This is a genomic window from Pararobbsia alpina, assembly GCF_965118125.1.
Classification (GTDB): Bacteria; Pseudomonadota; Gammaproteobacteria; order Burkholderiales; family Burkholderiaceae; genus Pararobbsia; species Pararobbsia alpina_A.
Window position 1 is genome coordinate 229,581 of sequence record NZ_OZ221289.1, and the last position, 114,274, is coordinate 343,854.

Genomic DNA, 114,274 nt, shown 5'->3' on the forward strand with positions numbered 1-114,274 from the left:
ACTATATGTTGCCCTCACTGACTCACGACAACGGAGCGTCGAAATAATGAAGCTTTTTATGCGTTTCTTTACGATAATCCACGCGCTGATGGCCCTCTTGTTTACGTGTTCTGCACTGATGCTGATCGCGATCGCAGCACGCGTCGGCGCAACCGCCGCTACGAGTCAATGGGATTCGACAAGTGCACTGTCCGTATTCGAAGCGTTGGGATTACTTGCCGGAGCTGTCGTCGCTTTGCAGATCGCTGAGACCGTCGTGGAAGAAGAGGTGATACGGGAGGCCGACGTAAGCGCGCCGACGCGTGTGCGGCGCTTCCTGTCGCGTTTTTTAGTGGTGGTGATTGTCGCGCTTGCCATCGAGGGGCTCGTCGCTACTTTCAAAGCGCTCCACCAAGATCCTTCGCAGCTTCGATACGCGGCATGGCTTATCGCATCGACCGCTCTGCTTCTTAGTTCGTGGGGTGTGTTTGTTCACCTGAATCGGTCGGCGGAGGAACTTGAGCCGGAGGCCATGGCGGAAGCGAAACGCGAGGACGAGAAGCTACAGTGATGGTTGCTGATTCGAGCGATCGTCACGATACGCTTCGGTCAGACCGGCTACGTATTTAAGAAGCTGCGGCTGCGGCTGCGTCGGCGTCCTTCCGGTGCGACTTTAGTTGACTGGACGTCGTTACTCGGCGCTACTCCGCATATAACGTTGCCGACAACGTCGGCCACAAGCAGGGTACCTTGCGCGTCGAGTGAGACGCCAACGGGTCGACCCCCACCGCGTAACCATTGGGCGTCAGAAAGTCTTCAGGTGCGCCCGTCGAAAAATGGCACGAATACCACCTTGTAGCCGGTACGCGGCTTGCGGTTCCGTGCATGGCCAACAAATGCGCCGTTCCGACAGTGCGGTGGGAACAACGCACGGCCGCAGAACGCCAGCCCGAGCGAAGCCGTATGATTGCCGAGCGCTTAGCGGGCTCGGCGGCAGTCCACGGATTGCCACTCATTTTGTCCGGACCGAGTCCCAGTTCTTCCCGGACCAACGCGTCAAGTGCTTTCTGCCGATCTTGCTTCAGTTGCGAAGCGACACGCTTTGCCTCGTCGAGGTTCAGTCCTTTGCGGGCCCCTTGCTCGAGCAACTCCATGCCTCGCTGAAGGGCACGCTTGACTCTCGAAAAAAGCCGACATGAGTCGGGCGATCCTCTATGCGCTAAACCGACGGGAGGCGCTCACTCGATACTGCGACGATGGTCGACTCGAGATCGATAACCTGCCATTCGAGCGCGCTGCGCGGAGCGGCTATTCGGCGCCGGAATTGCTTATTTGCAAGTGCCGGCTCCGGTGGCGAACACGCGGCGGCGATTCCCAGCCTCGTCGGCACAGCGAAGCTCAACGACATCGACCCTGACGCTTATCTGAGCTTCGTGCTCGGACGTGTCGCGGATCACGCGACTAACCGTATCGACGAACTTATGCCTTGGATTGTCTCGGATCAACTTCGCGTTCGCGACCGATTGTCAAGATGCCGCCGTCGAGACGGCACTCGTGACACGCTACGAGCAAGTGTATAGTTTGAACGCTGCGATTTTGTACATTGCCACGAAGGACCCCGGTAAAACAATACGAGCAACGATCTAACCTTCCTGGGCGGCAGAGATGGACGATATGCGTAGCTTGCTGCTCGAGCGACCGCCAGCTTCCTGAAGCCGGAACCAGCCATACGAGGGACGGCGCAAGAGCCGGTATGCCGGACTTCCATGATTTGACGTGGTCTCGGCCAATCCGGGCCAAGGCGAGGCGTAGTTATTCTCAGTCAGCGTTTCTCGCAGGGGTCCATCTCATTTCATTTGGACTGTGCCGGCTCCGGGTCATCGAGAAGGATGGGCGGCCTGCATGGATGCGATAGCCAGGCAAAGGAATTGCTTCGAGGGGCGCTGACTTTGTTCACTAGCTGATCCTTCAATGCCAAGACCGTCGTTCTCCACGCAGCTACTTGCGCTCTGGATCCTGATCGCCGTGCTATGTGGCCTGCTGAGCGTTGCGGTATGGCTGATGTTGTCATCCGCGCTGAGTGAGCGTGTCGATGCGGCGAGGCGGCAGGCGGCGACTACGTGTACTGCCGTCGCGTCGCGCTATGACCTGTCGATGCAGCGCTCGGGTGAGACCAATGTGGACCTCATGCACGCGGTGCTCGATCTTGTGCTGATCCAGACCGATGGCATCGAAGGCGGCTTCTGGACCAATGAACCCAACTCCAATGGTTTCATCGCCTACGCGTTTCCTACCTACGGCGGCAGCGGGCTCAAGCGCGACGTCCCGGAGGCGGAGACGCCGCTGATTCTCCGCGCACTCAGGGGCGCGTCGAGTACCGGACAGCTGCAAACCGAAATCGTGTCGAGCGGCGCAGACGCCGTGCTTACCGTGGCCTGTCCGGTACCGCGGCACGCGGGACTCTTTTCATGGACGCTCACACGCGCGCGTCCCCCACTCGGTCCTTACGGCGAGCGCGCTGCAACCATTCTGGCCGGAGTGCTTGCTATCATTGTGGTGCTTGCCTTGTTTCTGGCATTGACGCTAAGACGCTGGAAGCACAATCTCACGCGACTGGAGCGGGCGCTCGCTCCCGAGGGCGACTTTGAGCACGGCAAGCGTCTCGACCGGCTCGGCGAACGCGATCTGGATCAGATCGTCGATGCACTCAACCGCTATGGCGACCGCGCCGAACGCCTCGCGCACGATGCGAATGCGCTCAACCGGCGGCTGGCTGAAGCGGAACGGTTCAGCACGTTAGGCAAGATGGCAGCACAAATCGCCCATGAGATCCGCAATCCGGCGGGCGCGATGCGCCTGAAGGCCGAAAACGCACTGGCGGGCGATGGTACCCGCAGGGACGCCGCGCTACGGACCATCATCGAGCAGGTCGCACGCATTGAAGCTCAGGTGACGAGCCTGCTGGCGCTGACGCAATCGGTCACTGTGCACGCCCGCGAAGTCGACCTGCACGCGTGGGTCGATGAAATCATCCATACCCATGAAGCACACGCCGAAAGCAAAGGTGTCGCGCTCGGCGCTAACGTCGCGCCGAGCGCGACACAACCGATATTCGACCCCGCTCAACTGGCGCGTGCGCTCGAGAACCTTGTCGTGAACGCTCTCAGACACACGCCTTCAGGCGGTAACGTGACCGTTCGCGCCAGCTGCGCGTACATACAAGAAGGCGCGAGGCTCAGGCTCGAAGTCGCGGATAGTGGCCCAGGCGTCAGTCAGGTCGAGCGCGAGCGGATTTTCGAGCCGTTCGTAACGGGTCGTCCTGATGGATCGGGCCTGGGCCTTGCCGTCGTGCGCGAGATTGCGTCGGCGCACGGCGGCCGCGCTTACCTTGCGGAAGATTTGAACGAAACTCGCTTTGTAATCGATCTGCCATGGCGACCATCCTGATCATTGACGACGACGATGCTTTTCGCGAGGGCTTGGCGGAAACGATTCAGGACCTCGGTCATTCGACGTCCGAAGCCCGTTCGGGCGAAGATGCACTCTCGCATTTGCGAGAGCATCCGACGCCCGGATGCATCTTTCTCGACTTCCGCCTGCCCGGTGCGGACGGACTTGCCGTGCTCGAATCGCTGCGCAGCATGCCGGGATTGCAATCGGTGCCGGTTGTCATGGTCACCGCGCACGCTACGAGCGACAACACCATCGGCGCCATGCGACTCGGTGCCTTCGAGCATCTCACCAAGCCGGTCGGCCGAGACGACATCGCCGCACTCCTCGAACGCATTCTCTCCGCGCAGTCTCGCGCACCCGCCGCGCAAGGGTTTGCCGATGAAATCAAGTCACGCGAGCCGCAGTTGCTCGGCGTGAGTGAAAGCATGCGTGAAGTGCAAAAGCGCATCGGCCGCGCGGCGGCCACGAATTCGACCGTGCTCATTACCGGTGAAACCGGAACCGGCAAGGATATCGCTGCCCGGGTGTTGCACAGCGCGTCGGCCCGCGCGAGCGGCCCGTTCGTCGCCGTAAACTGTGCGGCCATCCCTGAAGCGCTGCTGGAAAGCGAACTCTTTGGGCATGGCAAGGGTGCCTTTACGGGCGCGCAGACCGACAGGCGAGGGCGCGTCGAGGAAGCGCATGGCGGAACGCTCTTTCTCGATGAAGTCGGCGACATGCCGCTTCCAATGCAGGCAAAGCTCCTGCGTGTGCTGCAGGAACGGCAGGTCACGCCGCTTGGAACGAACCGGGTCGTGTTGGTCGATGTGCGCGTGATTGCCGCCACGCATCGCGATCTCGTTTCGATGGTCGAGGCAGGTGCCTTTCGGCAGGATCTGCTCTTTCGACTCAACGTCATCCCTTTGCATATGCCGCCGCTGCGCGAACGCGTGACTGACATCCTGCCGCTCGCCGAGCATTTCCTGACGGGCGCATCGCCCGATGCAGCGCGTAAGCATCTTTCCGCTGATGCCCAGCGCCTGCTTGCTACGTTTGCGTGGCCAGGCAACGTCCGCGAACTTGCCAATGCGATTGAGCGAGCCAGCGCGCTTGCGCCTGCCTCTCTGCTGACTCGCGAAGACTTCGCGTTCCTCACGGCAACCGCCGACAGCGCGGACCTCGCAATTCCCGCCACACTGCTCGAATTGCCTCTCCCGCAAGCAATGGCGCGACTGGAGCGCGCGATGATTGAGCATGCGCTTTCGGCATCGGGTGGTAATCGCGCGGAAGCGGCACGCCGGCTCGGCATCAGTCGCCAGTCGCTCTATACGCGCCTCGCGGCAATGGGCATATCCGAGGCTTCGGCATAAACGCTCAAAGCGTCCGGCAAGCGGACATATGCTGTCGGGTTGCTTGACACATCAACGGGCCGCTCGGCTCGCGACGCCTTGATCCAGCTGGCGCTTTCGTATGGCATAGCCATTGCAAGGACCTCCTCGCTACGCGAAAGGAGTGAACCATGCAATCGACCTCATACCCCGGCTTGCGAATCGCCTTGCTCACGGCCGTGCTCTCGGCCAGCGCAGGCTGTGCCGCGCAACCGCATCCGCAGCCTATGGCTCAGCCCGCCGTCAGCCCTGCGCCACCTCCCGCTACGGGTGATGTACCGCCATCGGCCGATGGATCGCGCGCGCCGCCGGTGCCGCCTCCTCGTGGCGCTGCGCCGGTTGCGCGAGCGGACGCGACCTCAGTTGCCACCATGCAGGCCACCGTTGCGAAATTCCTGACGAATCCGGATGGCGACGTGGATGGCTTCATGACCGACGACGGAACGCTGGTGCGCTTTCCGCCTCATCTGAGCTGGCAATTGACTTCGGCAGTCCGCTCGGGTGACAGCGTACAAGTGAGCGGTACGCGCGATGAAAGCGGCAATCTCACTGCGCAGCGCATCACCGACTCACGCAGCGGCCAGCAACTGATCGACGAACCTCCTGTTCCGGGCTCGCCTGCGTTGCCGAACGCTGCACGCGTGGGAGGTCTCTCGCGTCTGAGCGCGCAAGGCCAGGTGGCGCATGTCACGACCGCGCCGCGCGGCGAGCCGGATGGCGTCATCCTCTCAGACGGCACGGTGATCAAACTCACGCCGCGTGCCGCCCAACAGTTCGCGACACTGATACGGACAGGCGCGACGGTTTCGGCACAAGGCTATGGCACGCGCAACCAATACGGCACCGCGCTACAGGCGACGGCATTCGGTTCACCGGGCAACCTGGTCCCTCTCTACGATCGCAACGCCCCCATACCTTGATACGTCGCAACGACGCTATCCAGACAACATCCACTCATTCTTCATAAGGACCATCGACATGCATTGGATCGACCCGACCAGCCTTCCCCAAACTCGCGGCAAGGTCACACATTTCCTTTTGAACCCGCACGGTGAAATCGACGGTCTCGTGATCGGCGGGCGGCAGGTTCATTTCCCGCCGCATCTCTCGAAGAAACTGGCGCGGCACGTTGCGCTGGGTGACGAAGTGCAGGTCCGCGGCGTCAAGCCGCGTCACGCAGACATGATCGCCGCCGTGTTGCTGACGACCGCAAGTGGCGCGGTAATTCTCGACGAAGGCCCGCATCAAAACGGCGACAAACACGAAAGGCCACACGTCGAACACAAGCAGATGGTCGCGTCGGGTGAGGTCGTGCTGTCCCTTTTCGGACCGAAGGGCGAATTGCGCGGAGCGCTGCTCGACGACGGTACGTCGCTGCGCATGCCGCCTCACGCGGCCACGGAACTGGCCGCTTACCTGAGTCCGGGCGCACATGTTCACGCCTGGGGGCGCGGCGTGAAGAACCGACACGGGCGCGCAATCGAGGTCGACGAAATAGCCGAACTCGTCGACGAGCAGCAGACATCTGACAGGCTTCATTCCGTCTAAGGAGTATGTGCCATGCTGAGTTGGGTGCACTTCGGTGATCTTCATGCACCGGACGACGATCGCTACAGGAGCCTCGTCCATTTGAGGTCGATGATCCGCATGGTGAATCGCCGCCTGTCCGATCGGGTCGATTTTGTGTTTTTTCCGGGCGACAACGCGAACAATGGAACAAACGAACAGTTCCGGCGCATTGTCGATGAAGTGGCGGCCCTGCAGGTGCCGTTTCACGCGATTCCCGGCGATCATGATTACGAGCCGGGCAATCTGGACGCGTTCCATAGGTTCGCACACGCCCCGTTGCCGTTCTCCCGCATTGTGAAGGGCCATCGATGCATCTTTCTCGATGTCGTATCGGCCGGCAGCGGCGGCCCCGACTTTCGGCTCTCAGGCGCAGACCTCCAGTGGCTCGAGCACGAACTGGTTTTGTCAGTCCAGGACCGGAAGCCGGCCGTGGTCTTCATGCATGCGTATCCGGGCGACATTGCCGATGGCGAAGCGCTGGCAGAGGCGTTCGCACAGGCCAACGTCGCCATGGTCGATACGGGGCATACGCACTATAACGAGCTGCTCAACGACGGTTCGGTGATCTACGCCGCGACACGCTCCACCGGTCAGATCGAGGAGGACGATGGGCGCCCGGGCTTCTCCGTGGCGGCGGTCGACGGCGACGTCGTGAGCTGGAAGTTTCATCCGTTCGATGCGACGTGGCCGTTCGTCATGATCACGCGGCCGTCCGACCGGCGGCTACAGCGCAGTCGCCGTTCGCCCGATGCGACGGACGCACATTGCGTTCGCGTGCTCGTGTCTGGTGACGAGGTCGTGTCCGTCACCGGCGATTTCGGTGGCGTCCCGTTCGAGTTGTCGCCGAGTCTGAGTGAAGCGGGCGTCTGGCACGGGACGTTGCCGTCTATCGAGGCGAGCGATGCGGTGTCGCTGGTCGTGACCGCGCATACGGCGGATGGGCGAAGCGGCACGGATTCCATCGAGCCGACGGCGGCCGGAATGGCGGAACGACACGTCGAGCCCCGCGCTCCACTTGGCACCGACGCGTACGTCGTCGACGCGTGGCCGGAGCACGGCATTCTTGGCTCACAGCTTGGGCCCAACAAGAGCGGACGCCATTGGTGAATCATGAACCCGCTCTACGCCCTCGAAGGACTAAATTTTTTCATGGCCGATGTGCAGGCGGGCATCGGACCTTTTCTCGGCGTCTTCCTTCAGGCGCAAGGCTGGCATACCGCTGCGATCGGCACGGTCATGACGCTCGGCGGCATCGCGGGCATGCTTGCGACGTCACCGGCCGGCGCTCTCGTCGACGCGACCGCTCATAAGCGCGGCATCATCGTTATCGCGGGAGTGATGACGACCCTGGCGTCCCTCGTGCTGTGGGTGTCGCACAGCTTTGCAATGGTGGCCGCCTCGCAGATTTTCACGGCCGTGACGGGAGCCGCGCTGGGTCCGGCGATAGCGGGCGTGACACTCGGCATGGTTCGCGACAAAGGTTTCGATCGGCAGTTCGGCCGCAACCAGGTGTTCAATCACGCGGGCAACGTAGTGGGCGCCGCGCTCTCCGGTTGGCTTGGATGGCGTTACGGATTCGGTGCCGTGTTCGCGCTTACGGGTGTGTTCGGTGTTTTGACGATCATTTCGACGTTGCTCATTCGCCGCGATGCGATCGATCACGACAGCGCGCGCGGTCTCGGAAGCGTGGCGACGGACGCGTCAGGGCACGAACATGCAACCGGCTTTCGCGTTCTGCTGACGTGCCGCCCGCTGCTGCTGCTCGCAGCATCGCTTGCCATGTTCCATCTCGGCAATGCTGCGATGCTTCCGCTTTACAGCCTCGCGGTCGTCGCCGCGCATCAGGGCGATCCCAGCGCCTTCACTGCACAGACCATAGTAGTCGCGCAATTGGTGATGGTCGTGGCCGCATGTTTTGCGAACCGGCTGATTCAACGGATCGGCTACTGGGGTGTCATTCTCATCACCTTCCTTGCGTTACCACTGCGCGGACTGGTGGCCGCGACGTTCATTACCGCGTGGGGCGTATGGCCGGTTCAGGCGCTCGACGGCATTGGTGCCGGCTTGCAGAGCGTCGCAGTGCCCGCACTGGTGGTGCGGCTGCTGCAGGGTACGGGGCGGGTCAATGTCGGGCAGGGTATCGTCATGACCGTACAAGGCGTCGGCGCCGCGCTCAGCCCTGCTTTGGGCGGCGTGCTCGCCCAGCATTTCGGCTACGCGAGCGCCTTCCTCGTACTGGGCGCCGTGTCGACAGGATCGCTCGCGCTCTGGCTGCTGTTTGCTACCGCGCTTAAGAAAGCATGCGGCGTTCTCCGCGACATCGCCAACGACGCCACTCTGACCACATGAATCCAATCTTTCTCTCGTGGGGCATTGCGCTCGCCGCGACCGCCGGCGTGATCCTGCGACCATTTCGCTGGCCCGAAGCCGTTTGGGCCGTGATCGGCGCGCTGATGCTGGTCGCGCTTGGACTGCTTCCCGTGAGGCTTGCGTGGCAGGCGGTCGGCAAAGGCACCGACGTCTACCTCTTTCTGATCGGCATGATGCTTCTCTCGGAGCTCGGGCGCCGCGAAGGTCTGTTCGATTGGGTAGCGGTGCATGCCGTCAATCTGGCGAAGGGGGCGCCGCGTAAGCTTTTTTTTCTGGTGTATCTCGTGGGTATTGTCGTGACGACGTTTTTGTCAAACGACGCCGCCGCTGTCGTCCTGACACCCGCAGTGTTCGCCGCCGCGAGGAAAGCGCAAATGAAGCCGCTTCCGTTGCTCTATGTGTGCGCCTTTATTGCCAACGCGGCGAGTTTCGTTCTGCCGATCTCGAACCCCGCCAACCTCGTGCTCTACGCGAACCATACGCCCGAACTCGGTCTTTGGGTCGCGCGCTTCACATTGCCCTCGGTGCTTTCGATTGTCGTCACGTTCGTGATGTTGCGCTGGATGCAGCGTGCAAATCTGAGGGGTGTCTGCGCGCGCGACTTGCCGGTGGAGCTGCTCAGCGCGAACGGCAAGCTCACGCTGGCGAGCATCGGCGTGACGGCGACCGCACTGCTCGTCGTCTCGGCCTTCGATCTCCAACTCGGTCTTCCTACTGCGATTCTGGGCATCCTTACCGCGCTGGTCGTGCTGATCAAGGAGCGGCAGTCTCCCCTTGGGCTCATCAACCAAATATCCTGGAGCGTCCTGCCGCTCGTTGCCGGTCTCTTCGTGCTGGTCGAGGTGCTCAACCGTACGGGCGTTATTCACGAACTTGCTGCTCTACTGGAGCAGGCGACCCGACAGAACGCGTCGATCGCGGCGGCGCTGTCAGGTCTGGTCATCGCCTTTGGGAGCAACGCGATCAACAATTTGCCTGCCGGTCTCATTGCGAGCGCGACGGTGTTGCAGTCGCACGTTCCCGAGCGGGTTATCGACGCGCTACTGATCGGTGTGGATCTCGGCCCGAATCTGTCGATTACCGGCTCGCTTGCCACGATCCTCTGGCTGTCGGCGATTCGACGCGAAGGCGAGGAAGTAAGCTTCGGGCAGTTTTTCAGGATTGGTGTGGTCGTCATGGTGCCCGCGCTTGTACTGGCGCTTGCGAGCCGACTTATTGTCGGACGCTAACAGACGGAGGCCAGACGAATGGGCAACGCGTGGAAATATCCCTTCATCATTCATCGGTCTGCCTTGTTGTCAACTTAACGTTCGATCGACCGACCGAGGTCGCGGACGATCAACCCTTCATGGTCGATTTGATTGTGGGAATCCGACACGACCGTCACAAAGGCAAAGTCGCGGAATGCTTGGCGTATCGACTGCAGCCGTGTGTCAGCGCGCCGCAAAGGAAAGCTGGGAAAGGAGCGACAAGACGCTGCAAGCGATCGCATTTGAGCGGGACGGACTCATCGACGCTTTCTTCCGGGTGCGGAAGCTCGTCCACACCGCCGGCCGATTTTTCGGGCGCTCGACACATGCTGCCGACCGGCGGTCCGATCGTCGCGTGCCCCAACGATCAGTATGTGCCCATGTAGTCGCGCTTGCCGATTTCGACACCGTTGTGGCGCAGGATTGCGTAGGCGGTCGTGATATGGAAGAAAAACTGCGGCAGTCCGTAGTTTTGCAAATAGGCGTTGCCGACCAGCCGCTTCTCCTTCGGCGTACCGGGACGCAGGACGATCTCCCTGTGTTCGCTTCCCTCGAATTGCGAGGCGTCGAATGCGCCAATGTAGGATAAGGCCCTAGCGATCAGCGTTTGCAGGTCGGCAAACGTGACCTCAGTGTCTGCCCACGAAGGCACTTCCACGCCGGCCAGGCGCGAAGTGATGCCCTTGGTGAAATCGGCGGCGATTTGCACCTGGCGCACTAGCGGGAACATGTCAGGAAACAAACGTGCTTGCAGCAGCGCGTTCGGGTCGATGCTCCTTTCGGCGGCGTGTGCTTCGGCCTTCGTGAGTATCTCGGACAATGCGGCCAGCATTTGCTTGAAAACGGGGACGGAGGCACTGTAGATGGAACTGGTCATGATCACTCTTTCGGTCGACGTTGAATGCCGCGCGGAAGATGCCGCGCCAGCCTGTTTTAATCTTTTGACGCGTGATTGTACTGATTAAGGCGCATGAGGCGACGAAGCGCTTGTCACTACTTGCCCAGGGCCTACGGATGCATCGGTAGTTGTAGTGCGCCGATCACGAGGATACCCAACCTACATACGATGGCCGGCAGGGCTTTTTTTGGGGTTGCCTCCCACGAAATATGACTAGTCGCTAGGGCGTCATCCAGCGGGGGCACACCATCTCGATTGCTCGTTGTCGCATTACTGCTCGTGCCGCCACTTTCCCCGAATGCTCAAGCTCTCCCGTCTCCTATCGAGCGAAAGGCTGCATGTTGCGGCGTGGTCCATGAGCACGAGCTGCCCTGCAACAGAAGACCTTCGAACAACACTCACCTGAAACCGCGTAAGGACGGGCGATGCGGCAACTCACTGCATCGAGCCGTGACAGCGTTCCACGCTGGCCCGTTGTCCGCTCTCTAGGGCCGCAACGTGCGTCGCCGGGCTCCTTTTCGGATCGAGAGAATGCTCATTCCCATCACTGTTCCTGACGTATTAGCTTCAGGATGCGTGGATCGTGCTGCACGTCGAGAACTTCCGCGACGTGCAGGTGCGACGCATCGGAGTGAAGCGGGTTCATCAAGTAGTTTCTGGCGAATGGGACGATTACGCTGGGCACCTCTAGCAACACGCTTGTGCCGGTCGACAGCCACTCGCTGCCGGCGGCCCGCGTCCATGCAGTCATTGCACGCCAATCGACAGGTGCTGGGCTCATGTCGAGCCGGGCCGTTGATGCCTCGTCGTCGACTTCAATTCTCAGCAGCCGATAGATCGTCGGAAGATCGTCCCCTGAGCGTATCTCCAGGTGGACAAGGATTTCTAGAAGCGCGAGAGCAGGGTGCTCAGCAAGGTAGACGATCGGCCGTCCCGCGTTATGCCAGCGCGCCGGGGCGCGCAGACCTCCTATGCCTAAGAGGTCTGCGTGATTGCTAATGCGCCACAGCGTCGTCAAGCGAAATAACCTTCTTCGAGTTGTACGAGGGCTTCTTCTACGAGGCGCGCGCCATGTTCAGTCCCAGCCATGTCGAGACCCGAGGCACCGCCAAAACGCTTTTTGGGCGCTCGTAACCAACCCATTGCCTTATCGTTGTCGTCGAAGGTCGCGATGGCCTGCGCGATGATGCGAGCCAAACGGATTGCGCGATCAGATTCTTCGAGAGTTAACCGCTCATCGTGTTGGCGACGATGGGCCAAGGTTCGCCGCGGGATGATAAAGGCGAGCTCATCGGCTCGCAGCCCTCGTTGTATGAGCCGATCAAGTACCGCGATGTCAATGCGTTCGCGGGCCAAGGTCGCGAGATCGAAACCGGATCGAACAGGCGCGGCCAGCAACGCGGCCAGCAACCCAAACTCCGCAGAAACGGGAGCGGCTGCGCCGCTCGGAACGAAGACAACCATAGACCACCCCAGGCAATTTGCCCATTCAATGATGGCATTTTGCCACAGCTAGCTATAGCAGGGCCAACCGTAAACCCCGGGAGAAGCCGCTACACGGATTTTATATACTGAAAGAGCGTAATTTCACGCCTGGCCAATCGTCGATTCACCGCCGTACTGCGTTGCGGAGCGCGCGCTCCCACTAACTCTGCTCGACTGCACCGGGAGTGGTGGCCCGGTTGAATGACTGGTCCCAGCCGGTATGCACGAACGAGATCAGGGCATCGAAATGGCGTGGCAAACGCGATGGAGCCGATGCTTACAGTCGGAGAAGCGTCGGGTCGTTATTTGTCCGTCTATTACTTCACATAATGCAAGGGGATTGATATGTAGCAGATGCTACACAAAGGCAGAAATAGGGCGGCACTTCGTAATGTTGACGGTGCTAATACGAGTTATCACCCTTGGCTCGACGATGAAGATCACTAAAATCCACGGAGCCATGTCGACGTGGCGCGCAACCAGCGCGCAGGGCGGGATGCACTACATTGCATCGCGGTGGCCCAAAGGCGATGATCTCTGCGCGAGTTTCGGGCGAGAAACAATTCGATCGCATTCGCATCGGACTCTGGCTGCCGCATTTGACAGCGACCCGCCCTGGACCACGTGCCCATTCGAAAGTCATTCGCCATGTACGAGAGGAACGGGGTGTCGCTCGATCACCATCGGACGGTTCGGCCGCGGTAGTCGAGGTATTCCAGACCAGGGCGCCCTAACTTGCTTAAAAGCACGTTCACCACACCGGGAGCGCTCTCCTCAATCGACAGCCGGCCCTCAGGACCGCCGAGGTCCGTGCGGACCCACCCCGGCGCGACCAGCAACAAGGCTCGCGGCGTTTGTGCTTGGCGCGCGGCGAAGCTGCGCATGAACTGATTCAACGCTGCCTTGCTGCCGCGATAAAGCTCGCGTTGACCGGATTCGTTGTCCGCAATGCTGCCTTGTCCGGATGACATAACCCCGATTAGTCCTGGCGGCGGAACCAGGCCGGACAGGCCCTCGACGACTCGCATCGGGCTGAGTGCATTGGTGATCATGAGATTCACGAAATCCTCGGTCGACACTTGGCCGATGGTCTGCGTCGGATCCGGATTGGTCGTGCCGGCGTTGACGAACACAATGTCAAACGTTCTGCCGGACAAGCGTTCGCGCAGGGCACGAATCTGCTCGGGGCAATTGATGTCGAGGGTTTCAACTTCGATCTTGTCCGGGTGCGTATCGGCCAGTTCGTGCAGCAGACTGCGGTTTCCACCAGCTCGGACGGTGCCCATCACGTGCCATCCCTTGTTCAGGAACTCCGCCGCCATTGCGTGGCCGAGGCCTCGAGATGCGCCGACGATCAGAACGGCCGGTGAGTGGGTAAGAGCGTGAGACATGGCGTTTTCCTTTTCGTGCGATTGACCCAATCCATTGTCCTTAATGCCTTCGACTTGCACTAGACGCCTCACCAGCAATCTTCATTTGCACCAAACGCCATACCTGGGTAGTTTTCGACTATGCTGTGTGCATGTCACGTGTCGATCTCAACCTCCTGATGGCGCTGGATGCGTTGCTGAGTGAACGCAGCGTAACGCGCGCTGCGCGTCGGCTGAAACTCAGCGTCTCCGCCATGAGTCGTACGCTGACGCGCCTGCGCGAGGTCACGGGTGATCGCCTTCTGTTGCAGGCCGGTCGGACACTGGTGCTCACTCCGTATGCCGAGCAATTGAGCCAGCGTGTTCCCGCTCTGGCGCGCGAGGCCGAAGCGACACTGAGCCGTCCCGAGCATCGATTCGATGTTGCCACCCTCAAGCAACGCTTTACGTTGCGAACAGGTGAGGGCTTCATCGATTTGCTCGGCGCGACCCTGACGGATCGGATTCACCGTGCGGCGCCTGGTGTGCAACTGCGCTTCGCGCCCAAGGCGGACTGGGACGCTCAACCGCTAAGAGACGGCTTGATCGATTTGGAAATCGGCATCGTCAAGACCGCGGCTCCCGAGATACGTACGCGGTTGCTCTTTCGCGATCGCTACGTGGGTGTGTGCCGGATCGGCCACCCTCTGCTGCGCAATCGTGTTGTCAACGTGGAGCGGTGGAGTGCGTATGGCCATGTGATGACCTCGCGCACGGGCGATGCCGAAAGTCCGATTGACGCGGCCCTGGAATCGCCAGGTTTGCGACGGCAGGTGCGCATGGTGGTGGCGTCCTATACGAGCGCCATGCAGCTCGCTCGTCATTCGGACTTGCTCGCCGTCGTGCCGCAGTCCTGCCTGGGCAATGCCTTCATGTCGGACTACGCGGCTTCCAACGGCTTGCAGGGCTTCGAGCTTCCGTTGGACATACCCGCCTTCAACATCTCGGCGATCTGGCATCCTCGCCTCGATCACGATCCGGCTCATCGATGGTTTCGCGCCGAAGTGCAGGAGCTGTGCACGGAGGCTTATCCGCCACATCCGACGCTCGATTCATCGCGACCTTGTCCCTAGCGCGGTCCGCCCTTAGGAGAGGATTCATTCGCTCCCGACTGACGGCGTTACCCGCGGTGGAAAGACGAAGGAAGTTCCGGAAACGGCCATCAGTTCACCCCAGATGGATTCGCGATTCTAAGCCGCCAGCCACCGTCGGGGCCCTTCTCCATGACTTGGGTCGCAGTCCCCTGTTGCACGTGCTTCTGGCCGTCGGATAGCGTGATGCTGAGAGTCCAGTCCAGTAGAACGAGTGCGATCTCGCCGCTAGACAGTACAAGGCGCACGGTATTCCGAATATGCGGTCGCATCGCCAGCAACTCGGCAAGCGACCGACGTAGGTCGCCCGGGCTCTCCACGAGGTCACCGTTCGTCATCCGCATAGTCGCGTTATTGCTAAATACGCGGAGCAACGCATCGAGATCGTTTGCGTTCATCGCCGTATCGAAGGCGGCCGGGACGTCCGCAGGTGCGTTGCACGTTACAGATTCGTCTTCAATCGCAGCGACAAAACTTGCGATGCGCTGCGCAACCTCCGCTGGTGCTTCGAGCGGCGACAGGTGCCCGATGTCGGGAAGGATGTGCATCGCTGCATGCGGGATGCGCGGCAACAGTTCAGTCTGTAACGTCGCGACCCGATCCACCTGATCCCGCTCTCCCGAGATGACGATGGTCGGCACAACGATGGACGCCACCGCTGCGGAGATATCTTCGCGCATAGCGATCTCGGGCCACGCAGCCTTCGCTTGCGGTGCAGCCTTCAGGCTGTCTTCGATGACCTGTTCGCGGCACGCGGCATCGAGCGGTCTCGCGGTGAGGACGTTGTCGATCACAAATTCGACCGTTTCGCGTGACTGGTAAGCGCCCGACAATGTCGCGCGTTCCTCCTCGGAGAGAAGCATGGGCGAGGGCGGCGACGGTGCGATCAGCACCAGACCTTCAAGTCCCTTGGGCCGCCGCGACGCAATGAGTTGCGCGACCTTGCCGCCCATCGAATGTCCGACGAGCACGAAGCGCTTTAAACCCAGCGCCTCGATCACGCCCTCGGCGTCGTTCGCCAGATCCTCAATACGGTAGCCATGCGCGGGTGCATCGGAGTCGCCCCAGCCGCGATGGTCCGTGGCCACCGTGCGGTATCGGTCCGGCAGCGCCTTCGTAACCTTGTCCCATGTGCGCGACGATCCGCCATAGTAGTGCAGGAAGAACAGCGCAAGCTCTCCGCTGCCGCGCTGCGCGATGTGAATCCGTATGCCGCTCGTTTCGATGTCCAATTCGTGCTCCTTGCTGGTCAGTACGAACATCGTAGAGCCGCTCAGGTGATTTGATAATTGCTCGCATATTGGCGATAGCCGATAATCCCGCTATCGAATCAGGTGACGACATGGATCGACTGACAAGCCTCGGCGTGTTCGTTGCGGCCGTGGAAGAAGGCAGCTTCGCGGCGGCCGCACGGCGTTTCGGGCTTTCGCCCGCGATGGCAGGCAAGCACGTAAGCGAGATGGAGACGCGGCTGAATGCGCGACTGCTCCAACGCACGACGCGGCGCCTGAGCCTGACGGACACGGGCCAGGCTTACTACGAGCGTTGCAAGCAGATTCTCGAGGCATACGACGAAGCCAACCGCGAGGCGAGCGATTCACATGGCACGGCGCGGGGCGTCCTGCGTGTCGCTGCACCCGTCACATTTGGTGCGATGCATCTCGGGCAAGTCGTTGCACGCTACGTCGAGGACTATCCGCAGGCGAATGTCGAGGTCGTGCTCGGGGATCGTTATGTCGATCTGCTCGATGCGGGCATCGACGTCGCAATCCGGATCGGGCGACTTGAAAATCAGGCGCTGGTAACACGCCGGATTGCCCCTTGCCGGATGGTTATTTGTGCATCCCGCGCGTACGTCGATCGGCATGGAACGCCGCGCAAGCCGCGCGATCTGCTTCAGGCGCCCAGACTCGCGTTCAGCGACGCGGTATCCGCCGGGGACTGGACGTTGTTCGATGCGAAGGGCCGGGGGCATTGTATCGAAGGACCTGTGCGAGCGTCGGCCAACAACATGCAGATACTACTGTCGGCCGCGCTCGCCGGCGCCGGCATCGCGTACGGCCCGACATTCGTCTTTGGAGAGCATCTGCGGAATGGGGAACTCGTCGCGCTACTGCCGGCATACCGTGCCACCGAGCTGGCAGTGCACACAGTCTACCCGAGCGCTCAACGGATACCGTTCAAAGTGCGGCGGTTCGTCGACTACCTTGCCGAAGCGTTCGGCGATGATCCGCCTTGGGATGATTGGAGCCTGAGAAAAACTGCCAGAAACTGAATTTGAAGTTTGTCGTTTCTCGAATCAGATTTGACCTTTTCGCCGCGTTTGTGTGCTGCCGAGAGTTGCTTTCCGTGCTTTCCGGAAAGTGATTTGGCGTGCGAATTCGGCGCGCCTCCGAGGTAGGAGTATGTGCCAGGCATGTCCGTGCGCCGACGTAGACAGATCAAACCATGCCACTGTTTCGGGTACAGGAATTGCCATTGCGATGGGTATGCATTTGCGCCAGGAGTCGAATATGGGCGCCGCCTACGACGTGAGGGGACAATGTGCAAAGTCTTGCTGATTTTGGACAATTCGATCGTGCAGTATGGAATGCGGCATTTGCTCTTGACCGATGACACGATTGATTTAATTGGAACCAGCGCATCGTTGTCCGAGGCTACGGATAACTTAAGATCAAGCCGTTGGGACGCTGCGATTGTTGATCTGGTATGGTCCGGTCTTGAGCGGGTGGAGGTCGTAAGGGTGTTGGCGCGAGCGAATCCTCATTTGAAGCAAATCCTTCTTGGCGGACGAGCCGACGGGAAGTCTGTCAAGGCGGTACTGAAAGCCGGTGCGAGCGGGTATCTTTCCTACGCGACCGCGTCAGACGAAGCTGTTTCAGCAATACGTCGAGTCTGCAAGGGCGGGCGATACCTAAGCGCTGACATGGCCGAAGCACTAGTGACCGTTATGGACGCGCCCGAGATTGATCGACCTCTCCACGCGACTCTTTCAGAACGAGAGTTGCAAACTCTGCGCTTGCTCGGGTCCGGATGCAGATTGACGGACATCGCTGCGCGTCTATCGCTTTCAGTCAAAACCGTGAGCGTGTATCGCTCGCGGATCGTGGAGAAAATGGGATTTAAAGACAACGCGCAAATGACTTTGTACGTGGTCAAACACGGGCTGCTGGCCACAGCGGGCACGGAGGATGGACTAATCGAGCATTGAGTGGCCGGTGTGGTTTTCGTGCTTCCAACTGCAGGGCTTGGTAAGCGCTCCTGTGCGCCGACGGACCCACGAGAGGGCGTTTCCGGGACGAGGGCACAGAATACCCTCCTGACTCGTCGCCGCGATGAAAGCGGCGAAAACCGTCGGTCTCAATTTGTGGGCGATGCGGCGCTCAAGCTTCAACGTGCTATTGCAACGCACTTGATAAAACTGCCTCGGTTCTAGGAACGCGATACGGCCAACGCACCGTTCAATGTGCATGCAATGACGGTGTTCGGCGCGCGGGGGCGCTTCGTGCTGACAACGCATATGCGCGTAGGCGCGAAATGCGGCGTTTGCCGTAGTACAAGGTCGAAAGGTGCTTCCATTTGATGTGGCAGAGCGAGGGCAATGGCTCGTAGAGCTGGCGAGGCCGATTGCAGCAAGGAACGATGGCGTTGTCTCCGTAAGTGAATTGCGAGGTATCTGGTTACTTCACGGTGGCGATGCCGAAAGTCTTGTGAAGGCAATTGATTATTGCCTAAGTCATAATTTGCTGACTGAGCGAGGATTCGCGTATGTTGTATCTGCGATGACGCGCTCAGCGTAATGCAGCATCAGCCTCCGGCGATCGTTAGTCCCCAAACTCGCCGACGCGCACGTCTCGATGTTTTCGATGATGAGCTTTGGGTGATTGATCATCGCGGCTCGCGTAGAACCCACAGAAGTTTCAGCGAGGCGGCGGCGTCCAGCCAATCGCGCCTTATGCTTCGGTCACCGAGATACGAGAGCGACACCGAATTGCGGAAAATCCACCCGCCTCGGCCAACACCGCTGGCATCCGCCGAGCGAACAACCCCCGCCCCACCGGTACGACAATGCCGTGTTAGAGGAGGAGCGCCCGCATCTGGTTGACGACCGCAGTGCGTTCGATGATGCAGCGCTGGCGCACGCGGTGTAACGCTTGGAGTTCCAACTGATCTGTCGACTTGAGCGGTACACATCGCATGCTTCCGCGACTGGCGGCTTCGGCAATCGCTTGTGCGTCGTTGAAATCATTCTTGTTCGACTTTAGATACGGCTTCACGAATTGAGCCGGAATGATGCGCACCGTGTGACCGGCCTGGTGGAAGCGCCGCCCCCAAAATTGCGAGCCAGGACATGCTTCCATTGCAGTTACACATCGAGACGCCGTGATCGTTCACGGCCGCTCTCCTTTAGGTGAACACGCACAGTATCGCGCAGGAGGTGGGGCAGACCATTCCATTAAGCGGCGAAGGACACGGCGTTTCAGGAAGACTCATATCTGCGCGCTTCCTACTCTATCCCGGCCCATCAACTCGATTGGAGCGGCAGATGAAGGAAATCATCCAAGGGCTTTTGAAGTTTCACCGAGACGTCTACGCGTCGCAGATAGAGCTCTTTCGAAAGCTCGCTACTGCGCAGAAACCCACAGCGCTATTCATCACGTGTTCTGACAGTCGCGTCGTGCCCGGAATCATGACACAGCGTGGCCCCGGCGACATCTTTGTTATTCGAAACGCAGGCAACATCGTGCCCGCATATGGCGGCGAGCCAGGTGGCGTATCTGCCACGGTTGAATACGCTGTCGCTGCGATCAAGGTCACATACATTGTGGTGTGCGGTCATTCCGATTGCGGAGCTTTGACACCTTCCAGGTCTAACCAGCGCGATTCGTTCGCTGATATTGGCATTTTTCTCTCCGCAGGTTCAGCTTCCTTCAATCGAAAGTATTCCGACTTCGACTTTTGTTCCGCTGTTGGGTAAATGCAGGGCTGCCATGAGGGCGGAAATTCATCACTTGTAACTGCATTGCTTCCACGGTAGCTCGCCCCCAAACTGACTCCAACTTAACGGCATTCGTGATTGAACTTGTTGCTGTCGTTTGCGGCCATTGACCCACCTTGCTCCCGGACCGCCGAAGCTCGCTTTCGCAAAGGATGTGCCACACTCGGAGGGGCAATTGTCGACGACCATGTGGTGGAAGAGAATAAGGAGTCGTTCAGCACCGAGCTGCCCAGCTTCAACTGATGCTGGTATGTGTCCGGCGGCGCCCAACCCGCTCGAAAACCTGTTGGAGGTGCTTGCGAACAGTCTCTCCGGCGTAATGCAAGTCGACCTTGCTAAGTTCAGACGGGACCCAGCAAATGTACTGATATAGTCTGGCGACCGGTTGGTCGCCGTCTTGGAGGCGAACCATCTGTTGTTCTTCCTCGTGTCCCCGGATTTCGTGGCCCGGATGGCTGAACTGCGGGCGATAACTGCTATCGGCGCTTATACGCTCTCACCTAACGTCATTGGTCGGCTCCGTGAAGGTCAAGGTCGACAACGTGCGGTGCGTGGGGTGCTCCCTGCAAGTGATTCAACCGCCAGAGCGAACAAATGCTGGCGCCGCCGGGCGGTCGCGCCAACCGCGCCGCGGTCCAATGAAAAGAAGCATATCTCTGTCTTCTTTAGGCGAATCAGACAGCTTTCCGATGCAGCATAATGGCGTTCCATTGCCTGGCTCCGCGCTTGCTCTGGCCCTGCGCATGCTCAGGAGACAACTAAGACATTAGACCGTGCGTCAGCACGCGCAACTTAAGAGGCAGCCCGCCGTCTGGGGCACCGCAGCGTCGCGCACATCGGGCATCTTCTGCAACGATATGAAAATACGACTTGCGAAATACCGGCAGGCTGCCGGGAGGCATGCCGCCGACATAGCCGTTTTCGGTTCGGCAGTTCTCGTCATCGTGCTACTGACAATCTGCGCGATGGTCTTACTGGATTCCCGACGCGACGCTATGCAAAGCGCGGAGGCGGTGAGCCGAGACCTGGCGACGGTGGCCGAACGAGACATTCAGCGCAATCTGCAAATCATCGACTTGTCGCTGACAGCGATGGTGAGTGGCGCCGAAGACTCCGACGTCATGCGTCTGCCGCCGAAGCGGCGCAATGCCATCTTGTTCGACCAGGCGCTCACAGCGAAATATGTGGGCGAGGTCCTGATACTTGATGCCGATGGGAATGTCACTGCTGATTCCGGCCATCTCCTGCCGCGCATTCAGAACTACGCGGACAGGGATTACTTTCGAGTTCAACGCGCCAACCCGGATATGGGGCTTGTTATTAGTCGCCCCGTCGTATCGAGGTTGACCCACAACAATTCACAGTTTGTGGCCCTGAGCAGACGAATCAATCGGGCCGACGGCTCGTTCGGGGGCATTGCCCTCATCACACTGAACGTTGATTACTTCCGCAATCTGTTTGCCGACCTCGATATCGGGCCGCACGGCGCGGTAGCGTTATTTGACAAGGACGGCGCAACCATTTTGCGCCTGCCGCTCAGAGACGGGCTCAGCCCGGTCACCAGCGGCGCGAACTTCGGCTGGCTCGCGTCTTCCGAGGCGGGCGCCTTCGTTGGCCGCTCGTCATCTGATGGCGAGATGCGGCTCTTCGTGCACAACAAAATTGAGCCGTTTAGTTTGGTGCTTGTGATTGCAACGGCGGAGCGCGACATCTACGCCGCTTGGCATCGCCGAGCGGTAGCCATGGGAGGCGCCATTGTCTTGCTTGCAGTGGGCTATCTGTTGCTCGCGCAATTGCTGGCAAGCGAGCTCAAAAGGCGAGCGAAGGTCGAAGCGGAACTGCGCACCTTGTCGCACGTCGACGCGCTCACGACCTTGGCAAACCGACGGCATTTTGACGAGGTGCTCGAGACGGAGTGGAACCGAGCTCTCCGTGAAAAGAGCCGGCTTTCGGTGTTGTTCGTCGACGTCGACTATTTCAAACAGTTCAACGACCGGTACGGCCATGAACGAGGCGACAACGCGTTGCGCTCAGTCGCGCTTGCGTTGAAGCAGTCGGTGAAGCGTCCAGCGGACTTAGTTGCACGCTATGGCGGGGAAGAATTTGCGCTTGTGCTACCCGACACCGATGCAGCCGGCGCGCTGGCGATTGCACACCGGGTACTAACCAGTGTTGAGGCGCTTCAGATATTCAATGAGGCGAGCGAGCATAAAGTTGTCTCGGTCAGCATCGGTACTGCGACCACAGGGGGCGACCGCGAACACAGCTCGCCAACGGCGTTGTTGACAGCAGCCGACGCAGCGCTCTATCGCGCAAAGCGTAACGGGCGCAATAGAATCGAATCGATGAAGCACGCACGATTGTCATCGGTCGCCTGATGTCGTCGGAGAGCGTTCAGCGGGCCGCCGCTCATAGCGCTTTGCTTTCGAGATAGGGGAAGAGTAGCTGCATATCGAATGGCTTCGGCCATACGGTGATGCCCAGTTCCCGAGCACGCCTGAGCTCGGATGCGAATCCTGTCATGAGCACCACGGGCTCTTGCCGGCGGTTTGCCACCATCCACTCCGCGAGCCCTAAGCCATTGACCTTGCCTGGCATTTGCACATCGGAGAGGACAAGGGTGAACCTCTCCCCACTTCCTAAGCGCACAAGGGCGTCATCCGCCGTTGTCACATGCGTGGCTTTAGCTCCGTACTCTGAGAGCAGCGCAACCATACCGTCGGCGACGTCCTGATTGTCCTCGACTAGCAAAACGTGCGCGCCAGAGATGTCGGCGGCTTGTGCTTCGATTGGCGGCGAGCTCGACGCTTGCCAACGTGGAAAATACATGCTGACAGTTGTTCCTTCGCCTCGGATGGACTCTAATTCCGCATGGCCGCCGGCTGACTCGCACGCTGCTTGTAATTGGGACAGCCCAAGGCCCGCCGAGTCGCGTTTAGTCGTGAAGAACGGGTCGAAGGACCGCGCTTTCACAGATTCGGTCATCCCTTCGCCGTTGTCCGACATGCGGATGACGACCCATTCGTCATCGCTGTCGTCTTTGACGTTTTCCGCCCTAATGAACAGTACTGCGACCGACGTGGTGGAACTAGCGTCCGAAGCGTTAAGCGCCGCATTGATGACCGCAAGCTCCAGCTCGGTCGGGTCTACTTGAAAGGGCCAGAGGTCGTCGGGGACATCGACAGCCACGCGCATTGGAGCCACCGTGCCCTGAATGCTAGGCAACGCTTGTCCAAGCCAAGAGGCGAAGTGCAGGGGCTGGGGATGAAGGGGCAATTGGCGAGTTACGCTGAGCAACCTGCGTCCGAGCGCGCTCGATTGCGCAGTCGCTTTCAGCGTCGCTTCAACTTCATGTTTGACGCCCTGATAGTCTTTCGCTCGCGCCACCAACATCTGCCTTGTCACTGCTGCCAGGAGGTTGTTCACCTCATGCGCAACGTGCGAGACGAGATTTGTCAGCGCGCCCAGGCGCTGCGTTTGCATGGCTGCCGCCTCGGCATGAGAACGGCGCAACGTTTCTTCGCCTAATCGAATCAAAATCGCCTGCTCCGCGCTGACGCGACGAAGGGAGAACACGACCAGAGTCCAGACGCCGGCACACGCCGCGAGTACCAGAGCACTGACAGCCGCGAAGGGGTACAGCCATTTTGCAAAAACGGCGTCGGTCGAATAGCCTGCTGCGACGTAAAGCGGATAGTCGCCGACCTTTTTAAAGGAGACGATGCGCCGGCGTTCGTCGACGGTGGAGCGCATCAGCATTTGGCCGGATAGACGGTTATCACGAATCGCCTTCATGAGCAGGCTATCACCGCGCAACGCGCCCACCGGAGACGGTGGCATTCTAACCAAGACGGTCCCATCGAGCCGGTAGAGGCCGAGCGCGACTGCGTCGTCGCCTCGCGACAGCGCTTGGTAAAACCTCGAGAAATACTGGATGTCGAGCGCCACGGAGATGACGCCAAGGAAGCGCCCGCGCGGGTCCCTTCGTATCCGCATGGTCGTAAAAATGGGACTCTTTGAAACCGCTGCGGTCAAGGGAGGGGACACGTAGATATCGGTGCTCAAATCGCGCGTCGCTCGGTAGTCGGCCCGGTCGCCAATATTCACTTCAGGCACAGGGTAATAGCGACTGTTCACGAGCAGCGCGCCCGATTGGCCCCAGATTGAAACGGAGTTGACTTGCGGGTAGCCCCTGCAAAATCTGTCGAGGGTGTCGTGCAATTGCTCTTGGCGAGCAGCGAGTTCTGCGTCGTTGCTCGACCCGACGAGGTCGCTCGTGCGTGACGCGATTTGAAAGTCGAGGTCGAGGACTTTAAGCGCCTGTTCTTGGGCGACGTCGCTCAAGCGGTCCGCCAGGTCCACGGTCTCGCTTCGCACTCGCTGGTAACTGAAATATCCGAACGTCAGCAGAAAAAGCAGGGGCACCGCGACCGAAATCGCGAGTGCGAGCCTGAGAGCTTTCCTCGTTGCCGACAAATTCTGCGCGGTTCTCCGCGTCTTCAGGTCGTCGTCCAATCTACACCCCGGAACAATCGCGACGGGTGTAAGCATATTTCGCGCCATGGGCTTCGCAAACGCCGCCTGCGCGCCGGAAGGTTGTGCGAGCTGGCTCGTCTACGGGACTGCTCGAATCCACTTGTCCAATGTTTGTCCAGATGAATGTCTCTGGTAGGATGGTGACGCCTAACCTCGTCTCAATTCGTCTTTAGCCACGCAAACGAATGAAATCTGGACAGTCTTTGTCGTCATTGTCGCGTTCCGAGGCGCTGCAGATTCTCATAGACGGGGTTCGTGATTACGCCGTCTACATGCTGTCGCCGACGGGACATGTCGTGAGCTGGAACACAGGGGCTCAACGGTTCAAGGGGTACACCGAGCCGGAAATCTTGGGACATCACTTCTCCCGTTTTTACACGGAAGAAGACAGAGCGGCCGGCATGCCGCAACGCACCTTGCGTATCGCACTTGAGGAAGGGAAATTCGAATCGGAAGGTTGGCGTCTTCGCAAAGACGGCACGCGTTTCTGGGCTAGCGTGGTAGTCGACCCCATTCGAGACGAGGATGGTGAGCTCGTAGGCTTCGCCAAAATCACGCGCGACATTACCGACAAGCACGAAGCGCAGATAGCCCTTCAGGAGAGCGAGCGGCAGTTTCAACTCCTCGTTCAGGGAGTCACGGACTACGCGATTTTTAAGTTGTCTCCAGACGGTATTGTGACCAACTGGAACCTGGGCGCAGAGCGAATCAAGGGCTACAAAGCGCACGAGATAGTCGGCCAGCATTTCTCGAAGTTCTACACGCCGGAAGATATCGAGCGTGGGCTGCCGGCGACGGCGCTTGCCACCGCGCGTCGCACAGGCAAGTTTGAAAACGAAGGATGGCGCGTCCGCAAGGACGGCACACGATTCTGGGCGCACGTCGTCATTGACGCCATCTTCGGAGCTCAAGGCGAGGTGCTCGGTTTCGCCAAAGTGACGCGCGACGTGACCGAACGCAAACTCGCGGCCGAAGCGCTCGAGGCTGCCAATGCTGCGCTGTTCCAAGCGCAGAAGATGGATGCCTTGGGGAAGCTCACCGGCGGGGTCGCACACGACTTCAACAACTTGCTTGCAGTCATATCCAATAGCCTCGATGTGCTCTCTTTGCGCGAGCACAGCCACACCGACCGGAAGCTTCTGGACGGCATGCGCCGAGCCACCGAGCGCGGCGCCACCTTGACCCAGCAGCTTCTTGCATTCGCCAGACAGCAGCCGCTCCAGGCCGAGCAGCAAGATTTGCGTGAGCTCGTGACGACGTTCGAGACCGTTTTGCGCCGCGCGGTCGACAGCTCCATCGAAATGACTGTTGAAATGGAACACCAGCCAATGGTCGTGTCCATCGACGCCGCTCGGTTCGAGGCCTCACTTTTAAACCTCGTGGTCAATGCAAGGGATGCAATGCCTCGGGGTGGTCGGATTTCAGTCCGAGGCGACGTCGTCAGCTTAAAAGACCGCGAAATCGCAGAGCTACCGAGCGGACGATACGTCTTGCTTCGGGTTGCAGACACCGGCGAAGGCATGCCGGAGGAGGTCATGCAGCGAGCGTTTGAGCCGTTCTTTACGACCAAGGATGTCGGCAAAGGGACGGGCCTAGGACTCAGCCAAGTGTACGGCTTCATTGCCCAGTCTGGAGGGCACGTCACCATTGAAAGCAAGGAGGGATTCGGAACGACGGTTTCGCTGTATCTACCTATTGCCGACAGCGGGGAGGAGGTGCAGCCTGTTATCAAAATCCGGCACCGTCCCGAGTTCGCCCTCATCGTTGAGGACGAACCCGACCTTCTCGATTCGGCCACGACGCTATTTCAGACTATCGGCTTCGAGACGTTGGCAGCTGCCAATGCAGACGAGGCACTTCGTCTTCTCGAATCACATCCCGTTGATGTGCTGTTCACGGACGTGGTTTTATCCGGAGGGACCAGCGGGCTGGCGCTGGCAAGGACGGCGGCGGCGAAGTGGCCATCGGTCCAGACAATTTTGGCCTCGGGGTTTCCGGTCCGTGTCCTCGAAAAGGAGCACGGCTCTCTGTCCGGATTCACATTTGTCGACAAGCCCTATCGGCTCGCCGAAATATCGAGGATGGTTCGTACGCGCGTCGGGCGTGGGGTCCGGGAATAGTCGCCAATATTGTGCACGCATCCCACTGTGACGCGTGCCTTTTTGAGTGTCTCGGGCTGCGCGATACGCCAGTGCGTGGGCCGTGCTTCGCTGGTCATGATTCTGGTGTGGCTATGTCGTTGGCCACGATGCGCTCTCCCAATGCCTGCGCGGCCGCCTTCGCTTCGTACCCCGTCCGGTAAGGCCCGATAACGTCGGCACCGTCATATGGGTAGATGGTCTTTCTGGGATGGCGAACTACTGTTAGCCTGCCGACGTACGACGTGCTATTCACCACCGCGTATCCCGTCACAAGCTCATAGTCGTCGAGGGTGAAGGATTTTGGTTGCGGAGGTTCTGAACCCATGTCCCAGTTCCATCTGCGCGTGGCACGTCCTCGTCGGGCTTCAAGATGCTGTCGCTCTACGCGTCGAATGTTCGCGACGAACTCGCAGCCGGTCAGAGTGACGCCGAGGCGTTATCGGTGAAGAAATTACAGCAATGACGCCGACCCCAGGGTCATCGTTTTCGACTGTAATGTACGTAGCAGCGCGGAGCAAGGGCGCGTCCCGGCATGCTGTTTCGACGGGCAACGATGTCCGTGTCCCGCCGTCGGAAGGTCAAGTTGAGCCCATCGCATCTGTGACGGGCCTTCAGGCCGAGTCAGGTCCTCCCGGCTTAGGCGCGGATATCGCGGTGCCGCACGATTGTGAATTCGTCAGCACACGTACTCGTAGCAAGTCGAGTTGACGCATCTCGTCCTGCGGTTCGAATTTTCCTGAATGGAGGGGCAACGGGAAGTTGCACCATCTTCACCGGAGGTCGCGATAAAAATATTCCAAAATGCAAACTCTTCGGACCGTCTCAATATCGTTCCGGGCGCATCAAGCCCGGCGTACACAGGCAGCAGTCTAGTCACCCGACTTCCCCGTCGCCTTTGTCAGCGGCACTGGTAAATTGATACACAGTCGGCACTGAGGAATTGATACACCTCGACGAAGGGATAATGGCCGCTTTGAGCGGCGATGGTCTCGTACGAGGGATACATGCAGATCAAGATATTGCACAAACAGGGCAAGAGCCTTCGCGCCATAGCTTGTGAGGTTGGCTGCTCAGTCAACACGGTGAGGAAGTACTTGGCGGCGCAGGACGCGCCGACGTTTCGGCCTGCAACGACGCCACGTGAGTCGATACTGGTTCCGTACGAAGCCTATCTACGAGAACGCGTAGCGGCAGCGGCACCCGAGTGGATTCCGGCGACAGTCCTGTGGCGCGAGATTCAGGCGATGGGGTTTGGCGGCGGCGAGCGGGTCGTGCGCAAATTCGTGGCTACGCTGCGCCCCGCGCAACCACCCGATCCGCTCGTGCGATTCGAAACTGCTGCAGGCGATCAAATGCAGGTGGATTGGGTCGAGTTCCGCAGGCGCAAAGGTGCGAACCTGTTCGCGTTCGTCGCCACTCTCGGCTACAGCCGCGCGGCGTACGTCGAGTTCGTTTCCGACATGCGACTCGATACTTTGCTGACGTGCCATGCCAATTGTTTCGATTGGTTCGGCGGCGTGCCTCGGCGAGGGCTCTACGACAATATGAAGACTGTCGTAGTTGAGCGAGACGCATATGGTCCGAAGCAGCATCGCTTCCAACCTGGGTTTCTCGACTTTGCTCGGCACTATGGGTTCCAACCCGAGCTGTGTCAGCCGTACCGCGCCAAGACCAAGGGCAAAGTCGAACGGATGAACGGCTATTTGCGCCGCAGTTTCTACGTACCGTTGGCCGCTCAGTTCAAGGCGGCGAGTGTTGAGCTAGACGTGACGACAGCCAACACTCAAGTGTGGCGCTGGCTGCGCGAGGTCGCACACATGCGGGTACATGGGACAACCAAGCTCAAGCCGGGCGAACAGTTGCTTGTGGAGCAGAAGGCATTGCAGAGTCTGCCGCCGCCGTATCCGGCCTTGTTGCCAGCAACGACGCCGGCGAGCGGGCAAGAGTTGCGTGAGCGATTCCACGACTGGCTCTCTCCGCTGCAGCACCCGCTGTCGGTGTATGACCAGTTGATTCGGGTTGCCGCATGAACGTCGCACATGAACGTGTGGCGCAGCTATGTGCCCAACTCAAGCTCTCGACGGTCGCTGACGTGCTGCCGCATTTGGCTCAGAAGGCCATCGCCGACGAGATCAACCTGACCGAGTTCCTGGAGTCGGTGTTGAAGGCCGAGCACACGGCGCGGCTCGTGCGGCAGCGAGCGACGTTCGCACGCCTGGCAGGCTTCCCGGCGATCAAGACTCTGGATGGCTTCGACTTCGCCATCGCTAGCGGCGTGCCGAGATCGCAGGTTCAAGAGCTGTCGAGCCTTGCCTTCCTGGAGCGCAACGAGAACGTCGTATTGCTCGGACCGAGCGGCACGGGCAAAACGCACATCGCGATGGCACTGGGCTATGCCGCGACGCAGGCGGGCATCAAGGTGCGCTTCATCACGGCGGCGGATCTGCTGATGATATTGACAACGGCGCATCGACAAAATCAGCTCGGCGACGCGCTCAAACGATTCGTGAATCCGTACCGACTGTTGATCATCGATGAGATCGGATACCTGCCCATGAGTCGCGAGCAAGCCAACCTGTTCTTCCAGGTGATTGCCAAACGATACGAGCGCGGCAGTCTGATCGTGACCAGCAACCTTCCGTTCGGGCAATGGGATCAGACGTTCGCCGACGACGCAACGCTGACTGCCGCGATGCTTGATCGGCTCTTGCATCACGCTCACGTCGTGGCCATCCAAGGGGAGAGCTACCGGCTACGCGAGAAACGACGGGCCGGGTTGGTCTCGAAGAGATCGGCTGTGCCAAAGGAGGACGACGCCCACTGAGCGCGGCCGGCACCGCAATAACACCACAAATCGGTGTATCAAATCTAAAGTGCCGATGCCGGAAGTCGCTGTATCAATTCCGGAGTGCCGTTGACACCTTTGGGTCCGCTGCTATCGTCGTCGCTATCTGGGTGATATCCGGGCCTTTCTTCCGTTTTCGGAAGGTCCTGTCGCGCTGCTTGGTAACGTGCATGATGGCGTCTTTGCCCGCATTCCCGGCGAGCCGCGTGGCGTGCTCCGCATGCCGCATTATTCGGCATTCGCGTTGCTGACAAATCCAATTCGAGCATGCCACCGCCCGAAGCAGAAACGGTTCACCACGGTAACGCAATGTAGCGGTCCGCCGGCCTGCCGTCTCTGTCGAAAATGGAGACAGCGGCCGCTCCCGCACCACGTTTTCCCAGAATGCCTCGACCTTGGTAGGCCTCTTGAAGCGAATGACAGACGTACTTTCAAGGGGGGCCAGCCTTCATGTAGGCGTCTTGATGTTGCGTTGTCTCAACGCGATTGCCGCATGGCATGTGAGCGCAATTGCACCGGGGCATCGCCTGCGGTGAACGCCCCGGCAAGCCCTCGGCTCAATGTGTTGTCGGCGGTACGTCCTTTGCTTCGTCGCGGCTAGCTGACACGCGAGAAGGAAGCGACGAAATGGATGCGCGACTCGACCAACTTCGGCCGACACAGGCTGTGTACGGACTCAAGGAAGTCCAGCAAAAGGCTCAGGAATATGAGCGCCTTGGCGAGCACGACCTGCAAATGGCCATTGCGGAAAAGCCAATACCCGTGGTTTTGGGACCGGACGACCGTTTGTATGTCATCGACAATCATCACGTCGCCGCGGCGCTGTGGAGCATAGCCGTGGAATCGGTCCCGTACGTGCTTGAACTCGAGCTGTCCAAGTGTTCGTTCTCGGACTTTTGGCTACAGTTGGAGGACCGGAAATGGACGCACCCCTATGACAAGGACGGCCGAAGAATCGCTTTTCAGGACATGCCCGAGACCCTTGTTGATATGCAAGACGACGATTTTCGTAGCTTGGCCGCTGCGGTGAGAGACCGCGGCGGGTTCGAAAACACTGGGGCTGCACTGGCCGAATTCCGATGGGCTGACTTCTTTCGCGCTCGAATCCAGCGCCCCTCATCCGATGCCGAATTTGCATCAGCGATTCGGGCAGCGATGAATTTGGCGAAGTCAAAAGAAGCTCGCGGGCTGCCGGGATATCTGGGATGAATCCTCCCGCCGGCGCTTAGAGGAGTCAGCCGCTTCCATTTAACCGACGTAATGCTTGACCGAAGCAACCGAGGGCGCAACCGTGCCCCACCGCCATGCCGACCGCTTGTTCGTTCGAGGCATCAACGGTGCATAGGCGTTGGGGCTGGTTCCATTTGACTCCCTCTTGGAAGCAGACGCGGCTTCTCGAAAGACCATTCAGGACCTGTTCGTCCATTCGCTCTCTAACATCTATAGTTCGGAGAAGCGACTCACGCGTGCGCTAAACACGCTGGCTCGACCAGCCTCGTCCCTCGATATAATCTAGACCCCAACTTGGAGGATTAAACGCATGTCGACGTACAAAGAGTTGCTTGCCACATCCTGTACCGAATTGTCACCGCCTTCCATGTGCTGCACACCGGTCTCGGCTTCAAGCTCGAGCTGACTAAGAATGAGGCATGGGGCGAGCATTGCCGCAAGGAAGCATTGGCCCGCGCCGCGCTGGTCAACAAGCATCTGTCAGACGGCCGTAAATGGTTACTCGGTGGCGAAGAACCCACTTTTGCAGACATCACGCTCGCAACCGCGATCGCGTTCTCGAAGTTCCCGGTGAATGCTACTCCACTCGATGAGCGCTTCGAATTCCTGAATGCCTACTGGAAGCGTTGGCAACAACGCCCGAGCGTCAAGGCCGCCTACGCCGACCGCCAAAGTGGCATCCCGGAACTCGACAACGTTACGGTGTGAACGAAGAGTGAGAGCTGGCTGCCGAAGGTCAACGAACTTCGTCTCGCCGACTTGATGCACTGCCCTTGGCGGCGGGCGTTTTCCTTTTCCGGCGCAACCGAGTCGGCCTGCCGACTGCTGTCCGTCTCAAATCCGCAGCCATTTTGGACGTTCGCCTGCTCGTCGGTAACGTCGACTCGTGAGACTTCATCGGCCACTGAACGCTATCGACCGAACCATTTTTGCACAGACCGTCTCCTGAGCAATCGCAGTGATGTGAGTGATGGCACTTGGAAGCTGGTGGAATGCTCGTTGCTGTGTAGTACACCGGCCAGGGAGCTATCGCTCGTGATACTTCGAGAGTTTTGCGAATGACTGTGCCAGCCTCTCCTCGCAAAGCAGCGCAGACCGCAGAGCCGAGTTTCGGCGTCTCGCTCACCTCGGTCATCCGGCAGGTAGACTTCGATAGTTCACGCCTCTGCTGCAGTCCATCCAGTGCCCTGAAATCAACCGCGACGTCGTCCCTATCGACAATCACCGCCCACATCCGACGTATCGGATTCGTTGGGTCGGTGCTCGCCGCTACATCCTATTCTTATGCAAGCCTCCTGACGTCGTATGCCTACCCGCTTTTTTAGGCGGGCTGCTGTGCCCGGACGTTCACGGGGCAAATTCGCGCTTCCCCAACTTCAGATAAAGCCGAACGGCGTTTACGCGGTCTTCGTACGAGTGCATGGACTACCTCTAGGTAGTCCAAGTTTTTTCGCACCCTCAGTGGGTCAGTTTTGCTCGCACCTTAGCTGGACGCTACCCGTGACGGTGAGAAGCCCCAGCACCAAGGCAAGAACGCCCATCGTCGCCTGGGTCGCTATCAGGAGCTTGCGCTGGTTGTAGTGATCGGCCGCGAAGCCGGTCCAGGGAAGGAGCAGGAGTTGTGGGCCGAACTGGAGCGCCATGACCGTGCCCACGGCCGATGCATTGTGACGGGTCAGTTGGGTGAGGGCCAGCCAGTCCTGAGCCGTGCGCTGCATCCACGTCCCGACGTTGGAAACCAGGGCCCCGGCCGCCCAGATCCGGTAGTTGACGTTTCTCAGCGAACGGAAGACGCCCGTTGCCGCCGCGCTCATGAATGCTCTGGCGTATCGCCGCCGTGGAAGCGGCCAAATAGCCGCGCGGATAGTAGCCCGATGGCCAGGATGCCGAGCCCGAATGCGATGGCGTCGCTCGTGTGCCTCAGGTCGAAGTCACCGATGCGGCAAATGAGCGCGTAGTCGATAGCCAGATTGAAGAACCCCCAGAGCACGTTCACCGTTGATGAGGATAGCCCTTGTCCTGACGGTTTCGCGAATGGGCTCTGGAATGGTTCTCCCATTATGCCGGCGACGAAGTGCGGCGCAGCGTTCGTGAGAAATGCACCGCCGAAGAAGTAGGAGACGAGATGAAGCCATACCATTTTCAGGCGCTCCTTTTTGACAGCAGGTCGATGACGTCTTGAGCCGTGCCCGTTTCCCCCAGTTCCGGAAAAACGTTCTTGATGCTGTAGTCATGCGCCTCGGAACGTGCGTCCGTCATGGCGTCGAGGGCCAGGGTGACATTGAAGCCATGCTCGTACGCCTGACGCGCGGTCGCCTCGACGCCAGTCCCGGTGGCGACAGCCGTGATGACGATCTGGGTGACGCCCAGTGTCTTTAGCTGGTTTTCGAGACCGGTGTTGGTGAACGCGCCCCAGGTTCGCTTTGTCACGACGATATCGCTGGGCTGCTGATTGAGTTCGGGGATGAAGTCAGTCCACCCCGCCGGGAACGATCTGCTGTGGCGCGGTCGCTCGGTACGCCCCGGCGCTATGCCGGCGACGTTGACGAGAACGACTGGCAGGCCGCGTTCACGAAATGCATCGAGCAGCGCGCGCGCACGATCCACGATCCCGTCAATGGGATGAATGAAAGGGGAGCCGACGATGGCTTTTTGCAGGTCAACGATGACAAGGGTGGTATTCGGGGCGAGCGTGGTAAGGGCCATGCCATTGCCTGAAACGGATGGTGTTGGTTCAGAATTCGGCGAGGCGCTGCAGCAGCTTCACTGCAGCCACGAGTTCGCCTTGTTCCTGAGGGCATAGTTGCGCCTGCAGAGCACGCATCAGCCAGTCTGTCTGCGCTGCGGACGCGCAAGTTCGGCAGGAGGGGCCACGGTTAGCGCGCCACTGGCATCTATCGGCGTTCCATCATGCTTGCCACCGGAGCTACGTGGTGCTCGATGACGGCGTGGGCTTCTCGCTGGTACCGTGGAAGCGGATGATCGAACAGCGGCTGGACCTATAACTCGCTGCGCGGTGCGCCGTGTTCGCCGTCCTGCGAGATTGGACGGCAGCGACCTTCCCCTTACTGGGCTAATCGAGAAACGTCATTCGACGGATGAACTCGGTTTCTGCGCAGCACCGGTCGCCGCTTGAAGAGGCGTCTCATCGCAACGGCGGAGTTCGGTGCCAATGCCGGACATTTGACCGGCAAACGGGCGGAGAATTCGAGGATCCGTGGAAGCAAATTAGCGACGCTCGGTCCGTGATTTTGTTCCGCGAGTCTCTTGCCGCTAACGACGTGCTAGCCTTCGCCTGCCGGACTACGGTTGCCATTCGCGCGAGGACGTTAGCTGCACTGTATCGAGGTGACGAATAAGTGCATCAATGAAGGCGCGGACCTTCGCTGACATGCTGCGATGTGTCGGATACAGCGCGTGAAGCTCAATGGGTTGCCGTCTCAATGACGGGAGTACTCGCACCAGGGTACCTGCCGTCAAGGCCGGCGCTGCGAGGTAGCTTGGAAGAAAGCCAATCCCGCCGCCGCTTTCAAGAACGATCTTCTGCACAGCCACGTCAGGGATGATTGCCCTACCGCGCGGCTGTATGGTCAGTCCCGTTTGGCCATCCTGAAAAACCCAACTCGTGAGTGCTTCCCGAACGACGAGCCTATGTCCATGAAGTTCAGCTGCCTCCATCGGAACGCCCGATCGCGCCAGGTAGGATGGACTTGCGCATAGCCACAATTCGACCGGTGCCAGTCTGCGCGCGATGAGCGACGAGTCAGGAAGTGTGCCGACGCGCACCGATACGTCGATACCTTCGCGCGCAATGTCGACGTAATTTGAGTCCGTGGTTATCTCGACAGCCAGCTCCGGATACCGGTCGAGAAACTCAGGCAGCATGGGCGCAATTAGTCCCTGTGCGAACGATTGCGTCGCGTTGACGCGCAAAAGTCCGCGAGGTTCCCCCCCGTAGCCATCAATGATCGCTTGCGCTTCCTGCAGGTCGTGAACTGCCCGCGACGCGTAGGGCAGCAGCAGTTTTCCCGCGTCAGTTAGCCTGAAGTGGCGTGTGGACCGGTCAAAGAGCGCTGATCCAATCTCCGTCTCTAAACGTACGAGCGCCCGGCTTACGGACGATTTGGGGGTCTTCAGCGACCGTGCCGTGCCTGAAAGGCTTCCGCTGTCAGCCAATCGAAGAAATATGATGAGGTCGGCCTGGTCCATTTCGTGTCGTTTTCCGGAACAGCGAGTCGCGATTTGGCTATCTTATGTGCAAACGCGGAACAACCTAGACTTCTTCTCAACGTCATGCACCCGCATCGCGAGGAACCGAGGAAGTCATGGAAAACACACGCACGAGCTATCTGGTTGCTAGCGCCGGCGGCAATCTTGGACACCGGATCATTGATGCGTTGCTTCGCACCCGGCCCGCCAGTGAGATCCGTGCGGGTGTTCGCGGCGGTTCAGTAGGCAAACATGCCAATCGCGCAAGGGGGTGGATAGCGAACGGCGTGACCGTCGTCAATATGGACCTGGACGACCCGCTCAGCCTTAAGCACGCCTGCGCCGGCGTCGGTACCGTTATTTCAGCAGTTCAGGGGGGCCCTGAGACCATCATTGATGGCCAGTCCCGTTTGCTTGAGGCAGCGCTCGCGTCGGACGTCGGGCGATTTGTTCCGTCGGACTTTTCTGAGAACCTGTTTTCAATTCCTGAAGGCATTAACCCCTATCTCGACATGCGGCGGACCTTCGATCGCGAGATCGCGCCGAGTGGCATCGGCTATACCCACATCCTGAACGGTGGATTCATGGAGGCCGTGTTCTCCAGTCCTGGCCTGATCGACGCCGATGCGGGCACGATCACTTACTGGGGCGACGACGAAGTGGCCCTCGATTTCACCTCCGTGAGTGACGTTGCAGCCTGGACAGTAGCTGCTGTCGAGGATCCGGCGTCGGACAACCGGATGGTGTCCGTGGCAGGCGACCGCCGCACCATTGCCCAGATTGCAGATGACTATGCAGTTGCAACGGGCAAGGAGCTTCATCGGGTGCGTCGAGGCTCGATCGCGGACGGATATGCCGAACTACGGCGAATGGCGAAGGCCGGTGCTCATCCGATGGCAATGCTGCCGCTGCAGTATCTGCTACCCATGATGTCGGGCGAAGGGACCTTGCGCGACATCGCCAATGACCAATATCCGACAGTGCGGCCGACATCTCTCCTCGACTTCATGAAACGTCACTACGCAACCAAAGGTAGCAAGCGATGAGCAACCTGATCCAGCCGTTTCAGCTCAATGTGTCCGAGCACGAATTGTCCGATTTGCGTGAGAGGCTGCAGCGGGTACGCTGGCCAGACGGTGAAACCGTCAATGACACGAGCCAAGGTCCGCAACTTTCAAAGCTGCAGGCACTGGTTGCGCATTGGATAGAGGGTTACGACTGGCGTCGCTGCGAGTCGATGTTGAATGACTTCGGACAGTTCAAGACGACCATTGAGGGACTAGACATCCACTTCCTTCACATTCGGTCACCAGAACCTGATGCGATTCCATTGCTGCTGGCGCATGGTTGGCCCGGCTCTGTACTTGAATTCCGCAAGGTGATAGCGCCGCTCAGCAATCCCGCTGCACATGGCGACGATCCGAGGCAGGCGTTTCACCTTGTCGTTCCGTCGATGCCAGGATTTGGGTTTTCTGACAAGCCACGTGAACCTGGGTGGGACATGTTGCGCATTGGGCGTGCTTACGTTGAACTGATGCGACGGCTTGGGTATGACCGTTGGGCTATGCAGGGTGGCGATCTTGGCGCAGGAGTGACCGACGAAGTCGCGTCACTGGCGCTCCCGGAGCTTATCGGTATCCATCTGAACTTCGCGATGTTCATGCCCACGCAGGACGAAATGCGCGACGCGACGCCGGATGAAGAGAGCATGCTCGCCAGTGCTCGGTATTTCTGGAGCACGCTATCCGGATACGCCCAGGTGCAGCAGAACCGACCGCAGACGATAGGCTACGCGCTCGCAGATTCTCCGGTCGCGCTGGCAGCGTGGATTTATGCAATGTTCCAGGACACGTGCGGCACTGCAGGCAACGCAGAAGCTTCCTTCACGCTCGACGAAATGCTCGACGACATCATGTTGTATTGGATACCCAATACGTCGGCTTCGTCAGCTCGACTGTATTGGGAACTGAAGCGATCCAACTGGTCCTCTGCGGCTCGTCTCGATCGTCCCATTGCTGTGCCGTCTGGATTCACCATGCTCGCTGGTGAACAGGTGCGAAAATCGCGGCACTGGGTTGAAAGACGGTATAGCGACGTGCGGTACTTTGCCGAACACGAGCAGGGCGGCCATTTCGCTGCGTTAGAAAATCCGCATGCTCTGGTAAGCGATATTCGCTCGACCTTTGCGAGCCTCCGTTAAAGACGAGCCAGACGAAGAGGTGCGCTTCCTTGCCTGTTCAATGCAGCAATCGTTTGTCAATCAACGTATGGGGTGAACTCCGATCGCGGCACGTCGCACGAGTTTCAGCACCTACTGTTCACGTACTGTCACGCCGCATGGATTGGCCGGCGTGAACGACTTGATCGGAATGGTCTGAAATAGTAGAAAGATCGGTCATCCGAACAGCCCGCGGACAAGCAATGCCACCCGGGCCAGCCGCGTGCTGTGCTTGATCCGGCCTGAGCTTTCGAGCTGAGCTAGCCCATGAAGGGCTGCCCAAAACGTCTCGGTCGCCACGTCGACATCCAGACTCGATGGCACAACAGCTGCAAGCACCTCGAAGGCTTTTCTAAGCTCAGACCTAGTGTCGGCCTCTGCGAAAAGCAGGTCGGTCGGCATCATGAACATAGCCTCGTAGAGCGCGGGATTTTCGCGAGCGAAGTCGAGATATGCGGTCGCAACGCTTTCGCACGCCCGGCGGGAATCAGTTGATAGGTGCGCTGCTTGATGAAGCACCGTCTTGATTTCGCGAAAGCCTTCGAGCGCAACGGCGCTGATGATCGCGTCCCGGTTCCTGAAGTGGGAATAGAGAACAGGCTGGCTGTACTCGATCTCGTCAGCCAGGCGACGAACTGTAACGGCGCTCCAGCCCTCCGCCTCCGCAATTTGTCGGGCCGCCGCCGTGATGCGCTGTTCGCGTGCTTCCCGGTCCCTGTTCTTGCGCTCGGCGACCCCCATCACTGATTCCCTCAGGAGTTTCTGTGGCTCGTAATTATACCAGCGCTTGAACATGTAGCGTTGCTAGTTTATGATTCTATCACTGCTAGATATTCTTGCCTCGATATAGCCTTGAAGCAGGCAGCGATTTGAACCACGCCCCTAACCGCGAAAGGACTTCATCCATGAACAGCACTACTTCCCCTGATTTGACCAGGCTCGGCTACCTCTTTGCCGAGATCATGTCCAACCACGATGTATCGCGCCTCGACGAGATCAAGGCCCCGAACTACGTGAACCACAATGCATTCGCCGAGCCGGGACTGGAAGGCTCCAAGAAAGTACTCGGGGCCATCATCGCGGGCGTTCCCGACCTAAAGGTGACCGCGGAAGACGTTTTCGTTTCAGCCGATGGCTCGCGTGTAGTCGGTCGCTATCGCTACGAGGGCACCCACACCGGCAACCTTCTCGGCTACCCCGCGACGGGGAGGCCCTTCGTCATGCGTTCGATCGACATCTGGCGGGTGCAACACGGTCGCTTCGTTGAACACTGGGACGAACTCAACACTCTCGAGGTCTTCATCCAGATCGGCGCTGTTCAGCCGCCCATGCAGCCTGCCTAAGCTTCGGGGTTGAGAAACAATGCGATAGGAGTTTCAGCATAAAAATCTTTGAGCTTCGGGTGCAAGCGCTCGGTACTGCGGAGATACACGCTTTCTACGTCGGCAAGTGCATCGCGCCGCCGACGTCTTCAATAAAGGCAAGCAGGAATTCGCTGAGCCGGACCGGCTGCTCCTGCTGGATCCAGTGACCAGCGCCGTCGATCAGCCCGATGTCGGAAGGGATCTGCGTGCGGGAAGGGATGTTAAGGCGCCGACTTATGCGCGCGCGTGACGGGTCGGTTCTCATGGGCTCTGTTAGCCCTTGAGAGTGATCGTTCGGCCGGTAGTGGTTGACGACGTGTAGGAGTCGACCTCGTCGAGTTGAAACGTGCGCTTCACCGTCTAACCTTTGAGCTTGCCGGTGCAGACTAAGCCGTCCGCCGTCACCTCCTCGATGCGCCAGAGGTTTCCCATCGTCTTGTGCGGGACGTTTCGGCCCGCTGCGAACGGTTCGGCTGGCGCATAGAGAGGGCCGATTATGCCGCCTCGCCGATTAGCACGGCCGCTGGGATTTTGAGGCCCTCGAGCAGCTTGCGAATCATGGTCAGCGTGAGTCGGCGGTTCCCGTTCAGAATCTCGTACACCGGTTCGACGGTCCGATGAATTCGGCCATGTCAGTGACTGACGGGCCTGCCTGTTCCATGCGGAAACGAATAGCCTCGACCGGGGTCGGCTGCGCCATGGGGAAATGCTCGTCTTCATAACGTTCGACGAGAATCGAGAGAATTTCGAGCTCGTCGCCGTCGGGCGTTCCTGCGTCCGGATCGATATCAACGAGCGTCGACACGCGTGCTAGCGCGGCCCTATAGTCGGCCTCCCTATGAAGGGGGCGAACTTCCATCTTTTACTCCATTGAGACTATCGCTACATCGATCGCGTCGTATTGCTCGTGCGTCCCGATGAACTTGATTCAAATGATGCCAACCTTGTAGGCGATCGCGACAACCAAGAGATAGTCGTTACCTTTGATGTTGAACACCGCTCGGTTGTTTCCGACGATGCTCGCGTTACAGTACTAGTCCTTAATGTCCTGCGGCTTCTCCCACTCATCCCTGGATGGTTCTTCGTACCACGCCCAGATGGATTGCTCGGAGTCTGGGTATTCGGCAATGAAAGCGGTCAGGGTTCTTTTGGCTACGATTCGCATGGGTGAACTACAGTCCCAATTTGGGACTATGACAAGATCCCGCTGGATGCATTGCCCCGCGTCGGCCCAGTTTTATCGAATTATTTACATAATCTTTGCGCATGAAACGTACAACGTCGGCTTGGCGCAGCGCGGGCCTTGCCGGGATCATGATCAATGCGTGGGCCGATATGCAACTAACGGTCAGTGATCCGCACATGCCAAGAAACGGCGCTGACGCGCTGGTGAAAGCAGTCTGACCTTACCCCGCCGAAGTATCCCACTGTAAAGTTAGTGGCAAGGCCGCAGGAGAAACCTTGCCATAAAGAAATCGCGGTTCACGGAAGAACACATCATCGGCGTTCTGAAGGAAGCCGATGCGGGCATGAAGGTCGCGGATTTATGCCGTAAGCACGGCATCTCTGACGCCACCTTCTACTATTGGCGTAGTCGCTACGGCGGCATGGACGTGTCTGAGGCGCGTCGCCTGCGGCAACTGGACGAAGAGAACCAGCGGCTCAAGCGGCTGGTCGCCGAGCAAGCGCTCGACATCCAAGTCTTGAAGGACGTGCTCGAAAAAAAGTAAGTTCGCCCGCGCAACGCCGAGAAGTCGTGCGGCAGGTGATCGATGCGCACGGTTATTCGGAGCGCCGGGCGTGCGAGCTTATCGGCTTGAGCCGTCGAACGTTTCGCCGGCCTGCTCGCGCAGACGCCGATCGCGAAGTGCGAGAACGCCTGCGTGAATTGGCTCGGCAGCGGCCGCGATTTGGCTCGCCCCGACTTCACGTGCTACTGCGACGCGAAGGCTGGGTGACGAATCACAAGCGCACCGGACGGCTGTACCGAGAGGAAGGCCTGTCGCTTCGGGTGAGACGGCGCAAAAAGTGTCCGAGTCATTTGCGCGTGGTCATGCCGGTGCCTGACGCAGCCGACCAGAGCTGGTCGATGGATTTCGTCTCAGACACACTGCTTAACGGTCGACGCGTGCGAGTGCTGACGACCATTGATGCTTGGAACCGCGAATGCCCGAGCATCGAAGTCGATTTCTCGCTGACCGGTGTTCGTGTCGCCCGGGTGCTCGAACGACTGCGCGAGCAGGGACGCAAGCCCGCTTGATACAGGTCGACAACGGCCCTGAGTTCGTGAGCAAAGCGCTGGACGCGTGGGCGCATGAACACGATGTAAAGCTCCAGTTCACTCGACTGGTAAGCCCGTCGAGAACGCGTACATAGAGAGTTTCAACGGCCGATTGCGTGAAGAGCGTCTGGATCAACACGCGTTCGTCAGCTTGGACGACGCCCGCAAAAGATTCGAAGCATGGCGTACCGACTACAACTCGGTACGCCCGCATAGTGCCCTCGGGCAGTTGGCGCCGGACCAATTCCGGCAATTGCAGCAGAACCAAACCGGCAAAACCACTAACTTACTAATGGTGCACTCAGCGGGGTAAGGTCAACGGCACTGGCTGCGAATTCAAGAGACATGGAGTCCAAGACAAGAAGACGGTCGTTCTAAGCGCAATCTCCGGATCGTGGGCGATATGGCCGAGGGTCCGGACAAGATAGTTCTCTTCAAAGAGTGAGCCCATCAAGTCTTCTGTTTTCAGTTTCGCCCTTTTCATTGCATCCCTGCGATTCGTTTGCCGTCCATGCTCGCTGCGTTATCCACGATCATTCGCATTCACCCGCGAAAGCGGTGAACGGCGAATGCTCGCGCCAGCCGAACGCCCCCGATAGAGACGAGCCGAACACAGGTGGAAACTCGGACGATCGGAAAATGGAAACTGTTGATCGTAGCGATCAGGGGGCGGATGCTTGTCTATTTCGATCAGGAGCCGTGGCCATCGCACCGTCATCGGGTGATGGCCACGAACTCAAACGCCTCGCGGACGAGGGGGTTGCGAGCCCCTCCAGCTTGATGCTGCCGGTGTGACCGCGATCGCTGCAGCGTTCGATAAGCGCGACGCGATCGACGGCGGGTATTCGGCGCGCTGAGGGTCCTGCATTTGCCGGCGAAACTGATTCGCAACTTGTGTGGGGGCGGCGCGCCGCAAAGGCGGGCCCGATGCCTTCTGCACCGGGTTCCGATAGTGCCGACCATCCGACTGATCAAAATATTCGAACTAGCGGGTCAAAAAATTGAAATGTCCTTCGCTTTGAGTTTGGCTTAGCATCTGCACCACATTCAACGACTACTATCAAAGGTCGTGACGTGCGCCAAGTCGCGGTTGTGGGTCAGGCGTGCGATCAAATCGAAGCCGTCAAGCGATCGACGAGGTCCTCTTGATCCAGTTGTTCAACCCACCAGTTCAGCGCATTGCCTGCCTCGTCGTCGCGCCATGCGAGATGGCAGGGGGTCTGCGAGCGCAAGCCCTCGACGTGGCGTGCGATGAGCTTGCCGCTCTTGATGGCTGGTGCCGCGGTGCATTCGGGAAGCGTGCCGATCGCGATGCCTTCGCATTGGGCTGCCAGTTTTGCTGCGAGCGTCGGGACGGCGATGGTCGGCTGTCCTGGCCGCACGCCGACAGAGCGCGGGGAAAGGTTGCGGGATGTATCGCTCATCACCGCGACTCGATACGCCGCAATCATGTCTTCCGTCAACGGGTCTGGCTCGGACGCAAGCGGATGATGCGGCGCGATGGCGAACACATGCCGAACGGTTCCAATCGGCCGCACCACGATGTTGGGAATGTCCGGCGGCGTGCCGGCCGCACCGACAACGAGGTCGGCACGCCGCGAGATCAGCGCATCCCACGTTCCGCCGAGCACCTCGGTCGACAAGGACAACCGCGTGTCGGTATGAAGCGTGTAGAAGGAGCGTATCTGCGGCCAGAACACATCGAGCGGCAGGATTTCATCGAAGCAGACCCGGAGCTCCGTTTCCCAGCCACTCTGAATGCGCCTGGCTTTTTCTTCGAGCAGACAGGCCGCCCGCAGCAACCGACGGCCTTCTTCGACGACGACGCGCCCGGCATGCGTAAGCCTGGCTCGACGCCCGCTTCGCTCGAAGATTTCGACCGCGAGATCGCTTTCGAGCTTCTGCACGAGATAGGTCACAGCGGACGGAACGCGATGCAGCGTCTCCGCGGCCTTGGCGAAGGTGCCGGTGCGGTCGATGGCGTCCAGTACTTCAAGCGCCTCGAGCGAAAGCTTCAGCTTTGCGGTGCGCGAGTCTCCCGATGTCGACTCGGGGTCGTATTCGTCGATGCTGTAGGTGTCGTGCATGGCGCTAGGGAGGCAAGCTTGGTCGGGTCATGGGGCCGAGGTCCGTGCCATTTTAGAGCGCTTAGTTGCTGACCGCATCCGTTTCGTCTTCGAGATGCTCCATGTGCGTGGCCAGGATCATGGCGCCGTCGTTGACGGGGGCGCGCGACGTGTTGACGGGACGATAGACCGCGTCGCCGGGCACGATCGGTACTGCCGACAAGGCACACACGCCGCACCGGCGCGCGACGCCTGCACGCCACACCTGGTCGTCGTAGCGACACGCCGTGGTGTCGTGCCACGACACGGCGACCGTGCAATGGCTGAGCCGCTCGATGACGCGAACGGTCAGGCTTGGCCTGGGCGACGTAATGATCGCGGCGCGCGCGTCGGCAGGGGATTTCCGAAGCACGGATGGCCACCGGACAACGTCGCTGTCATCGGCGCCCGTCCATGCCGTGGCGAGCATGAGTGAAGTGACGGCATGACGCCACGGGTCAGAGGTCCGGCGTGTGGGGGGCATGGATAGTCTCGCTGGATGTCACGGCATTGGTTTGCGTCCAATACTAAGTCGACGTGATGGCAATGTCGTAGGGCGCGAACTTAAATCTCCTTAATTCGAAGGTTTTGACGATCTGCCTGGTGGGAGTGTTTAATGATTGCGCTTTGCGTGGCAGCGCGCCACGGGCAGAGTCCTGGCCCCACGAGTGGCGAGACGGTCGACCGTTTTGCTCCGTGGTGGTCAAAAATGAGGACGTTTAAGATTGACCGCAAGACGCTTCATCGGGTCGTCACGAGCGTGTGTAAATGGGAAAGCAAACCTTGCTCCCCCGGCTGTACGCGTGTGCACTCGTGCGTCACACCGTCCAGGCAAAGTCGGTGTGCCTCAGTCTGCATATCCGGTGCAGCATCGTTAACATTCGATCGCAAGAAATCGATAAAAAAAGGTTGTTTTCAGGAGACGTGGCGCACGGGGATTGCAAAACATCGGCTCGTGTTGCTCCAGGATTCCTGTTGGCCCGAATGGCAATGTGTTTGATCGGGCTGTTTTTAAATGGATATATCAGTAGACGCTGCATAGAAGATGAGTCTTGCAGCGCATCGGCTGATACATCACTCGGGTGAGCGTCTGTTTATGATTCGCATCGGATCGCTCGAGGTGGACCTCGACCGTCGACAATTGCTGCGCAATGGCGTGCCACTGAATGTCGGCAGCCGCGCGTTCGACGTGCTCGCCGTGCTCATCGAAGCACGGGGTGAGCTCGTGTCGAAGGATGCGCTGATCAACCAGGTTTGGCCGCGCACGATTGTTCAGGAAAACAATCTTCATGTGCAGCTGACGAGCCTGCGGCATCTGCTGGGGGAACATCGGGCGCTGTTGCAGACCATCTCGGGTCGCGGCTACAGACTGGCGGGCACGCTGGAGTACGACACCAAGGCAGCATCGGCGGTTGCAATCGAGGATGGCAGGTGCGAAGCGGCACGGGTTCCGCCATCGTTGCCAGCCAGCGCAACCGAAATCATCGGGCGCGAAGACGCCATCGACGACATCGTTCGTGCACTCGGAAAGAATAGACATGTGTCATTGGTTGGCGCTGGCGGCATCGGCAAGACGAGACTCGCGGTCGAGGTCGCGAACCGGATCGGGAATGCTTTCCCGGACGGCGTCTATTTCATCCCGCTCGCATCGGCTTCGGATCCGGACAGCGTGCGGCTTGCGGCTTCGCGGGCTCTCGGCCTCAATCCGGGGCAAGGGCCCGTGTCGTTCGCACAGTTCGGCCGCGAAATCGGGCATCCGCGCATGCTGTTCGTGCTGGATAACTGCGAGCAAGTCATCGGTGCGGCGTCCACTGTGGCCGAAGCGCTTGGCGGCATCAGCGAAGGCGCGCGTGTGATGGCGACGAGCCGCGAGCCGCTTCGGGTGATCGGCGAGGATGTGTACCGGGTCGAACCACTGCACGTGTTGCCGCTAGATGACTTCGAGGACACCGCGGTCCGGTGCAGTGCCGTGCAACTGTTTTTCTCGCGTGCGCGTGCCATCGATCCGCTGTTTCCGTCAAACGAACGTGTCCACGCGCTGATCCACACGATCTGTCGGCGACTCGACGGCATTCCGCTCGCGATCGAGCTCGCGGCAGCGCGCGCGACGATTCTCGGTGTCGATGCGCTTGCCGCGCGCCTTGACGATCGTTTCAAGGTGCTCACGGGAGGAACATCCTTCGCTTTGCCCCGGCATCAAACGCTCAAGGCGACCTTTGACTGGAGCTACGCATTGCTGTCGGAAACCGAACGAACCACACTGCGGCGCCTGAGTGTGTTTGCTTCGGGCTTTACGATGCCCGCCGCAGTGGCGGTCGTTGCGCACGGCACACTGGATGAATACGCGGTAACCGGCGCCGTGACGCGGCTCGTCGAAAAGTCGCTGGTCGTGCGCCCCGGCTCGGGGAACAAGGCCGCATATCGCCTGCTTGAAACGACGCGTGCGTACGCACAGCAGAAGCTCAACGACAACGGCGAGCAGCATGGCGCTCGCTCGAGCCACGCGAGCTACCTCATCAGCCTGCTCGATGACACCGTCGATGCATGCGTGAATCACGACTCCGAGACCTGGGAGCGCGATATGCGTGAGCGGCTCGACGACCTGCGCGCAGCCATGACCTGGGGCTTGTCGCCCCAAGGCGACAACGAGATCGCCGAGGCGCTGTCGGTGCGCTTCGTCAGGCTGCTGTTCGAGCTATCGTTACTCGATGAATGTGCGTCATGGGCGCGTCGGGCGATACAGGTCTTGCATGACGCCCACGATATCGATTCGCCCCGCGCAAGACGCGCCCGTATGCAGCTGCAAGCCGCCCTCGCTGCGGCGCTCGTCTACCTTCAGGGCCCGAACCATGCGACGCGGGCGATCTGGTCGGATGTGTTGTCGTCGGCGATCGAATTCGACGACCCGCCGCTCGAGGCGCGCGCGCTTTGGGGCTTGTGGAACGCGAGCCAGTCCGCGGGCGATGCACGCAGTGCCGTGGCGTTTGCGCGGCGTTTCGCCGCGCTTCCCGGGCAAGCACCCCGCGCCCTGTCCGTCAATGTGCAGGGCGATTCGGCCGACGAGATGCTCGGTCATCGGCTGATGGGCATCGCCCTGCATTACGCGGGCGAACAACAGGCATCGCACGCCGCACTGCAACAGTTCATGCCGTTATCGCGCAGTCTGCGGTTTACCATGCCTTTGGGTCGCACAATCGATCAGCACGTCGTGGGAAGCGCGACGCTCGCGCGTGTCTTGTGGCTCAAGGGGCAACGCGATGAAGCGCTGCAACTCGCGGCGCGTTGCACCAACGACGCGTGCAGGGGTGAGCAGGCCGTCGTCGCATGCTATGTCCTCGTCGAAGCGGGAATTCCGATCGCCCTGCTGTCGGGTGAACGAGCGTGTGCGGCCAATGCCATCGACAGGTTGAGCGATATCTCGAGCCGCGCCGGCCTGACGATCGCCCGGGCATGCAGTCGAGTCTTCCGAGCGTGTCTGACGTCCCTCGACCATGGCGACGCCGAGCACCTTGGCGAATTCTCCGAAGCACTTTCGAGCCTCGACGCGCTCGGGTTCGGTGCGCCAGCCGCGATGCTTGCTGCGTACTACGCCTTGAGCCTCGGCCGTGCAGGACGATATGACGAAGCGATCAAGGCGGTGACGCATGCGCTCAAGCGCTGCGAGGAAAAGGGGGATCGATGGTTTGCCGCCGAGCTTTTCCGTATCCGCGGCGAGTTGCTGCTCGGCGAGTCAGACAGCTCGACCGAACCCGCAGTCACCGCAGTCGTCGCTGATGTCGAACATGCCCTCGTGACGGCGCTCGACACGTCGACGCGGCAGGGCGCCGCTTCGTTGCAACTACGCGCTGCGACGAGTCTTGCGCGTTTCTGGGTCCGGCAGGGCCATATCATGAGGGCACTCACGGTGCTGGATGCCGCGATGAGTCTGTTTCCAGCGCGTCGCGACTGGCCGGACTACATCGAAGCGGCGAGCCTGCTGGATTCGATTCAGGACACGAACACGTCGCGCGTACGTTGCGCGGCCGCTTCAGAGGTCGATGATGCCGATTCAGTCGTCGGGCGCGATGCACATGGAACGGGCCGAATTGCAATCCCGTTCGTGATGAACGAGCGTACAGGCGCGATGAGGCGCGCTTCCAGTGAACGAGCTTTCGAGAGTGATTGAAAGCAGCGTGGCGCACTTTGCACCGACGCAGTGCCCCCGGTTCTGAATCGCCAGACTTTAAAGAATATTAAGATCTTCCCGCGATGCGGCGATTTACACTGCCTGTGCACGCCCGTACCGCACATGCGCGAGATTGCATGTGCGGTACGGGCGATGCTGACACGATCGCTCACGGCATCGTCGGCATGAATTCCGTTCAGGCCGACATCCGAGGGAGCGATGACAGAGCGAGGAGCGGCAATGACCGTGCATGTCGCAGGCGTCGCAATACCGGACAGTGAGATAGTGAGGAAAGCGGTTGCCCGGATCGGTCAGGAGATGCCTGGCGTCCTGGTTGGCCACGCCTTCCGTGTGTATCTGTTTGCGGCACTGATCGGCCGGCGCCGCTCGCTCGACTTCTCCGACGAGCTGCTGTTCGTCGCCGCGGCGTTTCACCACCTTGGCCTGACAGGGCGCTTCAGCGGATCGAGCCGCCGGTTCGAACTCGACAGTGCGGATGCCGCAATCGATTTTCTGTCGCCGTACAGACTGTCTGATACTCAGGCGCAGGGCGTATGGAATGCGATTGCGCTTCACACGACGTTCGGTCTGGGCGGGTTTGAGTCGCCGCTCGTCGAACTTCTGCAAGCCGGCGTTGGCACCGACCTCATGGCCTTGCACTTTGATGAAATCGCAGCGGGCGACCGCGCGGCGGTCGTTCGCGCGTACCCGCGTGAGCCCGCGTTCAAGTCGCTCATCATCAATGCGCTGGCCGACGGCATCGCGTGGCGCCCGGCCAGCACCTTTGGCAATGTGACTGCAGACATACTCGAACGGCGCGATCCTGACTTTTGCCGGGTGAACTTCTGCGGATTGATTCTGGGGTGCAGGTGGGAGCAGTGAGGGCCAATGGCGGCCCCGGATTGTAGATGCGAGGTGGTAACGTACCCTCACGTGCGGCTCGCACTCGGACTCAGACTTGGACTTGACGCGTCACCTCACCGCAACGGTCTGCGTTGCGTGAATGTCTATTTCGGTCAGTAGCCGGTGACTCATCGGAAGGATTTGTGCGCCGATCACCATGCCGAGCAGGCCGACGAGCGCCACGATCGGGGGCGCGGGCGAACGCACGCGGATGACGCTGTAGATAAAGCCCGCGAGGACACCAGTTAAGAGCGAGATGACATAAGGTTCCATCGTTCGAATTCCGGCTGGATACAGTGATGTGTCAAATGGGCGACGTAAGGACGACAGTGGGTGTCGGATGTTCGCGCAGCGCAGAACGGGTCGCAAAGCGACAAGCTCGCTGCGAAGTGATCCACTCCGAAGCGAGCGTGCGTGCCATGCAACGCGTCGGGGGCTGGATCAGACCTTGGCCGGCACCGCAGCAAGCGACTCGTGCTTTGTCGCGGTGCGTTGCGGCGCCTTGTGGACCATCGTGTAAGCGTAATCGACGCCCATGCCGTACGCGCCAGAATGCTCCTTGGCGATCTTCATGACGGCGTCATACGATTCGCGGCGCGCCCAGTCGCGTTGCCATTCGAGCAAGACCTGTTGCCACGTGACGGGCACGACGCCGGCCTGGACCATACGTTGCATCGCGTAGTCGTGGGCTTCCTTCGACGTGCCGCCTGATGCGTCGGCGACCATATAGATCTCGTAGTCGCCCTCGAGCATGGCGCACAGCGCGAAGGTCGTGTTGCAGACCTCTGTCCAGAGACCGGACACGACAACCTTCTTGCGGCCGTTCTTCTTCAGGGCATCGCGCACCTTCTGGTCGTCCCACGAGTTCATCGACGTGCGCTCGAGCGTCGGGTGATCGGGGAACACGTCGAGCAGTTCAGGGTACGTGAAGCCCGAGAACGATTCGCTTTCGACGGTGGTGATCGTCGTCGGAATGTTGAACGTCTTCGCGGCTTTGGCGAGGCCCACGACGTTGTTCTTCAACGCCTGGCGATCCATCGACTGAACGCCGAACGCCATCTGGGGCTGCTGGTCGATAAAGATGATCTGGCTGTTGGCCGGCGTCAGGACTTCAAGTTTCTCTTTGCTCATGGTGTCTTTCCTCTATCGGATGTAGTCGGACGTATCGAGGCGCTGCGCAATCTTCGTTGTCGACGCAATGGCCGCACGCATGCTGCTCATTTCGCGCGATGTGCATAGGGTCACGGAATCGAGACATGACATTGCCGCCGCGATGCCTGTCATAAGCATAGTCGAGCGAGTGGCGATATGTATCTGCCTTAGGATCGATTAAGGATTATTAAGCCTTAAAGCACTCGGTGCTGCTTATCATTCGAAATGGAAATGCAGAGGATGGGACAGCGCTCCGTCTGATGCGGTGATCGCTGTCGTCGACCGAGGTTTTGACATGAAAGCGTATGTGCTGTCTTTGCTAGCCGGGATCCTGATCGGTCTCGTCTACAGCGTGCTCGGCGTGATGTCGCCGGCGCCGCCGATCATTGCCCTGATCGGCCTGCTGGGCATTCTCGCCGGCGAACAGATTTTCCCCATCGCAAAGCGATTGCTCTCCGGTACCCGGTTTCGTGTGGCCTGGGACGAGGAGCACTGTAAGCAACATTTGTTTGGATCTCTACCTGGCCGGCAGTCCGGCATTCACGTTCACAAAGCTGGCACTTCGTCAGAGGAGAAGCGTTCATGACATCGGACCACAACGCGCCCGACCTGATTCTTTTCAATGGTCGCTTTACGACCCTGGACAAATCCAATCCGACGGCCACAGCGGTAGCCATCAAGGATGGCAAATTCATCGCCGTCGGCGCCGACAGTGAAGTCAATCAGCTCAAGACCGATCGCACGCGCACAGTGGATCTCAAGGGACGCTCTGCGCTTCCCGGATTGATCGACAATCACCTGCACATCATTCGCGGCGGGCTCAACTTCAACATGGAGTTGCGCTGGGACGGCGTGCGCTCGCTCGCGACCGCGATGGCGATGCTCAAAGCTCAGGTGGCCATCACGCCGCCGCCGCAGTGGGTGCGCGTGGTCGGTGGCTTCACGGAACATCAGTTCGACGAAAAGCGTCTGCCGACGATCGACGAGCTGAACATAGTCGCACCGGACACACCGGTCTTCATCCTGCACCTGTACGACCGGGCCATCCTGAATGCCGCGGCGTTGCGCGTGGTCGGCTATACCAAGGACACGCCGGAGCCTCCGGGCGGCCAGATTCTGCGTGACGGCTCGGGCAAACCGACCGGGCTGCTGCTTGCCAAACCGAATGCGGCCATTCTCTATGCGACGCTCGCCAAGGGGCCGAAGCTGCCACTCGAGTATCAGTTGAACTCGACGCGGCACTTCATGCGCGAACTCAATCGCCTGGGCGTCACCGGGGCTATCGATGCAGGCGGGGGTTTCCAGAATTTCCCCGAGGACTACGAGGTCATCAAAAAGCTTGACGCCGAAGGGCAGTTGACGATCCGGCTCGCCTATAACCTGTTCACCCAGAAACCTAAGGGTGAGAAGGAAGACTTCATCAAGTGGACGCAGACGTCGAAGTACAAGGAAGGCAACGACTACTTCCGTCACAACGGCGCAGGCGAGATGCTTGCATTCTCCGCGGCTGACTTTGAAGACTTCCGCGTCGAACGACCGGACATGCCAGCGGAAATGGAGGACGATCTCGAAGGCGTGATTCGCGTGCTCGCGGAAAATCGCTGGCCGTGGCGCATGCATGCGACCTATGACGAGACGATCGTGCGCGCGCTCGACGTGTTCGAGAAGGTCAATCGCGATATCCCGCTTGCAGGCCTGAACTGGTTCTTCGACCATGCCGAGACGATCAGCGAGAAGACCATGGACCGCGTGGCCGCACTGGGCGGCGGTATCGCTGTTCAGCACCGCATGGCGTATCAGGGCGAGTACTTCGTCGAGCGCTATGGCGAGAAGGCTGCGCAGGCTACGCCGCCTGTCGCCCGCATGCTCGAGAAGGGCATTCACATCTCGGCGGGGACCGATGCCACGCGTGTTGCATCGTATAACCCGTGGGTCTCGCTAGCGTGGCTCGTGACCGGCAAGACGGTCGGTGGCCTGAGGATGTATCCGCAGCGAAACTGTCTCAATCGCGAAACCGCGCTGCGCATGTGGACCGAGAAGGTGACGTGGTTTTCGAACGAGGTCGGCAAGAAAGGGCAGATCGCAGTCGGGCAGTTTGCCGACGTGATCGTCCCCGATCGGGACTTCTTTGGATGTGCCGAGGACGATATCGCAGGTACGAGCTCGTTGCTGACGGTCGTGGGGGGCAAGGTGGTCTATGCCACGGGCGAATTCGGGTCGCTGGACGATAACCCCCCGCCGCCCGCGATGCCCGACTGGTCTCCGGTGCGCACGTACGGCGGTTTCGGCGCGTGGAAACGAAGCGAAGGAACCGAGGCACCGCTGCAGCAGGTCGCATCGGCAGCGTGCGGATGCGCGCGCTCGTGCGGTGTTCACGGGCACGATCATCGCAGCGCGTGGCTCGGCAACGCGCCGACCTCGGACTTCCAGGGCTTTTGGGGAGCGTTGGGATGCGCGTGCTGGGCCGTATGAGTCAAAGCGCCGATGTAACGGGCACACCGGGCTGGGTGGCGGCGCTGCTGCGCCAGCCGTGGATCATGCCGGCGTTGCGCGCGTGCCTGGTGTCGGCCTATGTGCTCGGCGGCGTGACGAAGCTCACGCATTTCCACGCAGCGATCGACGAGCAAATTCACTTCGGTCTGCATCCGGGATGGTGCTGGGCGGTGCTCGCCATCTTTGTGGAGATCGCCGGGTCGCTTTGCGTGGTCTTCAACATATTCACCTGGCTCGGCGCAGGGGCATTGGCCGCGCTCACGCTGGTCGCGATGCTCGTCGCGAACGACTTCTGGAATTTGCAGGGCCAGGCGCAATTCATGGCGATGAACAGCTTCTTCGAGCATCTCGGTCTGATTGCCGCCTTTGCGATGGTGACCTATGTGACCACGGCCGATCGGCGCTCCGTAACTCAACAAACACAAACAGGAAATCGATGATCATGCGCAAACTACAAACACTCGGTCTCGCCGCTGCGATGGCATTCGGTATCGCGATGGCTGCACCGTCGGCGTCGTACGCCAAGGCTGCGGATACGGGGTCGGTCAAGCAGAACACGTTCGCTGTGGGCCCGCAGTACGACACGACGCACGTCTATGTCGCACCTGAAGACTTCGACAAGTTCACCGACAGCTTCGTCGCGACGTTCGGTGGTCACAAGTCCCAGCAAGGGGTGTTTCAGGTGACGCCGACGCCGAGCCAGACGATGTCGCAACTCGTTTTCACGCCGGCCGGTACGATCTCGGTCTTCGGCTTCAAGACGCCTATTCCCTATCCGTTCGGCCAGGAGCGCACCGGGTATCTGGTCAGCGACATGGATGGCGCCATGCAATCGGCCAAGGCGCATGGCGCCGATGTCATCGTCGATACGTTTCCGGATCCGATTGGCCGCGACGCGGTGATCTCGTGGCCGGGCGGTGTCCATATGCAGTTGTACTGGCACACCAAGGCGCCGAACTACGACGCGCTCGAGACGGTTCCCGAGAATCGAGTCTACGTCTCACCCTTGCGTGCCAACGCGTTGATCAAGAGCTGGGTTGCGTTCTCGCACGGCAAGATCGTTTCCGATAACCATAGCGCGCCGGGTGTCGAAATCGGCCGGCCGAACGACACCTTCCGCCGCGTTCGCCTGACGTCGCTCTACGGAAACATGACGGTGCTGGTCACGGACGGTCGCCTGCCGTATCCCTACGGGCACGAAATGACCGGGTATGAAGTGAAGGACCTCGACGAAACGCTGAAGAAGGCGCGAGCCGCGGGCGTTTCGGTGCTCGCGCAGCCGGTGACGTCGGATCAGCGTGCGTCGGCCATCGTCCAGTTCCCGGGCGGGTACATCGCGGAGATTCATGCTGCTGCGAAGTAAGGCCTTGCGCAAAAGCCGCAGTGTGTTTGCAACGCAAACACACTGCTTCGGCACCCTTTCAAAGCAGTCCATGCGTACGACGCAATCGATGCAATCGACGTCGTCAACGTCGTCAACGTCACCAAGGCAACCAAAAGGAACGTAGTGAACGACGACCATGTGCTCTCCGCGACCGCGGGCTACGTCGACACGCTGAGCTTCGTCGCGCTGTTCGGCTTGTTCACGGCACACGTCACGGGCAACTTCGTGCTGATCGGCGGCGGCATCGCGGGATATGGCCAGGGTATCTTTCTGAAGCTCATGGCGTTTCCTGCGTTTATTGCAGGCGTCGCACTGAGCAGCTTCCTGATCCGCACCCGCCATCCCGTTACGCCGACGAGCGGCGCCTGCAAGCTGTACGTCGTTCAGGCAATCCTGCTGCTGGCATTCGCCGTTTCGGGTATCTGTCTCGGGACGAACTTCAGCGCCGGGAGTGGCTGGGTGGTGACGTGCGGGATGATCGGCGCGATGGCGATGGGTGTGCAGAACGCTCATAGTCGGCTGATCGCGCGGCCGGGCGTGCCAAACACCGTGATGACGGGGAACGTCACGCAAGTGATTCTCGATGTGCTCGACCTGTGCTCCCCGCACGTACCGACGGACGTCAAGCGCGCTTCGCGCGAACGCGTCTCGAAGATGCTTCCTGCGATCGTCGCATTCGGTTTGGGTGCAATCGGCGGTGCACTCGGCTATAGGCATTTCGGCTTCGTCGCGCTCGCATTGCCCGTTGTGGCCGTGGCCTGGCTTGCGATGCGCGCCTGGATGCAACGGAATGCCAACACACTGCAGGAGACTCCGTGACATGCAGGTCCGGATCAGTATGGCTGTCGCTGGATGTGCGCTCAGTTTGTGTTCCATTGCCCGGGCGGACGACGCGATCTCACCCGCGCCTCAAACAAGTGCACCTGCGCAGGAGAGCTGCAACGCCAAACGCCCCGTGGTGATGTTCAATCGCTGGCAGGAAGACTGGTCGGTTCTCAAGAATCCGTGTGTGCCGCGCGAGCCACTCGATGGCCTCAAGTACATTCCGCTTGGCAGCAATCCGGATACGTATCTGTCGCTCGGCGCCAACTTGCGTGAGCGCGTCGAGGTCAGCGAGTCACCGCTGTTCGGGCTGAGTCCTTCGGCGCGATCGGATACCTATCTGATCCAGCGTGCGCAAGTCAGCGCGGATGCCCGCATCGATCAGAACCTCCAGTTGTTCGTTCAGCTCGAGGACGCACGCCCATTCGACAAGGACGTTGTGCGGTCGACGGACAAGAATCCGCTCGATCTCGAGCAAGCGTTTGCCGCGTGGGTCAGTCCGCTGGGGCCGGGCACGGTCAAGCTGCGGATCGGCCGGCAGGAGATGGCATTCGACTTGCAGCGGTTCATTTCCGTGCGCGACGGCCCGAACGTGCGTCAGGCCTACGATGCCGTATGGGCCGACTACGAATACGAGAAGTGGCGATTCATCGGCTATGCGACGCGGCCGGTGCAGTACCGGGATATCTCGGCGTTCGACGACACCTCGAACCGTCATCTAACGTTCAGCGGGGTCCGCTTCGAACGTCAGGGTGTCGGCCCCGGTGATCTGTCGGGCTACTACTCCCTTTACACGCGTGCGGGCGCGCAGTTTCTCGATGCGCAGGGCGACGAACATCGCAACGTATTCGATTTGCGATACACGGGGAAGATGGCCGCCGCGGACTATGACGTCGAGTCGATGTACCAGACGGGTCATGTCGGCGACAAGACGATTGCCGCGTGGGCCGTGGGGTCGCTCTTCGGCTGCACGCTCGCTTCGCCGTGGACGCCACGCCTGGGCCTGCAGGTGGACGCCGCATCGGGTGACCGGCATCCGGGCGACGGGCGTATCGGGACCTTCAACCCGCTGTTTCCCAACGGCTACTACTTCACGTTGGCGGGATACACGGGCTATGCCAACCTAATTCACGTAAAGCCGTCGTTTACGCTGAAGCCATCGAGCAAGCTCACCCTGCTGTTCGCCGTGGCATTTCAATGGCGGATGACTGTCAATGATGCGATCTACCAGCAAGGCAGCGCCGTCGTGCCGGGAACCGCCGGCCGCGGTACGCGATGGACGGGTTCGTATGCCCAGATCCGCGCCGACTGGACCGCTGCGCCGAACCTGATTGCATCGGTCGAGGCCGTGCACTTCAAGGTCGGAGACTCCATCCGGGACCTCGGGGGCAGCGACTCCGACTACGTCGGTCTCGAGGTGAAATACGGCTGGTGAGCCGTCGGTCCGACAACCTGAAATCTGCGTATTAAGTCCCTTATAGCCTGGGAGCCGGTATGCCGGCTCGGGTCGGCCGCGTGAAATGGATTTTCGCGCGACCCTGACCCGGCGGAGCCTCGCAAGGCCCGCGCGGCCGCTCGAGTTCGAAAGCGAGGCGACGGACGGCACGCATACGATCACGATCAATCGCAGCGTCGCGCGGGACGACTCCTTTTTGGACGTCAGGAAATCTCGCACGGCAATGTACCGGCGTAGTCGAGCCTGCTCGTGCCGCCCGGCGCGGTGACGCGCATCGTGTTCACCGACGCGGCCGAGGCGTACCGCCTCTATCTTTCCCAGGCCCTGCTCCCCGAATGTCACGAGCATATTTTCCAAGCACCGCCAAACGAAGACATCGTGCTGTCCGATGTGAGCTTTCTCGACGATCGGCCGGTTCAATACCTGATCCGTGCCATGCTCGAAATCGACGAGGAAGATGCGTCGGTCGGCCATCCGATCGTGGACCGCATCAGCCTGGCGATCGCTTCGCGATGCTTGTTGCTGAACGCGAAAAAGCCTAGGAAGCGACCCGCCGTCGCGCCCCTGTCTCCTTGGCGGCCGCGCCGGGTGACCGAGCACATCGACGCACATCTCTTCGAGTCGACCTATTTGAAGGATCTTGCCGATATCGCCGGACTGACGCGTATGCATTTCGCGACGCAGTTCCGCCTGGCGACAGGCGTGACGCCCAATGCGTATGTGCTCAGGAGGAAAGTCGAGCGCGCGCAACAACTGCTGGTCGATGCGAGCGCCCCCGGACATTGGGAAGGTGACTTGCTCTTCGGCATCGCAAACAGCCAAATCGTACCGCTCGTCGAGCGACAGACTCGGTTCGTGATGCTCGTAAAGGTCGATGGCAAAGACACCGAGACCGTGGTCAACGCGTTGATCAAGCGCGCAGGAAAGTTGCCACAGGAACTCTACAAATCGTTGACCTGGGACCGAGGCAAAGAGATGGCCGATCACAAGCGCTTCACCGTGGCGACCGACGTCAAAGTCTACTTCTGCGATCCGCAGAACCCTTGGCAGCGAGGCTCGAACGAAAACACGAAGGGGCTGTTAAGAAAGTACTTTCCAAAGAGGCCTTGACCTGTCGATTTACACCCAAGCCAACCTCAATGAGGTCGCTAAGAAACTGAACGAACGACCGAGGAAAACACTAGACTTCGAAACACCGGCAAAACGATTCCATCAGTGTGTTGCGCCCACCGGTTGAATCCGCAGTCGATGTGAGTCACTCAGTGTTTTCGAAGCCGTTTCGTAGCGGTGCAATTCCTAACGAAGGGGGCGCCGAAAGGTTGACCTCGAACGTACTGACGCGTTCGATCTCACAGCGTGCCCCATTGCAGTCCAATTCGTGGCGTACCGTCGTCATTGAAAGCCGCGCTCGAACATCATTCGCGTCAAGGACCGTCACGCTGCCGCCGAGACCCGCGGCAGCAATTTGCTTTTCAATCTGCGCGGCAAGTTGTTTCGCTTGCGCGATCGAGCCCTTCCGGGCGGCCGTCGTGCGACTAGCTATTGTTTCGGCGGATGATCTCATCGATAACATGGAGCCTTCACGCGGCACGCTCAACACTCGCGTGCCGCAAGCATAGTCACGAAGGAGATCGAGTCGGAAGCTCGTTGGCCGCGCGATCGATTCGCGAGCCACAGCTCTTCATTCGAATGGATACTGCGAACAGCGATTCGGTTGGCTTGCTCGTTTGGCACGGCGACTTTCGTTGCCTACGAGCCGGCGAGACCGCAACGATCCCAAAGCATCGTGCGTCGAAGCATTTTGTCGATACACATCGTGCAACGAGAGGCGGCTGTTGCGATTACTGCGCTTATCGCAACAGACTTCGACTAACGTTCGACCGAGACGCTATTGCGAAAGTAAGGTGCACGCGGCGTGGTGTTCGCAAGTTCGTGCGGCGAAACGTTGCTCGCCACATACGTACCACTGAACTGGCTCCGTCGACGAAGAATCGGAATCGGGAAGGGACGAGCGATATCCGAGACCCAACTGGGTCCGCGTATATTGCACAGCCTCAGTCGTACTTGGTTGCTAACCGTCGAGCGTCGCTTGGTCATGAGGCACCCGTCATTCGAAGCGTCATCGACCCGCCGACGTCTAGCGACTGGGTTCGCGAAGAAATGCAACATGAGAATTGGTCCAAGAACTTTGCAAAGAAGCAGCTCGGAAAGCAAGCGTATGCCCTGCAATCCGACGGGTTTATGCTGCGTCGCTTTGAGAGAGGTACCAGACCAATTACTTCTGCTGTACTGGAGATGCGGTCACTGGAAGAAACGTGAATACCCAATCGCTATAGTGATCCTTGTGTTCGAAATCGCGATACAAGTCGGGGAAGTTCGCTTGTTTGATCGGTCGAAGTGCGGAGCTGCTTCTTACACCCAAGATGCCGCCCTCTGGTGCAGGAACGATCTGCCATGACTGGTTGGGTGCAATCGGATCGGGATACACACGCCGGATATAGCGTTTTGGCATGGGATATCGTGGATCGAGAACGAGATCTTCTAGAGAATTGGGGTAGTGCGGTTGACCGGGCGGCGTCGCCAGAAAATAGTCGCGGATCGCGATTCGATAGAGATCTCCAACATAGAGCAGTTGGTCCTCGACCTCTCGACGTCGTTGGGCCGCGCCGAGGAGTACCAGCGACGAAGCCGAAATCGCGAGCATTGAAAGCAAGATGAGCGTGCCAATGTAGGTGAATCCTTGCACGTGCCGTATGTCGTAGTTTTTGCTTCGCATCGCTAGAACTCGCCGAACGGAACACCATCGGTCGATTGACCGCTGGCGCTGCTCTTCAAATCGAACACATCCCCCTTGTCGGAATCGACGGGTGCGACGATGATCCAGTTCGATGTTCGAGCGACTGGGTCATACGGCAAGGACCTCAGATAGTTCCGATCAACGAGCTGCTGCAGAGTATCGGGGTAGCGTCCGTTGTCTTCATAGAACTGATCGATGGACTTCCGCGCCGTCTGTAAGTTCTCGCGAAGTACAACTTCCCTCGATCGATCGATGCTTTTGAAATAGTTGGGCACAGCGAGTGTTAGGAGCACCGCCGTGATCGCGAGTACGACCAGAAGCTCGACCAACGTAAATCCGGTAGCGCGGTTCGCCTCGCGTAGTCGACTTTGGAATAGTCGTCGCGTTTGCATGACTACCACCTCGAATAGGGGATGCCGTTTAATCCGATCCGAGACGATTTCGACATGACGTCGTAGACGTCGTCGCCGGCCTCAGGCGAATCCGGTTCGCTCGCGTAGCTTCGTTCCTGCCAGGACTCTTCGTCGCCTACTCGAGGATCACTGTTCATCGGATCGCGAGGAATGCGCCGCAAAAAGAAAATCTTTCCTTTTTGTGGATCGTGCGCGTCTTCCACTCCGTCGACCAGAACCTGAAGCGTCGGCGGATAGCCGGTGCCTTGAGCGGGCCGCAAGAATCGTCCACTGTCACCAGCGACCTTATACGCGTCGATCGCCGAGCGAATTTCGCGCAGATCCGCTCGCAACTCAGATTCGCGCCGACGCTGAATTTGAATCTGAGCGACAGGAAGCACTGCGCTAGCAAGTACACCGAGCACGGCGAGTGTCACGACCAACTCGATCAGCGTGAATCCGCTGCCTGAAGGTATGGATGCGTGTCTCATGGTGCGATCTGGATGTTGTGAGGCGGCGGAAGCGGGACTGCGACGGACGTGCCCGACGACCCGGCACCAGCAGCACTGACGACTCGGACCTGAGTTCCGTCGGACGGCGCAATTGCCTTGAACGAAATCGTTAGAGCATCTCCTGGCGAGGCGGCATCTGAGCCGGAAGCGTTGCTCGTGCGTGTTTGAGTGATGTATACCTGTCCGATGCTTCTATCCACACGCTGCGTGAAGGAGGTTGGAGCGTCTCCTTGCCCCATGAACGATCCTTCCTTGACGTCGACGACATCGAGGCTCTTCGGGTCGTAACCAATGACCATCGGGAGTGACGAGATGGGCTGGGTCGGCTTCATATTGAGGCTGACAGTGAAATTCTCACCCACCTTCACCTGCAATGGACCTTGCCACTGCAAGCCATCGGATTGGGAGGCATTGGCGACCGTGTCGTCGTGCTTCTTCGGGGCCGATTTGCCATCCGAAGATGCATCGACATCGGAATCGGAGTGCAGGCTGAAGTCGTGAAGTGTCGCTTCGGTTCCGGAGGGGAACTCGAGGCTTTCCAGCTCCATGCGCGGCTTGCTTCGAATGAGGCGGGGGGTGATCGACAGCACGATCTCGTCCTTCTTCTTTTCGTCCTGATCGCCTCGAAACAATCGGCCGAGCACAGGGACGCTTCCGAGACCCGGTAAGAATGTCGAATTGGTTGTCTTCTCGTTTCCAAGCGGATCGATCGAGGTCAAGGTATTGCCTTGACCATCGACCGTGCGCTTCCACGTGTGGCCGAGCGGATCTGTGACGCTCAGAAGATTGCTCGAGTTGTCGTAGCCAAAATTCGTTGCGTGGTTCAGGGGATCGGTGACGCGTGTCAATCGATTGTCACCGTCGTACGCGAACGTCGTGGTCGCGGTCTTGGAGGTAGCCGAACGGGCCAACATTGGCTACTACCGACGACCACAGTCTGCCACTTCGAGGTCACGCACCTTTCGATGCCCAACGCGTGCGGAGATTAAATGCTATTGCGATAAGTCTTCTTATCACGATAGCTGTCTTTTCGATCTAAACTGGTGCTCATGAAAAAACGCCTGAGTGCCCCAACGCCCGAAACCGAGTCTGCGGAAGCCATCGCCGCGTGACCGGATGCTGACTCGATCGCCGCACTGCGCGCCTGGTATTCGGGACTTTCGTCACGACAGGCGGTCGAGCGTTACCTGCCTGGTGCGGTCGGAGCAGGGCAGTCGGCGAGAGGCATTCTCGGCGCAGTACGCCGACAGGTCGTCGCGTTCGCGCGCAGCCGACGCAGGCGTACTTATAACGACGAGTTCAAAGCTCAGGTGGTGGAAGCGTGCCGAGGCACCGGTGTGTCAATCGCAGCGGTGGCGCTCGAACACAGGCTCAATGCCAATTTGCTGCGACGTTGGCTTGACCAGTCCGAATCCGCCCGTGGGCTATCGGTCGGTCCAACTGGTTGTTCGCGGGTTCGGTGCGAGCCGGTTAGCGTGCCGCAGCGATCACGAGCCTGATCCGCTCTGCGCAACTCAACGGCCATACCCGTACGCGTACCTCAAAGACACCCTCACGCGTTTGCCAACGCACAAGGCTATCGACATCGCCGAGCTGCTGCCGCATCGTTGGCTACCGGAACAGCCTGCCTAACCTCGCGCGTCAAGACGGGTCCACTGGCTGCTTACGGTCAAAGAGGCAACTGTTGGACGCTATCGGCCGAATGCGCACGGGGAACGGCGGTCAGTACGCGGCGTCCGGTGACGTCATCTACCGTCTACGGAAAGCTGTCTACTCATTTCACGTACGCTCAGTAAAACGACTGAGTCCGCGATCGTCAAACGGTTTGGCATCCTTGCAAGTAGCACTATCGACTCAACGAGTCGTTTGATTTCGACCGAGAAGGCGAAGCAGAATGTCGTCAGCGACGCGATCACAGTCGCCAACGCGATCGGTGGCGACTGGGTAATCGGCGTCCGAGCACCCGACGGCGTCACCGTTTTGATCACATCTCTCTCGCTCCTCGACCCTACAAAAAGCTTCCGGCACTCACGGGCCTTCTGCTCGATTGTTCATGCGCACCTAATCGGACCCACCCAGGTGGGTCAATTTTGGATGCACGTCAACGCTTGAAAATCATCGGTCAAACGTGACTCTGTTCGACATACGGAATTAGGATTGCTGATTTTACAGCGAGGTAGGGCCTCTCTCCCGCGAGGCATTGTACGCAGACGTGACGGGTTTGCGCATCCTTTCATTTTAAGTGAATGACGCGATTGCCGTTGGATGCAGAATCTTGTTGCGGTAATATCCGATTTTCAAAACAATAGTCGCAGAAAATTATGTCGAGTGGAATGTCAACGAAACGCGCGCTGATGAAATTAATGCCGATAGCATGTCTATTTGTATCCGCATTCCTTGCTCTGTACAACTTCTTTCCGTCGTTCGACGGGGTTTATCATGGATCTGACAGAGATGTGGATGTTCTTGTTACGAAGACGAAGACCGGGTTTTCGGTCGTTTTGTCTCTAAACGATTTTGGCGCGAAAACAAATTCCACCTATAGGGGAGAAGTGAAGGGGTTTTCGCTGAATTTTGGGGAAGGGCTAGATAGGCAGGCTATTAAATTTCATCCGTTCGATCACACCTATGAGCTAGCTTCCGGAAATAGCGTTACTAAACTGAAGCGTAGCACCGAGGCGACGCAATTTGCATCGCGCCACATGTTCGTTGTTCTGATGGCACTTGTGGTTATCGTGTTCATCGCAATCTTCTTTATTTTGGAGACTTGGGGTAATTCACACCCTGAGCTGATTCATCCCGTTTGGCTGACCTTCTTCTACGCGCTGTTCCTAAGCGGGATCATGTTTGTAGTTGCTGGCGACACTCAAATGCTAGATGTTAATGGAAATGCTCTCAATAAATATGGAGAATGGCTTACTGAGGGTGTCGAATATTTCCTTGATTTAAAAACCGAAACGTACGTGCTCGGCGTTGCAGTTGTCGCATTGGCTGTTCCGCAATGGTTGGCATATTTGTTCGCTGGAATAAATGGTTGTGCACGGAAGGCGAGATATCTGGACGCTGCATGGAGGCTGGCAGCAATGTTTCTTGCAAAATCGTTCATTAGTGCTTCTTCTGTCGCTATAAGCGTGCTGATCGTTGGTCGATATTATCGTTGGCTTGACTATGGCATAGATAAGATTACTTTAAATATAGCAACATGTTTGATGTTGCTATTGTATGGTTTTATTTTGATTTTTGTCGCGCATCCGAAAGCCGGCAAATCGAATGCGGAGCCAAAGGATGTTGCAATCTTGAAATTAGCAAAGCTTGCCCATGCAAAGATGACCAGGAAAATCGCTGCCGCAGTAACTCGCGAGTGACTGAGGTTGAGTTGTCGGGGAGCTGGCCTTTGGCCGGATTCATACGGTCTCGCCAGCGCGGTAGGGAATTGTCGTAAGAGAGCATGCGACCGGGGCGCGGTTGTCGAAGACTTGCTCAAATCGATCGGTTGCCGTCAGGTAGGTTGCTCCCTCACTATCCCCTCGTCGACAGTTCAGATCGGCCGCAAATGGTTGATCCACCGTCAGTCGGCTGCTATGAAAGTGCCCTCGGTCGTGTGCCCCGCCGATTGGAACGTAATACTGAACCCGCTTCATAGCGATTTCAAAAGAGTGGAGGTCGTTCGGCAAGAAGCGTTCTCGCTAGACGCGAGACTATTTCGATAGACCGAAAAAAGAGAAGTGCGCGATGACACCCGGGTGGGCGAGGGTGATCCTCATTGCGACTCCAGATATCGAGCTCTCTGCTGCCAGTATCCGTGGCCCTCTCAAATTCATCCACACCGATGTCGAGATGCGCGATGATTGGGGGCTACGCGCTCGGCATTGATGGCGTTCAATGCCGACGAACTAGAAGCACTTGTCGCGTGGATCTCTGATACCTCGGCGGTCAGTGCGCGCCGAGGTATCGGAATATTCGCCGCCACTCGTGGCACTGGAAAATCATGCACTTTATCCCAACGGTATACACGGAGCATGGTGCGTCGCCGCCACGCACTGGCCCAAGTGCGAAGGCTGACTTTCTCCGCCAACACATCGACCAAGGCTGGACACGAAGTGATGCGCTCGCGCGGTACGAGCTTTGGGTCAGCCGCGCGATCGACACGAATCCGGCGCTGGACAGATCGTCACACGAGAAGCTCGCTAGCGCGGCAATTGAAAGTGCCCGCAAGCGGACAGGAGACTAATAAACGGGAAAACATCGTGCAAGCAATGGATGGCGTCGTGACGATCCCGGGCTACTAGGAAAAATCGAGGGGCAAACGGACGCATATTGTTTTCCGTACATGTCTCTCCGGGCGCGGTAGAGTTGTACTTGTTTCGGTACAGGTTACTCCCTCAACGAAGACATATGCGTACTATCCCGTTCACCGACGCACGCGCCAATCTGAAACGCGTCATTGACCAGGTTGTTGATGATGTGGATGTAACGCTCATTACCCGCCGCGATGCGCCCAATGCGGTTGTCATGTCCCAAGCGCATTACAATAGCCTGATGGAAACGGTCCATCTTCTGAGCTCCCCGGCAAACGTGGCGCATCTGGAGCGCTCCATCGCACAGGCACGCGCACGCAGGGCAAAGCCGCGCACGCTGGTTGACGACACCGAATGAGCCGCGCGTTGAACGTCAGTGGACTGCCGAGGCTTGAGGCGATTAAGTCTACTGGCAGGGCAGAACAAAAGGGCGCCGAAGCGCATCAATCAAGTTAGCAAGGACGTTCAGCGCACACCGCTCGAGGGGATCTGCAAACCCGAGCCGCTAAAGGCAAACCTGACGGGTTTGTGGTCACGGCGCATTGATGACACCAATCGCTTTGTCTACGAAATCGCCGGCACACTGATCGATATCGTTTCGTGCCGTTACCACTACTGAGACATTGGAAAGCAGAAAACGTCGGGGAACACGTCTATGAGAGCCTATAGGGTGTTTTGTCAGTTCGTCGGGCTTCTGCAACTGATCGCGTGTTGTGGCGGCGCACTGTGGTGGGTCGCACAGAATGTTTTCGCCGCGAGCACACCATTTTTCAGTCTATCGATCGAACAAACTCCGCCGTGAACATCGAAGCCACTTGTCTTCCTGATCGTCGGCCTCGGCGCCTACCGTACGCTAGTCCTTTTCTTTCGTGCGGAGATAAAGGCGAACAGCCTATCTCGTGACCGATGGAAAACATAATGCAAGTCGAAGTAACCGTTGATGCCCGCAAATACGTTGCGTAGGTCCACGAGATACATCGCACCGTCACGGTGATCAGAGACGCAGGGGCATGGAGACGACGACACTCGGCGGCAGCGCGAACGATTTTGTTGCGAATGCCGATCTGGCGTGGCTGAGCCAAAGATTCAATAACTACGGAAAATCGAATGCGACGAATAGGCGTCTATGTGGACGCGAGCAATATCGGCATAAATGGGGGGCACGGCATGCGTTACGAAGCGCTTCGCGAGCTCGCATGCCGAGCAGATGGAATTGCCCAACGGCTGAACGTGTACCTGGCATTCGATCAACAGCGGGCCGAGCGATCCGCTGACTACGCTGCGAAAGCACAGGGCTATCAATCGGCCCTTCATGACCAAGGATTTCGGGTCACGGTGAAGCTCGTCAAGCATTTCACCGACGATGAGGGGAACACCATTGCCAAATCGAACGCAGATCTCGATATGGCCGTGGACCTGCTAATGGAATCGGAACGGCTCGATACGCTCTTGTTGGTCACCGGGGACGGGGATTTCGTCCAGGTCGTTCGCGCCTTGCAAAGCAGAGGCTGCCGCGTAGAAGTCCTGGGTTTCGATAACGTCTCACGTGAGCTGCGCGATGCAGCAGATCAATATATCAACGGATACCTTGTTCCGGGACTGTTGCCTACGGAGTCGGCGCTCGAGTCTCGCGCGCGTTGGGGTAGTACCGGTAGCCGCGTCAGAGGCATTTGCAATCGGTTTTCACACGAAGATGGTTACGGGTTTCTCGGCTACTGGGCAGCAATGCCATCTAGCTCGATACTCACGGCCAGTGAATCAAAAGCAGCCTATTTTCGCGCGAATGCCCTAGTTGATTCGACGACGCTTGCCAGGTTGCCGTCTCGGCAGCTCGTGCTTGAGTTCGATCTCGTTGAACCCTCAAAGCCCGATGGGCTGCCGGAGGCACGGCGCATCGCCGTAGTAGGGTAACGCGATTGAACGGTGTGCGTGACCGGTCAGCGTTCCAAGCGGCGACGGGCGCTGTTCGTGGGTTCGTCATGGTTTGATGCATTCACCGGACAGGTGGACGCCGATTTTGAGGACGCAGCGCTGACGCGTACTTCCGAGCAAGAGCGCCCCGGTCTGGAAAAAGTGCTTAGGTGAAGTACCTGCCGCACCTGAAGGTATTTGTCGCCATGCTCGAAGGCGACCCGGAGCCGAGCGAGCAAAAAAAAGCACGGGCCATCTGATGTCGGACTGGCGAGGCGCTTGGCGATGCCCGTTGGGGGATCTGGCCACGGAGGATGCCGGCGCCGTTCCCTCCCCGGTGATGGATGCGCAAGCACGGGAGGTGCAAGCCGCTCGTGGGATGCTGACCAAAGCCATCAAGCGCAACTCGACCACCGACATCGAGCAGGCCAAGGACGCAATCGAGTCACTTGCGATGGCGCGCCAGCTCGATCGCAATGCTTACGCTAGCCCTTTTTGCTTTGGGCACCCAGTTTCATTTCGATCACCGTTTGTGGATGATTTTCGACCCGCGACCGGTCAATGGACGGGGAAGGGCGGGCCGTTCGTTTGAGTTTGTCGATCATGCGGGATCTGATCTGCGCGGCGTCCCCTCACTCTCGTACGTCGCGCGTGTGCTTGACGGCCGATTCCGACCCGAAGCGGTCATTCTGTCGCGCGCGCCGTCAGCGACTGGTCCCAGGGTGAAACGGTCGTTCTAACAACCTTCACGATCGGTCGGCCGCGCGTCGCAGCCCGTCCGCCCGGAATTACACTTCAAACCCTGCGGCGTCGGACATGTAACCCATTTCTGTGCTGACATTTTTCGAGTCGTCCAGGCACCGTTCTACATTCGTTATCAAACGCGTTGTCGAGAGCGCTCGCGGAACTTGGCAGGCCCTCGCGAACCGGCAAATGAACCGGCATGCCATCCGGTCCACCAGAGTATGTAATATCTTGGATGTCATTGATTTTATGAAATAACGTTTATTTCCGATCCGGCACAAGATCCGGTACACTGACGTCATGGATACGACAAGTATGGGGCCAATGGTTCCTGAGGAGGCAGTCCGACTCCTTGATGATGACGTCTTGGTGCTTATGGAAGAGGCGAGCGGACTGGCGGGCCGAATTCATCCCATCCTGCGAGACTCGATCGGCAACCTCGTCCGCTCGATGAACTGCTATTACTCGAATCTGATCGAGGGGCACGATACTCATCCGCACGACATCGACCGGGCACTTGCCAACGACTTTTCGAACGAACCCAAAAAGCGTGACCTGCAGCAGGAAGCAGTCGCGCACATCCACGTTCAGCGATTAATCGATACTGGGCGTGATCCCGATGCCTGGCCGGCTTCCGCGGCTTACGCATCGTGGCTGCATGAAGAATTTTGTTCGCGGCTACCGCCCGAGATGCTGTTCGTTGACGACGAGAAGACTGGGGCGCGGCTCGATATCGTTCCCGGCGAATGGCGCAAGCGAGACGTGCAGGTCGGCCGACACATTCCGCCACCGCATGAGGACTTGCCCCGCTTTATGTCGAGTTTTGACAAGGCCTATGGATCGCCGCCGCTCAGCAGGACCCGGCAAATTCAGACTGTCGGCGCTGCCCACCATCGCCTGCTTTGGATCCACCCCTTCCTCGACGGCAATGGCCGTGTCGCTCGGCTAATGTCACATGCCTTGTTCAAGCGGCTCGGGGTCGGAACCAGTCTCTGGTCAGTGGCGCGAGGCTTGGCGCGCAATGAGGACCGCTACAAGACGTTGCTCGCGCAGGCAGATGGGCCGCGTGAAGGTGATCTCGACGGGCGTGGCAACCTTACTCAGCGCGGGTTGGTTGCGTTCTGCAAATTCTTCCTCGAATGCTCAGTCGATCAGATCCGTTTCATGAGTGAGCTGCTCGAACCCGCGACGCTGCTGACGCGCATTGAAATCCACGTCGAGGAGGAGGTGCGGGCGAAGCGTTTGCTCCGTGGCAGCTTTGCGGTACTGCGCGAAGCCGTGATGAGTGGCGAGGTCGAGCGCGCAAAGATTCCCTCGCTCACCGGCTATGAGGAGCGCCGTGCGCGCAATGTCACGGCGGGGCTGGTCGACCGGGGAATGCTGACCGCAGCGACCCATCGTGCACCCCTGCGTCTGGCTTTTCCGGTCGAAGTGGCCGAGCGCTGGTTCCCCAATCTCTACCCTGCCAACGCGGGATCGCGGACATGACGGAGAAAATCGTCGAGCTCATCCGGCGGTTTTCGCCGATGTCGCCTCACTCGAAGAAGTGGGATTTTCTCATACCTGGTGCGGGCAAACCTCAGCGGTGGTATGAAATCGAGGACGAGTTTCGAGTCCTGATAATTGCCGATCCAGGCGCCGGCAAAACATTCGAAGCGCAGACACATGCGCGTCGGATCAAGGAGCGTGGCCGTCACGCCTTCTTCATCCGGATCGAGAAGATCGACGCGACGTTCGACCAGTCGTTCGAGGTTGGCACGGCGGACGAGTTTGCCGCCTGGCTCGCGTCAACTGACGAGGCTTGGTTCTTCCTCGACTCGGTTGACGAAGCCCAATTGGATACCCCACGCGCGCTTGAAGATGCGGTTCGTATCTTCGGCGCTAAAATCTACGCCGCGCTGGATCGCGCGCGCATCTTTATCACCAGCCGCGAGGATGCTTGGCGAGCGCTACCCGACCAGACACTGATCGAACAGCATCTGCCCCATGGCGAGCCAGCGCCCGCTGAAGAGGGTAACGACACGAGTCACGAGAGCGACCTTGCGCTCAAGCTGTATCGGCTTGCTGGCCTTTCGGAGGACGAAATCGCGCTGTTCGCCAGCCATTATGGCGTGGGCGACGTCACCGACTTCGTCGACGCGGTGAAGCGTGCCAATTTACTGAGTCTCGCCGAGCGTCCCTTCGACCTGAAGGCATTGATTGGTGTGTGGATAGCCGATCATCGCCTCGGGAGCCGCTTTGAAGTGCTGCAGCGGATGATCGCCCTGCAGATCGAACCGCGGTCGACCGCAATTGCCCCGGTCCGCGTTAACGCGGTCAAAATGCGGGATGGCGCCCGCATACTGGCGGGCGCGGTAACGATGACTGGCAAGACCGTCATTGGCCTTCCCGCAGGTGTTCACTCTGCCGATCGCATCGACCCACGCACCTTACTGCCAGGCTGGGCCGACGCCGAGATCGACGCTCTCCTCCGCACTGGCCTGTTCGATGACATCGTTTATAACAGCGTCCGATTTCGTCACCGCGAGATCCGCGAGCTGCTGAGCGCGGAATGGGCGAACGATCTGCTGAATCAACCGGGCGCCCGCGCACGCGTAGAGGATCTTTTCTTTCGTGAGAGCTATGGCGAGCAAATCATCGTACCGCGGACGCGCCCGATCTTGGCCTGGTTGATCCTGTTTGATGAAGCGGTGCGCGACAGAGCCCTCGCCCTGGCGCCGGAGATTGCGAGCGAAGGTGGCGATCCGTCGCGCCTGCCGCTAACGATTCGTCAAGCCATGCTTCGCAATATCGTCAATCGGATTGCCGTCGGAAGGGAAGGATGAGTCTCATGGAAAATAGTGCGATCGAACGCATCGCCACTCCCGATCTAGCAACCGATGCATTGGCGCTGCTCAATGAGCATCGAGACAATGATCACGTCCTCTTCTTTCTGGGCCGACTCGTCTGGCAGGGTGAGATGGCGAGTTGTGCGCCGACGCTCTTCGACATAGCGGCCGACACGTCGCGCGGCAAATATGCGCGCATCGCCGCGATTCGGGGCGTCATGGCAGTAGGCGACGAAGCGCTGAAGGATAAGCTATGGAAAATCATAGCCGAGGACCTTGGCCCCTTGGATGACGCCGTTTTCGCGGAGCTGATTGGTTGGGCGACACCGACCAAGACCAGCGTGGCCCTGGTGCTGCGAATGCTCGCCCACGCGGCACCGCACGAGCGCTTCAACGAAAGAAGTCTGAGCTCGTCGCTTCACCAGTTCGTCGACAAGTTGCCGGTAATGGCAGACGCGACCGAAGATCATCCACTCGGTTACCTGGTTGAGGGTCTGAATGTATTCCTCAATCGCGCTCCCTTTGTGGAGCGTGGCGAATGTCATGTCTCGGAAGAATTCGCGTGGTTGATGCCTATCGCCCTCCACGCCGTCGATCGCTTGGTCGCGGCACGGTCGGCGCAGGCGCTGACGCCCGCAGCGATTGCGGTACTGTGCAATTTCCCGGCCCTGCGGTTCCAGCGGGGTGGCGATGTCGACGATTATAGGAGCGCGTTGGACAAGAACGTCCCGCGCTGGGCGGAGCTCAACGAGCTCCTCTATTGGAATTCGATCGCAGTTTGCCGCGCGTATAGGGCAGCCAAAGGCGAGACACTCACCGATGATTGGCCGGCGGCCTTTCTCGGCCAATTCTGGCGGTTTGGCGCGGAGGATTTCGAGCGCTGCCTCGAATGGGTCGCATCCAAGGAGGGGGATGACCGAAGCGTGGCGCTGTCGCGCTGTCTTCAAATTTATGTGGATGCGAATCGACCGTCGGCCTGGCTCGCGCGGTTGCACGCAGCAGTCACTGATGACATAGCGCTTGCCGCGACGCTGGAAGCGCGGCTTGATCCGAAGCCATCGCCGGCGATGGTCAGGATGGACAGGGAAACCCGGCGGTGGAAGCGCGAAAGCGACGCGCGCGAACGTAAGCAGAAGAAGGATCGTGGCGATTGGGTCCGCGCGCTCATAGCTAATCCCGATCGGGTGTTGCATCCCGCAGGCTTTCAGCCAGGCGAGTTCAGCAGCGATCACTATCATCTGCTTGAGAGTGTCATGAATGGCGGAGTGACCACCAGCCGTGAGGACGGGGCGAATTGGAGGACATTGATCGCCGAGTTTGGAGAGCCGGTCGCTCGCGCCTTTCGCGATGCGGCGATCGCGCACTGGCGGGCCTATCGGCCGACCTTGCGATCGGAGGGCGGTGAGACCGGCTCGACGCCCTATTCGCTGATCTTTGCGATGACTGGTCTCGCAATCGAGGCAGCAGAGGACAGCGCCTTTGCGCAGCGGCTGACTGAAGAGGAAGCGCGACATGCTTTTCGCTATGTCACTTGGGAGCTGAACGGCTTTCCAACGTGGTTCGAGACTCTTTATCGCGCCTTCCCGAAAACCGGCTTCGAGGCCGTGGCAACCGAGCTTGTCTGGGAGCTCGAACATAGCGTCGGCGAGCAGCCACTCCACTATATCCTCCACGACATTCTCTATCACACGCCATGGCTGCACAGCGAGGTCGCGCCGTTGGTCCAGGATTGGCTAAGCACGCATGAAGTGCTCAATGACAATGCGCTGCGCTATTGCTTAAACATCTTGGCAGGGAGCGGTGCGGCTCCCGACGTTCTCGGAGCGCTTGCGGCAAAGAAGGCCAGTGATACCGTGCTGGAGGATCAGCGGCCGCGTTGGTTCGCGCTCTGGGTCGATACCGATTCAGCAGCTGCGATCCCTGCTCTGGAACGTCATCTCGAAGTACTCTCACAGGCCGATGCTTCAACCTTTGCTCAGTTGTTCATCGTCGCTTTGGTCGGCGATCGGCACGGCACGGGCACGCGCGTTGGCGCATATCGGAACGCTGACGATCTAAAGCGGCTCTATTTGCTGATGCACCGCTTCGTCCGGGCTGACGAGGATATCGATCGCACTAACAAGGGTGTCTATTCGCCGACGCTCCGTGACAATGCGCAAGACGGTCGCAACGCCTTGTTCAACATGCTGGTCGATGTGCCTGGATGCGAGGCCTACGCTGCGATTAAGGCGCTCGAAAAGGAGCACCCCGAGCCCGAATATCGGCGATGGATGGCGGTACGGGCGAGTGAGCGTGCAACGCAGGATGCCGACGAGCCGCTTTGGACCGTCGAGCAGGTCCGCGACTTTTCGAAAAGACGCGACGGCTGATGGGGCAGCGCAATCGCGTGAGCGCGTCTTCCACGCGTGGCCTCATGCCGCCTTTCTCTACCTTCCTCGATCGATGAGAGTCACCGGTTCAGCGGCATGGCCAGAATACATGAGAGTGTAAATATCGATCGTTGTGTAGCTGTTCGAAACTTTTCTGCAGACAGGCGACGCCATCCAGCGGTTTCGCGCGCAACTTCGATCAGCCGCGGAGTGCACTTTCGGCCGACAGAATAAGCGTGAGCATCGGTGCCATTTGCTATCTGGGAAGAAAGGTCACCTAGGGGCTGTTCGTCAGTTCGCCGGCGAGGCCGCCGATGCCGATGGTTTCCTAGCAAAGGGCACGGTTCCAGTCATCTGCCGACATGAGATTTGACCGATGAACTCTCGCCGAATTAGCCCCCTCCACTGACTGCTTTCGATGATCTACCGACGCTGCACTGTCCAATCGCGGCACTGAGTGAATGTCGCTTCCTGGCCGCACACGGTCGCTCAGCGCGCACCAACTCGCCGAACACAAGATTTACTAATCAGATTCAGCCTAAGCAATTAATGCGTAATTGATATTATGTAAAGCATAGTTAGGGCTCGCAATCGGAAGATATTTCTCAAAATCGGGCGCGTGAGCTCTCGAGCTTTGAACAGGCTCACTGGCAGCGAGATTGCGGTTCCACGGCTCGCCAGTTGCCTCTCGAGGCGGTCATGCGCGAATCAGATCGATCGCCGCGAATACCCCGCTGGACTAGTTCCGGGTATCAGCAGCCGCATGTGACCCCATTCAATCGTCAAATACCCGACGAGTTCGATCCCGCGAACACCGTCTACTAGCCATGGGCGCCTACCGCTCACCTATAATGACTTCATCCGGCGCAACAAATCCGGTACTAGCTGCTTCTTTCAGGTTGAATAAACCATGAATCATCCCGACGCGCACTTGCCCTTAACAGATCCGGTGCTGGAGGCCGCGAAGCGAGCCTATCAGGAGCGCTCGCGCGAGCTCGTTCGCACTGGCCAGCGGTCGCAGGAGTCGCTCTACTTCATTTCGCCGGCGATCGTGCGCACGATCAAGGTTCACCACAACTCGACAGAGTTTTGAGCCGCCACGAAGTCGCGATCAGCGCCGAACTCCTCGAGCAGGCCTTATCTAGCGTGGCCGCCGACGCGGTCCTCGTTGGCGGACAAGCCTTAGCAGTTTGGGTCTCGCACTACGGGCTTAACGCCAGCGTCGAACTCGAGCCAGGCGTTCCGATCAGTCTTGATGCAGATTTCCTTGGCCAGCGTGTCGATGTTGATTCTATTGCGAAGAAAGTGCGAGGCAAGGCGTTGTTCCCTGCGCAGCGCGCAATTACCGCGCTCGTTGGCCAAATCGAGGTTTCAACGGGCGAATCCGAATACGTCAACATCGATGTCATCCATCGAGTGGTCGGCCTCGAGCCCGACGAAATCCGACGACGCGCGTCGTCGCTGACTTGGGGTGACGTGTGCTTCCAGGTCATGCATCCGCTCGACGTACTAGCTAGTCGGGTGGAAAACCTCAAACAGCTGGCCGACAAGCAGAATGCTGACGGTGCGGCGCAGGCACGGCTCGCCGTATTGGTCGCGCGCGAATATGTGCTCGAACGCCTCAGCGATGGTGACGAAAAGATTGCTTTGAAAGCCATCGAACGGATCGCGACGATCGCCAAGAGCGCGGCGGGCCGAACAGCTTCTCGAGACTATGGCGTCGACTTTCGTGTCGGCATTCCTGCAGATGCGGTGAAGAACGAGGCTTTTCGAAATCAACGCTTTCCCCGCCTTCGTGAAGAGCTTGCGCATGCAGCCGGACTAGCCCGTTCGGCGAACCTGGCACCGCAAGAGAAGAAAGCGAACCAGTAACTCGTGCACGACGCCCGCGGCCCTGACTTGGTCCGGTGCGGACGTCGAGAATCACCGTCGATAACCCGGCAGTCCGGACACTTGTGTTGCCGTTGTCGACCCTGTTCTGCCTCTCGACTCAGTGCGTTGAACGGCCGTTACCGTCCCGAGACAAGACAGTGCTTTTCGATATCCGAGATCTGTCTCTTTTGGAGGCGGCCTGGAACGCATGGCGGATATGGCCACCGACGGCGTTTGCCTCTAATGCTCTGCTTCGCGGCACTTTCAATGACACGGGGAAGCCGTCGCTCACATTATTAGTGATTCACGGCTTCGAATCGTGGATCGTCACGAAATAATGTGCTTGAATGCGCCCTCTCACTTTCATCGCGTGCAACAATAAGTGGACCGGTTAGAAGCGATGCCAATCGTGCTCCTGGCTGTCGAAAAGGGAAGCCTGACTTGACCTGCCCCCTTCCGTAGGGCCAATAGGTCGCTAGCAAAGTCCCTTTAAACCAACTCCTGTAAAGCGGCAGGAGCATCCGCAGTTGTCCGATGTTTCGCCGCAAACTCTGACGGCGAAAGGTAGTTCAGTGCACTGTGCGGCCTTTGCTCGTTATAGTCCTGACGCCATGGCGCGATGACAGCCCGAGCGTGAGCGAGCGTCGTGAACCAGTGCTCGTTAAGACATTCGTCGCGGAACTTGCCGTTGAACGATTCGATATACGCATTCTGGGTTGGCTTGCCCGCCTGAATCAACTTCAGGGTGACGCCGTTCGCATACGCCCACTGGTCAAGCGCGCGGCTCGTAAATTCAGGTCCCTGGTCTGTTCGCACCGCCTTGGGATAGCCACGGAAGCGAGCCGCGTGGTCCAATGCCCGGGCGACATACAAGCCCGAGATACCATGACAGCCTCTTTCGTGAAATCGTCGACGACAGTCACGCACTTCACACGCCGGCCGTTGGCAAGCGCATCCATTACGAAATCGATTGACCACACCTCGTTCGGTGCTTTCGGCAGCGCCAGTTGCTCGCGTTCAATCATTACGCCGTGGCGCCTGCGCCGCCGGCGCACAGCCAGCCCTGCCTCACGGTACAGGCGATAAATTCGCTTGTGATTGACGTGTGTGCCTTCGCGTTCCACCAGGGCGTGCAAGCGGCGGTAGCCGAATCGACGACGTTCGTGCGCCAACTCTACCAGACGCGCCGCTAGCATCTCGTTCTCGTGGTCCGGCTTCGCGTCGTAATGCAACACGCTGCGAGAAAGCCCGACAAGCCGGCAGGCGCGGCGCTCAGAGATGTTGACCTTCTCCCGAATCGCCGTCACTGCTTCGCGTTTGGCTTGCGGGCTCAGGGCTTTCCCTTGACGACGACCCTCAACGCTTCCATATCGAGCATTGCTTCGGCCAGCAGTTTCTTCAGCCTGGCATTCTCCACCTCGAGGTCCTTCAGCCGACGCGCTTCCGAGACTTCCATGCCGCCGAACTTCGCGCGCCAGGTGTAGAACGACGCGTCACTGAACCCGTGCTTCCTGCACAGTTCCTTGACTGGCATGCCGGCCCCGGCTTCCTTCAGAAACCCGATGATTTGCTGTTCCGTAAAGCGATTCTTCATGTTCGTCTTCTTCTCCGAAAACGAACTTTACTAGACTCCGACTGGCCCTGTTCGCAGGGGGGCAGGTCAGTTCAATGAGCCACCGAAACAACGCACCGATCACATTGAGCGCGTACGCAATCGACCGCGCCGAAAGCCCCCCGTTGAACGGTCGCCAGCCGACGGAGTGTCGGGCTTTCGGTGGTCCCACCCAGCGGCTCGCGGGCGTCGGCCGCCGCAGGAAGTTGCGATAGGCGACCGCGTCTTCAGTCGTGAGCGACGACAGCGCGCGCTGCCGCTCCACGATCGCCCAGAGAATCAGTCTTTCCGCTTCTTTTCGATAGGCACGCTGCGTGGCCGCCGATTCGTGAAGACTCAGCCAGGCGTGCACGGCTTCATAGTCGTTGGAGGCATCCAGCGTGCAGGTGTCGCGTGGCGCGCGAAACGTTCCGCGCGAGCCATCGACCGCCTCCGGGACTTGCAACACCTCCCACGGGACGATTGGCGACTGCGCCGTCGCCACAATCAAGGCACGCGCCCGCTCGGTCAGCTTCGGGTGCGCCGCAAAGAAGGCCTCAATCTTCTGTGCGCCCGTCTGACCAAGCCCTCGGATAGCCCTCCACCACTGGCGGCGCCGTGGCACACGCACCGTGAGATCGGAGAGTGTTCGAATGCCCTGCTCCGCCAACACACGCGAAATCCGTGGAGAGAACCATTGCGCGACTTCGTCCGTAATGAGTGGCTCGGGAGGCGGAAGCCCGGGGAGCAGTTCGAGCGCGCGTAGTACCGACTTGGACCGCGCTCGACGTTCTGAGTCCGAATGCGTGAGCAGTTCAACCCACTCGTTCCGGTGCCGGCTGCGCGCAAACGCGACGACCTGTCGCCGCACTGCGCCGAGAACGCCTCTCGCTGACTGCCCTGCTCCAACCGCACTGGGCAGGTAGCGCTCGACCGCTTGTCGTGACGACATTCCCGAATACCAGGCACGCAGCACTGCGAGCGAGTCGGCATCGGGCCACCCCGCGATGGCGGCTGCAGACTCGATTTCAGGCGTTGGGGCACTCAGGCGTTTTTTCATGAGCACCAGTTTAGATCGAAAAGACAGCTATCGTGATAAGAAGACTTATCGCAATAGCTGTGTTTTTTTGCTCGATGTGTATCGACAATCAGCTTCAACGCGCCATGCTCATTGATCGTTGCGGTCTCGTCGCTTTCGGATGCGAGAACAGTCGTGGTGTCGAAACGGGCGACCTAACACGAATCGCCGTTCGCGCAATCCGTTCGAATGAGGAGCTGTATCGCACGAAGCGATCGCACAGTCGAAGAGCTTCCGCCAGGATCTCCTCCAAAGCTATTGTTGCTGGACCCAAGTGTTAGGTTGGTCATGAACAGGTACGAGGTCATTGATGGGCTCGTCTGCGGAAACAACAGCTAGCCGGACCACTCTGGCCCGCGAGCCAAGTTGTGCCCGCTATCCCTCAGTCAGGCCACAGGCGTTTCGATCCCGGCAAAAGCCCTTCGGCTTTCCGCAAACGCCTTCTGCGTTTCCTCTCTAGCCAGCGGATCTCGCTTACGCGTTCGGGGAACTCTGCCCGCAACATCGCTTCGCTCGTCACAATGTCATTGAGCGCGCCATAGCGTTGCTGAATGTCCTTCAGGGCCTTGAGCACGCACCCATGATCCGTCCTCGGCTCATCGTCAAAGAACTCAAGCGCGTAGCGCAACCGCTTGGCGGCCTTTCGAACGTCGTGAAATGCTGCATAGTCGGAGCGTTTCGCCTTGTTCGCTCTCTTCATTCTTTTGCGCAACGTCGCTTCCGCGGACTTTGCACCGCGCCGCGCGAAACGTCTGGCCGGCATCGGCTCCGCGGTCTGGAGCGCAGACGCCGCCTGCTCAAAAGCGGTGGTTAGCGTGCTCTCGACGTCGATCGACTGAAGCTCGGCATGGCTGGCTTCAAGCGCCTCCTTGCGTCTCGCAGATAGTTCGTCGACAAATCGCGAAGCACGCTTACCGCGCTTTCTGCTGGCGAATAGTTCAACAAGAATGTCCCAGTCCCTGGCCTTGCCGGCGGCCGTCGTAATGAGCTTGAGGCCCGCTTCCTGCCGGCCGCGCTCTGGCGCAGGCAGCAAAGGCCGGTAGACCCACCATATCGAGCGCAGCCTTCGAACCGTAACCCGTAGCTGATGGATCGATTCCGCGTCGGAATCGTGGTGAAGGGCCTTTGCGCCTTGGGTCGCTTCCTCGATCAACGCTGCGGTGCTGTGCATGAATATGTCGACGGCCGACGGCTCGTCCGGAGCTGTGGCATCGTGCGCATGCTCTCGTTTCATTGGTCTTGCTCCTTGAGCCATGGGCACGTCTTATGACGCACCGGTATTCGGATCTATTCGTGATGCTCTCGAATCAGGCTGATTTCCCCATTCCGTTCAAGCACGGCGTACTTCACCCCATCGAGCGTCGTTGTCCCCAACTGCCGCCGCGCTGACTCCAGAATGTCGCTTCGGGTCACCAATGCCGCAGACATTTGGTCCAGATCAAACTTTCCATCCGCATAAAGCTGTCGCTTGCTTCCGGTCACGGTTTTTTCAAACCCGGGCACATGCACGCACAACCATCCCAGCGCGCGATGAAGTAAAACCAGAGCAAGACACGACGCAGTCGTCGGTAACACTTCGGAAGCTCCGACAATGACACGGCTTAGCGTCGCGCCCAGAAGGACTGCGATGACGATATCGAACGGTGAACGTTGCCCAAAGGAGCGTCGTCCAGAGACCCGAATGAACACCAGCATTGCGATGAACGCGAGGACTGCGCGCGAAACCATCTGCAAGGTGTCGAGATTTTTTCCTTCGCCGAAGAGTGCGATGAGTGTGTCCATCACGGCCGCCGTTACGCCCGATACCCCGGAAGGCCCTCGGCCGCCGTCGAAGCCGCGAGCTTCAATGCTTTCGATACGGCCACGTCAAACTCTTCGTCGGTGGTCGGTCGATCGAGCCGGGATCGAAACAGATCGGCCCATCGGAATTCTTCGAGGAGGACGTTTGTCTTTTCATATCCACCGGCATTCCTCACCGCAGCGGCGAGGCTGCGATATTCGTCGTCTTCAAGTTCCCAAACCTTTAGGGGCATGTCCTTGAAGGCGATTCGCCGTCCCTTCCTGTCGTAGGGATGCGTCCATCGGTGCGCTTCCATGGCGAGCCAAAACTCATTGACGGAGTAGCTCGACAAGTCGCGGATAAGAACGTAGGGGACCTTTCGGATACCCACGTGCCACAGCGCTGCAGCGACATGATGATGGTCAGTCGCGTACGCCTGCACGCGAGGTCCGAGTACCACTGGAATGGGCTTTTCAGCGATTGCCATATCCAGATCGTGACCGTTTAGCGAGCGGTATTCTTCCGCCTTTCGCAGAACCTCACGCAACCCGTGGACGGCCTGAGTCGGCCGTAGTTCAGCGATCTTGGTATCCATTGCGCTGACCTCTTTTACGTCCTCTAATGGCTTCACGGAAGCAACAGACGTGCCTCGTCACAAAAAGATCACATGACGGCGGAGATCAAGATTCTGGAAATTGAAAAGCCTGAGGAAGCCGTTGTTTCGGCTCTTCGGTCACAAGGAATACCAAGGGATCGGCGTCAGCTCTGTCGGGCGTCGCCCGCCAAAGTCAGCCATCGCTCGAACTGCACGATAGGTACGGGTTTGAGGAGAAAACCGTCGAAGACACCAGGCTCGCATCGCGACATCGCGTCGGCGTATCCCGACATCGCTATTAGTTTGAGTTGTTCGCCCACCCGGGCCGCACGAATGCGTCTCCCGACATCGATGCCATCGTCAATTCCGAGAGAAATGTCCAGGAAGGCGATATCCAGCCGTTCGCTCTGGGCGATGGCCAACGCAGCACTTGCCGTTGTCGCAACGGACGCGCAGTGGCCGAGCGCTTTTGCGAGCTCGGCAAAGACACGCGCCGTGTCTTCGTAGTCGTCCACGACAAGTACGTTCATCGTCGGCCGATGGGACTCTTATGATCAGATGGTGGTCGGTTGTTCGACTTCCGCGGCAGGCGTCGTCACTCCATGATAGGCGCTCTTAGCCGAAAAGCTCACGAGACGCAACCGTCCGAAACCGATGAGATTCGCACGTATCTGATTGACATGGCAAGCTTGCTTGTTCCGGGCATCGAGGACGCCTTGCCAGCCCAGATTCTACCGCAGGCGAATCTGGATCGTGCCGGTGGCCCGTCGGCACGATCCTCACATTAAGCGATATCGATTTGATGTTCAGCGAGCCCACCCGTTCTCGTTGCGAGGTTCATTCCGGGCGTTTCAAGCCATCTTCAATCGACCGTGTAACACGCTCTTCGCCTTTACGATTTTCATCATTCGCACCGGGATAACGTAGCAATCATCGCTGCGCTGTCGCAGGGGAAGATGTTTCACCCGCGTGTTTCGTTGTACTTTAAGCCGAGCCGAGTCGCCGCCTGCTTCTGCGTCGACGAATACTCACTTCATGCGAGGTGTATCGAGCCCCGAATCGGGCTCCTTCAAACGCTCCTGCCGAATGGCAGTGACCGCGTTTCGGACAGCGTGCGCCACATTGACGACTTCTGCCTGAACCGCTTTGTCCTGGTCCAGCGTGTCGTGGCTTGTCGCGTACGGTTCGTAATATCCGATGAAGCGGTCGAGCCTGGACTTTGCCCCGGCTTCGACGAAACCCATCCAGTCGAGCCAGTCGGTCAGCGCGCGGCGCGAACCTTCGATGCCCGCGACATCACCATGGACGACGACTCCGTAAGCGCGTCCCGCAAGATGCTTGGGATAGCTCCAGCCCGCGAGTTCAAGCTGCTTGGCTTCATCGGGATGTTTGCCGTGTGTGGTCGTCGGGTCCGGATTGCCGCCGTCAGCGCACACAAGACGGTCCATCAATAGCTTGAGCGGACTGCTCACCTGGTACCAATAGACCGGCGTCACAAAGATCACGGCGTGCGCTGCTGCAAAGCGTTCGTAGATCTCGTTCATCCAGTCATTGACGAGGCCCAACGAATGATTCGGATAGCAGCTGCACGGCCAATGACATAGCGGCATCGCAGTCGACACGCACCCCTTGCACGGATGGATATGCAAGTCGCGGTCCGAGGTTAGGCGCGAAAGATCCAGTACATCGACCTCGACACCATGATTCGCGAGCTCGTCCTTCGCAATCATCGAAAGCCGAAAGCTTTTCGACATCTCTCCGGGACACGTGTAATCATTCCGCGAAGACGCGTTAATGACAAGCACGCGATCATGCGTGGACGGATCCGCCTGCCGTTGTTGCGCAGCTTGAATGCGAGAGCTCGCCTCGATCCATTCGACTGAGAGATCGTAGTTGGGGTCCTGATAGTCCGCGCCGGCCTTGCGCGTCACCGGCGACTTCCTGCCCTCCGAATAGGCCTGCCACGCAATGCTTTCCAACCGGTCGAGGCTCGCGTCTTCGACCCGAAATGCCGGGTCATAGAAGCGCGCAATGAAGCGCTCGTGAAAGGCTGCCCGGGACATCGGTTCGGTAACTTGCCCCTTACGGACCTCAACGGGATGCGAAGCTATCACGGGCTTAGCCGTCTTGGTGGGTGTATCGGCCACGGTGCAATCCTTGACGTTGCTTTTTGGGGAAGGCTCTGGCAAAGCTCAGATGAACGGCACACCGCCCGTGACTGCGATCGTCGCGCCCGACACGTAGCTCGCCGAATCGGCGGCCAGCATTACATAGACCGGTGCAAGCTCGGCGGGCTGCCCCGGGCGCTTCATCGGCACCTGCTTGCCAAAGTTCGAGACCTGCTCTTCGCTCATGGTCGAAGGTATGAGTGGTGTCCAGATCGGCCCGGGCGCAACGCAATTCACCCGGATGCCTCTGGATGCGAGCATCTGCGCCAGCCCGCCCGTAAAGTTCTGTATCGCGCCCTTCGTCGATGCGTAGGCAAGCAACGTGGGATTAGGCTTGTCCGCGTTGACCGATGCCGTGTTGATGATGGATCCGCCCGTCACCATATGTTTGACCGCGGCCTTCGTGATGCGAAACATGGCCCCGATGTTCGTATCGAACGTCTTGTCCCATTCGTCGTCGTCAATGTCCTCGAGTTCTGCAAACGTGTTCTGATGCGCCGCGTTGTTGACAAGCACATCAATCCGCCCGAACGCCGCGACCGCCTGGCGGACAATCTCGCGGCAATGCTCTCGATTCGTGATGTCGCCTCTGACCAGCACGGCCCTTCGACCTGCCGCTTCCACGAGTTGCTGGGTCTCCCTGGCGTCATCATCTTCGTCGAGATAGGCGATGAGCACGTCGGCGCCCTCGCGCGCGAATGCAATGGCGACTGCGCGTCCGATCCCGCTGTCGCCGCCTGTAATGATGGTCGCTTTCCCATGCAGCCGATCCGAGCCTTTATAGGTCTGTTCCCCATGATCGGGCTTGGGGTCCATGGGGCCCGTGCGGCCCGGCATCGACGCTTGTTGCTGCTTCGGTATTTCGCGCGGATAGGTTGTCGACATGGCTGGCCTGCGTCTGAGTGGTTTCGCAAGTTATCGCAAGGAACGGTCCTACGCCTCCATGGAACTCTGAGCGTCTCTCAAGGCTGCCCCATGCCCCCCGTTGCGCCATAAACCTGTCCCGTCACATAGCTCGCCTGATTCGACGCGAGAAAGACATAGATGGGCGCAAGCTCCGCCGGTTGGCCCGGACGTTTGAGCGGTGTCTGCCCGCCGAAGTCGTGCAAATTCGCTTCGGTCTGCCCACCTGTCACTTGCAGCGGAGTCCAGAAATGACCTGGTGCGACGGCGTTCACGCGAATGCCTCGCTTGATCATTTGCTTGGATAGTCCCTTCGAGTAATTCATGATCGCCGCTTTGGTCATGGCGTAGTCGACGATATTGATCCCGGGCTCATAGGCGTTGATCGAACTGGTCATGACGATGGCAGACCCCGGCTGCATATGGGGAATCGCGGCTTTGGTAATCCAGAACAACGCATAGATATTGGTCTTGATGGTCCAGTCAAATTGCTCGGTCGAGATGTCGAGAATCGAGTCGTGGCTCTGCTGACGCGCGGCATTGCTCACCAGAATATCGAGTCCGCCAAGCTCCCCCACGGCTCGATTGACCATCGCGTTGCAAAACGCCTCGTCACGGATGTCACCCGGCAGTGCGACGCCCTTGCGCCCCGCCGCCTGAATCAAGCGAATCACGTCGCGTGCGTCCTCTTCCTCGGCCGGCAAATACGAAATCGCCACGTCCGCGCCTTCTCGCGCATAGGCGATCGCAGCCGCGCGGCCAATGCCCGAGTCGCCGCCCGTGATCAACGCCTTGCGACCATTGAGCTTGCCGCTGCCTCGATACGTCGATTCCCCATGATCGGGTCGTGGAGACATGCGTGAGGCAAGGCCTGGCCATGGCTGGGTTTGCGGGTCGAACGGCCCATGCGCGTAGAGCTCGCGCGGATCCTGCAATCCCGCATCGGTCGAAGCCGCAGCCGCGGCCTCTGCCTGTGAGAAACCTGGCCCCGCCGCAGCGACGACGAAACCGGCAGCGGCACCCTGCATCAGCTTGCGACGCGTATCTGAAAAATCATCGGTCTTCATGATGGCTTGCTCCTGTCGTGCGGGGAATCTGAATGGTGATGAGACGGTTCAATTGCGCGCGATGTCCTTGTGTTTCCAGGACGTACGCAAGCCGTCGCGCAATAAGCGTTCCGTACTACGCCGAATGCCTGGGCATATGCAGTGCTCAATGCCGGAGAGCGTTGCCATTTCGCCAACGCAGAAATCCAGGGAGAACAGCATGAAGGCACTTGTTTATGAAGGCCCGAAGAAAGTCGTAGTCAAAGACATGCCGGACGCGAAGATCGAGCGGCCCAATGACGTTCTGGTCAAGATCACCACGACCAACATCTGCGGATCCGATCTTCACATGTACGAAGGGCGCACCAACATGGAAAGTGGCCGCATCCTCGGTCATGAAAATCTCGGTGTCGTCGTTGAAGTCGGTAGCGGTATCGAGCGCGTCAAGGTCGGTGACCGGGTCTGCCTGCCGTTCAATATCGGATGTGGCTTCTGCAAGAACTGCGAGCGCGGCCTGACGGGCTTTTGCCTGATCGCCAACCCCGGCGTGGCAGGTGCCGCCTATGGGTTTGCGGGCATGGGACCGTACAGCGGAGGGCAAGCCGAATATCTGCGTGTCCCCTATGGCGACTTCAATTGCCTGGTATTGCCCCCGGACGCAGAGGAGAAGGAAAACGACTACGTCATGCTGTCGGATATCTTTCCGACCGGCTACCACGCGACCGAACTGGCGGGCATTCTTCCCGGCGAGAGCGTCGTCATTTATGGCGCCGGCCCGGTGGGGCTGATGGCAACACTGTCGGCGCAGATCAAGGGGGCGAGCAAGATCATGGTCGTCGACTCGCATCCGGACCGACTCAAACTCGCTGAAAAGCTGGGAGCCATCCCCATCGACGATACCGACGGCTCTTCCGCTGACCAGATTCTCGAGATGACCGGCGGAGAAGGCGCGGACCGAGGCTGTGAATGTGTCGGCTACCAATGCACGTGCAAGGGCCACGAAGTTCCGAACCTGACCATGAACAACTTGATCAAGGCCGTGCGCCCGACAGGCGGTATCGGAGTCGTCGGCGTGTTCGTGGCTGAAGATCCGAAAGCCGAAGACAAGCTCGCCAAAAACGGGCAACTGGCACTCGATTTTGGTCAGCTGTGGATGAAGGGGCAAAAGATCGCCACCGGCCAGGCCAATGTCAAAGCGTACAACCGCCGGCTTCGCGACCTGATTTCTGCCGGCAAGGCAAAACCTTCGCAAATCATTTCGCACGAATTGCCGCTTGAAAAAGCACCCGAAGGGTACAAGCACTTTGACGAACGTGCCGACGGGTGGACCAAGGTCGTACTCAAGGCAGCTGCCTGATCCTCGAGACGATGACTTGTGCTGTTCGACCTCCCCGGGGCAACCTTGCGATATGTCAAACTGTGAGCGACAGCGCGATTCGAATGGGAGGTCGGTGCATTCTTGCGTCGCCACCGCTGGTAAGGTTTGCCGAATACTCGTGCACGACCCTTTAATGTTGAACTCGCCCACGGCACTGAAGCGTGGATTTGCCGTTGCAGAAAAAAGGCCGATCCATCCGGATCGGCCTAGAACCATCGCTTGCCATGGGGAGGCAAACAACGAGCTCGTCTAGCTTTCGGGGACCCATTGAGAGCGCGACGAGGCTCGAAGGAGTTTAGAAGGAAAGCTCGCGGGAGCCAAGACAATATCTGCGCACGTATGTCTTGGTTATCGGACGGGACAGCGGTTCGTCCTGACACGAAAAACTGCGTTACGCGACCGTCGAAACAGAACGCGCGTCGTTGGACCACACGTCGATAATCATGTCGTCATCGTCATAGCGTGCGACCGAGATCAGCCCGCTGACATCCGACAACTTGCGATGCGCTTCGAGCGCCGACGTCTTCGCATCGTCGATTGGACGGCGCCAATGGCACGCCAGTAAGGTCCCATGCGGTGCGAGCCCTCGTGCAATGAGTTGCGCAAGGGTGCGTTGTTGTGTGCCCGACAGGTAGTAGGCCAGCTCCGAGATCACGATCAGGTCAAATTGCCCTTGCGGCCAATGGGCCGGTACCGTGTTCCGCTCGAATTGCACATGGGTGGCGTCGACGCGCTCACGCGCGATGGCGAGCGCCCTTGTACTGATGTCCCACGCGGTCACCGATGCGCACCGGGTTGCGAGCATCGCAGTCAGCTCGCCGATGCCGCATCCGGGCTCAAACGCACGCTCATAGCGTTCCCGGGGCAACATCGAAAGTGCGATCGCTCGCTTGCGCCGCTCGTACCATCGCGTACGCAGATTCCAGGGGTCCTCGTTCTGCTCATACAACGCGTCGAAATACGCGGCGTCGTCGCGCGGCTCCCGAGCGCGTTTGTCCCCCGCCCTCACCTCGCTCATCAATCTGTGTTTGTCAGAGACACCATTGCGCATCGTCATTCCTCTCGCGCGCATGCAATTCACCGAGCATTGCAAGGTCACGCTCGGCATGACTCTGCCGCAGGAACACAGGCAGATCCGCCATGCATCGCGCGATGTCCGCATCGCGACACAGGGGCCCTGCACCAAGCGAACGTCCTGCATGTTCGATGACGCTCGTCGCGGCTTGCTCGACGAGCAAGCGGGTACGCAGCGCAACGTGCATCGCATCTTCCTCCGGGTGTGCATCAACCCAGTCAGCCGCGTCCCGCAACCCCGCTGCGGCGCCTCGCAACGCGACATCGATCGCGCCAAGGTGCGCGGCCCGGTGTGCATCGGGCGTTCGCCGCACGGCGGCCACCACGGCCTTGGCGAGCTTGAGTGCGCCGCCGTACCAGCAGGCGGCGATGCCGGCGCCGCCATGCCAGAACCCGTAGCGAGACAGGTAAGCGTCCGGCTCGCCGACAACCCAGCCACGGGCATGATCAAACGTTATGTCTGCGCTCGCCGTCGCTGCCATCCCGACAGCGTGCCAATTGGACGTCGATATCCTCACACCCGGCTGATCGAGTGACAGCGCTACAAGTCTGTGACCCCGCTCATTGTCGCGGCAGGTGATCAACGCGTGCGTCAGCGACTGCGCGCCCGAACACCACGCCTTTGCGCCGTGAAGCGTGACCGGTGCGCCTGGTGCCTGGCTGAGAGGATCATCAAACGTGGCCCGGCTCTGAAAATCCGGGGCTTCGGCCGCAAAAACACCCCAACGGCTCTTCGTCGGGATATCGCTACCGAGTTCGTCGAGTATCGCCAACGCGTCGGTGTGACCTTCGTAGAGCTTCACCAGCCCAAGGTCTCTTTGCGCGACGCGTGACAGTGCGCGCCACCGCGCAAGCGTCTGGCCGTGTGCGGGTTTCGGTAACACATCGAGTCCTTGCTCGACCAACGAAGACAATGTGCGGCCCACCTGTGTTGGATCACCGGCATCGAATATGAGCGCTTCGAGCGCCGATGCAAGTCTGGCGTCGAGACGCAAAGCGATCTCGCTCTCGGAAACGCTCGCATCGCGGGCTCCGTCCGCCTGCGCGTCTGCAACCGCGCTATCCGGTCGCAATGCGCGCGCATCCAACGCTCGCCAGCTTCGCTCGGCCCTGTCGCCGAATATCACGGCTTGTTGATTCATGGCGTCTGTCTTCCTGCACAAAGTGTGGATCTCGAAGCGGCTCTCGGGCGACCGCTCTTCGGAACCTTCAGAAGTTAGCGGCAATCGGCGTACCTGACATCGAACTGACCAGCGAGACCGGGAACGTCCGCCGCACGGCACGCGGGTTGCTCGTGCGCCAAAGCAAGCGTTGCGACGGCACACGCAGTGCCTGCGACGACTCGAGCACGATCCACGAGCGATCCACGAGGAAGCGAACATGCTAGGCGTAGTCATTCCAGCCCACAACGAGAGCCACACGATCGGCGCCTGCGTCCGCGCAGTGGCGTCAGCGATTTCCCACCGACAGCTGGGTGGCGAGGACGCACGCATCGTCGTCGTCGCTGACGCATGCACGGATGACACGGCCCGTCTGGCGAGCGAGTCTGGTGCCGAGGTCGTCGATATGGTCGCGCGCAACGTGGGTATGGCGCGCGCTGCGGGAGCCCGACATCTGCTTTCGCTCGGCGCACGATGGCTCGCTTTTACCGACGCCGACACAATCGTGTCGCCTGATTGGCTCGTCCAACAGCTTGCACTCCGCGTCGATGTCGTCTGCGGTGTCGTTCAGATCGACGACTGGTCGGCACACCCGGAAACCACGCGCAACCACTTCAATCGTACCTATTTCCCGATCGATGGGCATCGCCATATTCATGGAGCCAACCTCGGCGTGTCAGCGCGCGCCTACGCTCTCGCAGGCGGATTCGAGCCTCTGCACAGCAGCGAGGACGTCGCATTGATTCGCGCGCTCGAGCGGACCGGCGCGACGATCGCGTGGAGCGCCGCACCCGGCGTTACCACGAGCGCGCGCAGAGAGTTTCGCGCGCCGAACGGATTCGGAGCGACGTTGCTCGACTGCACCCAAACGGGAGTCCGACCCTCTACCTCCGTTGGTCATCACCGCCCGGCGGCTGGCGTACCAAGCGAGGCGGTCGCTTGCTTACCGATTGGAACGTCAAAATGAGTCCACGCGTAGCGGATCTTCTGGTCGATCTGCCTTATACATCGAGTAGGTGCCACGTCGTCGGTTACTTCAGTAACGGCATCAACGGCATACTCGACGCGCCCAATCGCAGCGAAGCAAAGACCGCGTCCGTTCAAGGCTGCCCCGAGAAAATGGCGGCGACTACGGCTCCAAGCCCACTATCGAGAGCAGCGAAGGGAGACCCGGATCAGGTCAACGTCCTCTTCGATACCGGCAAACAAGCGCTCGCGAATGATAGCCGTCCATCACGGCAAATGAACCGGGAATAGCCCGTGCTCACGAAAGTTATCGGCGCGAAAACAGCCATGGCTCTCGGCTTGATGCTGTTTCGGTCGAGTCGCGGCGGTCGGTTTCAGACCGGCCGCAATATCCTCACGAACTCAGGAGCGAACACCATGACAGTTTCTCTTTCTGCCCGCCGCGCCCTCGTCACGTTTTGCGCCCTTTCCCTGCCGCTCGTCGCGATGGCCGACGAAGCCAGCAGCCCTACGGCAAACGACCCGCAAGTGGGTGCATCGGCTCCGCATCACACCATGAAGCATAAGAAGGCCACGACGTCGGGCAATGCGAATAGCACAGGCGGCGCAAGCAACTCGGGGAACGCGATCGGAGCCGGCAACGGTGCCCCGAGCAACAACAGTGGCTCGCCGACGGCACCGATGAAAGGTACCGGCGGCGGTAACTAATTCAAGGAGAGCGTGATGCCAGCAAAATCCAAAGCCCAGCAGATGGCCGCGGGTGCTGCACTTTCCGCCAAGCATGGCGACACGAAAGTCAGTGACCTCAAGGGTGCGTCCAAGTCGATGTACGAGTCGATGAGCGAAAAACAGTTGCACGACTTCGCCCATAGCCCGCAGAAAGGCAAGCCGAAGCATAAGTAAGCGGCAAGCCCGTCCCACATCAAAGCCCCGCCCGTTGCGCTGGACGCGCCGGCGGCGCTTTCTTTAAGGGTTTTCCTTCGTCGCACCGCTTTTATAGGGTCCGGACTTGCTCGACGATTCGCACCGGTATCGACTTCCCTGCCGGTACCTTGCTCTGCTTCGCGTGGTGCCACAGCGGCAGCAGCGGGTTGCATTCCGGGTAATAGCCAGCAATGCACCCTTGCGGGATGTCATGGATCTTCACGCTGAGCCCTTGCACACGGCGTGTCACGCCGTCGTCCGCAATCGTCTCGAGCGTGACGTGGTCGCCTTCCCGCAGATTGCGGTGCTCCATGTCGCCGCGATTCATCAGTACAACCATCCGCGAGCCTTTGACGCCGCGGAATCGATCGTCCAGGTTGTAGATCGTCGTATTGAACTGGCTATCGCTGCGCAATGTCATGAGTCGCAGCGCATCAGGTCCGCGCTCCGGCATATCCGGATCCTCGCCCAGCGTTTCCGGGGTGAGAAACTCGGCCTTGCCGCTTTCGGTCGCCCATTTGCGCTCGCGAGCCTTCAAGGGGCGTGCAAAGCCACCCGGATTCCACATCCTTGCCTCGAAGTCATGGAAAATCTCTGGGTAGGTTTCGGCGATTTCAGCCCTGACTCGCGAGTAGTCATCGCGCCAACTATCCCAGTCGACGGACCCTGTTGAAGCTGACAGTGTTGCTTTGGCAAGGCCCGCAACAATGAACGGCTCCGAGCGCAAATCTGGACTCGCAGGTTCCGCGACGCCATGGGACCCATGCATGCAACCGGTACTGTCTTCCGTTGACACCGCTTGTTCGCCGCTCGCTTGCCGATCGATTTCAATGCGGCTCAGGCACGGCAGGATATAAGCTGCCCGCCCGTGTATGAGATGACTTCGATTGAGCTTCGTCGTGATGCCGACCGTCATGCGCAACCGCTTCCACGCCGACTCCATACGGAGGTGGTCAGGCACGGAGCGCGCGAGATTGCCGCCTAGGCTCAGTACAACATCGACTTTGTCGTCTAGCATGGCCTCGCAGGCGTCGACGATGTTCATACCGGTGTCTCGAGGCGGTTCAAATGAAAATTGGTCGGCAAGCTTGTCGAGTGGTGCGAGCTCAGGCTTTTCCGTGATACCTACCGTGCGCTGTCCCTGTACGTTTGAGTGCCCACGTATCGGCGACGGCCCCGCTCCGAGCTTGCCGATATTGCCGCGAAGCAGCAGCAGGTTCACAACCATGCGGACGTTCTGCACGCCCATGCGGTGTTGAGTCAGGCCCATACCATAGTGGATGATCACGGCCTTCGCTCGCATGTATTCGCTCGCCGCCTCCGCAAGGTCCGCGCGCGACAAACCACTCACTGATTCAATCTCGTCCCAATTCGCCGCTCTCACGTAGTCGGCGAACGCGTCGAATCCCACGGTGTGCTCATGGATGAAATCGATATCGACAATGCGAGCTTCACCCTGCACGCGTGCGCGATCATCGGCATCGATGACGTGCTTGCAGATACCCAGTATCGCTGCCGTATCTCCGCCCGTGCGAAGCTGGTGATACTGCGTGCTGATTTGCGTATCGCCTGGCTTGAGCATTTCCACAGGGGACTGAGGATTGGTAAAACCAATCAGGCCGGGTTCGCGCAGCGGATTGAATGTGATGATGGGCACGCCGCGCTTGCGCGCGTCCTGCAGCGGATGAAGCATGCGCGGACTGTTCGTACCGACGTTTTGTCCGAAGAAAAACATCAGGTCCGTTTTCTCGAAGTCCTCGAGCCTCACGGTTCCGACACCGACGCCGATGGCTGCCTTGAGACCGACACTCGTGCTTTCGTGGCACATGTTCGAGCTATCGGGCAGATTGTTCGTCCCATACATGCGTGCAAACAACTGGAACATATACGACGTTTCAAGCGACGCGCGACCCGAAGTGTAAAACACGGTGCGATTGGGCTCAGTCGCCCGAAGCTCGCGAGCAATGTCATCGAACGCATCTTGCCAGCTCACAGGCAGATAGCGGTCCGTCGCCGCGTCATAGCGGAGCGGATGTGTGATACGACCGGCTTCTTCAAGATCGTGATCGTGCCAGCCGAGCAATTCAGTCACGGTATGATCGTTGAAAAACTCGGGCGTGATCCGCTTGGCGGTCAGGTCCCACGCGGTGGCTTTGGCGCCGTTTTCGCAGAACTCAAATGTATGCGGGTCGGCGGGCTTTGCCCATGAGCAGCTCACGCACATGAAACCGTCGGGCTTGTTCTGGCGCAGCAGCAGCGTGACGTCTTTCAGCGGGACCTTTTCCTGGAACAGAATTCGTGTCACTGCTTTCAGTGAGCCCCATCCGCCAGCCGAATACGGATACGACGGGTCCTTGCGTTCGATGTCCATGACGGCTCTCCCTGGCTAGCCAGGACACTTGCGCAAAATCCATTCCGTTGAATGGCAGTGGCATTGGATGCGGCTTCGCGCGGACTAACCCACCTCCCGCAACGCCTCATTCACCGCTAGCGGCTCACGCATGCGCTCCGCGAGCCAAGCCATCTTGGACTCCTTGTTGCATCCAAGTGCGGCGAGTACGTGGTCATCGCGCAGATACAGGGTGATGAAGCCGAGTTCTTCGAGCGAGCCGATCGTTCGTGTCTCGGTCCAGTCTCCGGATTGTGCGTGGCCGATATAGTCGAAGCGCCTTTCACAATGAAAGGTCCAGAAGAACGGGACGATTCGCGGCGATGTCGGGATACCGGCCATATTGAGCGCCGCAATTCGACCCTGCTGTTGTGCAACGCGCCAGTGCTCGATTCGCATCCCTTCACCGCCATGCACCGAAACGAAGGCGATGTCTCCCGCCGCATATAGCGTGTCGTCACCGCCCTTGACCCGCATCGAGCCGTTGACGTTGACGCCGCCATCCTGATTGCGCTCCACGCCCTTTAAAAAAGCGGTTGCAGGGCGCACCCCGGTGCCCACCAGCACGAAGTCACATTCGATCGCCTCGGCTTCTTTCAAATGCGCGAGGAGGGTCCCGTCTCGCCATTCGATCGACGTAACCGCTGATTCGCTGCGGAAACGCGTGCCGCTTGCCTCGTGAAGCCGCTTGAGTCGCCGGGCCACGTCACCACCGAATTGCCGCTCGAACGGAAGCGCCTGAGGCATGACGACCGTCACGTCAATTCCCCGCTTTCTGAGTGCCGAGGCCGTCTCGAGTCCGATAAAACTGCCCCCGATCACGAGCGCGCGCTTGCAGGTCTGCGCAAGCGCATCGAGCTCATGCGCATCCACCAACGACCGAAGAAACACCACACGCTGCGCGACACGCTCGTCGGTCAGGCCCGCGATGTCAGGATGCACGGGCGCGCCGCCCGTCGCAACCAAGGCCGCGTCGTACTGAAGCGTTTCGCCGTCGGTCGTTTCAATCTTGCGCGAAGCGGCGTTTAACGATGCGACACGGCTGTTGATGACCTCGATCGAATGCGTGACCAGAAATCCGTCGGGCAGCAAAGGATAGACGTCCTCAGGCTTAAGCTCCCCGGACGGGACGAATTTGCTCAGTGCCGTACGGTCATAGGGCTGCGTCGTTTCTACATCGATCAGTAGAATTCTCCCGCTAAAGCCGTGCTCCCTGAGCGTGGCGCACGCGGCCGCCCCGGCTGCGCCAGCGCCGACGACGGCAAACACACGATGATCGGCGGCGCCGCTGACATCGCTCGGGACCCGTGCTGCTTTCTCGGCCACCTCGGCGACATGAATGTCGTCGCCCTCAACGCGCACGGCAAAGTGCTGGAGTCCTTCAAGTGCGGGCGGTTCGAGCAACGCGCCCGTCGCGAGATCGAACGTGGCCTTGTGCCAGGGACACACGAGCCTTCCGTGACAGATTGCGCCCTCGTCTAGCGGCGCACCGGCATGTGGGCACGTCGCGCTGAGCGCGAAAACGCGTCCACCATCGCGAGCGAGAACAATGACGCCACTCGCACGCTCGATGCGCTTGATCTCGCCTTCGCTCAGATCCTGCATTCGGGCGGTCGGTGTCTGGGTATCGGACATAGCGGCTCTCCGTGTCGAGTGCGTCGCATTGGTTGAGCGGTCAACGGATCGGAAAATGCGGCTGTTGCATATGGGCACCGGCAGCGGGCCCAATGTGCGCTTTGCCGTGACTCGCAATCACTATTCCCTGCGGCGAACCGGACGCGACCCCGGGCGGCGCAGGCCCATTGGCGCGCGTCTTCGACCGCCCGGTTCACAAATTGCTACGGGGATTTCGCGGCGCGTCGTCGAATGTGCCGGCCGGCAGCGACATGCCGTGCAACGACGGCGCGACGTGGTTCCGGAGGCGCCCCGCGCGACACGAAGCGTTTGACGTTGACCGGCCCTGTTCAATCCACGTTCGTACGGTGCCTTGGTCACGGATCGCGCTCCCCTCGAATACGTGCTTCATGCAGCGGGTCCTGCCGCCTCACCGACGTTGAGGCTCGCCTGGGCATTGCTGGCCCTGACGATCGTCGTCGCGATCATCGTGACCGGACTGCTGATCGGTGCGCTCGTTCGACGTCGCAGTCGCGTAGCGCATCGCCAGCTCGCGGTCGACGCGGGTGGTATGCGATGGGTCTGGATCGGCACGGGGCTATCGACGATCGGTCTTTTCGGGGCATTGATCTATATGCTCATGACGCTCGAGTCGGTGGCGATGCCGGCCAGCAAGCCTCGGCTCGTCGTCGACGTCACGGCCTATGACTGGTGGTGGAAGATCGACTATCCGGCCCCGTCGGGCCTGGCGATCGCAACGCAGCCGGACAAGCCGGATGCTTCTCAGCGCCCCGCACTGCCAGGTGCAACGGGAACGGCACCGCATACCGTGACCACCGCCAACGAACTGCACATTCCGGTCGGCGAGCCGGTCCAGATCATCCTGCATAGCGCCGACGTCATTCACGCCTTCTGGGTTCCGCAGCTCGCCGGAAAAACGCAGGCAATCCCCGGCGTGACCAATGAACAATGGATTCAGGCTGACCATCCGGGCATCTATCGAGGCCAGTGCACGCAGTTCTGCGGCGAGCAGCACGCGCACATGGCGTTCGAAGTCATTGCGCAGCCGCGTGCGGCATTTGACGCCTGGCTGCATGCGCAAAGCATGCCGGCCGGCGCTTCGGATCGGGCCACGAACCCGGCCGCTGCATCGAACCCGGCGCCTGCCTCGGCCGACGCCGATGGTTCGAGCTGGCAGGCAGGGCAGAAGCTGTTTGGCGAACGCTGTGCCGCATGCCACACGATTCGCGGCACCGACGCCGCCGGGGTACAAGGCCCGGACCTGACGCATCTGAATTCACGCGAGACGATCGCCGCAGGCACGCTCATCAACAATGAAGCGAACCAGCTCGAATGGATCACGCATGCGCAGCAAATCAAGCCCGACGCATTGATGCCGTCGATCGCGCTCGACACCGACGATGCTCAGGCGTTGATGGCGTATCTGCGACGGCTCAGGTAACAGGACGCTCAGATAGACGAATCCGCAATCGCCCAGTCTCGTTAGCCCTTACCCGAAGACACGCCACCGAACCATGTCAGATCATCCCGACACCTTTCCCCCTCCGGCTTGTGTAGACGACGCGCCGCCGCTCGCGCGGACGATTCGAATGGGCACCGTCGAGGCGGGCAGCGAGGCAGAGCGCCGGTTGCACGACCTTTGGGAAACCGAGCCGGGACTCAAAGGCTGGTTCGCCACGGTCGATCACAAGTCGATCGGGCTGCGCTACCTCGTGACCGCTTTCGCCTTTCTGATCGCGGGCGGTATCGAAGCCCTGATCATCCGCCTGCAACTTGCAAGGCCCAACCAGCATTTGCTGACGCCGGAGCAGTACAACCAGTTGTTCACCATGCACGGCTTGACGATGATTTTCTTGTATGCATTGCCGGTGCTGTCGGGATTTTCGAACTATCTATGGCCATTGGCGCTCGGCGCGCGCGACATGGCATTTCCGCGACTCAACGCCTTGTCGTACTGGATTTTTCTCTTTGCCGGGCTCTTTCTTTACGCGAGCTTTCCGCTCGGCGAGGCGCCCAATGCAGGTTGGTTCAATTACACGCCGCTTTCGGGTCTGCAGTACAACACCGGACCGAATATCGACGTCTATGCGCTTGGCATGGTGTTGCTCGGCATCTCGACCACCGTCGGTTCGATGAACTTCGTGGTCACGTTTCTACGCATGCGCGCACCGGGTATGTCGATCGATCGCGTACCGGTTCTCGTCTGGGGGACCTTGACGGCGTCCGGAGGCAACCTGCTGGCCGTGCCGTCAGTCAGTCTTGCGTTTCTGATGCTCTGGCTCGATCGCCGCATCGGCACACATTTCTTCGACGTGCTCAACGGCGGGCGTTCCTTGCTCTGGCAACACCTGTTCTGGATCTTCGCGCATCCGTGGGTCTATGCCGTCGTGCTGCCCGCCATGGGCATCGTCTCCGACGCGCTACCCGTCTTTTGTCGGCGTCCTTTGGTGGGCTATGTCCCGGTGGCCCTCTCGACCGTCGCAACGATGGTCGTGGGCTTTGTCGTCTGGATCCACCATATGTTTGCCACGGGCATTGCGCCGCTTGCGTTGTCGTTCTTTGGCTCGGCCAGCATGATCATCGCGATTCCAAGCGCGGTGGCGACCTTTGCATGGATCGCGACAATCTGGACCGGTCGGCCTGTATTCCGCGTACCGTTTCTGTATTTCGCAGGCTTTGTCTTTCTGTTCGTGATCGGCGGTCTGTCGGGCGTATTGACCGCGGCCGTGCCGCTCGACTGGCAATTGACCGACACCTATTTCGTCGTCGCCCATCTGCACTATGTGCTGCTTGGCATCAATGTCTTTCCCGTGATCGGCGGAATCTATTTCTGGTTTCCCAAATTCACCGGTCGTATGACACATGAGGCGCTGGGCCGTATCGCGTTCTGGATTCTCTTCGTCGGATTCAACGTCGCATTCTTCCCGATGCATATCGCCGGGCTGCTCGGCATGCCCAGGCGCATTTACACCTATGCGCCCGATATGGGCTGGAACACCGTCAATATGATCACCTCGATTGGCGCATTCGTCTTTGCACTGGGCGTGCTGCTGTTCATGATCGATGTGGCCTACAGCCTCAAGCGCGGCGCACTCGCCGGCGACAATCCGTGGGATGCACCGACACTGGAATGGTCGATCGCCTCCCCGCCTCCGCCCTACAACTTCGCGGTCGCGCCACTGGTCGCAAGCCGCCATCCCTTATGGGAAGACCGGCTCGACGGTGAGGCTCGCTCCGAGCTCAAGTACGGCTATCTGCTCGATCATGGACGCGAGGCCTTGGGCACCACCGTGGCCGATGCCGCGCCCGACGTCCTGCTCAAGATGCCCGAAGACACGATGGTTCCCTTCTGGCTGGGTCTCTCGACCACGCTGATTTTCTGTGGCCTGGCATTTCAGTCCTGGTGGTTCACCGCGCTTATGGTCTTCGCGTCGGGCGCGTGCATTGCAGCCTGGTTGTGGCCACAACGCGAACTTGGCCAGCGCGAACCCTCTTCTTCCTCCCTACACAGCGAGGCGCAGCCATGAGCAGTGTCTCGATGCGCGATCTGCCCGAAAGCGAAACGTTGCCCGTTGGCAGCCCGGGCGAACGCTCGGGCGGCTGGTGGGGGTGCCTGACGTTGATCGCAACAGAAGGCGCGCTGTTCGGGTATCTGATCGTGTCCTACCTCTATCTGGCCGTCCAGACGACAACACCGTGGCCTCCAGAAGGCCTGCCCAAACTTGGTCTTGGCTCGATCAATACGATCATTCTGCTTTTGAGCAGCGTGTTTGTCTGGTACGGCGAAAACTGCGTGCGCCGCTCGAACGCCCGCCGCAGCATGCTCTCCGTAGGCATCGCGATCGTGCTCGGGGCGATCTTCGTGGCCATTCAATTGCGCGAGTGGGCCAACCATCCCTATGGCATTCGCACGCATCTTTACGGCTCGCTTTACTTCACGATCACGGGATTTCATATGGCCCACGTGCTCATCGGGCTCGTCGTACTCGCATTTCTGCTGTTGTGGACCGCGCTGGGCTATTTCGATGCCGGGCGCAATGCGGCCTTGAGAATCGGCGGACTGTACTGGCACTTCGTTGATGTCGTCTGGTTGCTTATTTATTCGACCCTGTATCTGTCGCCTTATGTGCTGCGGAGACCATGATGCAGCGGCGACCTTCTGAGCCTTCCGCGGAACGCACTGCCTCGGGTTTGCCGCCACACGGCGCCACGCGAGCTGTGCCGGCCGGTCGCGCGCTGGCAGTCGGGCTTCTGCTGGCCCCATCTGCATGGATCTTTGAGACCAATGCGGCACAGACCATTGCGGCGCACGCGTGCTTTGCATCGGACAAGCCCACTACGGCCCCGATGTCGGTCGCATCCCTGACGTGGATCATGTCGCTCGTTGTCATCTCCCTGCTTTTGGCCATAGCAGGTTTCCTCACGGCGCTGCGCAACTGGAAACAGACGGCCACGCTTGCGAACACGATCCGGGCCGGTGGCGAGGTCGATCGACATGCTGGCGCGGTCTGTTTCCTGGCACGGGTGGGCACGATCTCGAGCGCCTTGTTCACGCTTGGCGTCGTGGCTTCCGCGCTCGCGTTGATCATCGTTTCGCCTTGCAAGGGATGGTCGCCATGATCCACGCACGGCGCGGATGGCCCACCGTCGCAACGATCAGTGCAGCGATCAGTGCGACGATCGTCGTGACGGGGATCGCCGCCGCGTGGGCCGTGCACGCCGCGAACGCAGCGCATGCCACAACACAGCCGGGAGCGGCACCCTCATCGAACGCGGTGTCCGGCGATCTTGCAGCGTCAATCAAACGTGGAGCCTATCTGGCGAAGATGGCGGATTGCGCAGGTTGCCACACTGCGACGCCCACCACCGACGCAAACGGCAATCTGACGAAGCCACCGGCCTTTGCCGGCAGTCTCCCGATGAATTCGCCGTTCGGCACGATCTACTCGAGCAATATCACGCCCGACCCGCGCTACGGCATCGGCGCCTACACCTATGAGCAATTTGCCCATGCCTTGCGCGACGGCGTCGCGCGCGATGGGAGCCATCTCTATCCGGCCATGCCGTTTCCCTCGTTTTCGAAGATCAACGAAAGCGATATGCGCGACCTTTACGCCTACTTCATGCACGGCGTCACGCCGGTCGCAACACCGGCTCACCAGACGCGCCTGCCCTTTCCATTCAATCAACGATGGGCACTCGGGATCTGGGCGTGGATGTTTTCGCCGAACCATCCCTATCAGGCGGATGCGAAACACGATGTCCACTGGAATCGAGGCGCCTACCTCGTGCAATCGCTCGGGCATTGCGGGGCGTGTCATACGCCAAGAGGTCCTGCTTACGAAGAATTGGGCTATACGGGATCGTCGCCTCTCTACTTGACGGGGGGAACCAACGATCACTGGTTTGCACCCGATCTGAGGTCGACTTCACCTTCCGGCCTGGGACGCATCCCCATAGCCGATGTTGCCGCGTTTCTCAAGCAAGGGCATGGCGGCGGGCTCGTCACGTTCGGCAGCATGGTTCAGGTCGTCGAGGACAGCACGCAATATGTCGACGAACAGGACCTCGACGACATCGCCACGTATTTGAAATCGCTGCCGCCAAGTGACTCGGCAAGCACCTACGCGCCGAACTCGCTCGGCGCTGCGCAAAGCGAGGACGCGCTTCGAACGGGCCACGTCGATCGCCCTGGGTCGGGCCTTTATCTCAGTGCTTGCGCGCGGTGTCATCAGGCAAACGGGCAAGGCGTCGAGGGCAAATACCCTGCGCTCGCAGGCAATCCCGCGGTACTGGGATCCGATACCCAGTCCCTGATACGCCTGCTGATCGAGGGTGGTCGAAGCCCCGCGACCGAAAGTGAACCCCTCCCGAGAAAAATGCCCTCGTTCAGCGACCAATTGACCGATAAGGAAATGGCACGAGTGCTGACGTTCGTTCGGACCACATGGGGAAACTCGTCGGCGCCCGTCACCGCTCGCGATGTCAGTCGCGTCCGGTCGGCGCTTCACCACTGATGGAGCGCCATCAAACCGTGCGATCCGGAGCATGGGCGCAGTCACGGGCACGACGGGTGCTCAATGAAAGGGATGGTCCGCTTGATCGCGATCGTCGATCGCTTCCCCCTTCAGCCACTCGAAATGGAAATGTCACGATGACTTCAGACACCTCCCCCCGAGACAACCCCGGACACCAATTGATCAATCTGCAAAAGGTGCTCAACGGTGCGCACTTTCCGGCCACGCGCGATCAATTGATCGAGACCGCCAAGCGCAACGGCGCCGACGACGAGATCATCGCATTTCTCGAGACACTTGACGACGCCGAATACGGAAGCGCCGCCGAAGTGTCGAATGCAGCGAGCTAGCCGTCTTCTCCAACCTCGCTCGGATCGGGTAACTCAGGCAGATCGTCCTTTTTTAAAGGATGGGGCTCACGCTTGCCGGTCGACGCAGCGCTCTCATCGGGCACTCGCATCGGGTCTCTGGTGCCCTCTTTCGAATCGGGAACGGGAACGGGTATGGTGGTCTGGCTGGTCATGACGGACTCCTTGAGTTGGTTCTCCAAATAAAAGCGCACGTCCCATGCCATGCCGCAGCGATCCGACGGTCGGCTATTTGACAGGAACGATCATTGCGTGGCGCAAGAAGTGTCGTCCCTTCTCTTGCAACCCGTTGCGCCTGCGGAGCACCTATGAGCCAGACCGTTGGAGATTTTCTGATCGAGCGCCTGCACGCATGGGGTGTGCGCCGCATTTTTGGTTACCCCGGCGACGGGATCAACGGCGTGTTCGGCGCCATGAATCGCGCCAACGGCAAGATCGAGTTCGTCCAGGTGCGTCACGAAGAAATGGCCGCCTTTATGGCCTCGGCGCATGCGAAGTTCACGGGAGAGCTCGGCGTGTGCATCGCCACCTCGGGACCAGGTGCATCGCATCTGATCACCGGCTTATACGACGCTCGAATGGACCATATGCCCGTGCTAGCCATCACCGGTCAGCAGGCGCGTGCTTCGCTGGGTGGTCACTATCAGCAGGAACTCGAGCTGGTATCGATGTTCAAGGATGTCGCGGGCGCGTTCGTAGCACAAGCCAGCGTACCTGCCCAGGTCCGGCATTTGGTCGACCGCGCGATCCGTACAGCGCTCGCCGAACGAAAAGTCACCGCGCTCATCTTGCCCAATGACCTTCAGGATTTACCGTACGAGGGACCAGGGCGCAAGCACGGCACTGTTCACTCGGGCGTAGGCTATCGCGCGCCGCACATCGTGCCCGCCGATGAAGACCTGCGCCGTGCCGCCGAGGTACTCAATGCCGGCAAGAGGGTCGCGATTCTGGTGGGCGCCGGGGCATTGCATGCGACCGACGAAGTCATTGCAATCGCGGAAAAGCTCGGCGCAGGCGTGGCAAAGGCGCTGCTGGGCAAGGCCGCTTTGCCCGACGATCTGCCGTATGTCACCGGCTCGATCGGCCTGCTCGGCACCAAGCCAAGCTATGAAATGATGAATTCGTGCGACACCTTGCTCATGATCGGCTCGGGGTTCCCGTATTCGGAATTTCTTCCCAAAGAAGGCGCGGCACGCGGCGTCCAGATCGATCTGCAGGCCGATATGCTGAGCCTGCGCTATCCGATGGAAGTCAATCTGGTTGGCGACAGCGTCCAAACGCTTCAGGCGCTGCTGCCACTCATCGAGCAGAAAACAGAACACGCATGGCCCCATCGCATTGAACGCTGGACCAAAGAGTGGTGGGAAACGCTCGACAAACGCGCCCATGTCGAGGGCAAGGATGCAGTGAACCCGCAACGTACCGTATGGGAGCTTTCGTCGCGGATTCCCCCAAATGCGATCGTGACGAGCGATTCCGGATCCTGCGCGAACTGGTACGCCCGTGACCTCAAGGTCAAGCGCGGCATGATGTGCTCGCTGTCGGGCGGACTCGCATCGATGGGTGCTGCCGTTCCGTATGCGATCGCGGCCAAGTTCGCCCATCCCGACCGACCCGTCATCGCGCTCGTTGGCGACGGTGCGATGCAGATGAACAATATGGCCGAACTCATTACGGTCGCGAAATATTGGAAATCCTGGTCCGATCCGCGCTGGATCTGCATGGTGCTTAACAACAGTGACCTGAACCAGGTGACGTGGGAACAGCGCGCCATGGAAGGCGACCCGAAATTCGAAGCGTCGCAAGACATTCCCTCGGTGCCCTATCACCGCTTTGCCGACATGATCGGGCTGGAAGGCATCTATGTCGACGATGCCGAACGCATGGGCGACGCCTGGGAGCGTGCACTCGCCGCGAACCGCCCCGTCGTGATCGAAGTCAAGGCCGATCCGAATATCGCACCCTTGCCGCCGCATATCACGCTGGCACAAGCCAAGACCTTTGCTGTCTCCATGGCCAAGGGTGATCCGGACGAAGGCAATGTGATCGTCGACACCGCCAAGCAGGTCCTCGATGCGGTGCTGCCGGGCCACAAGGGCAAGTGAGGCCGTGATGACTGAGGCGGCCGAGGGCGCAGCACCGCGCCACGCGAAGTCGGGCACCGATCCCGATGCACTGGACCGAAGTGGCGCGAAGCTCGGTTCGCTCCGTGCCAGCGCATATCGGATTCCGACGGATACACCGGAAGCCGATGGCACGTTTGCGTGGCACGCGACGACGCTGGTCATTGTCGAGCTCACCTCGAAGGGAATTACCGGGCTCGGCTATACGTACAGTGACCCGAGCCTGGTTCCCTTGATCGACGGCACGCTTGCGCCGGTGCTCGCCGACACCGAACTCGACGACATCGGTACGGTACACGCGCGAATGCAGCATCAGGTCCGAAACCTCGGTCGATCGGGCCTCGCGGCCACCGCGATATCGGCCATCGATTGTGCGCTGTGGGACTGGCAGGCGCGACGGCTCAACGTGCCATTGGCCGCGCTCCTGGGACAACGTCGAGAACGAGTCGCGGTCTATGGCAGTGGAGGATTCACAACCTACGACGATGCGCGCTTGCGCGAACAACTCGGCAAGTGGGTCCACGAGGACGGATGTCGTTGGGTCAAGCTCAAAGTGGGCAGTGATCCCCGGCGCGACCCTGAGCGCGTACGCGTTTCACGCGAAGCGATCGGCAACGACGCGGGATTGTTCGTCGATGCGAACGGTGCGTTCGATCGCGATACGGCGTTGCACTACGCACAGCGCTTTGCCGAATCCAATGTGATGTGGTTCGAAGAGCCCGTGTCGTCCGACGACGTCGAAGGCCTCGCTTCAATTCGGGCACGTGCACCCGCCGGCATGGCGATCGCGGCCGGCGAATATGGCTATATCGTCGATGATTTTCGGCGTCTGCTCAAGCGGCAGGCCGTCGATGTATTGCAAGCCGATCTCACACGATGCGGGGGTGTCACCGGCTTTATGCAGGTCGCTGCCCTTGCCGACGCATTTCATATTCCCCTCTCGGCGCATTGCGCACCGGCTTTGCATTTGCATGTCGCCTGCGCGGCGCTGCGTCTGCGCCATCAGGAATGGTTTCACGATCACGTACGCATTGAATCGATGCTGTTCGACGGCGCACCTCGCGTCGTCAAAGGCGAAATCGCCCCCGATCTTTCGAGAGCGGGGAACGGTCTCGAATTCAAGGTGCAGGACGCCGGGCGTTACAAGGTCGCATGAAAACCCTGACGATCCCCAACCTCGCCACGCACGGCTGACCCATAAGGATGTTTCCGATGAGTTCGACTCGATGGTTGGGCCTGCTGGGTGTGGCCGCCGGTGCCGCAGCGCTGGGCGCATTGGCGCCCCGAACCGGCCAGCAGATGTCGTCCGGCGCAGAACGGAAGGCCACGAGCGGGACCTCGTATGAGATTTCGCACGGGAGCTCGCTCAGGCCTGCGGTCGCAGCCCATATCGAAGCCGCGCACGGTTTCAATCACGCTTCCGCATGGCTTGCACTATCCGTGCTGGCCGACAGCGCGATGGAGCACTATCGCGCCAACTTCGATAATCGCGCCATGTTCGCACCGCCTCTGGTGGCAGGACTGACGCTCGCCGCAGGCTTGCACGGTCGCGCGGACCGTCGCGAAGTCTCACATGACGTTCGCCATGCAATATATCTGGGTGCAGCGCTGACCGGACTGGCGGGCACCGCGTTTCATGCCTACAACATCGGCAAGCGACCAGGCGGATTCAGTGCCCAGAACCTCATGCGTGCCGCGCCGATCGGCGCCCCCATCGCCCTGCTGCTGGCCGGCTCACTGGGTGCCACCAGCGAGCTCCTGCGCAACGAACCGGCGCACGACCCTCGCCTGTTCGGCATGCCCGCCGGAAAGGCCTTGGCGCTACTCGCCAGTGCGGGTCTGATCGGTACGTTCGGCGAGGCCGCCTTGCTGCATTTTCGCGGCGCCTATCAACACAAGGCCATGTATGCGCCCGTCACACTGCCTCCGCTCGCAGCGAGCTTGCTTGCGGGCGCCGCCTTGAGCGCTTCCCGGCCACATTGGCTTGCGCGACTCGGCATGCGCATGACCGCCGCACTCGGCTGGATCGGCGTCTGTTTCCACGCACGCGGCATTGCACGACGTCAGGGCGGATGGCGCAACTGGACCCAAAACCTGTTCGCCGGCCCCCCGCTGCCGGCGCCACCGAGTTTTTCAGCATTGGCGATCGCTGGACTTGCCGCGCTCGACCTGCTGGAATCGGAAATCCCGAAGGAACGAAGCCATGACGCGAGACACCCACTATCCAGGCTATGACGTGCTCGACAAGCGCGATTCGCCGTCGTGGGACGATGCGACTCGCGTGGTGATCGACGCAAGATTGAATACCGCGCCTGAGCCCGCATTCTTCTCCAGCGAGGAATGGGCGGCGGTAATGGCACTGTGCGACTGCGTCATGCCTCGTGCGGCGCGTCCCCCTGTGGTGCCGCTCGCGGCGATGCTCGACGACAAGCTCGCCCACGGACCCGGTGATGGCTATCGCGACGCGCGACTGCCGCCTCGTGACGAGGCGTGGCATCGAGGTCTCGCGGCACTCGACGCCGAGAGCGTGGCACGCGGGGGCGCGCCGTTCGCGCGGCTGCCGGCCAACGCGCAGCACGACATGGTGGAGCGCATGGCACGTGGCGAGCTCGTTGCCCGGGAATGGAAACGCATGCCAAGCGCCGTGTTCTTTAGCAAACGCGTGCTGCATGACATCACGTCCAGCTACTACGCTCACCCCCAGTCGTGGAGCGAAATGGGTTTTGGTGGCCCGGCCAATCCACGCGGCTATGTTCGTCTGATCGAAAGCCGGCGTGACCCGTGGGAGCCCACGGAGTCGACCGAGCGCGACGATGCGGATCGGCGCGCCCGGGTGACCAAGGAGAACCGGCGTGTCCGTTGATTCAAAAAGCGCTCTCGAAGAAGCACTGCACACCCCGCGCGGCGCGCAGGGTCGCGCCCCCGACGTCATGGTGCCGAGCGGCTGGGTACCGATGCGCCAGTACTCCAACGATGATGAGGTCGATTTCGCAATCGTAGGAACGGGTGCGGGCGGCGGAACGCTTGCCTGCCGGCTCGCCGAAAAGGGATTCAGCGTGGTCGGCTTCGACGCCGGCGCATGGTGGCGCCCGCTCGAAGAGTTTGCATCGGACGAATCACATCAGGCCAAACTGTACTGGACCGACGAACGCATCTGCGACGGTGAGAATCCGCTACAACTCGGCAGTAACAACAGTGGTCAGGCAGTGGGCGGCAGCACCGTGCACTTTGCGATGGTGTCTTTGCGGTTTCGTCCTGAATGGTTCAAGTCTCGCAGCCTTCTCGGCTACGGCGCCGATTGGCCGCTCGACTGGCAAGAGATGTGGGATTACTACGGCCAGGTCGAGCAAGCGCTGGGCATTTCCGGGCCGGTCAGCTATCCATGGGGTCCAAAGCGGCCGCGCTACCCCTATCGCGCGCATGAACTTAATGAAGCGGCGCGCGTGCTGGCCCGCGGTGCCGAAGCGCTGGGCATCGACTGGGCGGCCACACCGCTCGCCACCTTGTCGGCTCCGCGGGGGTCGGCGCATCCGTGCGTGTATCGCGGGTTTTGTGTGACAGGATGCGCCACGAACGCAAAGCAGAGCGTGCTGGTCACGTGGATTCCCAAAGCCATCGCAGCAGGCGCCGAGATTCGCGACCTGGCCATGGTCGGGCGAGTCGTCACGAACGATGACGATCGTGCCATCGGTGTGGAGTATTTCCGTGAAGGTCGCTGGCAATTTCAACGTGCAAAAAACGTGGTCGTCGCGGGCTATGCGATCGAAACACCGCGCCTGTTGCTCAACTCCGCGACAAACCGGTTTCCGGATGGACTCGCCAACCGCTCCGGACTCGTCGGCAAGAATTTGATGGTGCAGGCCAATCAGGCCGTGTTTGGCTCTTTTGAAGAAGAGGTGCGCTGGTACAAGGGCCCTCCTTCGCTTGCGATTACAGAGCATTGGAACTACAAGGATGCGGGCAAGGATTTCTTCGGCGGCTATTCCTATATGAGCCAGGGACCCTTGCCCGTCGTCTGGGCCTCCGCACAAACCGGCCGTGGCTTATGGGGCGACGCGCTGGGCGACGCGATGCTCGACTACAACCATCAGGCGGGGCTCAAGATCGTGGGCGAAATGATGCCCCAGGAGCGCAACCGAGTCACACTGGCTGACGAAAAAGATCGATACGGTCTGCCGATCGCACGTGTGACGTACTCCTGGTGCGACAACGACAAGCGCCTGATTGCGCATTCGCTCGACTTTATGGAGCGCGCTTTGGGTGCCGCCGGCGGCAAGAACATCTGGCGTCAGACCGATGACACCTGCCACTTGAATGGCACCGCACGCATGGGCGCCCACGCATCGACCAGCGTCGTCAATGCCGACTGTCGAAGCTGGGATGTGCCCAACCTCTGGATCTGTGACGGCTCGGTGTTTCCGACTGTTGGCGGCGTCAATCCATCACTGACGATCCAGGCCATCGCGTGTCGCACGGCCGACCGGATCGAGGCGCTGGCGAAGCGCGGAGAGCTCTAGGGAAAGCACGGCGCACGCGTTTTCGATACCGATCCGTCGCCCCGCTTTTTATGACTGGAATGATCGTTGCGAAAGCAAGGAAGACAACTACCGCTGGCGATGCCCGCCATTCGACTTCCTCATTTCCTTGCCGGAGGCGCCACCATGAGCATCCTTTCAACACTCGGACTCAGTTCCGATCGAAAAATCCGCTACGCGATCGTCGGACTCGGCGACATTGCTCAAGAAGCCATGATGCCTGGCGTCAAGCATACCGGGAACTCCGAAATTGCCGCCCTTGTTACGGGAGACCTGGAAAAGGCGCGTGCGCTCGGCAAGATCTATGACGTCAGCGACATCTACACCTACGAACAGTTCGGTCAATTGCTTGCGTCGAACAAAGTCGATGCGATCTACCTGGCGACTCCCAACTGGCGTCACGCAGAATTTGCTATTCCCGCTTTAAAAGCGGGGGTGCACGTTCTGACAGAAAAGCCGCTCGAAATCTCGACGTCTCAGTGCGAAGCCATCAAGCAGGCAGCACGAGCGTCGAACGCAAAAATCATGGTCGCCTATCGTCTGCACTTCGAGCCCGGCACACTTTCCACGATCGAGCGCATTCGTACAGGTGAAATCGGCGAGGTGAAGCTCTTCACGTCGACATTCGTTCAACGAGTCGACCCCGAAAATCACCGTGCACAAAACGGCGTAGCTGCTGGCCCGTTATTCGACATGGGACCCTATCCCCTGAATGCGGCCCGATACGTGTTCGGAGCGGAACCCGTCGAAGTCATTTCGGCAGTGGGTACGCGAGACCCCGCCGCAGGTCTTGGCGACTTTGATCACACCGTGGCCGTTACGTTGCGCTTTCCAGAGGGTCGTTTGGCGCAGTTCGTAGTGTCGTACGCGCTCAACGCCCTAGAGTCTTACTTCGCGGTCGGTACGCAGGGCAGCATCGGGATGCAGCCCTGCTACACCTACGGCAAGTCGCTCGAGCAGACGGTGACGAGCGGTCAGGATGAAAAAACGCACGCCTTCAAGAACACCGACCACTTCGGTGGCGAGCTCAAGTACTTCTCCGATTGCATCCTGAACGATCGCGAGCCCGAACCGGGGATCGAGGAAGGCTACGCCGACGTACGCGTTCTCGAGGCCATCGCCACGGCCGTCGAGACCGGCGGACGGGTCGGCCTTGAACCTTTCGACCGCGCGCAGCGCATCGACACGTCGGCCCAGATGGAAAAGCTCCGTGCCGTCAAATCACCCGAGCTGGTCGGCGTCAGCAACCCGGCAGCCGGAATCGACAAAGTCCCGAAAAATTGAGCGAAGCCGCGTCGCGTTTTTGCTCAACCATGAAAGGAGGAAACCATGCACTGGATCGACCCGCAAAGCCTGCCCGCGACCCGGGGGGTCGTCGCACAGATCTTTGCCAACGGCGCGGGAGAGCTCGACGGCCTGATACTTCGCAACGACCAGGTCGTTCACTTTCCTCCGCATTTGTCCGACTGGGTAGCAAAACATGTTCACGTCGGGGATAAAGTCTCCATTCGCGGCCTGAAGACACGCCAGGCGGGTTCGATCACTGCGGTCTCGATCTCGGGCAAGGATGGCAAGTCCATCGTTGACGAAGGGCCTCACAACGGCACGCCAGGGCACAAGGTCCTCGCCAGGCCGATCGGCCCCACCGAGACGCAAGGCACGGTTCGTTCACCGATCTATGGTGCGAAAGGCGAAGTGCACGGCGCACTGCTCGACAACGGCGTCGTGCTTCGGGTGGCACCCCATGCAGCGTCATCCCTTGCGGACTACCTTTCGCAAGGCGCGTCGATCTTCGCAAGCGGCGCCGGGCTCAAGGGTCGCTATGGATACGTCATCGAAGTCGAAGAACTGGCTCATTGGATTTAGGTTCGATCGAGCAAAACCGAGGCGGAGCAACTATGGCAAAAGTCGTCGTCATCACGGGCGCCGGTGCGGGCGTGGGTCGTGCCACGGCAGAAGCATTTGCCCGCCTCGGCTATGACGTAGCCCTGCTGTCACGCAACGCAGAGCGCCTGCAGGCCGCCGCCGAAGCAATACGAAAGCGGCATGGCGTACGCGCGTTGGCCATTCCCACCGATGTCGCGCACTCGCGGGCCGTCGAGGCGGCGGCATCGCAGGTGGAAGCTGCGTTGGGCTCGCCGGATATCTGGGTCAATGCTGCGATGGCAACCGTGTTCGCTCCGGTCAGCTTGCTCGAGGCGGAGGAAATCGAACGCGCGACCCGGGTCACGTATCTCGGGCAAGTCCATGGAACGATGGCCGCGCTCAAGCACATGCGCCCTCGCAACAGGGGCGTCATCGTGAACGTGGGCTCTGCTTTGTGCTATCGGTCAGTGCCGCTTCAGTCCGCATACTGCGGCGCAAAGGCTGCAGTGCGCGGATTTACCGACTCCCTGCGATCGGAATTGATCCACGACGGGGTGCGCGTCCATCTGACGATGGTCCATCTCCCGGCGGTCAATACCCCGCAATTCGACTGGGCCGTCAACAAAATGGGGCTCCGTGCAAGACCCGTGGCCCCTATTTTCCAGCCTGAGGTCGCAGCACGTGCCATCGTCTTTGCAGCGACACATCGCCGCCGTCAGGTGTATGTCGGATGGTCTACCGTCAAAGCCATCCTCGCGGATCACATCGCGCCTTCGCTGATCGATCGATACCTCGCCCGCGCGGGGTATGACGGGCAGCTTACCGATGAAACACTTCCGGCTGATGCACCCGGCAATCTGTTCGACTCCGTGCCAGGCGACTATGGGTCGCATGGTCGTTTTAATGCCACGTCACGGTCGACGAACCAAGCGCTCTTCACGGATCGCCACCGCGCGGTGTGTTGGGCGCTTGCCGCCGTCACGGCAAGCGCAGTGATAGGACGCGCTCTCATCCCCCGGCGACGAGGTTGACAGCGATGAACCCGCCGATCGAAGACTACGCCTTGCTCGGCGATGGCAGGACCGCCGCACTGGTGAGTCGCGACGGTTCGGTGGACTGGTTATGCTTGCCGCGTTTCGACGGCGATGCCTGCTTTGCGTCATTGCTTGGTGGGCCGGAAAACGGCTGCTGGACGCTCGCGCCCTGCTCGGACGTGGTCGAGCGCCGGCGCCGCTACCGCGAGGATACGCTGATCGTCGAAACCGACCTCAGCGGCGCGGATGGCTGCGTACGCTTGATTGACTTTATGCCCATCGGAGTGGGGCCGAGCTCACTGGTGCGCATCGTAAAAGGCCTGCGTGGCGTGGTGCAAATGCGCTCGAGTCTGAGATTGCGTTTCGACTACGGGGCGCTGGCGCCGCTTTCGACCAAGGTTGGCGACACCGTCCAGGCGTGCCTCGGACCCCATCTAATCGTGCTGCGTGCCGACACGCGTCTCGAACTCCATGACGACCTTGTCGACGCAACATTCGAAGTCGTTGAAGGCATGAGCGTGAGCTTCGTCATGCGCTACGCCGATGCGCAATCGCGGGCACCTGACGTGCTCGATCCGCAAAGCGCCCTGACATCGACCGAGCGCTATTGGCAGCAATGGATCGCAAGATTCGACAACGACAGGACCGCGTGGCCTACCGTCGTGCGGCGTTCGCTGCTGACGATCCGGGCGCTGACCTATCATCCGTCGGGCGCCATCGTGGCGGCACCGACCACGTCCCTGCCCGAAGTACCTGCCGGCAAACTGAACTGGGACTATCGCTATTGCTGGTTACGTGATGCGAGCTTCGCGGTCGTCGCGCTGCTCAATGCGGGATTCCACGACGAGGCGACCGCGTGGCGCGACTGGTTGCTGCGCACCCTGGGCGCGGCACCCGAGCACATTCGAGTCATGTACCGACCGGATGGGAGCCGCCATTTGCCCGAGTGGACGCCCGATTGGCTCCCGGGTCATCGCTACGCAAAGCCTGTGCGAGTGGGCAATGCAGCAGCCGATCAGAAACAGATCGATGTGTTGGGTGAGGTCGTTGATTGCCTTCACGTCTTGCGACGCGCAGGGCTGCCCTCCACGCCCGACGGCGAGCACATTGAACGGCACATCGTTGAGCATCTGGAGCGCGTTTGGAACACGCCGAGCTCGGGCATCTGGGAGTCACGCACCGAACCATGCCACTACACCTATTCCAGGGTGATGGTTTGGGTGGCCCTTGATCGCTTCGTACGCCGGGGTATCGACGACGACGAAAATCGAAAACCAACGATCGAGCGCCTGACTACGCTACGCGACATCATTCACGCCGAAGTCTGTCGCGAAGCGTGGAACGAACGCGTTGGCAGTTTTACGCAGAGCTATGAAAGCGATACGCTTGATGCAAGCGTCCTATTGATGCCCTTGGTCGGATTTCTGCCAGCCGATGATCCGCGTATGGCCTCGACCATCGAGACGATCCGTCGCGAACTTTCCGATCATGAGTTGATCCGTCGTCGCAAAAAGCCCGAAACCGGTCCCGACGAGGGCGCCTTTCTCGCCTGCTCATGCTGGATGGCGGATTGTTTGATGATGCAAGGACGTCAGGCACTCGCGCGGGAGCAGTTTGAACACGTGTTGAGCGTGGCAAACGACGTCGGGCTATTCGCGGAAGAGTACAACACGCAACGTAAAGAGCTCGCCGGGAATTTTCCTCAAGTCCTGACCCATCTGGCCATCATCAATACAGCTTTAGGACTATGCGGGCCGGTGCTCCAGCGAGGCGGGGGATAGTCCGCATCCCCCGTGGGTCAGGATTGAGTGCGCATCAACAGTCCAAGGCACTCTAAGGTCTGGATCCATCGTCCCGAACATCACGCCCGACTCTTTCATTGAACTGGTCTGGCGCAGGAAATTCTCCATGAACGACGGCATTGCGAGCGAGCGGAATGCGGCGGCACTCGATGCCAGCAGGTCATCCATCTCTAGCGACGCGGTCACGAGACCGGCGCACTTTTCCCATCGGGTCCCGCGCCCGATGCCGGTCACGCTGACGACCCGCTTTTTGCCGAGCCGCCGAATCACGGTGGCCGCTGGACGCGCGAATTCTACGTAGGCCTGCACTGGTGTCTTTTTAGTGTCGGGAGGTGCTACCCAGAACAACGCATCGGCATCATGCAGGGCATGCTCAACAACGACGCCGTCACCGTGCGAGCCTTGAATGACTTCCACACGATCGAGTACGGATTTCGGAAGCTTGTCGGGATCGCGGGCGATAATGCGAACCGGCTGGCCCGCATCGAGCAAGAGCCGCGTAAGATCGAAGCCGATCTGGCCGGTAGGGGTGGTGACTACAATCATGAAGAACCTCGTCCGAGAGTAATGCCGCAGTATGGGTTCTAGCCACCGGACCGATCTATACTCAAGCGTATTTTTTCTTTTCGCTATCGTATGGTCGTGCCATGGACCCACTTTCCGACGTCATCGCACTGCTCAAGCCCAAGAGCTATATCACCGCCGGCTTTGACGCGGGTGGTACGTGGGCGGTGCGCTTCGCGGGCCACCTTGGTCGCATCAAATGCTATGCCGTCACTCGAGGCGAATGCTGGCTCGCTCTCGACGGAGTCGTGGGGAGAACGCGTTTGCGTGAAAATGATTGCTTTGTTCTGCCGCGTGGCCACGGCTTTACGCTGGCTAGCGACATCGATGCCAAGCCTCTCTCCGCTCGCAGCGTATTTGCCGACGCGCAGTACGGTGGGATTGTCGTGCATCAAGACGGGGGCGACGTCTTCCTCGCGGGAAGCCGATTCGACGTGGATACGCATCAAGCGGAATCGCTACTGGGGTGCTTCCAGCTCTCGTCCACATCGAGGAAGCGGTTGCTCAAGCCACGCTCAGCTGGCTGATCGAAAGAATGATGAAGGAGGCGCGAGATCAGAAAGCCGGCGCATCCCTGGCAGCGAATCACCTCGCTCAGCTTATGTTGCTTGAGGCGCTTCGCCTTTATTTGGCGATGAAAAAGCCGGAGGGCGTTGGATGGTTTTTTGCGCTAGCGGATACCCGACTCACCGCTGCTCTGAAAGGGATGCATGCCGAACCTGGCCGGCCTTGGACCCTCGAAGCGCTCGCCCGTCTCGCGGGAATGGCCGGTTAGCCACATGAGTTCGACATTGCGCTGGCATTCGCGCTCGAGCCGTCGACTGGACGCAATCCGGTTCAAATACCCGTAGATGTAGATCTTGAGCATCACCGCCGGGTGGTAGGAGGGACGGCCTGTGCTGGCCGGCGACGCGCCTTCGAAGCCCAGCGACGCCAGATCGAGTTCGTCGACGAAGACGTCCACGACCCTCACTGGGTTGTCCTCTCCTATATAGTCATCAACGCATTCGGGAAGTAGTGCGACCTGCTTGCGGTCATCGCCTTCAACGAATCGCTTCATGAGTCACTTGGCCTGAATGCGTTGATTCAGTTTAGGCGACGAAGCACGTTTTCACACAGCCTCGGCCAAACAGAGCCCGATTCGACGGATCTTTGCCGCAACTCATTACGGTCGATCCTCGAATCTCGGTCCCTTCGTCGCTTCTTAAAGTACTGCGGTCATCCGACGGCCGGTCTTGTTGGTCGGGCATCGGCCGCAGTCGTCAGCTCCGCAAAACCTTATCGACCTGGTGTAGGCCGGGTTTCGAGTCATTAAATTTGAGGAAGCCGCGTCAGAGAGAGATTGCGTCCAAAGCTTCGTGTATCGCCGCAGCAATCTCGTCTTCGCTGCGCCCCCCATTAATAGCAATGCTTCCCCCAAAGACAAAGTGAGGAACCGAACGGACACCGGCATTCGCGGACCTAGCCGCTTCCTCTTCGACGCGACGGTGCTGCTTGGGATCAAGTGCAATGGCACGCGCCTGATCGCGATCAAAACCGTAGTCGGCTGCGATGTCGACCAGCACATCTGCATCCGAGATGTCCTTCGCTGCGATGAAGTACGCATCGGTGATCGCAACCGCGAGCCTGTGCTGCGTGCTACGCCCAGCGGCTGCCAGAATCACGGCATGAGCCGCCTGGGTCGGATAGGCCCAGAGCTGGCGACCAAGATCCAGGTCGAAGCCCGAAGCGCGAGCTTCTCCCTCGGGGCGAGCAAAGGCGACCTTCGGATCGGTGATGCCGTAGCGCGACCGCAGCAGGTCGGGAATGTAAAGGCCGCCTGCCGGCGCATCAGGCAGCAGCAGGACGGGATGCTGCCGGACATCAACGACCAGGTCAGGAAAACGCTCCGCCAGCACCTTGTCGAGACGGTGATATCCGACGATGCACCACGGGCATGTGATTTCAGTATAGAGGTCGATCTGCATCGCCATGTTCTCGTGATCCTATCTTCGCGCTATAAATTTGAAGGTAGTTCGGCCTCGATTCCGGTCAGTTGAACCGATACGTCCCACAGTCGTCTTGCGAGTTCCGGACTCCGCGCGTCCTTAGACGGCGTGCATTCGCCAGAGGGGCCTCGCAATTCGGAAGTTCTCGTCGGCCCGTAATAGCCGCCTGACTTTATTTGTCCGGTCGCCGCTTGCAACGCACCCCACGCGCCCTGAGCCGGCGTGTTGAAGAACAGGCCGATGAATGACATTGCGATGCTGCCCCACCAGCTTTCGCGCGCAAGGTTGGTTCCGGCAAGTCCCGGATGACAGGCCACCGCCGTAACAGGTATGCCTGCCGCTCGCAGTCGCCGATCCAACTCAAAGATAAAAAGTAGATTCGCCAGCTTGCTGGCTGCATAGCGAGGCATCCACTTGTAGCTCTTCTGCGCATCAAGATCGTCCCACTCGATCTTCGCGTTCCTGTGCAGACCGCTGCTCGTGACAACGATGCGTGATCCGGGCGTTTCCATGAGCTTGGGTAACGTGAGCGCGGTAAACGCGAAGCAGCCAAGATGATTGACGCCGAATGTCAGCTCGAAGCCTTGAGTCGTGTGTTTTAGCTTCGGCCCTTGCACGCCCGCATTATTAATGAGCGCGTCGATACGCGGCTCATTTTCGGCCAGTTTTGCTGCGTTCCGCACACTCGTCAGGTCTGCGAGGTCAAGCGGCAGGAATGCGAGATTTGCTCCAGGGCTCTTCAGACGAATCCGGCTCATAGCAGCTTCTGCTTTCGCCCCATCGCGGCACGCGAGAAGCACTCTGCCTCGGCGCGCCGCCAACGCACTTGCTATTTCAAAACCTATGCCGGTGTTGGCACCGGTGACGATAAAGGTCTTACCCGATTGATCGGGTACGTCAGCATGGGTGAATCCGCTCATGGCGTGGACCTTGTCGAGACGTTGCTGCGTCAATGGTTGGCGATGCCTGGCGCGGCACGCACGAACTTTCTGTCGGTCACCTGGTCAACCAGGAACTTCGCCAGATTGCCTCTGGAGAGCTTCGTGCTGAGTCTGGTTTTTCCATACCAACCCACATCCACGCCGCCGGCGGCGGGACCATCCTTGAGATTCGGGATGCGTACCAGCGTCCAGTCCAGGTCGGAATGGGCGACCAGTTCGCCAGTCGCCTTGATGTCGTCATACCCCTTGCGCGCGATCACCTTGAACAACATCGCGAACGCATGGGTGTTGAAGGCAAAGCCATCCCTGGGATCGCGATAGGCAGCCGTAGAAATCTGGATAAGACGGCGCATGCCCGCGTGCTTCATCGCGGCGATGATGTGGGTCAAACCGTGCATGACCGGCATATCGCCCTGCACCTTGAGACTGTTGGGACCAAGCGCGCTAATGACTGCGTCGGCACCCTGGACACACTTCGCAATGGCGCGCTGGTCTTGCAGATCGCCGACAACGATTTCCACCCTTCCCGCGAACGACGCGAGTTTCCTTGCGTCGCGCGTATAGACCGACAGGTTGTAGCCCTGCTTCAGAGCTTCCTCGATGACGTGCCTTCCGGTCGGCCCGGTTGCACCGAATAGCGCGATGGTCTTTTTCCCGGCCATTGGGTCACGCCGCCTTCGCCAACAAAGTATTGATGGCCGTTTCGGCGCTGGCGACGGCAGCCTTCACCGCATCGGGGCCTAAGACAGTACCTTCGACACGCACCACTTCGACCCCGGTCAGGCCGATGTAACCGAGCAGGTGCAGCAGATAGTTGGTTTGAAAGTCGAACGGTGCCCAGGCACCTTCCGAGAACACACCGCCGGTAGCGGTAACGAGATAGACCTTCTTGCCGGTCAGCAGCCCCTTCGGCCCAGTATCGCCGTAGCCGAAGGTGACGCGCGGCCAGGTGACGTGATCGAACCAAGCCTTGAGCTGCGAGGGCAGACCGAAGTTGATCATGCCGGAACCGACCACGATCACATCAGCGACCTTCAACTCATCGACCAACTCTTGCGCGACCTTCACTGCCTCGACCTGTTCCGGCGTGCGATCTCCGGGCGACGTGATCCGGCCTTGGATGTAGGCCGGTGCAATATGGGGCGGAGGATTCGCGGCTAGGTCGCGCACGGTCAACGGGCCGCCCGAGCGGGCCTGAATGCCTTCAGCGATTTCGGTGGCGAAGCGGGTGGACAGGCTGCCAGCCCCGCGCGGGCTGGACGTGACAAGTAGGGTGTGGCTCATAACAGTCCAAGGTATAAAATGAGAACTAGGTCGGTTATCTATCCTGACTTACCGATCATACGCAGGATGGTATGGGTCCTGCCCTGTCCTCACAAGAAGGCACACGCATGTCACTAAGTCACACCGATCTCCCTGCCGATATGCCTGCCCCTGATGCCGGCGGCTGTG

At 59.8% G+C, this 114,274-nt stretch carries 99 protein-coding genes and 17 pseudogenes (1 of these 116 running past the window's edge); 69 read left to right on the forward strand and 47 right to left on the reverse strand.

Annotation, left to right across the window (positions count from 1 at the left end; translation table 11 throughout):
* Positions 1–46: 46 nt before the first annotated feature.
* On the forward strand, positions 47–550 hold the full coding sequence (locus tag ACMFWR_RS31800; RefSeq protein ID WP_413197768.1) for a hypothetical protein: 504 nt from the start codon (positions 47–49) through the stop codon (positions 548–550).
* Positions 551–597: 47 nt separating this feature from the next.
* Here ACMFWR_RS31800 and ACMFWR_RS31805 read toward each other — a convergent pair.
* Positions 598–957, reverse strand: a pseudogene (locus ACMFWR_RS31805) (sorbosone dehydrogenase family protein); the annotation flags it as partial.
* Between the two features lie 140 nt (positions 958–1,097).
* Between ACMFWR_RS31805 and ACMFWR_RS31810 the strand changes: the two are divergent.
* The 8 genes and pseudogenes from ACMFWR_RS31810 to ACMFWR_RS31845 form a co-directional block, all read left to right on the forward strand.
* A pseudogene (locus ACMFWR_RS31810) lies at positions 1,098–1,559 on the forward strand (IS66 family transposase); the annotation flags it as partial.
* 391 nt (positions 1,560–1,950) lie between these two features.
* A complete protein-coding gene (locus ACMFWR_RS31815) occupies positions 1,951–3,426 on the forward strand; it encodes a sensor histidine kinase (protein WP_413197398.1) in 1,476 nt (491 codons plus the stop codon).
* On the forward strand, positions 3,411–4,781 hold the full coding sequence (locus ACMFWR_RS31820; RefSeq protein WP_413197399.1) for a sigma-54-dependent transcriptional regulator: 1,371 nt from the start codon (positions 3,411–3,413) through the stop codon (positions 4,779–4,781). Before ACMFWR_RS31815 ends, ACMFWR_RS31820 begins: the two co-directional genes overlap by 16 nt.
* Before the next feature lie 149 nt (positions 4,782–4,930).
* Positions 4,931–5,719, forward strand: coding sequence for a hypothetical protein (locus ACMFWR_RS31825; protein WP_413197400.1), 789 nt, complete (start codon positions 4,931–4,933; stop codon positions 5,717–5,719).
* Positions 5,720–5,777: 58 nt separating this feature from the next.
* On the forward strand, positions 5,778–6,347 hold the full coding sequence (locus tag ACMFWR_RS31830) for a hypothetical protein (protein WP_413197401.1): 570 nt from the start codon (positions 5,778–5,780) through the stop codon (positions 6,345–6,347).
* Between the two features lie 12 nt (positions 6,348–6,359).
* Positions 6,360–7,475 carry a metallophosphoesterase family protein gene (locus tag ACMFWR_RS31835; RefSeq protein ID WP_413197402.1) on the forward strand — a complete coding sequence of 372 codons (1,116 nt, stop codon included), beginning with the start codon at positions 6,360–6,362 and terminating at the stop codon, positions 7,473–7,475.
* 3 nt (positions 7,476–7,478) lie between these two features.
* Positions 7,479–8,717, forward strand: a complete 1,239-nt coding sequence (locus ACMFWR_RS31840; RefSeq protein WP_413197403.1) for an MFS transporter — start codon at positions 7,479–7,481, stop codon at positions 8,715–8,717.
* Positions 8,714–9,967, forward strand: coding sequence for an arsenic transporter (locus tag ACMFWR_RS31845; protein ID WP_413197404.1), 1,254 nt, complete (start codon positions 8,714–8,716; stop codon positions 9,965–9,967). Before ACMFWR_RS31840 ends, ACMFWR_RS31845 begins: the two co-directional genes overlap by 4 nt.
* Positions 9,968–10,355: 388 nt before the next feature.
* On the opposite strand, the gene ACMFWR_RS31850 is transcribed toward ACMFWR_RS31845, so the two are convergent.
* The 4 genes from ACMFWR_RS31850 to ACMFWR_RS31865 form a co-directional block, all read right to left on the reverse strand.
* Positions 10,356–10,865, reverse strand: a complete 510-nt coding sequence (locus ACMFWR_RS31850; protein ID WP_413197405.1) for a DUF1993 domain-containing protein — start codon at positions 10,863–10,865, stop codon at positions 10,356–10,358.
* Between the two features lie 565 nt (positions 10,866–11,430).
* Positions 11,431–11,904 (reverse strand): RES family NAD+ phosphorylase, encoded by a 474-nt coding sequence (locus ACMFWR_RS31855; protein WP_413197406.1) that lies wholly within the window; start codon positions 11,902–11,904, stop codon positions 11,431–11,433.
* Positions 11,901–12,350, reverse strand: coding sequence for an antitoxin Xre/MbcA/ParS toxin-binding domain-containing protein (locus ACMFWR_RS31860; protein ID WP_413197407.1), 450 nt, complete (start codon positions 12,348–12,350; stop codon positions 11,901–11,903). Before ACMFWR_RS31860 ends, ACMFWR_RS31855 begins: the two co-directional genes overlap by 4 nt.
* Positions 12,351–13,048: 698 nt before the next feature.
* The gene (locus ACMFWR_RS31865) at positions 13,049–13,762 is read right to left on the reverse strand and encodes an SDR family NAD(P)-dependent oxidoreductase (protein ID WP_413197408.1); all 714 of its coding nucleotides are present in this window, start codon (positions 13,760–13,762) and stop codon (positions 13,049–13,051) included.
* A 131-nt stretch (positions 13,763–13,893) separates the two neighbouring features.
* On the opposite strand from ACMFWR_RS31865, the gene ACMFWR_RS31870 reads away from it, so the two are divergent.
* On the forward strand, positions 13,894–14,853 hold the full coding sequence (locus tag ACMFWR_RS31870; protein ID WP_413197409.1) for a LysR family transcriptional regulator: 960 nt from the start codon (positions 13,894–13,896) through the stop codon (positions 14,851–14,853).
* An 89-nt stretch (positions 14,854–14,942) separates the two neighbouring features.
* Here ACMFWR_RS31870 and ACMFWR_RS31875 read toward each other — a convergent pair whose 3' ends face one another.
* Positions 14,943–16,103, reverse strand: a complete 1,161-nt coding sequence (locus ACMFWR_RS31875; protein ID WP_413197410.1) for an alpha/beta fold hydrolase — start codon at positions 16,101–16,103, stop codon at positions 14,943–14,945.
* Between the two features lie 110 nt (positions 16,104–16,213).
* Here ACMFWR_RS31875 and ACMFWR_RS31880 point away from each other — a divergent pair, with 110 nt between their 5' ends.
* Positions 16,214–17,146: a LysR family transcriptional regulator gene (locus ACMFWR_RS31880; RefSeq protein WP_413197411.1), complete on the forward strand. Its 933-nt coding sequence runs from the start codon at positions 16,214–16,216 to the stop codon at positions 17,144–17,146.
* A 267-nt stretch (positions 17,147–17,413) separates the two neighbouring features.
* Positions 17,414–18,082: a LuxR C-terminal-related transcriptional regulator gene (locus ACMFWR_RS31885; protein ID WP_413197412.1), complete on the forward strand. Its 669-nt coding sequence runs from the start codon at positions 17,414–17,416 to the stop codon at positions 18,080–18,082.
* An 865-nt stretch (positions 18,083–18,947) separates the two neighbouring features.
* Here the strand turns inward: ACMFWR_RS31885 and ACMFWR_RS31890 are convergent.
* A complete protein-coding gene (locus ACMFWR_RS31890; RefSeq protein ID WP_413197413.1) occupies positions 18,948–19,232 on the reverse strand; it encodes an IS110 family transposase in 285 nt (94 codons plus the stop codon).
* A gap of 185 nt (positions 19,233–19,417) precedes the next feature.
* On the opposite strand from ACMFWR_RS31890, the gene ACMFWR_RS31895 reads away from it, so the two are divergent.
* Positions 19,418–19,849 (forward strand): carbonic anhydrase, encoded by a 432-nt coding sequence (locus tag ACMFWR_RS31895; RefSeq protein WP_413197414.1) that lies wholly within the window; start codon positions 19,418–19,420, stop codon positions 19,847–19,849.
* A gap of 794 nt (positions 19,850–20,643) precedes the next feature.
* The gene (locus ACMFWR_RS31900) at positions 20,644–22,248 is read left to right on the forward strand and encodes a diguanylate cyclase (RefSeq protein WP_413197415.1); all 1,605 of its coding nucleotides are present in this window, start codon (positions 20,644–20,646) and stop codon (positions 22,246–22,248) included.
* A 31-nt stretch (positions 22,249–22,279) separates the two neighbouring features.
* Here the strand turns inward: ACMFWR_RS31900 and ACMFWR_RS31905 are convergent, their stop codons facing one another.
* Positions 22,280–24,385, reverse strand: a complete 2,106-nt coding sequence (locus ACMFWR_RS31905) for an ATP-binding protein (RefSeq protein ID WP_413197416.1) — start codon at positions 24,383–24,385, stop codon at positions 22,280–22,282.
* A gap of 206 nt (positions 24,386–24,591) precedes the next feature.
* Here ACMFWR_RS31905 and ACMFWR_RS31910 point away from each other — a divergent pair, with 206 nt between their 5' ends.
* Positions 24,592–26,526, forward strand: a complete 1,935-nt coding sequence (locus ACMFWR_RS31910) for a PAS domain S-box protein (RefSeq protein WP_413197417.1) — start codon at positions 24,592–24,594, stop codon at positions 26,524–26,526.
* A gap of 94 nt (positions 26,527–26,620) precedes the next feature.
* Here the strand turns inward: ACMFWR_RS31910 and ACMFWR_RS31915 are convergent, their stop codons facing one another.
* Positions 26,621–26,872, reverse strand: coding sequence for a DUF6723 family protein (locus ACMFWR_RS31915; protein WP_413197418.1), 252 nt, complete (start codon positions 26,870–26,872; stop codon positions 26,621–26,623).
* Between the two features lie 679 nt (positions 26,873–27,551).
* Between ACMFWR_RS31915 and istA the strand changes: the two genes are divergently transcribed.
* The 4 genes and pseudogenes from istA to ACMFWR_RS31935 all read left to right on the forward strand — a co-directional run.
* Positions 27,552–28,577: an IS21 family transposase gene (istA, locus tag ACMFWR_RS31920; RefSeq protein ID WP_413193415.1), complete on the forward strand. Its 1,026-nt coding sequence runs from the start codon at positions 27,552–27,554 to the stop codon at positions 28,575–28,577.
* A complete protein-coding gene (istB, locus tag ACMFWR_RS31925; RefSeq protein ID WP_413193416.1) occupies positions 28,574–29,371 on the forward strand; it encodes an IS21-like element helper ATPase IstB in 798 nt (265 codons plus the stop codon). Before istA ends, istB begins: the two co-directional genes overlap by 4 nt.
* Positions 29,372–30,019: 648 nt before the next feature.
* Positions 30,020–30,601, forward strand: a complete 582-nt coding sequence (locus ACMFWR_RS31930; protein ID WP_413197419.1) for a ParB-like protein — start codon at positions 30,020–30,022, stop codon at positions 30,599–30,601.
* A 345-nt stretch (positions 30,602–30,946) separates the two neighbouring features.
* Positions 30,947–31,330: pseudogene (locus ACMFWR_RS31935) on the forward strand (glutathione S-transferase family protein); the annotation flags it as partial.
* 776 nt (positions 31,331–32,106) lie between these two features.
* On the opposite strand, the pseudogene ACMFWR_RS31940 reads toward ACMFWR_RS31935, so the two are convergent.
* The 4 genes and pseudogenes from ACMFWR_RS31940 to ACMFWR_RS31955 form a co-directional block, all read right to left on the reverse strand.
* Positions 32,107–32,436, reverse strand: a pseudogene (locus ACMFWR_RS31940) (MFS transporter); the annotation flags it as partial.
* A complete protein-coding gene (locus ACMFWR_RS31945) occupies positions 32,433–32,762 on the reverse strand; it encodes a hypothetical protein (RefSeq protein WP_413197420.1) in 330 nt (109 codons plus the stop codon). The gene ACMFWR_RS31945 and the pseudogene ACMFWR_RS31940, both read right to left, overlap by 4 nt.
* A 2-nt stretch (positions 32,763–32,764) precedes the next feature.
* On the reverse strand, positions 32,765–33,328 hold the full coding sequence (locus ACMFWR_RS31950; protein ID WP_413197421.1) for an isochorismatase family protein: 564 nt from the start codon (positions 33,326–33,328) through the stop codon (positions 32,765–32,767).
* Positions 33,329–33,356: 28 nt separating this feature from the next.
* Positions 33,357–33,467: pseudogene (locus tag ACMFWR_RS31955) on the reverse strand (MarR family transcriptional regulator); the annotation flags it as partial.
* A gap of 35 nt (positions 33,468–33,502) precedes the next feature.
* Here ACMFWR_RS31955 and ACMFWR_RS31960 point away from each other — a divergent pair.
* Positions 33,503–33,618, forward strand: a pseudogene (locus ACMFWR_RS31960) (DUF3363 domain-containing protein); the annotation flags it as partial.
* A 307-nt stretch (positions 33,619–33,925) separates the two neighbouring features.
* On the opposite strand, the gene ACMFWR_RS31965 reads toward ACMFWR_RS31960, so the two are convergent.
* Positions 33,926–34,831 carry a LysR substrate-binding domain-containing protein gene (locus tag ACMFWR_RS31965; RefSeq protein ID WP_413197422.1) on the reverse strand — a complete coding sequence of 302 codons (906 nt, stop codon included), beginning with the start codon at positions 34,829–34,831 and terminating at the stop codon, positions 33,926–33,928.
* A gap of 116 nt (positions 34,832–34,947) precedes the next feature.
* Here ACMFWR_RS31965 and ACMFWR_RS31970 point away from each other — a divergent pair, with 116 nt between their 5' ends.
* Positions 34,948–35,877, forward strand: coding sequence for an NmrA family NAD(P)-binding protein (locus ACMFWR_RS31970; RefSeq protein WP_413197423.1), 930 nt, complete (start codon positions 34,948–34,950; stop codon positions 35,875–35,877).
* Positions 35,874–37,031 (forward strand): epoxide hydrolase family protein, encoded by a 1,158-nt coding sequence (locus ACMFWR_RS31975; RefSeq protein WP_413197424.1) that lies wholly within the window; start codon positions 35,874–35,876, stop codon positions 37,029–37,031. The genes ACMFWR_RS31970 and ACMFWR_RS31975 overlap by 4 nt, the downstream gene beginning before the upstream one ends.
* A 195-nt stretch (positions 37,032–37,226) precedes the next feature.
* Here ACMFWR_RS31975 and ACMFWR_RS31980 read toward each other — a convergent pair whose 3' ends face one another.
* Positions 37,227–37,790, reverse strand: coding sequence for a TetR/AcrR family transcriptional regulator (locus tag ACMFWR_RS31980; protein ID WP_413197769.1), 564 nt, complete (start codon positions 37,788–37,790; stop codon positions 37,227–37,229).
* A 164-nt stretch (positions 37,791–37,954) separates the two neighbouring features.
* On the opposite strand from ACMFWR_RS31980, the gene ACMFWR_RS31985 reads away from it, so the two are divergent.
* Positions 37,955–38,392, forward strand: coding sequence for an ester cyclase (locus tag ACMFWR_RS31985; RefSeq protein ID WP_413197425.1), 438 nt, complete (start codon positions 37,955–37,957; stop codon positions 38,390–38,392).
* 94 nt (positions 38,393–38,486) lie between these two features.
* On the opposite strand, the gene ACMFWR_RS31990 is transcribed toward ACMFWR_RS31985, so the two are convergent.
* The 3 genes and pseudogenes from ACMFWR_RS31990 to ACMFWR_RS32000 form a co-directional block, all read right to left on the reverse strand.
* A complete protein-coding gene (locus ACMFWR_RS31990) occupies positions 38,487–38,678 on the reverse strand; it encodes a hypothetical protein (protein WP_413197776.1) in 192 nt (63 codons plus the stop codon).
* A gap of 229 nt (positions 38,679–38,907) precedes the next feature.
* A pseudogene (locus tag ACMFWR_RS31995) lies at positions 38,908–39,272 on the reverse strand (helix-turn-helix domain-containing protein).
* 3 nt (positions 39,273–39,275) lie between these two features.
* Positions 39,276–39,578: pseudogene (locus tag ACMFWR_RS32000) on the reverse strand (type II toxin-antitoxin system HigB family toxin).
* 301 nt (positions 39,579–39,879) lie between these two features.
* On the opposite strand from ACMFWR_RS32000, the pseudogene ACMFWR_RS32005 reads away from it, so the two are divergent.
* Positions 39,880–41,007 (forward strand): annotated as a pseudogene (locus ACMFWR_RS32005) (IS3 family transposase).
* 796 nt (positions 41,008–41,803) lie between these two features.
* On the opposite strand, the gene ACMFWR_RS32010 reads toward ACMFWR_RS32005, so the two are convergent.
* Both ACMFWR_RS32010 and ACMFWR_RS32015 read right to left on the reverse strand, forming a co-directional pair.
* Entirely contained in the window at positions 41,804–42,712 is a 909-nt protein-coding gene (locus ACMFWR_RS32010; RefSeq protein ID WP_413197770.1) for a LysR family transcriptional regulator, read from the reverse strand.
* A gap of 130 nt (positions 42,713–42,842) precedes the next feature.
* Positions 42,843–43,283, reverse strand: coding sequence for a DUF3331 domain-containing protein (locus ACMFWR_RS32015; protein WP_413197426.1), 441 nt, complete (start codon positions 43,281–43,283; stop codon positions 42,843–42,845).
* Between the two features lie 612 nt (positions 43,284–43,895).
* On the opposite strand from ACMFWR_RS32015, the gene ACMFWR_RS32020 reads away from it, so the two are divergent.
* Positions 43,896–46,964, forward strand: a complete 3,069-nt coding sequence (locus ACMFWR_RS32020) for an ATP-binding protein (protein WP_413197427.1) — start codon at positions 43,896–43,898, stop codon at positions 46,962–46,964.
* Positions 46,965–47,282: 318 nt separating this feature from the next.
* On the forward strand, positions 47,283–47,846 hold the full coding sequence (locus ACMFWR_RS32025; protein WP_413197428.1) for a phosphohydrolase: 564 nt from the start codon (positions 47,283–47,285) through the stop codon (positions 47,844–47,846).
* A gap of 90 nt (positions 47,847–47,936) precedes the next feature.
* On the opposite strand, the gene ACMFWR_RS32030 is transcribed toward ACMFWR_RS32025, so the two are convergent.
* Positions 47,937–48,140, reverse strand: a complete 204-nt coding sequence (locus ACMFWR_RS32030; protein ID WP_413197429.1) for a DUF1427 family protein — start codon at positions 48,138–48,140, stop codon at positions 47,937–47,939.
* A gap of 168 nt (positions 48,141–48,308) precedes the next feature.
* The gene (locus ACMFWR_RS32035; RefSeq protein ID WP_413197430.1) at positions 48,309–48,998 is read right to left on the reverse strand and encodes a hydrolase; all 690 of its coding nucleotides are present in this window, start codon (positions 48,996–48,998) and stop codon (positions 48,309–48,311) included.
* A 316-nt stretch (positions 48,999–49,314) separates the two neighbouring features.
* Between ACMFWR_RS32035 and ACMFWR_RS32040 the strand changes: the two genes are divergently transcribed.
* From ACMFWR_RS32040 to ACMFWR_RS32070, 7 genes and pseudogenes are all read left to right on the forward strand, one after another.
* Positions 49,315–49,605, forward strand: a complete 291-nt coding sequence (locus tag ACMFWR_RS32040; protein ID WP_413197431.1) for a XapX domain-containing protein — start codon at positions 49,315–49,317, stop codon at positions 49,603–49,605.
* Positions 49,602–51,491 (forward strand): amidohydrolase, encoded by a 1,890-nt coding sequence (locus ACMFWR_RS32045; RefSeq protein ID WP_413197432.1) that lies wholly within the window; start codon positions 49,602–49,604, stop codon positions 51,489–51,491. Before ACMFWR_RS32040 ends, ACMFWR_RS32045 begins: the two co-directional genes overlap by 4 nt.
* Entirely contained in the window at positions 51,488–51,952 is a 465-nt protein-coding gene (locus ACMFWR_RS32050; protein WP_413197433.1) for a DoxX family protein, read from the forward strand. The genes ACMFWR_RS32045 and ACMFWR_RS32050 overlap by 4 nt, the downstream gene beginning before the upstream one ends.
* 2 nt (positions 51,953–51,954) lie before the next feature.
* A complete protein-coding gene (locus tag ACMFWR_RS32055) occupies positions 51,955–52,875 on the forward strand; it encodes a glyoxalase (RefSeq protein WP_413197434.1) in 921 nt (306 codons plus the stop codon).
* A gap of 144 nt (positions 52,876–53,019) precedes the next feature.
* Complete coding sequence (locus tag ACMFWR_RS32060) at positions 53,020–53,715, forward strand: YoaK family protein (RefSeq protein ID WP_413197435.1); 696 nt, start codon at positions 53,020–53,022, stop codon at positions 53,713–53,715.
* A gap of 19 nt (positions 53,716–53,734) precedes the next feature.
* The gene (locus ACMFWR_RS32065; RefSeq protein ID WP_413197771.1) at positions 53,735–55,153 is read left to right on the forward strand and encodes an alginate export family protein; all 1,419 of its coding nucleotides are present in this window, start codon (positions 53,735–53,737) and stop codon (positions 55,151–55,153) included.
* A gap of 789 nt (positions 55,154–55,942) precedes the next feature.
* Positions 55,943–56,411, forward strand: a pseudogene (locus tag ACMFWR_RS32070) (IS30 family transposase); the annotation flags it as partial.
* A 1,038-nt stretch (positions 56,412–57,449) separates the two neighbouring features.
* Here ACMFWR_RS32070 and ACMFWR_RS32075 read toward each other — a convergent pair.
* Genes ACMFWR_RS32075 through ACMFWR_RS32090 form a run of 4 tightly spaced genes read right to left on the reverse strand, consistent with a single transcriptional unit; the run spans position 57,450 to position 59,789 of the window.
* Positions 57,450–57,920 carry a type II secretion system protein gene (locus tag ACMFWR_RS32075; RefSeq protein ID WP_413197436.1) on the reverse strand — a complete coding sequence of 157 codons (471 nt, stop codon included), beginning with the start codon at positions 57,918–57,920 and terminating at the stop codon, positions 57,450–57,452.
* A gap of 32 nt (positions 57,921–57,952) precedes the next feature.
* Positions 57,953–58,363 carry a type II secretion system protein gene (locus tag ACMFWR_RS32080; RefSeq protein WP_413197437.1) on the reverse strand — a complete coding sequence of 137 codons (411 nt, stop codon included), beginning with the start codon at positions 58,361–58,363 and terminating at the stop codon, positions 57,953–57,955.
* A gap of 2 nt (positions 58,364–58,365) precedes the next feature.
* On the reverse strand, positions 58,366–58,854 hold the full coding sequence (locus ACMFWR_RS32085) for a type II secretion system protein (RefSeq protein ID WP_413197438.1): 489 nt from the start codon (positions 58,852–58,854) through the stop codon (positions 58,366–58,368).
* Positions 58,851–59,789, reverse strand: a complete 939-nt coding sequence (locus ACMFWR_RS32090; protein WP_413197439.1) for a cohesin domain-containing protein — start codon at positions 59,787–59,789, stop codon at positions 58,851–58,853. The genes ACMFWR_RS32085 and ACMFWR_RS32090 overlap by 4 nt, the downstream gene beginning before the upstream one ends.
* Positions 59,790–59,924: 135 nt before the next feature.
* On the opposite strand from ACMFWR_RS32090, the pseudogene ACMFWR_RS32095 reads away from it, so the two are divergent.
* From ACMFWR_RS32095 to ACMFWR_RS32160, 14 genes and pseudogenes are all read left to right on the forward strand, one after another.
* Positions 59,925–60,179: pseudogene (locus ACMFWR_RS32095) on the forward strand (hypothetical protein); the annotation flags it as partial.
* Positions 60,180–60,188: 9 nt separating this feature from the next.
* Positions 60,189–60,239 (forward strand): annotated as a pseudogene (locus ACMFWR_RS32100) (hypothetical protein); the annotation flags it as partial.
* Positions 60,240–60,283: 44 nt separating this feature from the next.
* Positions 60,284–60,507: pseudogene (locus ACMFWR_RS32105) on the forward strand (transposase domain-containing protein); the annotation flags it as partial.
* 701 nt (positions 60,508–61,208) lie between these two features.
* Positions 61,209–62,240 carry a hypothetical protein gene (locus tag ACMFWR_RS32110; RefSeq protein ID WP_413197440.1) on the forward strand — a complete coding sequence of 344 codons (1,032 nt, stop codon included), beginning with the start codon at positions 61,209–61,211 and terminating at the stop codon, positions 62,238–62,240.
* Positions 62,241–62,351: 111 nt separating this feature from the next.
* Complete coding sequence (locus ACMFWR_RS32115; protein ID WP_413197441.1) at positions 62,352–62,585, forward strand: RES family NAD+ phosphorylase; 234 nt, start codon at positions 62,352–62,354, stop codon at positions 62,583–62,585.
* 685 nt (positions 62,586–63,270) lie between these two features.
* Positions 63,271–63,531: a type II toxin-antitoxin system Phd/YefM family antitoxin gene (locus ACMFWR_RS32120; RefSeq protein ID WP_413197442.1), complete on the forward strand. Its 261-nt coding sequence runs from the start codon at positions 63,271–63,273 to the stop codon at positions 63,529–63,531.
* An 18-nt stretch (positions 63,532–63,549) separates the two neighbouring features.
* A complete protein-coding gene (locus tag ACMFWR_RS32125; protein ID WP_413197443.1) occupies positions 63,550–63,792 on the forward strand; it encodes a Txe/YoeB family addiction module toxin in 243 nt (80 codons plus the stop codon).
* A 488-nt stretch (positions 63,793–64,280) separates the two neighbouring features.
* The gene (locus ACMFWR_RS32130) at positions 64,281–65,084 is read left to right on the forward strand and encodes an NYN domain-containing protein (protein ID WP_413197444.1); all 804 of its coding nucleotides are present in this window, start codon (positions 64,281–64,283) and stop codon (positions 65,082–65,084) included.
* Positions 65,085–65,463: 379 nt separating this feature from the next.
* Positions 65,464–65,676 (forward strand): hypothetical protein, encoded by a 213-nt coding sequence (locus ACMFWR_RS32135; RefSeq protein WP_413197445.1) that lies wholly within the window; start codon positions 65,464–65,466, stop codon positions 65,674–65,676.
* Between the two features lie 452 nt (positions 65,677–66,128).
* Positions 66,129–67,316, forward strand: a complete 1,188-nt coding sequence (locus ACMFWR_RS32140; protein WP_413197446.1) for a Fic family protein — start codon at positions 66,129–66,131, stop codon at positions 67,314–67,316.
* Positions 67,313–68,653 carry a hypothetical protein gene (locus ACMFWR_RS32145; protein ID WP_413197447.1) on the forward strand — a complete coding sequence of 447 codons (1,341 nt, stop codon included), beginning with the start codon at positions 67,313–67,315 and terminating at the stop codon, positions 68,651–68,653. The genes ACMFWR_RS32140 and ACMFWR_RS32145 overlap by 4 nt, the downstream gene beginning before the upstream one ends.
* Before the next feature lie 5 nt (positions 68,654–68,658).
* Positions 68,659–71,025 (forward strand): hypothetical protein, encoded by a 2,367-nt coding sequence (locus ACMFWR_RS32150; protein WP_413197448.1) that lies wholly within the window; start codon positions 68,659–68,661, stop codon positions 71,023–71,025.
* Positions 71,026–71,935: 910 nt separating this feature from the next.
* Positions 71,936–72,118 (forward strand): hypothetical protein, encoded by a 183-nt coding sequence (locus tag ACMFWR_RS32155; protein WP_413197449.1) that lies wholly within the window; start codon positions 71,936–71,938, stop codon positions 72,116–72,118.
* 53 nt (positions 72,119–72,171) lie between these two features.
* A complete protein-coding gene (locus ACMFWR_RS32160; protein WP_413197450.1) occupies positions 72,172–72,897 on the forward strand; it encodes a hypothetical protein in 726 nt (241 codons plus the stop codon).
* Positions 72,898–73,386: 489 nt separating this feature from the next.
* Here ACMFWR_RS32160 and ACMFWR_RS32165 read toward each other — a convergent pair.
* The 9 genes and pseudogenes from ACMFWR_RS32165 to ACMFWR_RS32205 form a co-directional block, all read right to left on the reverse strand.
* A pseudogene (locus tag ACMFWR_RS32165) lies at positions 73,387–74,491 on the reverse strand (IS3 family transposase).
* 70 nt (positions 74,492–74,561) lie between these two features.
* Positions 74,562–75,548, reverse strand: a pseudogene (locus tag ACMFWR_RS32170) (phage integrase family protein); the annotation flags it as partial.
* Between the two features lie 400 nt (positions 75,549–75,948).
* Positions 75,949–76,800: a CHAD domain-containing protein gene (locus tag ACMFWR_RS32175; RefSeq protein ID WP_413197451.1), complete on the reverse strand. Its 852-nt coding sequence runs from the start codon at positions 76,798–76,800 to the stop codon at positions 75,949–75,951.
* A gap of 53 nt (positions 76,801–76,853) precedes the next feature.
* Positions 76,854–77,348, reverse strand: coding sequence for a DUF421 domain-containing protein (locus ACMFWR_RS32180; protein WP_413197452.1), 495 nt, complete (start codon positions 77,346–77,348; stop codon positions 76,854–76,856).
* A gap of 11 nt (positions 77,349–77,359) precedes the next feature.
* A complete protein-coding gene (locus ACMFWR_RS32185) occupies positions 77,360–77,941 on the reverse strand; it encodes a ParB-like protein (RefSeq protein WP_413197453.1) in 582 nt (193 codons plus the stop codon).
* Between the two features lie 164 nt (positions 77,942–78,105).
* Positions 78,106–78,456, reverse strand: coding sequence for a response regulator (locus ACMFWR_RS32190; protein WP_413197454.1), 351 nt, complete (start codon positions 78,454–78,456; stop codon positions 78,106–78,108).
* 513 nt (positions 78,457–78,969) lie between these two features.
* Positions 78,970–80,004, reverse strand: a complete 1,035-nt coding sequence (locus ACMFWR_RS32195; RefSeq protein ID WP_413197772.1) for a flavodoxin family protein — start codon at positions 80,002–80,004, stop codon at positions 78,970–78,972.
* A gap of 129 nt (positions 80,005–80,133) precedes the next feature.
* The gene (locus tag ACMFWR_RS32200) at positions 80,134–80,994 is read right to left on the reverse strand and encodes a glucose 1-dehydrogenase (RefSeq protein ID WP_413197455.1); all 861 of its coding nucleotides are present in this window, start codon (positions 80,992–80,994) and stop codon (positions 80,134–80,136) included.
* 77 nt (positions 80,995–81,071) lie between these two features.
* Complete coding sequence (locus ACMFWR_RS32205; protein ID WP_413197456.1) at positions 81,072–82,079, reverse strand: SDR family oxidoreductase; 1,008 nt, start codon at positions 82,077–82,079, stop codon at positions 81,072–81,074.
* Positions 82,080–82,278: 199 nt separating this feature from the next.
* On the opposite strand from ACMFWR_RS32205, the gene ACMFWR_RS32210 reads away from it, so the two are divergent.
* A complete protein-coding gene (locus tag ACMFWR_RS32210; RefSeq protein ID WP_413197457.1) occupies positions 82,279–83,415 on the forward strand; it encodes a glutathione-independent formaldehyde dehydrogenase in 1,137 nt (378 codons plus the stop codon).
* 412 nt (positions 83,416–83,827) lie between these two features.
* Here ACMFWR_RS32210 and ACMFWR_RS32215 read toward each other — a convergent pair whose 3' ends face one another.
* The 3 genes from ACMFWR_RS32215 to ACMFWR_RS32225 form a co-directional block, all read right to left on the reverse strand.
* Complete coding sequence (locus ACMFWR_RS32215; RefSeq protein WP_413197458.1) at positions 83,828–84,454, reverse strand: class I SAM-dependent methyltransferase; 627 nt, start codon at positions 84,452–84,454, stop codon at positions 83,828–83,830.
* Positions 84,455–84,467: 13 nt separating this feature from the next.
* Entirely contained in the window at positions 84,468–85,652 is a 1,185-nt protein-coding gene (locus ACMFWR_RS32220) for an acyl-CoA dehydrogenase family protein (RefSeq protein WP_413197459.1), read from the reverse strand.
* A gap of 67 nt (positions 85,653–85,719) precedes the next feature.
* Positions 85,720–85,878, reverse strand: a complete 159-nt coding sequence (locus ACMFWR_RS32225; protein WP_413197460.1) for a hypothetical protein — start codon at positions 85,876–85,878, stop codon at positions 85,720–85,722.
* 12 nt (positions 85,879–85,890) lie between these two features.
* Here ACMFWR_RS32225 and ACMFWR_RS32230 point away from each other — a divergent pair, with 12 nt between their 5' ends.
* From ACMFWR_RS32230 to ACMFWR_RS32245, 4 genes are all read left to right on the forward strand, one after another.
* Entirely contained in the window at positions 85,891–86,637 is a 747-nt protein-coding gene (locus ACMFWR_RS32230) for a glycosyltransferase (protein WP_413197461.1), read from the forward strand.
* Complete coding sequence (locus ACMFWR_RS32235) at positions 86,634–86,927, forward strand: hypothetical protein (protein WP_413197462.1); 294 nt, start codon at positions 86,634–86,636, stop codon at positions 86,925–86,927. The genes ACMFWR_RS32230 and ACMFWR_RS32235 overlap by 4 nt, the downstream gene beginning before the upstream one ends.
* Positions 86,928–87,053: 126 nt before the next feature.
* Entirely contained in the window at positions 87,054–87,344 is a 291-nt protein-coding gene (locus ACMFWR_RS32240; protein ID WP_413197463.1) for a hypothetical protein, read from the forward strand.
* Positions 87,345–87,359: 15 nt separating this feature from the next.
* Positions 87,360–87,539, forward strand: coding sequence for a DUF3008 family protein (locus tag ACMFWR_RS32245; RefSeq protein WP_413197464.1), 180 nt, complete (start codon positions 87,360–87,362; stop codon positions 87,537–87,539).
* A gap of 91 nt (positions 87,540–87,630) precedes the next feature.
* Here ACMFWR_RS32245 and ACMFWR_RS32250 read toward each other — a convergent pair whose 3' ends face one another.
* Together ACMFWR_RS32250 and ACMFWR_RS32255 are read right to left on the reverse strand one after the other, a co-directional pair.
* Positions 87,631–89,931 (reverse strand): FdhF/YdeP family oxidoreductase, encoded by a 2,301-nt coding sequence (locus ACMFWR_RS32250; RefSeq protein ID WP_413197465.1) that lies wholly within the window; start codon positions 89,929–89,931, stop codon positions 87,631–87,633.
* An 84-nt stretch (positions 89,932–90,015) separates the two neighbouring features.
* Positions 90,016–91,584 carry an FAD-dependent oxidoreductase gene (locus tag ACMFWR_RS32255; RefSeq protein WP_413197466.1) on the reverse strand — a complete coding sequence of 523 codons (1,569 nt, stop codon included), beginning with the start codon at positions 91,582–91,584 and terminating at the stop codon, positions 90,016–90,018.
* A 352-nt stretch (positions 91,585–91,936) separates the two neighbouring features.
* On the opposite strand from ACMFWR_RS32255, the gene coxB reads away from it, so the two are divergent.
* From coxB to ACMFWR_RS32285, 6 genes are all read left to right on the forward strand, one after another.
* Positions 91,937–93,025: a cytochrome c oxidase subunit II gene (gene coxB / locus ACMFWR_RS32260; RefSeq protein ID WP_413197467.1), complete on the forward strand. Its 1,089-nt coding sequence runs from the start codon at positions 91,937–91,939 to the stop codon at positions 93,023–93,025.
* A gap of 73 nt (positions 93,026–93,098) precedes the next feature.
* Positions 93,099–95,111, forward strand: coding sequence for a cytochrome c oxidase subunit I (gene ctaD / locus ACMFWR_RS32265; RefSeq protein ID WP_413197468.1), 2,013 nt, complete (start codon positions 93,099–93,101; stop codon positions 95,109–95,111).
* Complete coding sequence (locus tag ACMFWR_RS32270) at positions 95,108–95,728, forward strand: heme-copper oxidase subunit III (RefSeq protein WP_413197469.1); 621 nt, start codon at positions 95,108–95,110, stop codon at positions 95,726–95,728. Before ctaD ends, ACMFWR_RS32270 begins: the two co-directional genes overlap by 4 nt.
* Positions 95,725–96,204, forward strand: coding sequence for a hypothetical protein (locus ACMFWR_RS32275; RefSeq protein WP_413197470.1), 480 nt, complete (start codon positions 95,725–95,727; stop codon positions 96,202–96,204). Before ACMFWR_RS32270 ends, ACMFWR_RS32275 begins: the two co-directional genes overlap by 4 nt.
* A complete protein-coding gene (locus tag ACMFWR_RS32280) occupies positions 96,201–97,601 on the forward strand; it encodes a c-type cytochrome (protein WP_413197471.1) in 1,401 nt (466 codons plus the stop codon). Before ACMFWR_RS32275 ends, ACMFWR_RS32280 begins: the two co-directional genes overlap by 4 nt.
* Positions 97,602–97,738: 137 nt before the next feature.
* On the forward strand, positions 97,739–97,951 hold the full coding sequence (locus tag ACMFWR_RS32285) for a DUF2795 domain-containing protein (protein ID WP_413197472.1): 213 nt from the start codon (positions 97,739–97,741) through the stop codon (positions 97,949–97,951).
* Here the strand turns inward: ACMFWR_RS32285 and ACMFWR_RS32290 are convergent.
* Positions 97,948–98,124 (reverse strand): hypothetical protein, encoded by a 177-nt coding sequence (locus ACMFWR_RS32290; RefSeq protein WP_413197473.1) that lies wholly within the window; start codon positions 98,122–98,124, stop codon positions 97,948–97,950. The genes ACMFWR_RS32285 and ACMFWR_RS32290 overlap by 4 nt on opposite strands.
* Before the next feature lie 153 nt (positions 98,125–98,277).
* Here ACMFWR_RS32290 and ACMFWR_RS32295 point away from each other — a divergent pair, with 153 nt between their 5' ends.
* From ACMFWR_RS32295 to ACMFWR_RS32335, 9 genes are all read left to right on the forward strand, one after another.
* The gene (locus tag ACMFWR_RS32295) at positions 98,278–100,074 is read left to right on the forward strand and encodes a thiamine pyrophosphate-requiring protein (protein ID WP_413197474.1); all 1,797 of its coding nucleotides are present in this window, start codon (positions 98,278–98,280) and stop codon (positions 100,072–100,074) included.
* Between the two features lie 7 nt (positions 100,075–100,081).
* Positions 100,082–101,248, forward strand: coding sequence for an enolase C-terminal domain-like protein (locus ACMFWR_RS32300; RefSeq protein ID WP_413197475.1), 1,167 nt, complete (start codon positions 100,082–100,084; stop codon positions 101,246–101,248).
* A gap of 56 nt (positions 101,249–101,304) precedes the next feature.
* A complete protein-coding gene (locus ACMFWR_RS32305; protein WP_413197476.1) occupies positions 101,305–102,327 on the forward strand; it encodes a hypothetical protein in 1,023 nt (340 codons plus the stop codon).
* Entirely contained in the window at positions 102,296–102,955 is a 660-nt protein-coding gene (locus tag ACMFWR_RS32310; protein WP_413197477.1) for a gluconate 2-dehydrogenase subunit 3 family protein, read from the forward strand. The genes ACMFWR_RS32305 and ACMFWR_RS32310 overlap by 32 nt, the downstream gene beginning before the upstream one ends.
* A 67-nt stretch (positions 102,956–103,022) precedes the next feature.
* The gene (locus ACMFWR_RS32315) at positions 103,023–104,609 is read left to right on the forward strand and encodes a GMC family oxidoreductase (protein WP_413197773.1); all 1,587 of its coding nucleotides are present in this window, start codon (positions 103,023–103,025) and stop codon (positions 104,607–104,609) included.
* A 144-nt stretch (positions 104,610–104,753) separates the two neighbouring features.
* Positions 104,754–105,911, forward strand: coding sequence for a Gfo/Idh/MocA family protein (locus ACMFWR_RS32320; RefSeq protein WP_413197774.1), 1,158 nt, complete (start codon positions 104,754–104,756; stop codon positions 105,909–105,911).
* A gap of 45 nt (positions 105,912–105,956) precedes the next feature.
* A complete protein-coding gene (locus ACMFWR_RS32325; RefSeq protein ID WP_413197478.1) occupies positions 105,957–106,493 on the forward strand; it encodes a hypothetical protein in 537 nt (178 codons plus the stop codon).
* A 32-nt stretch (positions 106,494–106,525) separates the two neighbouring features.
* Complete coding sequence (locus ACMFWR_RS32330; RefSeq protein ID WP_413197479.1) at positions 106,526–107,524, forward strand: SDR family oxidoreductase; 999 nt, start codon at positions 106,526–106,528, stop codon at positions 107,522–107,524.
* Positions 107,525–107,529: 5 nt separating this feature from the next.
* Positions 107,530–109,308, forward strand: a complete 1,779-nt coding sequence (locus ACMFWR_RS32335) for a glycoside hydrolase family 15 protein (RefSeq protein WP_413197480.1) — start codon at positions 107,530–107,532, stop codon at positions 109,306–109,308.
* On the opposite strand, the gene ACMFWR_RS32340 is transcribed toward ACMFWR_RS32335, so the two are convergent.
* The gene (locus ACMFWR_RS32340) at positions 109,273–109,875 is read right to left on the reverse strand and encodes an NAD(P)H-binding protein (protein WP_413197481.1); all 603 of its coding nucleotides are present in this window, start codon (positions 109,873–109,875) and stop codon (positions 109,273–109,275) included. The genes ACMFWR_RS32335 and ACMFWR_RS32340 overlap by 36 nt on opposite strands.
* Before the next feature lie 101 nt (positions 109,876–109,976).
* On the opposite strand from ACMFWR_RS32340, the pseudogene ACMFWR_RS32345 reads away from it, so the two are divergent.
* Positions 109,977–110,668: pseudogene (locus ACMFWR_RS32345) on the forward strand (cupin domain-containing protein).
* Here ACMFWR_RS32345 and ACMFWR_RS32350 read toward each other — a convergent pair.
* The 5 genes and pseudogenes from ACMFWR_RS32350 to ACMFWR_RS32370 all read right to left on the reverse strand — a co-directional run.
* Positions 110,660–110,953 (reverse strand): annotated as a pseudogene (locus ACMFWR_RS32350) (transposase); the annotation flags it as partial. The pseudogenes ACMFWR_RS32345 and ACMFWR_RS32350 overlap by 9 nt on opposite strands.
* A 271-nt stretch (positions 110,954–111,224) precedes the next feature.
* A complete protein-coding gene (locus tag ACMFWR_RS32355; protein ID WP_413197482.1) occupies positions 111,225–111,866 on the reverse strand; it encodes a DsbA family oxidoreductase in 642 nt (213 codons plus the stop codon).
* Positions 111,867–111,889: 23 nt separating this feature from the next.
* A complete protein-coding gene (locus tag ACMFWR_RS32360; RefSeq protein WP_413197483.1) occupies positions 111,890–112,801 on the reverse strand; it encodes an oxidoreductase in 912 nt (303 codons plus the stop codon).
* A 29-nt stretch (positions 112,802–112,830) separates the two neighbouring features.
* A complete protein-coding gene (locus ACMFWR_RS32365; RefSeq protein ID WP_413197484.1) occupies positions 112,831–113,484 on the reverse strand; it encodes an NAD(P)-dependent oxidoreductase in 654 nt (217 codons plus the stop codon).
* A gap of 4 nt (positions 113,485–113,488) precedes the next feature.
* Positions 113,489–114,106: an FMN-dependent NADH-azoreductase gene (locus ACMFWR_RS32370; protein ID WP_413197485.1), complete on the reverse strand. Its 618-nt coding sequence runs from the start codon at positions 114,104–114,106 to the stop codon at positions 113,489–113,491.
* 107 nt (positions 114,107–114,213) lie between these two features.
* On the opposite strand from ACMFWR_RS32370, the gene ACMFWR_RS32375 reads away from it, so the two are divergent.
* Positions 114,214–114,274, forward strand: the 5' end (the start) of a protein-coding gene (locus tag ACMFWR_RS32375; RefSeq protein WP_413197775.1) for a winged helix-turn-helix transcriptional regulator. Its footprint extends 374 nt past the window's final position; 61 of the gene's 435 nt are visible here — the first part of the coding sequence; it begins with the start codon at positions 114,214–114,216; its stop codon lies off the right edge, out of view.

What these genes read in the sequence shown, in the direction of transcription:
- ACMFWR_RS32180 (WP_413197452.1), bottom strand. Translation starts at nt 77,348, where the DNA reads ATGGACACACTCATCGCACTCTTCGGCGAAGGAAAAAATCTCGACACC.
- ACMFWR_RS32300 (WP_413197475.1), top strand. Translation starts at nt 100,082, where the DNA reads ATGACTGAGGCGGCCGAGGGCGCAGCACCGCGCCACGCGAAGTCGGGC.
- ACMFWR_RS31975 (WP_413197424.1), top strand. Translation starts at nt 35,874, where the DNA reads ATGAGCAACCTGATCCAGCCGTTTCAGCTCAATGTGTCCGAGCACGAA.
- ACMFWR_RS31890 (WP_413197413.1), bottom strand. Translation starts at nt 19,232, where the DNA reads ATGGAAGCATGTCCTGGCTCGCAATTTTGGGGGCGGCGCTTCCACCAG.
- ACMFWR_RS32135 (WP_413197445.1), top strand. Translation starts at nt 65,464, where the DNA reads ATGCTGACCAAAGCCATCAAGCGCAACTCGACCACCGACATCGAGCAG.
- ACMFWR_RS31930 (WP_413197419.1), top strand. Translation starts at nt 30,020, where the DNA reads ATGGATGCGCGACTCGACCAACTTCGGCCGACACAGGCTGTGTACGGA.
- ACMFWR_RS32370 (WP_413197485.1), bottom strand. Translation starts at nt 114,106, where the DNA reads ATGAGCCACACCCTACTTGTCACGTCCAGCCCGCGCGGGGCTGGCAGC.
- ACMFWR_RS32240 (WP_413197463.1), top strand. Translation starts at nt 87,054, where the DNA reads ATGACAGTTTCTCTTTCTGCCCGCCGCGCCCTCGTCACGTTTTGCGCC.
- ACMFWR_RS32040 (WP_413197431.1), top strand. Translation starts at nt 49,315, where the DNA reads ATGAAAGCGTATGTGCTGTCTTTGCTAGCCGGGATCCTGATCGGTCTC.
- ACMFWR_RS32275 (WP_413197470.1), top strand. Translation starts at nt 95,725, where the DNA reads ATGATGCAGCGGCGACCTTCTGAGCCTTCCGCGGAACGCACTGCCTCG.
- ACMFWR_RS32055 (WP_413197434.1), top strand. Translation starts at nt 51,955, where the DNA reads ATGCGCAAACTACAAACACTCGGTCTCGCCGCTGCGATGGCATTCGGT.
- ACMFWR_RS31800 (WP_413197768.1), top strand. Translation starts at nt 47, where the DNA reads ATGAAGCTTTTTATGCGTTTCTTTACGATAATCCACGCGCTGATGGCC.
- istA (WP_413193415.1), top strand. Translation starts at nt 27,552, where the DNA reads ATGCAGATCAAGATATTGCACAAACAGGGCAAGAGCCTTCGCGCCATA.
- ACMFWR_RS32200 (WP_413197455.1), bottom strand. Translation starts at nt 80,994, where the DNA reads ATGTCGACAACCTATCCGCGCGAAATACCGAAGCAGCAACAAGCGTCG.
- ACMFWR_RS31845 (WP_413197404.1), top strand. Translation starts at nt 8,714, where the DNA reads ATGAATCCAATCTTTCTCTCGTGGGGCATTGCGCTCGCCGCGACCGCC.
- ACMFWR_RS31835 (WP_413197402.1), top strand. Translation starts at nt 6,360, where the DNA reads ATGCTGAGTTGGGTGCACTTCGGTGATCTTCATGCACCGGACGACGAT.
- ACMFWR_RS32290 (WP_413197473.1), bottom strand. Translation starts at nt 98,124, where the DNA reads ATGACCAGCCAGACCACCATACCCGTTCCCGTTCCCGATTCGAAAGAG.
- ACMFWR_RS31865 (WP_413197408.1), bottom strand. Translation starts at nt 13,762, where the DNA reads ATGTCTCACGCTCTTACCCACTCACCGGCCGTTCTGATCGTCGGCGCA.
- ACMFWR_RS32155 (WP_413197449.1), top strand. Translation starts at nt 71,936, where the DNA reads ATGAATCATCCCGACGCGCACTTGCCCTTAACAGATCCGGTGCTGGAG.
- ACMFWR_RS32280 (WP_413197471.1), top strand. Translation starts at nt 96,201, where the DNA reads ATGATCCACGCACGGCGCGGATGGCCCACCGTCGCAACGATCAGTGCA.
- ACMFWR_RS32220 (WP_413197459.1), bottom strand. Translation starts at nt 85,652, where the DNA reads ATGAATCAACAAGCCGTGATATTCGGCGACAGGGCCGAGCGAAGCTGG.
- ACMFWR_RS31870 (WP_413197409.1), top strand. Translation starts at nt 13,894, where the DNA reads ATGTCACGTGTCGATCTCAACCTCCTGATGGCGCTGGATGCGTTGCTG.
- ACMFWR_RS31910 (WP_413197417.1), top strand. Translation starts at nt 24,592, where the DNA reads ATGAAATCTGGACAGTCTTTGTCGTCATTGTCGCGTTCCGAGGCGCTG.
- ACMFWR_RS32270 (WP_413197469.1), top strand. Translation starts at nt 95,108, where the DNA reads ATGAGCAGTGTCTCGATGCGCGATCTGCCCGAAAGCGAAACGTTGCCC.
- ACMFWR_RS31885 (WP_413197412.1), top strand. Translation starts at nt 17,414, where the DNA reads ATGTGCAAAGTCTTGCTGATTTTGGACAATTCGATCGTGCAGTATGGA.
- ACMFWR_RS32120 (WP_413197442.1), top strand. Translation starts at nt 63,271, where the DNA reads ATGCGTACTATCCCGTTCACCGACGCACGCGCCAATCTGAAACGCGTC.
- ACMFWR_RS31860 (WP_413197407.1), bottom strand. Translation starts at nt 12,350, where the DNA reads ATGGTTGTCTTCGTTCCGAGCGGCGCAGCCGCTCCCGTTTCTGCGGAG.
- ACMFWR_RS31990 (WP_413197776.1), bottom strand. Translation starts at nt 38,678, where the DNA reads ATGAGAACCGACCCGTCACGCGCGCGCATAAGTCGGCGCCTTAACATC.
- ACMFWR_RS31830 (WP_413197401.1), top strand. Translation starts at nt 5,778, where the DNA reads ATGCATTGGATCGACCCGACCAGCCTTCCCCAAACTCGCGGCAAGGTC.
- ACMFWR_RS32045 (WP_413197432.1), top strand. Translation starts at nt 49,602, where the DNA reads ATGACATCGGACCACAACGCGCCCGACCTGATTCTTTTCAATGGTCGC.
- ACMFWR_RS32035 (WP_413197430.1), bottom strand. Translation starts at nt 48,998, where the DNA reads ATGAGCAAAGAGAAACTTGAAGTCCTGACGCCGGCCAACAGCCAGATC.
- ACMFWR_RS31980 (WP_413197769.1), bottom strand. Translation starts at nt 37,790, where the DNA reads ATGGGGGTCGCCGAGCGCAAGAACAGGGACCGGGAAGCACGCGAACAG.
- ACMFWR_RS31840 (WP_413197403.1), top strand. Translation starts at nt 7,479, where the DNA reads ATGAACCCGCTCTACGCCCTCGAAGGACTAAATTTTTTCATGGCCGAT.
- ACMFWR_RS32315 (WP_413197773.1), top strand. Translation starts at nt 103,023, where the DNA reads ATGGTGCCGAGCGGCTGGGTACCGATGCGCCAGTACTCCAACGATGAT.
- istB (WP_413193416.1), top strand. Translation starts at nt 28,574, where the DNA reads ATGAACGTCGCACATGAACGTGTGGCGCAGCTATGTGCCCAACTCAAG.
- ACMFWR_RS31815 (WP_413197398.1), top strand. Translation starts at nt 1,951, where the DNA reads ATGCCAAGACCGTCGTTCTCCACGCAGCTACTTGCGCTCTGGATCCTG.
- ACMFWR_RS31985 (WP_413197425.1), top strand. Translation starts at nt 37,955, where the DNA reads ATGAACAGCACTACTTCCCCTGATTTGACCAGGCTCGGCTACCTCTTT.
- ACMFWR_RS31945 (WP_413197420.1), bottom strand. Translation starts at nt 32,762, where the DNA reads ATGGTATGGCTTCATCTCGTCTCCTACTTCTTCGGCGGTGCATTTCTC.
- ACMFWR_RS32295 (WP_413197474.1), top strand. Translation starts at nt 98,278, where the DNA reads ATGAGCCAGACCGTTGGAGATTTTCTGATCGAGCGCCTGCACGCATGG.
- ACMFWR_RS32025 (WP_413197428.1), top strand. Translation starts at nt 47,283, where the DNA reads ATGCCTGGCGTCCTGGTTGGCCACGCCTTCCGTGTGTATCTGTTTGCG.
- ACMFWR_RS32130 (WP_413197444.1), top strand. Translation starts at nt 64,281, where the DNA reads ATGCGACGAATAGGCGTCTATGTGGACGCGAGCAATATCGGCATAAAT.
- ACMFWR_RS32185 (WP_413197453.1), bottom strand. Translation starts at nt 77,941, where the DNA reads ATGGATACCAAGATCGCTGAACTACGGCCGACTCAGGCCGTCCACGGG.
- ACMFWR_RS32080 (WP_413197437.1), bottom strand. Translation starts at nt 58,363, where the DNA reads ATGCAAACGCGACGACTATTCCAAAGTCGACTACGCGAGGCGAACCGC.
- ACMFWR_RS32065 (WP_413197771.1), top strand. Translation starts at nt 53,735, where the DNA reads ATGGCTGTCGCTGGATGTGCGCTCAGTTTGTGTTCCATTGCCCGGGCG.
- ACMFWR_RS32285 (WP_413197472.1), top strand. Translation starts at nt 97,739, where the DNA reads ATGACTTCAGACACCTCCCCCCGAGACAACCCCGGACACCAATTGATC.
- ACMFWR_RS32145 (WP_413197447.1), top strand. Translation starts at nt 67,313, where the DNA reads ATGACGGAGAAAATCGTCGAGCTCATCCGGCGGTTTTCGCCGATGTCG.
- ACMFWR_RS32325 (WP_413197478.1), top strand. Translation starts at nt 105,957, where the DNA reads ATGCACTGGATCGACCCGCAAAGCCTGCCCGCGACCCGGGGGGTCGTC.
- ACMFWR_RS31950 (WP_413197421.1), bottom strand. Translation starts at nt 33,328, where the DNA reads ATGGCCCTTACCACGCTCGCCCCGAATACCACCCTTGTCATCGTTGAC.
- ACMFWR_RS31965 (WP_413197422.1), bottom strand. Translation starts at nt 34,831, where the DNA reads ATGGACCAGGCCGACCTCATCATATTTCTTCGATTGGCTGACAGCGGA.
- ACMFWR_RS32335 (WP_413197480.1), top strand. Translation starts at nt 107,530, where the DNA reads ATGAACCCGCCGATCGAAGACTACGCCTTGCTCGGCGATGGCAGGACC.
- ACMFWR_RS32090 (WP_413197439.1), bottom strand. Translation starts at nt 59,789, where the DNA reads ATGTTGGCCCGTTCGGCTACCTCCAAGACCGCGACCACGACGTTCGCG.
- ACMFWR_RS32365 (WP_413197484.1), bottom strand. Translation starts at nt 113,484, where the DNA reads ATGGCCGGGAAAAAGACCATCGCGCTATTCGGTGCAACCGGGCCGACC.
- ACMFWR_RS31895 (WP_413197414.1), top strand. Translation starts at nt 19,418, where the DNA reads ATGAAGGAAATCATCCAAGGGCTTTTGAAGTTTCACCGAGACGTCTAC.
- ACMFWR_RS32150 (WP_413197448.1), top strand. Translation starts at nt 68,659, where the DNA reads ATGGAAAATAGTGCGATCGAACGCATCGCCACTCCCGATCTAGCAACC.
- ACMFWR_RS32020 (WP_413197427.1), top strand. Translation starts at nt 43,896, where the DNA reads ATGATTCGCATCGGATCGCTCGAGGTGGACCTCGACCGTCGACAATTG.
- ACMFWR_RS32015 (WP_413197426.1), bottom strand. Translation starts at nt 43,283, where the DNA reads ATGCCCCCCACACGCCGGACCTCTGACCCGTGGCGTCATGCCGTCACT.
- ctaD (WP_413197468.1), top strand. Translation starts at nt 93,099, where the DNA reads ATGTCAGATCATCCCGACACCTTTCCCCCTCCGGCTTGTGTAGACGAC.
- ACMFWR_RS32205 (WP_413197456.1), bottom strand. Translation starts at nt 82,079, where the DNA reads ATGAAGACCGATGATTTTTCAGATACGCGTCGCAAGCTGATGCAGGGT.
- ACMFWR_RS31880 (WP_413197411.1), top strand. Translation starts at nt 16,214, where the DNA reads ATGGATCGACTGACAAGCCTCGGCGTGTTCGTTGCGGCCGTGGAAGAA.
- ACMFWR_RS32230 (WP_413197461.1), top strand. Translation starts at nt 85,891, where the DNA reads ATGCTAGGCGTAGTCATTCCAGCCCACAACGAGAGCCACACGATCGGC.
- ACMFWR_RS32235 (WP_413197462.1), top strand. Translation starts at nt 86,634, where the DNA reads ATGAGTCCACGCGTAGCGGATCTTCTGGTCGATCTGCCTTATACATCG.
- ACMFWR_RS32050 (WP_413197433.1), top strand. Translation starts at nt 51,488, where the DNA reads ATGAGTCAAAGCGCCGATGTAACGGGCACACCGGGCTGGGTGGCGGCG.
- ACMFWR_RS32110 (WP_413197440.1), top strand. Translation starts at nt 61,209, where the DNA reads ATGTCAACGAAACGCGCGCTGATGAAATTAATGCCGATAGCATGTCTA.
- ACMFWR_RS32255 (WP_413197466.1), bottom strand. Translation starts at nt 91,584, where the DNA reads ATGTCCGATACCCAGACACCGACCGCCCGAATGCAGGATCTGAGCGAA.
- ACMFWR_RS32215 (WP_413197458.1), bottom strand. Translation starts at nt 84,454, where the DNA reads ATGAGCGAGGTGAGGGCGGGGGACAAACGCGCTCGGGAGCCGCGCGAC.
- ACMFWR_RS32210 (WP_413197457.1), top strand. Translation starts at nt 82,279, where the DNA reads ATGAAGGCACTTGTTTATGAAGGCCCGAAGAAAGTCGTAGTCAAAGAC.
- ACMFWR_RS31825 (WP_413197400.1), top strand. Translation starts at nt 4,931, where the DNA reads ATGCAATCGACCTCATACCCCGGCTTGCGAATCGCCTTGCTCACGGCC.
- ACMFWR_RS32310 (WP_413197477.1), top strand. Translation starts at nt 102,296, where the DNA reads ATGACGCGAGACACCCACTATCCAGGCTATGACGTGCTCGACAAGCGC.
- ACMFWR_RS32360 (WP_413197483.1), bottom strand. Translation starts at nt 112,801, where the DNA reads ATGAGCGGATTCACCCATGCTGACGTACCCGATCAATCGGGTAAGACC.
- ACMFWR_RS32305 (WP_413197476.1), top strand. Translation starts at nt 101,305, where the DNA reads ATGAGTTCGACTCGATGGTTGGGCCTGCTGGGTGTGGCCGCCGGTGCC.
- ACMFWR_RS32030 (WP_413197429.1), bottom strand. Translation starts at nt 48,140, where the DNA reads ATGGAACCTTATGTCATCTCGCTCTTAACTGGTGTCCTCGCGGGCTTT.
- ACMFWR_RS31970 (WP_413197423.1), top strand. Translation starts at nt 34,948, where the DNA reads ATGGAAAACACACGCACGAGCTATCTGGTTGCTAGCGCCGGCGGCAAT.
- ACMFWR_RS31820 (WP_413197399.1), top strand. Translation starts at nt 3,411, where the DNA reads ATGGCGACCATCCTGATCATTGACGACGACGATGCTTTTCGCGAGGGC.
- ACMFWR_RS32330 (WP_413197479.1), top strand. Translation starts at nt 106,526, where the DNA reads ATGGCAAAAGTCGTCGTCATCACGGGCGCCGGTGCGGGCGTGGGTCGT.
- ACMFWR_RS32355 (WP_413197482.1), bottom strand. Translation starts at nt 111,866, where the DNA reads ATGGCGATGCAGATCGACCTCTATACTGAAATCACATGCCCGTGGTGC.
- ACMFWR_RS32340 (WP_413197481.1), bottom strand. Translation starts at nt 109,875, where the DNA reads ATGATTGTAGTCACCACCCCTACCGGCCAGATCGGCTTCGATCTTACG.
- ACMFWR_RS32175 (WP_413197451.1), bottom strand. Translation starts at nt 76,800, where the DNA reads ATGAAACGAGAGCATGCGCACGATGCCACAGCTCCGGACGAGCCGTCG.
- ACMFWR_RS32320 (WP_413197774.1), top strand. Translation starts at nt 104,754, where the DNA reads ATGAGCATCCTTTCAACACTCGGACTCAGTTCCGATCGAAAAATCCGC.
- ACMFWR_RS32250 (WP_413197465.1), bottom strand. Translation starts at nt 89,931, where the DNA reads ATGGACATCGAACGCAAGGACCCGTCGTATCCGTATTCGGCTGGCGGA.
- ACMFWR_RS32085 (WP_413197438.1), bottom strand. Translation starts at nt 58,854, where the DNA reads ATGAGACACGCATCCATACCTTCAGGCAGCGGATTCACGCTGATCGAG.
- ACMFWR_RS32195 (WP_413197772.1), bottom strand. Translation starts at nt 80,004, where the DNA reads ATGTCCCGGGCAGCCTTTCACGAGCGCTTCATTGCGCGCTTCTATGAC.
- ACMFWR_RS31915 (WP_413197418.1), bottom strand. Translation starts at nt 26,872, where the DNA reads ATGGGTTCAGAACCTCCGCAACCAAAATCCTTCACCCTCGACGACTAT.
- ACMFWR_RS32245 (WP_413197464.1), top strand. Translation starts at nt 87,360, where the DNA reads ATGCCAGCAAAATCCAAAGCCCAGCAGATGGCCGCGGGTGCTGCACTT.
- ACMFWR_RS31850 (WP_413197405.1), bottom strand. Translation starts at nt 10,865, where the DNA reads ATGACCAGTTCCATCTACAGTGCCTCCGTCCCCGTTTTCAAGCAAATG.
- ACMFWR_RS32140 (WP_413197446.1), top strand. Translation starts at nt 66,129, where the DNA reads ATGGATACGACAAGTATGGGGCCAATGGTTCCTGAGGAGGCAGTCCGA.